The sequence below is a fragment of the Allorhizobium sonneratiae genome (genome assembly GCF_023700755.1).
In the GTDB taxonomy this organism is placed as follows: domain Bacteria; phylum Pseudomonadota; class Alphaproteobacteria; order Rhizobiales; family Rhizobiaceae; genus Allorhizobium; species Allorhizobium sonneratiae.
The window spans coordinates 1-115,343 of sequence record NZ_JAMKOJ010000003.1 but is presented as its reverse complement, the minus strand read 5'-3'; the positions used below and the strand labels follow the sequence as shown (position 1 = coordinate 115,343).

General features: G+C 57.8%; 114 protein-coding genes and 1 tRNA gene (1 of these 115 running past the window's edge). 53 read left to right on the top strand and 62 right to left on the bottom strand.

Annotation, left to right across the window (positions count from 1 at the left end; translation table 11 throughout):
- The 23 genes from NAC44_RS06210 to NAC44_RS06100 form a co-directional block, all read right to left on the bottom strand.
- Positions 1-453, bottom strand: the 5' end (the start) of a protein-coding gene (locus NAC44_RS06210; protein ID WP_250939080.1) for a heme lyase CcmF/NrfE family subunit. Its footprint begins 1,545 nt before the window's first position; the window shows 453 of its 1,998 coding nt (coding positions 1-453); the start codon lies at positions 451-453; its stop codon lies beyond the left edge, outside the window.
- A complete protein-coding gene (gene ccmE / locus NAC44_RS06205; RefSeq protein ID WP_250939078.1) occupies positions 450-899 on the bottom strand; it encodes a cytochrome c maturation protein CcmE in 450 nt (149 codons plus the stop codon). The genes NAC44_RS06210 and ccmE overlap by 4 nt, the downstream gene beginning before the upstream one ends.
- Positions 896-2,026: a c-type cytochrome biogenesis protein CcmI gene (ccmI, locus tag NAC44_RS06200; protein WP_250939076.1), complete on the bottom strand. Its 1,131-nt coding sequence runs from the start codon at positions 2,024-2,026 to the stop codon at positions 896-898. Before ccmI ends, ccmE begins: the two co-directional genes overlap by 4 nt.
- Positions 2,027-2,124: 98 nt before the next feature.
- Positions 2,125-2,586, bottom strand: coding sequence for a hypothetical protein (locus NAC44_RS06195; RefSeq protein ID WP_250939074.1), 462 nt, complete (start codon positions 2,584-2,586; stop codon positions 2,125-2,127).
- Between the two features lie 132 nt (positions 2,587-2,718).
- Complete coding sequence (locus tag NAC44_RS06190) at positions 2,719-4,122, bottom strand: sensor histidine kinase (RefSeq protein ID WP_250939072.1); 1,404 nt, start codon at positions 4,120-4,122, stop codon at positions 2,719-2,721.
- Complete coding sequence (locus tag NAC44_RS06185; RefSeq protein WP_250939070.1) at positions 4,109-4,783, bottom strand: response regulator transcription factor; 675 nt, start codon at positions 4,781-4,783, stop codon at positions 4,109-4,111. The genes NAC44_RS06190 and NAC44_RS06185 overlap by 14 nt, the downstream gene beginning before the upstream one ends.
- A gap of 112 nt (positions 4,784-4,895) precedes the next feature.
- Entirely contained in the window at positions 4,896-5,204 is a 309-nt protein-coding gene (locus NAC44_RS06180) for a hypothetical protein (RefSeq protein ID WP_250939928.1), read from the bottom strand.
- 182 nt (positions 5,205-5,386) lie between these two features.
- Positions 5,387-9,235: a baseplate multidomain protein megatron gene (locus NAC44_RS06175; protein WP_250939056.1), complete on the bottom strand. Its 3,849-nt coding sequence runs from the start codon at positions 9,233-9,235 to the stop codon at positions 5,387-5,389.
- A gap of 2 nt (positions 9,236-9,237) precedes the next feature.
- Positions 9,238-9,669, bottom strand: a complete 432-nt coding sequence (locus tag NAC44_RS06170) for an NlpC/P60 family protein (protein ID WP_420839895.1) — start codon at positions 9,667-9,669, stop codon at positions 9,238-9,240.
- A 21-nt stretch (positions 9,670-9,690) separates the two neighbouring features.
- A complete protein-coding gene (locus NAC44_RS06165; RefSeq protein WP_250939054.1) occupies positions 9,691-10,581 on the bottom strand; it encodes a DUF2163 domain-containing protein in 891 nt (296 codons plus the stop codon).
- Entirely contained in the window at positions 10,578-11,219 is a 642-nt protein-coding gene (locus NAC44_RS06160; RefSeq protein ID WP_250939053.1) for a DUF2460 domain-containing protein, read from the bottom strand. The genes NAC44_RS06165 and NAC44_RS06160 overlap by 4 nt, the downstream gene beginning before the upstream one ends.
- 6 nt (positions 11,220-11,225) lie before the next feature.
- Complete coding sequence (locus tag NAC44_RS06155) at positions 11,226-11,819, bottom strand: phage tail tape measure protein (protein ID WP_250939052.1); 594 nt, start codon at positions 11,817-11,819, stop codon at positions 11,226-11,228.
- A gap of 3 nt (positions 11,820-11,822) precedes the next feature.
- Positions 11,823-12,017, bottom strand: a complete 195-nt coding sequence (locus NAC44_RS06150) for a rcc01693 family protein (protein ID WP_338022075.1) — start codon at positions 12,015-12,017, stop codon at positions 11,823-11,825.
- Between the two features lie 32 nt (positions 12,018-12,049).
- The gene (locus NAC44_RS06145) at positions 12,050-12,421 is read right to left on the bottom strand and encodes a gene transfer agent family protein (protein WP_250939050.1); all 372 of its coding nucleotides are present in this window, start codon (positions 12,419-12,421) and stop codon (positions 12,050-12,052) included.
- Complete coding sequence (locus NAC44_RS06140; RefSeq protein WP_250939049.1) at positions 12,418-12,828, bottom strand: phage major tail protein, TP901-1 family; 411 nt, start codon at positions 12,826-12,828, stop codon at positions 12,418-12,420. Before NAC44_RS06140 ends, NAC44_RS06145 begins: the two co-directional genes overlap by 4 nt.
- Before the next feature lie 268 nt (positions 12,829-13,096).
- Complete coding sequence (locus tag NAC44_RS06135) at positions 13,097-13,504, bottom strand: DUF3168 domain-containing protein (protein WP_250939048.1); 408 nt, start codon at positions 13,502-13,504, stop codon at positions 13,097-13,099.
- Positions 13,501-13,701 carry a hypothetical protein gene (locus NAC44_RS06130; RefSeq protein ID WP_250939047.1) on the bottom strand — a complete coding sequence of 67 codons (201 nt, stop codon included), beginning with the start codon at positions 13,699-13,701 and terminating at the stop codon, positions 13,501-13,503. The genes NAC44_RS06135 and NAC44_RS06130 overlap by 4 nt, the downstream gene beginning before the upstream one ends.
- Positions 13,698-14,036, bottom strand: coding sequence for a phage head closure protein (locus NAC44_RS06125; protein ID WP_250939046.1), 339 nt, complete (start codon positions 14,034-14,036; stop codon positions 13,698-13,700). Before NAC44_RS06125 ends, NAC44_RS06130 begins: the two co-directional genes overlap by 4 nt.
- Positions 14,036-14,605, bottom strand: coding sequence for a head-tail connector protein (locus tag NAC44_RS06120; RefSeq protein ID WP_250939045.1), 570 nt, complete (start codon positions 14,603-14,605; stop codon positions 14,036-14,038). The genes NAC44_RS06125 and NAC44_RS06120 overlap by 1 nt, the downstream gene beginning before the upstream one ends.
- Positions 14,606-14,664: 59 nt before the next feature.
- Complete coding sequence (locus NAC44_RS06115; RefSeq protein WP_250939039.1) at positions 14,665-15,918, bottom strand: phage major capsid protein; 1,254 nt, start codon at positions 15,916-15,918, stop codon at positions 14,665-14,667.
- 2 nt (positions 15,919-15,920) lie between these two features.
- A complete protein-coding gene (locus NAC44_RS06110) occupies positions 15,921-16,496 on the bottom strand; it encodes an HK97 family phage prohead protease (protein ID WP_250939037.1) in 576 nt (191 codons plus the stop codon).
- A gap of 26 nt (positions 16,497-16,522) precedes the next feature.
- Positions 16,523-17,791: a hypothetical protein gene (locus tag NAC44_RS06105; protein WP_250939035.1), complete on the bottom strand. Its 1,269-nt coding sequence runs from the start codon at positions 17,789-17,791 to the stop codon at positions 16,523-16,525.
- 12 nt (positions 17,792-17,803) lie between these two features.
- Positions 17,804-19,003, bottom strand: a complete 1,200-nt coding sequence (locus NAC44_RS06100) for a phage portal protein (RefSeq protein ID WP_250939033.1) — start codon at positions 19,001-19,003, stop codon at positions 17,804-17,806.
- A gap of 259 nt (positions 19,004-19,262) precedes the next feature.
- On the opposite strand from NAC44_RS06100, the gene NAC44_RS06095 reads away from it, so the two are divergent.
- Complete coding sequence (locus NAC44_RS06095) at positions 19,263-19,403, top strand: hypothetical protein (RefSeq protein ID WP_250939031.1); 141 nt, start codon at positions 19,263-19,265, stop codon at positions 19,401-19,403.
- Positions 19,404-19,405: 2 nt separating this feature from the next.
- Here NAC44_RS06095 and NAC44_RS06090 read toward each other — a convergent pair whose 3' ends face one another.
- The 10 genes from NAC44_RS06090 to NAC44_RS06045 all read right to left on the bottom strand — a co-directional run bounded on the left by NAC44_RS06090 (position 19,406) and on the right by NAC44_RS06045 (position 29,653).
- Positions 19,406-20,671, bottom strand: coding sequence for a DNA-packaging protein (locus NAC44_RS06090; protein WP_420839903.1), 1,266 nt, complete (start codon positions 20,669-20,671; stop codon positions 19,406-19,408).
- 228 nt (positions 20,672-20,899) lie between these two features.
- Complete coding sequence (locus tag NAC44_RS06085; RefSeq protein ID WP_250939029.1) at positions 20,900-21,403, bottom strand: hypothetical protein; 504 nt, start codon at positions 21,401-21,403, stop codon at positions 20,900-20,902.
- A 182-nt stretch (positions 21,404-21,585) separates the two neighbouring features.
- Positions 21,586-21,936, bottom strand: a complete 351-nt coding sequence (locus NAC44_RS06080; protein WP_250939027.1) for a carboxymuconolactone decarboxylase family protein — start codon at positions 21,934-21,936, stop codon at positions 21,586-21,588.
- Between the two features lie 209 nt (positions 21,937-22,145).
- Positions 22,146-23,210: a hypothetical protein gene (locus NAC44_RS06075; protein ID WP_250939025.1), complete on the bottom strand. Its 1,065-nt coding sequence runs from the start codon at positions 23,208-23,210 to the stop codon at positions 22,146-22,148.
- Positions 23,211-23,258: 48 nt separating this feature from the next.
- On the bottom strand, positions 23,259-24,371 hold the full coding sequence (locus tag NAC44_RS06070; RefSeq protein WP_250939023.1) for a hypothetical protein: 1,113 nt from the start codon (positions 24,369-24,371) through the stop codon (positions 23,259-23,261).
- Positions 24,372-24,412: 41 nt separating this feature from the next.
- Positions 24,413-25,495, bottom strand: a complete 1,083-nt coding sequence (locus tag NAC44_RS06065; RefSeq protein ID WP_250939021.1) for a hypothetical protein — start codon at positions 25,493-25,495, stop codon at positions 24,413-24,415.
- A gap of 114 nt (positions 25,496-25,609) precedes the next feature.
- Positions 25,610-26,071, bottom strand: a complete 462-nt coding sequence (locus tag NAC44_RS06060) for a YcgN family cysteine cluster protein (protein ID WP_250939019.1) — start codon at positions 26,069-26,071, stop codon at positions 25,610-25,612.
- Positions 26,072-26,146: 75 nt separating this feature from the next.
- Positions 26,147-26,707 (bottom strand): cytochrome b, encoded by a 561-nt coding sequence (locus NAC44_RS06055; protein ID WP_250939017.1) that lies wholly within the window; start codon positions 26,705-26,707, stop codon positions 26,147-26,149.
- A gap of 460 nt (positions 26,708-27,167) precedes the next feature.
- Positions 27,168-29,294: a S9 family peptidase gene (locus NAC44_RS06050; protein ID WP_250939015.1), complete on the bottom strand. Its 2,127-nt coding sequence runs from the start codon at positions 29,292-29,294 to the stop codon at positions 27,168-27,170.
- Between the two features lie 119 nt (positions 29,295-29,413).
- Positions 29,414-29,653 (bottom strand): hypothetical protein, encoded by a 240-nt coding sequence (locus tag NAC44_RS06045; protein WP_250939013.1) that lies wholly within the window; start codon positions 29,651-29,653, stop codon positions 29,414-29,416.
- Between NAC44_RS06045 and NAC44_RS06040 the strand changes: the two genes are divergently transcribed.
- Positions 29,620-30,009 (top strand): DUF930 domain-containing protein, encoded by a 390-nt coding sequence (locus NAC44_RS06040; protein ID WP_420839894.1) that lies wholly within the window; start codon positions 29,620-29,622, stop codon positions 30,007-30,009. The two genes, NAC44_RS06045 and NAC44_RS06040, sit on opposite strands and share 34 nt — an antisense overlap.
- 34 nt (positions 30,010-30,043) lie before the next feature.
- On the opposite strand, the gene NAC44_RS06035 is transcribed toward NAC44_RS06040, so the two are convergent.
- Positions 30,044-30,991, bottom strand: a complete 948-nt coding sequence (locus NAC44_RS06035) for a LysR family transcriptional regulator (protein ID WP_250939008.1) — start codon at positions 30,989-30,991, stop codon at positions 30,044-30,046.
- A gap of 126 nt (positions 30,992-31,117) precedes the next feature.
- Between NAC44_RS06035 and NAC44_RS06030 the strand changes: the two genes are divergently transcribed.
- From NAC44_RS06030 to NAC44_RS06020, 3 genes are all read left to right on the top strand, one after another.
- A complete protein-coding gene (locus NAC44_RS06030) occupies positions 31,118-31,393 on the top strand; it encodes a DUF2798 domain-containing protein (RefSeq protein ID WP_250939006.1) in 276 nt (91 codons plus the stop codon).
- Between the two features lie 162 nt (positions 31,394-31,555).
- Positions 31,556-32,314, top strand: a complete 759-nt coding sequence (locus NAC44_RS06025; RefSeq protein WP_250939004.1) for a polysaccharide deacetylase family protein — start codon at positions 31,556-31,558, stop codon at positions 32,312-32,314.
- A gap of 32 nt (positions 32,315-32,346) precedes the next feature.
- A complete protein-coding gene (locus tag NAC44_RS06020; RefSeq protein WP_250939002.1) occupies positions 32,347-33,255 on the top strand; it encodes a bestrophin family protein in 909 nt (302 codons plus the stop codon).
- A 42-nt stretch (positions 33,256-33,297) separates the two neighbouring features.
- Here the strand turns inward: NAC44_RS06020 and NAC44_RS06015 are convergent, their stop codons facing one another.
- On the bottom strand, positions 33,298-33,486 hold the full coding sequence (locus NAC44_RS06015; protein WP_250939000.1) for a hypothetical protein: 189 nt from the start codon (positions 33,484-33,486) through the stop codon (positions 33,298-33,300).
- A gap of 372 nt (positions 33,487-33,858) precedes the next feature.
- On the opposite strand from NAC44_RS06015, the gene NAC44_RS06010 reads away from it, so the two are divergent.
- A complete protein-coding gene (locus tag NAC44_RS06010) occupies positions 33,859-34,812 on the top strand; it encodes a DUF2336 domain-containing protein (protein WP_250938998.1) in 954 nt (317 codons plus the stop codon).
- Positions 34,813-35,014: 202 nt separating this feature from the next.
- Here NAC44_RS06010 and msrB read toward each other — a convergent pair whose 3' ends face one another.
- A complete protein-coding gene (msrB, locus tag NAC44_RS06005) occupies positions 35,015-35,422 on the bottom strand; it encodes a peptide-methionine (R)-S-oxide reductase MsrB (RefSeq protein WP_250938996.1) in 408 nt (135 codons plus the stop codon).
- Positions 35,423-35,850: 428 nt separating this feature from the next.
- Between msrB and NAC44_RS06000 the strand changes: the two genes are divergently transcribed.
- The 8 genes from NAC44_RS06000 (at position 35,851) to NAC44_RS05965 (ending at position 42,747) form a co-directional block, all read left to right on the top strand.
- Positions 35,851-38,223, top strand: coding sequence for a putative monovalent cation/H+ antiporter subunit A (locus tag NAC44_RS06000; protein ID WP_250939911.1), 2,373 nt, complete (start codon positions 35,851-35,853; stop codon positions 38,221-38,223).
- The gene (locus tag NAC44_RS05995) at positions 38,220-38,639 is read left to right on the top strand and encodes a Na+/H+ antiporter subunit B (protein WP_250938994.1); all 420 of its coding nucleotides are present in this window, start codon (positions 38,220-38,222) and stop codon (positions 38,637-38,639) included. The genes NAC44_RS06000 and NAC44_RS05995 overlap by 4 nt, the downstream gene beginning before the upstream one ends.
- Positions 38,639-39,016, top strand: coding sequence for a Na+/H+ antiporter subunit C (locus tag NAC44_RS05990; protein ID WP_250938992.1), 378 nt, complete (start codon positions 38,639-38,641; stop codon positions 39,014-39,016). Before NAC44_RS05995 ends, NAC44_RS05990 begins: the two co-directional genes overlap by 1 nt.
- A 17-nt stretch (positions 39,017-39,033) precedes the next feature.
- Positions 39,034-40,674 (top strand): Na+/H+ antiporter subunit D, encoded by a 1,641-nt coding sequence (locus NAC44_RS05985; RefSeq protein WP_250938990.1) that lies wholly within the window; start codon positions 39,034-39,036, stop codon positions 40,672-40,674.
- A complete protein-coding gene (locus NAC44_RS05980) occupies positions 40,671-41,144 on the top strand; it encodes a Na+/H+ antiporter subunit E (RefSeq protein WP_250938988.1) in 474 nt (157 codons plus the stop codon). Before NAC44_RS05985 ends, NAC44_RS05980 begins: the two co-directional genes overlap by 4 nt.
- Positions 41,141-41,557 carry a cation:proton antiporter gene (locus NAC44_RS05975; RefSeq protein WP_250938986.1) on the top strand — a complete coding sequence of 139 codons (417 nt, stop codon included), beginning with the start codon at positions 41,141-41,143 and terminating at the stop codon, positions 41,555-41,557. The genes NAC44_RS05980 and NAC44_RS05975 overlap by 4 nt, the downstream gene beginning before the upstream one ends.
- Entirely contained in the window at positions 41,554-41,898 is a 345-nt protein-coding gene (mnhG, locus tag NAC44_RS05970; RefSeq protein WP_250938984.1) for a monovalent cation/H(+) antiporter subunit G, read from the top strand. Before NAC44_RS05975 ends, mnhG begins: the two co-directional genes overlap by 4 nt.
- Before the next feature lie 417 nt (positions 41,899-42,315).
- Complete coding sequence (locus NAC44_RS05965; protein WP_250938983.1) at positions 42,316-42,747, top strand: Ros/MucR family transcriptional regulator; 432 nt, start codon at positions 42,316-42,318, stop codon at positions 42,745-42,747.
- A gap of 240 nt (positions 42,748-42,987) precedes the next feature.
- On the opposite strand, the gene NAC44_RS05960 is transcribed toward NAC44_RS05965, so the two are convergent.
- The 3 genes from NAC44_RS05960 to NAC44_RS05950 form a co-directional block, all read right to left on the bottom strand.
- The gene (locus tag NAC44_RS05960) at positions 42,988-43,686 is read right to left on the bottom strand and encodes a hypothetical protein (protein WP_250938981.1); all 699 of its coding nucleotides are present in this window, start codon (positions 43,684-43,686) and stop codon (positions 42,988-42,990) included.
- A gap of 200 nt (positions 43,687-43,886) precedes the next feature.
- Positions 43,887-44,294, bottom strand: coding sequence for a hypothetical protein (locus NAC44_RS05955; RefSeq protein ID WP_250938979.1), 408 nt, complete (start codon positions 44,292-44,294; stop codon positions 43,887-43,889).
- Between the two features lie 377 nt (positions 44,295-44,671).
- The gene (locus NAC44_RS05950) at positions 44,672-45,553 is read right to left on the bottom strand and encodes a VOC family protein (protein ID WP_250938977.1); all 882 of its coding nucleotides are present in this window, start codon (positions 45,551-45,553) and stop codon (positions 44,672-44,674) included.
- A 217-nt stretch (positions 45,554-45,770) separates the two neighbouring features.
- Between NAC44_RS05950 and NAC44_RS05945 the strand changes: the two genes are divergently transcribed.
- A complete protein-coding gene (locus NAC44_RS05945; RefSeq protein WP_250938975.1) occupies positions 45,771-46,181 on the top strand; it encodes a universal stress protein in 411 nt (136 codons plus the stop codon).
- A gap of 12 nt (positions 46,182-46,193) precedes the next feature.
- Here NAC44_RS05945 and NAC44_RS05940 read toward each other — a convergent pair whose 3' ends face one another.
- Positions 46,194-46,574, bottom strand: coding sequence for an MAPEG family protein (locus NAC44_RS05940; protein ID WP_250938974.1), 381 nt, complete (start codon positions 46,572-46,574; stop codon positions 46,194-46,196).
- A gap of 275 nt (positions 46,575-46,849) precedes the next feature.
- Here NAC44_RS05940 and trhA point away from each other — a divergent pair, with 275 nt between their 5' ends.
- Together trhA and NAC44_RS05930 are read left to right on the top strand one after the other, a co-directional pair.
- On the top strand, positions 46,850-47,503 hold the full coding sequence (gene trhA / locus NAC44_RS05935) for a PAQR family membrane homeostasis protein TrhA (protein ID WP_250938972.1): 654 nt from the start codon (positions 46,850-46,852) through the stop codon (positions 47,501-47,503).
- A gap of 2 nt (positions 47,504-47,505) precedes the next feature.
- Complete coding sequence (locus NAC44_RS05930; protein WP_420839902.1) at positions 47,506-48,018, top strand: GNAT family N-acetyltransferase; 513 nt, start codon at positions 47,506-47,508, stop codon at positions 48,016-48,018.
- Between the two features lie 6 nt (positions 48,019-48,024).
- Here NAC44_RS05930 and NAC44_RS05925 read toward each other — a convergent pair whose 3' ends face one another.
- A complete protein-coding gene (locus tag NAC44_RS05925) occupies positions 48,025-48,768 on the bottom strand; it encodes a hypothetical protein (RefSeq protein ID WP_250938969.1) in 744 nt (247 codons plus the stop codon).
- Positions 48,769-48,906: 138 nt separating this feature from the next.
- Between NAC44_RS05925 and NAC44_RS05920 the strand changes: the two genes are divergently transcribed.
- Complete coding sequence (locus NAC44_RS05920) at positions 48,907-49,983, top strand: helix-turn-helix domain-containing protein (RefSeq protein WP_250938967.1); 1,077 nt, start codon at positions 48,907-48,909, stop codon at positions 49,981-49,983.
- Here NAC44_RS05920 and NAC44_RS05915 read toward each other — a convergent pair.
- Positions 49,973-50,410: a VirK family protein gene (locus NAC44_RS05915; protein WP_250938966.1), complete on the bottom strand. Its 438-nt coding sequence runs from the start codon at positions 50,408-50,410 to the stop codon at positions 49,973-49,975. The genes NAC44_RS05920 and NAC44_RS05915 overlap by 11 nt on opposite strands.
- A gap of 377 nt (positions 50,411-50,787) precedes the next feature.
- Here NAC44_RS05915 and NAC44_RS05910 point away from each other — a divergent pair, with 377 nt between their 5' ends.
- The 4 genes from NAC44_RS05910 (at position 50,788) to NAC44_RS05895 (ending at position 53,305) form a co-directional block, all read left to right on the top strand.
- Entirely contained in the window at positions 50,788-51,669 is an 882-nt protein-coding gene (locus tag NAC44_RS05910; RefSeq protein WP_250938964.1) for a branched-chain amino acid aminotransferase, read from the top strand.
- A gap of 191 nt (positions 51,670-51,860) precedes the next feature.
- A complete protein-coding gene (locus tag NAC44_RS05905) occupies positions 51,861-52,127 on the top strand; it encodes a hypothetical protein (RefSeq protein WP_250938962.1) in 267 nt (88 codons plus the stop codon).
- A 24-nt stretch (positions 52,128-52,151) separates the two neighbouring features.
- Positions 52,152-52,508, top strand: a complete 357-nt coding sequence (locus tag NAC44_RS05900; protein ID WP_250938960.1) for a YkgJ family cysteine cluster protein — start codon at positions 52,152-52,154, stop codon at positions 52,506-52,508.
- Positions 52,509-52,702: 194 nt separating this feature from the next.
- On the top strand, positions 52,703-53,305 hold the full coding sequence (locus tag NAC44_RS05895) for a superoxide dismutase (RefSeq protein WP_250938959.1): 603 nt from the start codon (positions 52,703-52,705) through the stop codon (positions 53,303-53,305).
- A gap of 49 nt (positions 53,306-53,354) precedes the next feature.
- On the opposite strand, the gene NAC44_RS05890 is transcribed toward NAC44_RS05895, so the two are convergent.
- The gene (locus tag NAC44_RS05890) at positions 53,355-53,765 is read right to left on the bottom strand and encodes a winged helix-turn-helix transcriptional regulator (RefSeq protein ID WP_250938956.1); all 411 of its coding nucleotides are present in this window, start codon (positions 53,763-53,765) and stop codon (positions 53,355-53,357) included.
- Between the two features lie 79 nt (positions 53,766-53,844).
- Here NAC44_RS05890 and NAC44_RS05885 point away from each other — a divergent pair, with 79 nt between their 5' ends.
- From NAC44_RS05885 to NAC44_RS05875, 3 genes are all read left to right on the top strand, one after another.
- On the top strand, positions 53,845-54,447 hold the full coding sequence (locus tag NAC44_RS05885; protein ID WP_250938954.1) for an FMN-dependent NADH-azoreductase: 603 nt from the start codon (positions 53,845-53,847) through the stop codon (positions 54,445-54,447).
- A gap of 339 nt (positions 54,448-54,786) precedes the next feature.
- Positions 54,787-56,565: a sensor domain-containing phosphodiesterase gene (locus tag NAC44_RS05880; RefSeq protein ID WP_250938952.1), complete on the top strand. Its 1,779-nt coding sequence runs from the start codon at positions 54,787-54,789 to the stop codon at positions 56,563-56,565.
- A 238-nt stretch (positions 56,566-56,803) separates the two neighbouring features.
- Positions 56,804-57,292: a GNAT family N-acetyltransferase gene (locus tag NAC44_RS05875; RefSeq protein ID WP_250938950.1), complete on the top strand. Its 489-nt coding sequence runs from the start codon at positions 56,804-56,806 to the stop codon at positions 57,290-57,292.
- 477 nt (positions 57,293-57,769) lie between these two features.
- Here NAC44_RS05875 and NAC44_RS05870 read toward each other — a convergent pair whose 3' ends face one another.
- Positions 57,770-58,297, bottom strand: a complete 528-nt coding sequence (locus NAC44_RS05870) for a GNAT family N-acetyltransferase (RefSeq protein WP_250938949.1) — start codon at positions 58,295-58,297, stop codon at positions 57,770-57,772.
- A gap of 295 nt (positions 58,298-58,592) precedes the next feature.
- Between NAC44_RS05870 and NAC44_RS05865 the strand changes: the two genes are divergently transcribed.
- Entirely contained in the window at positions 58,593-59,045 is a 453-nt protein-coding gene (locus NAC44_RS05865) for a c-type cytochrome (protein WP_250938947.1), read from the top strand.
- A gap of 36 nt (positions 59,046-59,081) precedes the next feature.
- A complete protein-coding gene (locus NAC44_RS05860; RefSeq protein WP_420839901.1) occupies positions 59,082-59,990 on the top strand; it encodes a cytochrome c in 909 nt (302 codons plus the stop codon).
- A gap of 7 nt (positions 59,991-59,997) precedes the next feature.
- Here NAC44_RS05860 and NAC44_RS05855 read toward each other — a convergent pair whose 3' ends face one another.
- Entirely contained in the window at positions 59,998-60,228 is a 231-nt protein-coding gene (locus NAC44_RS05855; protein WP_250938943.1) for a hypothetical protein, read from the bottom strand.
- A 220-nt stretch (positions 60,229-60,448) separates the two neighbouring features.
- Positions 60,449-62,011, bottom strand: coding sequence for an MDR family MFS transporter (locus tag NAC44_RS05850; protein ID WP_250938940.1), 1,563 nt, complete (start codon positions 62,009-62,011; stop codon positions 60,449-60,451).
- 187 nt (positions 62,012-62,198) lie between these two features.
- On the opposite strand from NAC44_RS05850, the gene NAC44_RS05845 reads away from it, so the two are divergent.
- Positions 62,199-62,729: a MarR family winged helix-turn-helix transcriptional regulator gene (locus tag NAC44_RS05845; protein ID WP_250938938.1), complete on the top strand. Its 531-nt coding sequence runs from the start codon at positions 62,199-62,201 to the stop codon at positions 62,727-62,729.
- Between the two features lie 62 nt (positions 62,730-62,791).
- On the opposite strand, the gene NAC44_RS05840 is transcribed toward NAC44_RS05845, so the two are convergent.
- Complete coding sequence (locus NAC44_RS05840) at positions 62,792-63,424, bottom strand: NAD(P)H-dependent oxidoreductase (RefSeq protein WP_250939910.1); 633 nt, start codon at positions 63,422-63,424, stop codon at positions 62,792-62,794.
- Positions 63,425-63,677: 253 nt separating this feature from the next.
- Between NAC44_RS05840 and NAC44_RS05835 the strand changes: the two genes are divergently transcribed.
- From NAC44_RS05835 to NAC44_RS05790, 10 genes are all read left to right on the top strand, one after another.
- Positions 63,678-64,562 carry a L,D-transpeptidase gene (locus tag NAC44_RS05835; protein ID WP_420839900.1) on the top strand — a complete coding sequence of 295 codons (885 nt, stop codon included), beginning with the start codon at positions 63,678-63,680 and terminating at the stop codon, positions 64,560-64,562.
- A 146-nt stretch (positions 64,563-64,708) separates the two neighbouring features.
- The gene (locus NAC44_RS05830; RefSeq protein WP_250938936.1) at positions 64,709-65,413 is read left to right on the top strand and encodes a L,D-transpeptidase; all 705 of its coding nucleotides are present in this window, start codon (positions 64,709-64,711) and stop codon (positions 65,411-65,413) included.
- A gap of 100 nt (positions 65,414-65,513) precedes the next feature.
- Positions 65,514-67,259: a gamma-glutamyltransferase gene (ggt, locus tag NAC44_RS05825; RefSeq protein ID WP_250938934.1), complete on the top strand. Its 1,746-nt coding sequence runs from the start codon at positions 65,514-65,516 to the stop codon at positions 67,257-67,259.
- A gap of 176 nt (positions 67,260-67,435) precedes the next feature.
- Entirely contained in the window at positions 67,436-68,032 is a 597-nt protein-coding gene (locus NAC44_RS05820; protein WP_250938932.1) for a ribonuclease T2 family protein, read from the top strand.
- A 147-nt stretch (positions 68,033-68,179) separates the two neighbouring features.
- Complete coding sequence (locus NAC44_RS05815; protein ID WP_250938930.1) at positions 68,180-68,833, top strand: glutathione S-transferase family protein; 654 nt, start codon at positions 68,180-68,182, stop codon at positions 68,831-68,833.
- Positions 68,830-69,384, top strand: coding sequence for a GNAT family N-acetyltransferase (locus tag NAC44_RS05810; RefSeq protein WP_250938928.1), 555 nt, complete (start codon positions 68,830-68,832; stop codon positions 69,382-69,384). Before NAC44_RS05815 ends, NAC44_RS05810 begins: the two co-directional genes overlap by 4 nt.
- Positions 69,381-70,190 carry a GNAT family N-acetyltransferase gene (locus NAC44_RS21335; protein WP_250938926.1) on the top strand — a complete coding sequence of 270 codons (810 nt, stop codon included), beginning with the start codon at positions 69,381-69,383 and terminating at the stop codon, positions 70,188-70,190. The genes NAC44_RS05810 and NAC44_RS21335 overlap by 4 nt, the downstream gene beginning before the upstream one ends.
- 162 nt (positions 70,191-70,352) lie before the next feature.
- Positions 70,353-70,790: a curlin gene (locus NAC44_RS05800; protein WP_250938907.1), complete on the top strand. Its 438-nt coding sequence runs from the start codon at positions 70,353-70,355 to the stop codon at positions 70,788-70,790.
- Between the two features lie 97 nt (positions 70,791-70,887).
- Complete coding sequence (gene csgH, locus NAC44_RS05795; RefSeq protein WP_250938897.1) at positions 70,888-71,310, top strand: curli-like amyloid fiber formation chaperone CsgH; 423 nt, start codon at positions 70,888-70,890, stop codon at positions 71,308-71,310.
- Between the two features lie 97 nt (positions 71,311-71,407).
- Positions 71,408-71,833 carry a curlin gene (locus NAC44_RS05790; protein ID WP_250938895.1) on the top strand — a complete coding sequence of 142 codons (426 nt, stop codon included), beginning with the start codon at positions 71,408-71,410 and terminating at the stop codon, positions 71,831-71,833.
- A 37-nt stretch (positions 71,834-71,870) separates the two neighbouring features.
- Here NAC44_RS05790 and NAC44_RS05785 read toward each other — a convergent pair whose 3' ends face one another.
- The 7 genes from NAC44_RS05785 to NAC44_RS05755 form a co-directional block, all read right to left on the bottom strand.
- Complete coding sequence (locus NAC44_RS05785) at positions 71,871-72,917, bottom strand: HoxN/HupN/NixA family nickel/cobalt transporter (RefSeq protein WP_250938893.1); 1,047 nt, start codon at positions 72,915-72,917, stop codon at positions 71,871-71,873.
- Between the two features lie 12 nt (positions 72,918-72,929).
- Positions 72,930-73,940, bottom strand: coding sequence for an asparaginase (locus NAC44_RS05780; RefSeq protein ID WP_250938891.1), 1,011 nt, complete (start codon positions 73,938-73,940; stop codon positions 72,930-72,932).
- 72 nt (positions 73,941-74,012) lie between these two features.
- On the bottom strand, positions 74,013-77,690 hold the full coding sequence (locus tag NAC44_RS05775; RefSeq protein WP_250938888.1) for an O-linked N-acetylglucosamine transferase, SPINDLY family protein: 3,678 nt from the start codon (positions 77,688-77,690) through the stop codon (positions 74,013-74,015).
- A gap of 15 nt (positions 77,691-77,705) precedes the next feature.
- Positions 77,706-79,619, bottom strand: a complete 1,914-nt coding sequence (locus NAC44_RS05770; RefSeq protein ID WP_250938878.1) for an O-linked N-acetylglucosamine transferase, SPINDLY family protein — start codon at positions 79,617-79,619, stop codon at positions 77,706-77,708.
- A complete protein-coding gene (locus NAC44_RS21330; protein WP_250938868.1) occupies positions 79,616-81,544 on the bottom strand; it encodes an O-linked N-acetylglucosamine transferase, SPINDLY family protein in 1,929 nt (642 codons plus the stop codon). The genes NAC44_RS05770 and NAC44_RS21330 overlap by 4 nt, the downstream gene beginning before the upstream one ends.
- A 451-nt stretch (positions 81,545-81,995) precedes the next feature.
- Positions 81,996-83,015, bottom strand: coding sequence for an NAD(P)H-quinone oxidoreductase (locus NAC44_RS05760; RefSeq protein ID WP_250938866.1), 1,020 nt, complete (start codon positions 83,013-83,015; stop codon positions 81,996-81,998).
- A gap of 215 nt (positions 83,016-83,230) precedes the next feature.
- A complete protein-coding gene (locus NAC44_RS05755) occupies positions 83,231-85,036 on the bottom strand; it encodes a bifunctional diguanylate cyclase/phosphodiesterase (protein ID WP_250938864.1) in 1,806 nt (601 codons plus the stop codon).
- Positions 85,037-85,343: 307 nt separating this feature from the next.
- Here NAC44_RS05755 and betI point away from each other — a divergent pair, with 307 nt between their 5' ends.
- From betI to cysN, 10 genes are all read left to right on the top strand, one after another.
- Positions 85,344-85,937: a transcriptional regulator BetI gene (gene betI / locus NAC44_RS05750; RefSeq protein ID WP_250938862.1), complete on the top strand. Its 594-nt coding sequence runs from the start codon at positions 85,344-85,346 to the stop codon at positions 85,935-85,937.
- Entirely contained in the window at positions 85,934-87,454 is a 1,521-nt protein-coding gene (gene betC, locus NAC44_RS05745) for a choline-sulfatase (RefSeq protein ID WP_250938860.1), read from the top strand. Before betI ends, betC begins: the two co-directional genes overlap by 4 nt.
- A gap of 2 nt (positions 87,455-87,456) precedes the next feature.
- Entirely contained in the window at positions 87,457-88,920 is a 1,464-nt protein-coding gene (gene betB / locus NAC44_RS05740) for a betaine-aldehyde dehydrogenase (protein ID WP_250938858.1), read from the top strand.
- Positions 88,921-88,978: 58 nt separating this feature from the next.
- Positions 88,979-90,631, top strand: coding sequence for a choline dehydrogenase (gene betA, locus NAC44_RS05735; protein ID WP_250938856.1), 1,653 nt, complete (start codon positions 88,979-88,981; stop codon positions 90,629-90,631).
- A gap of 230 nt (positions 90,632-90,861) precedes the next feature.
- Positions 90,862-91,494, top strand: a complete 633-nt coding sequence (locus NAC44_RS05730; protein ID WP_250938846.1) for a hypothetical protein — start codon at positions 90,862-90,864, stop codon at positions 91,492-91,494.
- A gap of 359 nt (positions 91,495-91,853) precedes the next feature.
- Positions 91,854-93,197: a chloride channel protein gene (locus NAC44_RS05725; protein ID WP_250939908.1), complete on the top strand. Its 1,344-nt coding sequence runs from the start codon at positions 91,854-91,856 to the stop codon at positions 93,195-93,197.
- Positions 93,198-94,080: 883 nt separating this feature from the next.
- On the top strand, positions 94,081-96,027 hold the full coding sequence (locus tag NAC44_RS05720) for a HAMP domain-containing methyl-accepting chemotaxis protein (RefSeq protein WP_250938844.1): 1,947 nt from the start codon (positions 94,081-94,083) through the stop codon (positions 96,025-96,027).
- A 229-nt stretch (positions 96,028-96,256) separates the two neighbouring features.
- Positions 96,257-97,006 carry a phosphoadenylyl-sulfate reductase gene (locus NAC44_RS05715; RefSeq protein ID WP_420839892.1) on the top strand — a complete coding sequence of 250 codons (750 nt, stop codon included), beginning with the start codon at positions 96,257-96,259 and terminating at the stop codon, positions 97,004-97,006.
- Positions 97,007-97,130: 124 nt separating this feature from the next.
- Positions 97,131-98,087, top strand: coding sequence for a sulfate adenylyltransferase subunit CysD (gene cysD / locus NAC44_RS05710; RefSeq protein WP_250938840.1), 957 nt, complete (start codon positions 97,131-97,133; stop codon positions 98,085-98,087).
- 1 nt (position 98,088) lies between these two features.
- On the top strand, positions 98,089-99,567 hold the full coding sequence (gene cysN / locus NAC44_RS05705) for a sulfate adenylyltransferase subunit CysN (protein WP_250938830.1): 1,479 nt from the start codon (positions 98,089-98,091) through the stop codon (positions 99,565-99,567).
- Positions 99,568-99,677: 110 nt separating this feature from the next.
- On the opposite strand, the gene NAC44_RS05700 is transcribed toward cysN, so the two are convergent.
- The 4 genes from NAC44_RS05700 to NAC44_RS05685 form a co-directional block, all read right to left on the bottom strand.
- Positions 99,678-100,709, bottom strand: a complete 1,032-nt coding sequence (locus NAC44_RS05700) for a LacI family DNA-binding transcriptional regulator (protein WP_250938828.1) — start codon at positions 100,707-100,709, stop codon at positions 99,678-99,680.
- A 274-nt stretch (positions 100,710-100,983) separates the two neighbouring features.
- Entirely contained in the window at positions 100,984-101,898 is a 915-nt protein-coding gene (locus NAC44_RS05695) for an MBL fold metallo-hydrolase (protein ID WP_250938819.1), read from the bottom strand.
- A gap of 84 nt (positions 101,899-101,982) precedes the next feature.
- The gene (locus NAC44_RS05690) at positions 101,983-102,279 is read right to left on the bottom strand and encodes a cupin domain-containing protein (RefSeq protein WP_250938818.1); all 297 of its coding nucleotides are present in this window, start codon (positions 102,277-102,279) and stop codon (positions 101,983-101,985) included.
- A 118-nt stretch (positions 102,280-102,397) separates the two neighbouring features.
- Positions 102,398-102,958 (bottom strand): type 1 glutamine amidotransferase domain-containing protein, encoded by a 561-nt coding sequence (locus NAC44_RS05685; protein ID WP_250938816.1) that lies wholly within the window; start codon positions 102,956-102,958, stop codon positions 102,398-102,400.
- A gap of 212 nt (positions 102,959-103,170) precedes the next feature.
- Between NAC44_RS05685 and NAC44_RS05680 the strand changes: the two genes are divergently transcribed.
- From NAC44_RS05680 to NAC44_RS05665, 4 genes are all read left to right on the top strand, one after another.
- Positions 103,171-103,245 (top strand) — tRNA-Gln (locus NAC44_RS05680).
- A gap of 279 nt (positions 103,246-103,524) precedes the next feature.
- Positions 103,525-104,493 carry a flagellin N-terminal helical domain-containing protein gene (locus tag NAC44_RS05675; RefSeq protein ID WP_250938814.1) on the top strand — a complete coding sequence of 323 codons (969 nt, stop codon included), beginning with the start codon at positions 103,525-103,527 and terminating at the stop codon, positions 104,491-104,493.
- Positions 104,494-104,670: 177 nt separating this feature from the next.
- Positions 104,671-105,831, top strand: coding sequence for a UDP-galactopyranose mutase (gene glf / locus NAC44_RS05670; RefSeq protein ID WP_250938812.1), 1,161 nt, complete (start codon positions 104,671-104,673; stop codon positions 105,829-105,831).
- 213 nt (positions 105,832-106,044) lie between these two features.
- Complete coding sequence (locus NAC44_RS05665; protein WP_250938810.1) at positions 106,045-108,705, top strand: glycosyltransferase family 2 protein; 2,661 nt, start codon at positions 106,045-106,047, stop codon at positions 108,703-108,705.
- 81 nt (positions 108,706-108,786) lie between these two features.
- Here NAC44_RS05665 and NAC44_RS05660 read toward each other — a convergent pair whose 3' ends face one another.
- The 4 genes from NAC44_RS05660 to NAC44_RS05645 all read right to left on the bottom strand — a co-directional run bounded on the left by NAC44_RS05660 (position 108,787) and on the right by NAC44_RS05645 (position 113,713).
- A complete protein-coding gene (locus tag NAC44_RS05660; protein WP_250938809.1) occupies positions 108,787-109,752 on the bottom strand; it encodes a sulfotransferase domain-containing protein in 966 nt (321 codons plus the stop codon).
- A gap of 125 nt (positions 109,753-109,877) precedes the next feature.
- A complete protein-coding gene (locus NAC44_RS05655; RefSeq protein WP_250938807.1) occupies positions 109,878-111,653 on the bottom strand; it encodes an ABC transporter ATP-binding protein in 1,776 nt (591 codons plus the stop codon).
- Between the two features lie 319 nt (positions 111,654-111,972).
- On the bottom strand, positions 111,973-112,923 hold the full coding sequence (locus NAC44_RS05650) for a hypothetical protein (protein ID WP_250938805.1): 951 nt from the start codon (positions 112,921-112,923) through the stop codon (positions 111,973-111,975).
- Complete coding sequence (locus NAC44_RS05645; RefSeq protein ID WP_250938795.1) at positions 112,913-113,713, bottom strand: glycosyltransferase family 25 protein; 801 nt, start codon at positions 113,711-113,713, stop codon at positions 112,913-112,915. Before NAC44_RS05645 ends, NAC44_RS05650 begins: the two co-directional genes overlap by 11 nt.
- 1,188 nt (positions 113,714-114,901) lie before the next feature.
- Between NAC44_RS05645 and NAC44_RS21415 the strand changes: the two genes are divergently transcribed.
- A partial coding sequence (locus NAC44_RS21415; RefSeq protein ID WP_420839891.1) for a hypothetical protein occupies positions 114,902-115,343 on the top strand: 442 nt, incomplete at its 3' end.

Here is a 115,343-nt window from a genome sequence, read left to right as displayed (position 1 = left end):
CATCAGCCGGATGAAAGGATTGGAGGTCAGCAGGATGAAGAACAGAAAGGCGCTGGCGATCCAGGCCTGAACCGCCAGTACATTGGCGCGCAGCCGGTCCGGCAGATTGCCGCCAAACGCCGCAACCGAGGCGCTGAACAGCGTCAGGATCAGCAGCCACAGCATCATCGAGCCTTCGTGATTGCCCCAGACGGCGGCAAAGCGATAGATCGCCGGCAGGAGCGAATGCGAATTCTGATAGACGTTGAGCAGGGAAAAATCCGACACCAGATAGGCATGGGTCAGAACGCCATAGGAAAAAGCGACGAGGGCAAACTGCACCAGCGTGCCGTTGACCGCTGTCTGCATCAGGCCGGGATCGCCGCGCCGCGCCCCGATCACCGGCAGGATGGAGACAAGCAGCGAGGCGGCGAGCGCCAGAATAAGGGCATAATGACCAAGCTCGACGATCATGGCTGCGCCCCCTCACCCTTCCAGATGCCGTCTTTCTTCATCCGCTCGGCCACTTCCTTCGGCATATATTTTTCGTCATGCTTGGCCAGCACCGTATCGGCCTGAAAAAGCCGGTCGCCGGGGCCGAAAACCCCTTCCGTGACCACGCCCTGCCCTTCACGAAACAGATCCGGCAGAATGCCGGTATAGGTCACCGGCACCGTCTCCTTGCCATCGGTCACGGCAAAGGTGACGGTCGAGCCATTGCCGCGATGCACCGAGCCCTCTGCCACCAACCCGCCAAGGCGGATGCGTGTTCCGGGCGTCACAGGCGTCTTCTGCAGATCCGACGGCATGTAGAAATAGGCGATCGACTGGCTGAACCCCAGGAGAATGAGCAGCACCGCCGCCATGATAAAGCCGGTGCCGCCCAGAATGACGGCCAACCGTTTCTGCTTGCGGCTCATTTCGCCAGTTCCTCCACCGGAAGACCGAGGCTCCGGGCCGCAGCCAATAATTCCTTGCCCTGCTCTCCCTCGGCGGGAAAGGCTTTCAATCCGGCTTTCAGCGCCGCCATGGCGCGGGCCTGATCTTTCAGCATGACATAGGAGCGCACCAGCCGCATCCAGCCTGGAAAGTTATTCGGATCGGCCTTCAGCTTCGCATCGAGGCTTGTCACCATACCGGCAATCATTTCCTGGCGCGCCTGCGGCGAAAGCTTTTCAGCCGCCGCCATATCCGCCGCGGAGGGATTGCCGGGCGGGGCAGGCGAAACGGCTGCCGTTCCGCCATTTTTCTCGATATGGCGGGCAAGGATCGCCTGCCACGGTGCATCAGGGGGCGAGGCTTTCGCCAGAGCCTCAAAAGCCGCGAGTGCCTCTGCCTTCTTGCCGGATTGCTCAAGCGCCAGCGCCAGATAATAGTCGGTCTGCGGATTATCGGCGCTCATGGCCTTCGATTGGCGCAAAAGATCAAGCGCTTCATCGGTAATAACCCCGTCATGCTCGGCCATCAGTGCTTCGGCCAGACCGTTCAGCCGGGCAACGCTTGCCCCATTGATGCGGATGGCGTTGCGAAAGGCGGTTTCGGCCTGATCGGGGCGTTGCTCGCGCATATAGATCGGGGCCAGCAGATCCCAGCCCTTACCGTCATCGGGGTGGTCGATCAGATGGCGCTCCACCTTGGCAATCAGAATGGACATATCATTGCCGGGATGATCGAGCCTTGCCTGCAAGGGCTGATCCGGCAGGCCGGGACTGCCGAGCATGAGATAAAAGCCGAGCCCTGTGGCCGGCACGAGAAGGATAACGAGGATCTGCGCCAGCCGGTTTTTGCCCGGTCTTGCCGCCTTGACCGCAGCGTTGCTGGCGGCCAGCAGACGGCGGGCAATTTCGGCACGGGCATATTCCGCATCCTCGACGCCGATCAGGCCACTTTGCCTGTCCCGGTCAAGTTCCTGCAACTGGTCGCGATAGACGGCAAGCGCACCGGCGCGGGCATCGATTTCAGCACGCGCCATGCCGCCAGCCAGCGGTCGCAAAAATGCGGCAGCAACACCAAACGTCAGGACGGCAATCACAATCCAGAACAGCATGACACCAGACTTACTGCATCAGAGGGGGCAATCCAACCGGCAAAATGCCGCGTGACGGCGGATCGGGACCTATGCTCATTGCCGCGAAAAACTTATTGTCACGTCAGCGGCGTCCAGGTGCCATCGGCATTGCGGCAGGCCGCACCACGCGCCTGATAGGTCTTGCCGTTCATGGTGACACTGTGGGTATATTGACGACAGTTCTGGTTGCCGACCTGATAGGGTGCGGCAGCACTCACCTCACCTGCGGCATTGCCGTCGCGCCAGGTCACAGACTGACCACCCGGCGTATCCTCCAGCGCCTTGTATTCCGCCTCAAGAGCGCGCAGGCGCTGATCCTGTGTCAGTTTGGCGCCCGAGCGTGAGACAATACCGCCCTGCAGCGCATTGATGTAGAGGGCTGAAGAATTCTGGGGTGATGCCGAAACGGACCCGATCCTGCTCAAAAGACCAGGGGATGACGCTGGCATCAACCGTGGCGTTGCAGTGGTTGTGCAGGAGGCCAGTCCGGCGGCAGCCAGAACGACTCCGATCTGCCATCCCTTGCGATAATCTGCCATGGTTTCTCGCTCATCCTCATCGTTTTACGACACTCTGTGCCAATCATGACCACAGATAAGACCGAGGAGCGTATGAATTGCAAGATGCAGGACCGGTCATAAATGGTTGAACGGGGCAATTGCATCGCCCCTTCAAACTCCGTCGCGATTGATTGCCGGCAGCACGAGACGGGCCAGAAGACCACCGCGAAGACCGCGCGACAGGCCAAGTTTACCCTGATATTCGGAGGTGATTTCCTTGACGATGGAAAGACCGAGACCGGTGCCCGGACGGCTTTCATCAAGCCTGCGCCCGCGCTTCAGCGCTTCGCCGATTTCGTCCGGCGCAAGACCTGGACCGTCATCCTCCACCAGAATTTCCAGCCAGTGTTTGCGGCCTGCATCAAGCCCCGCCTCTCCCGCCGGCGCATGACGGACGGTGACAATGACAAAAGAGCTTGCATGGCGGGCCGCATTTTCCAGAAGATTACCGACCGTTTCCTCCAGATCCTGCTGTTCCATGGCCAGCGTCAAGCCGGTTCCTTCGAGAACGAGTTCAAAGGTTTTTTCCGGCGTCAGACGCCGCATGACCCTGACCAGACGCTCCAGCACCGGCTCGACCTCGCTGCGCGACAGGACCGATTCGCGCTGGGCTGCAATGCGCGCCCGGTTGAGATAGGAGCCGACCTGAGCCTGCATTGCCGCAGCCTGGGTCTTCACCACCTCATCATGCGGGCTATCAATCGCGCGCGCCTCGTTGAGCAACACTGCAATCGGGGTTTTCAGCGAATGGGCAAGATTGCCGACCTGCATGCGGGCGCGCTCGACAATGCGTCGGTTGCTGTCGATCAGCGCGTTGATCTCGTTGGCCAAAGGCTCAATCTCGCGGGGGAAATCCCCCTGGATATGCTCGGCCTCGCCGCCACGGATCTTTTCCAGCGCGCGGCGCGCCCGGTCGAGCGGCTTCAGCCCGAAAATGATGGTGACGGCATTGACCAGCAGCCCGCCAAAGCCGAACACGGCCAGAACCGCATAGAGCTTGCGGGAAAAGGCGCTGATCTCCTCCTCCACCACCTTGAGATTGCCGGAAACGCGAAACCTCGCCGCCCGACCGCTTTCATCCAGAATGACCTCGGTTTCGGCAATGCGGATATGATTGCCGTAACTGTCGGTCATATCATAGAAACGCTCGTAATTCTGGTCGAAGGGCGCATCCTCAAAACTCGGCACCGGCAGATTGGTCAACCCGAGCGAGGTGGAAGCCAAAGGGGCAGCATGAAAGGAACCAAGCGGCTCGACCAGCCAGTACCAACCGGTTCCAGGCTGAGAAAACCGCAGATCTCCCAGAGCCGGGCTTCCGACCAGCGTATTGCCATCACCAACGGAGACGGAATTGACGACATTATAAAGCTGAGCACGCAGAAGATCGTTGAAGGAACGCTCCGCCCCCTGCCGATAGAGCGCGGAAATCACAAACGCCATGGTGACCAGCGCGATCACATACCAAAGCGTGGCAAACAACAGGACTCTGAGCGTGAGGGACTTAACCCTTAACATTGTCGGGTTCTTTGATCCGGTAGCCGAGACCGCGCACGGTTTCGATCATGTCGAGGCCGATCTTCTTGCGCAACCGCCCGACAAACACCTCGATCGTATTGGAATCGCGGTCGAAATCCTGATCATACATATGTTCGACCAGCTCGGTGCGCGACACCACCTCCCCCATGTGATGCATGAGATAGGAAAGAAGCCGGAACTCATGCGAGGTCAGCTTCAGAGTCTTGCCCGAAACGGTCACCTTGGAGCTCTTGGTGTCGAGCCGGACCGGACCGCAGGCAATTTCAGACGAGGCATGGCCCGCCGCCCGGCGGATCAGCGCCCGGATGCGCGCCAGCACTTCTTCAACGTGGAAAGGCTTGGTGACGTAATCATCCGCACCCGCATCAATGCCGGACACCTTGTCGCTCCAGCGGTCGCGGGCCGTGAGGATGAGAACCGGCATTGCCCGGCCCGCCCCGCGCCATTTTTCCAGCACAGTGATTCCATCCATGTTCGGCAGGCCGATATCGAGGATCACCGCATCATAGGGTTCGGTATCGCCAAGAAAATGTCCTTCCTCGCCATCCATGGCCTGATCGACCACATAACCGGCTTCCTGCAACGCTTCGACCAGCTGCCGGTTGAGGTTGACATCGTCCTCGATCACGAGAATGCGCATCGTCTCATCGTCTCCGTTCCGCCACGGGCCTTTCAGCCTCCGTTCCGGCGTCTGCATAACCCATAATAGACGCTGTAGCAGATTTCATCCGGCTCCGCATAGCCTGTCCGGTTCAGCGCCCGACCTGAACTGTCATCTTGCGCGGACGACCATTGTCGCCTGAGCCGGGCACGAGAATGGTGATCACGCATTGGCCACCGGAAAGCCGCACGGAAAGCAGTTGGCCACCCGTGTCTTCTACCGCCTTTTCTGCCGCCGCCCGGCAATCGACCCGACCGGACGCCTTCTGATCGGCAGCGTTGCCACGCTCGTTCTGGGCAAGCTCGACCACATTTGCAGCCCAGGCCGTGTCACCTGCCTGCACGAAAGGGACCACATCCAGCGCCGTCCAGGCCAGAATGCCCGCCGCGACATATCCCATGATCGATCTGGATAGCATCAATATCACTCTGCCGCATTCAAATTATGATAATCCACCTTTACCCGAAGGCGGCTGAATGGCACATGAATATTGCAACATTCCCCATATTACACTGATATAAAATGTAAATTAGAAAATACTTAAATAAACAACCCATTGTGAAACAAGCACGATGGACGGGATCAGAAGGTGAAGGCCTGCTGTACTGAACGACCCATGGCATAGCGTCCGATCTGGGTCACGGAGACCATCAGCGCCGTTGCCGCTGCGCCGAAGTCGCTGGTCTGGTCGGCCACATCATAGGTATAACTGGCCGAATTGCAGGTCAGGCTTCTGAGCGTGACAGATCCTGCCGCATCGAGAATATCGAGCTTGTAGCTTTCGCTGTCCTCATCGAGCGGAATATCGGAGGGTGTCCAGTTGTCGGCGTCGATCCGTCCGCGCCGGACCCAGGTGAAGGTCAACGTGCCATCGCTCTGGCGGCTGGCCTTCAGATGCACCGGGGAAAGCGGCGTTTCGGCACGAAGCCCGCCGGAAAAACTGTAGGGCCCGTCGGCGGCAAAGCTGGTGCCTGCCGCTTCGGCAATGATGTTCAGCGTCAGCCCGATCTCGTCGGTGGAAAGCGCCAGGCTGGTGACGGCGGTATTTAGCAGCACCAGCGTCGCGCCGCTTGCCGCCCCCGCCGCCATGGCGTCTTCCGTGCCGTAAAGCCCGCGCAACAGGCCGGAGAGTTTCCAGCGACCGCTTTCCACTTCGGTCGCGGTGGTGAAGGAGATCAGTTCCCAGAGCCCATCCGTGGCCATGACCGCGACGAGATTGGCCCCTCCCAACACCGCAAGCTCTGAGGCGGAGGAAAAACTGCCGGAGGCAAGCGTGACATCGATGGTGTTCACCCGGTCGAAACGGCCAGAAACGCCACTTGTCAGGCTGGCATTCAGGCTGCCCATGGTGGCATTGGCCGCAAGCGTCGCACGCGTCACGTAATTTTCCGTTTCCGGCGAGGAAGAGACGAGGATCTTGCGGGCGGGATTGGCATAGACGGCGATACGGGCAAAGGCGCCAATATCACCGCTGGCATAGCGCGGCAGGTCCATCAGTTCCACCCAGGGGGCAAAGCCGGTCGAGGCGCGGTTTGAGGCCACGCGCCCGCTCGTTGCCACCGCAACCGAGGCCGAGACGGGCGCGGCCATTTCCTGCATCTCCAGCGACAATCCGTCGCCTTCTTCGATGCGGGTGACGAGGAAGCGCCCGGAAGGACCATCGGCAAGAGTGAGGATATCACCGGGCTGCAGGCCGATCAGCGCCGGATTGACGGAAAATTTCAGGCTGCGGCGCGATATCCGGTGATCGCGCAATTGCGCCTCGACCACGGCCATGGCGCTCGCCTCCTCCATCACACCGTTCAGCGAGGTGGAGAGAAGCTTCGCCGACGCCGTCGCCACCCGCCGCGAGCGGGCGCTGGCATCCTCATAATCATTGGCGGGATCGTAAAAGCCCAACGCGGCCTGCCCGGCATAATCGCCGGTGTCGCCGCGGGTCTCGGTCCAGAGCGGGTCGCCATCCGTGTCGAGGAAACTTGCAATCTCTTCGGCAACCAGGCTTGCGGCTGAGCGCGAGCGAAACCGGAGCACTGTACCATCCTCGATGGCGTCAATCAGAAAGGCGGTCATGATCGGTTTGATCAGGCTTCGGGCGGAGGAAAAATCACCCTGCACATAGCCGGACAGATCGCCTGAAACCTGCGTGACGTCGAAATCGGTGAAACCGCAATCGGTCAGGATCGCCGCGATCACCTCCGCCACCGTGGCCCGACCCAGCCTGCCGTTCAGCCAGTGGCCGGTGCGCCAGTTTGCCCCATCGGCAAAACTGTCGGTGTCATAGGGAAAGGCCGGAAAGGGTCGGCTGTCCCAGGTCCACAGAAAGATATGATCGGCATCGACCATGCCGGAAGGGGCATCTGTCCCCTGCCAATGGGCGAGATGCGCATCGAGAAAACGCCGCTGGATGCTGTCGGAACGCTGGCCGGAAGAAAAATAGGGCAACGCATTTTCCGAGGATTTCGGATCGGGAAAGACATTCGGCTGATTGGCGGCGCGCTCGACGGCAGCGCAGCCCAGTTCGGTGAACCAGACCGGCTTCATCTTCGCTGTCCACGCCGTTGGCGTCGAAAGCTCCGCCCCGCCCACCCGGTTATAATGCAGATTGCTCCACCAACCTTCGATATCCTTGTAGCGGAACACCCAGGTCTTGGCCGCCAACCCGTCGGTAATCGCCGTACGCATCCGGTTCTTGCGCGCGGCGAGGCTCTCGTAATACCAGTCATAGCCTTCGCCGGCTGCGATCAGGCCGCTCATGCCGGCCTGATCGTCAGCAAGTGCAAAGCCATCCGGGTTGGCGGCGGTGAAATCGGCATCCTGCCAGTCGGAAAGCGGCATGTAATTGTCGATCCCGACCGCATCGATGGCATCTGACGCCCAGAGCGGATCGAGATGAAAGAAGACATCGCCAGAGCCATCTTCCGGGTGATAGCCGAAATATTCGCTCCAGTCGGCGCCATAGGTGATTTTCGTGTCACTGCCCAGAATGGCCCGTACATCTTTGGCAAGCGTCACCAGCGCATCGACAAAGGGAAAGCCGTTGTTTTCGTCGCGCAGCGTGGTCAGCCCCCTCAGTTCCGAACCGAGAATAAAGCCGCTGACGCCGCCTGCCGCCTTGGCCAGAAGCGCATAATGCAGCACCAGACGGCGATAGCCGGTATCGGTGCCGGAATAGGTAACAGAGGTGCCGCTGACGGTGAAATCGCTCACCTTGGCCGCCCCCATGAAGCTCGCGACAAGCGTGGTGATCGCCGCAGTTTTGTCGGGCGAGCCGGAAAGCGTCGGTGCAGGCGAACAGGTGATGCGTCCCCGCCAGGGATAGGCCGCCTGTTCGGAGCCGCCATAAGGATCGGCAAGCCCGTTGCCGGGGGCAATGTCCATCATGATGAAGGGATAGAGCACCGGCTTGATGCCGCGGCTCCTGAGATCCGTGATCGCCTCGACCACGCTCTTGTCGTCGGGACTGCCGCCATAGGCGGGACCACCATCGACCTGACTGACGACATAGGCTGCGCTGCGGCTGATGCCCGCCACGCTCCAGGCGCGGCTTTCCTTTTCCCGCGAAGACACCTCCACGCCGGGCAGGATCTTGCAGTGATCGGCGCGCAGATCCGTTCCAAACCAGCTGACCACCAGCGCCGCCGAGGACAGATTGGGGCAAAGCGCCTGCAATTCGTCAAGCGAGGCCTCCCAGTCGGTGGCAGCGGTCAGGGTGTTGCGGTTCATTACATGCGAGGTGCCGGTCGCCGTCTTTTCCGTGATCGCGGTGGTGGCATAGCCATGTTCGGTTGCACCGGGAATGATGGTGACGGCGCGGATGCGCTCCTCCAGCGTGCCTGGCGGGCGGATCACCTCGAATTGCAGCACGGGAATGCGATTGCCGTAATCGTCGAGCGGCAGAAGCTCGAACACGACATAGGCGGTGCCACGATAGGCGGGCGCATTGTTCTCGCCCTGCTTGGCGGCAATCAGCGGATCCACCGCCTGCGTCTCGCTTCCGGTATAGACGCGCATCTCGATTTCGGTGAGGTCGATCTCCTCGCCATCGGCCCACACCCGGCGCACCCCGGCAATCGGCCCCTCGCACAGCGCCATGGCGAAATTGGCATAATAATCATAGGTCTTGGTCTTGGTGCCTGTGGCTTTGCTGCCCGAACTTTCGGTGGTCACCTCCTCCTTGAAATGGGTGGCCCAGATCAGCGTGCCGCCGATGCGCATCGTGCCATAGACTCTGGCAAGCGCCGTGCCCTCATTGGCGCCACCGACGCGGGCGGTGGCAAGGCGCGAACCGGTCACCGTCGTCGTGCCATAGATCAGCGACTGATCGACGAGATTTCCGGCAAGAGCGCCCGCCGCCCGGCCGAGCATGGCCCCAACCGGACCGAAAAGACCGCCAAGGGCTGCGCCCGCCGCCTGAAATACAAGAGTTGCCACAATCAGATCTCCGGAAAACGATAGAACCCGGCAATGCGCCGTCGCCAGGCGGGAACCAGGGCCGAGCGGATGACGGCCGCCTGCTCATAGGCGTGAATGAAATGCCCCTCCTCAGCCAATATGCCGAGATGTTTGGCGGCATAATGCGGACGAAAGCGAAACAGCAGAAGGTCGCCGGGCATGGCCTTGTCATACCCGGCAAGCGGAATGAAATGCCGCTCGGCCGCCCGAAGCAGCCGGTCCTCACCGCAGCGTTCGGCCCAGTCCGGGCCATAGGCCGGAACCGCCTCCGGCTCTCTCCCGTAAAGCGCGCGCCAGAGTCCGCGAATGAGGCCGAGACAATCGCATCCCACCCCTTTGAGCGAGGCCTGATGGCGATAGGGCGTGCCGATCCAGCCCTCGGCAAGGGCAAGAACCTTCTGATTTGCCATCATGGTTTTTCTGCTCCCGCAGGCTCACTCGAACAGCGCCGAGCCGTCATGGGTGGTCTGGCCGCTGACATAGGAATAGGCGAAATCCGCCCCCGGCATATGGGGAAAGCCGCGAAAATTGGAGGCATTGGCAAAGCTGTCGCGGCAGGTGGCAAAGCTCTTGTCGCAGCCGATCGTCAGGCTCAGCGTATCGCCCGCGCCAAGCGTCACCTCCAAGGGCAGCCACAGCGTCAGCACCGTGCCGCCTGTCGCTGCCCGGCTGGTTTCGATATCGGCGGCAAGGCCCGTTTCGCTGCCGGAGGTCACCGTCAGCCTGCCATAGCGGAGATAGTCGTCGCCATAGGTTTCGATGCCGGAGACGATCACCCGGTCGCTCGACGGCATGGAGACGACCGTTGCAGCCAGAGTGCGACCGGAAACAGTCATGTCGACGCCGCAACGGCTGTCGCCGAGCGTGGCATCGCAGCGGCGGCTCATGCCACGGCCCTGCTGTTGCGAGAGCCTTGCCGTCAGCGAGCGCAATTCTGCGGTAAACTGGCCGGTCTGGCGCTTGACCTCGCCGATTTCCTGGACTTTCGTCAGCAAACGCTGGCTGACATCCTGCCAGTTGACCCGGTAGACCTCGATACGGGCGCCGTCATAGCGTCCGGCAATCAGATCGGCCTCGGTGATCGCGGCACTGGAAAAGCCTCCGGCAATATCGAGTGTGGAGGCGGCAAGCGTGTTTTCCGCCTCACCATCGCTGGCGGAAAAGCCGCTCGCCGCCTGAAACGTCGTGTCGAGAAAGGTCAAATCGCGATCGTGATCGGTAAAGCCGAGCACCGTGCCATCACTGCGCGTCACCCGCCAGCAGCTGCACAATGTCGTGGCGTCTTCGGCCAGATGCGCGGCAAAAGCGGTTTCGATGTCTCTCATGGCAGGATCTCCTTCAGCGGAATGGAGGGAATGCGCCCGGCATTGAAGGCTTCGAGATTGATCTCGATCGTATCGGTATCGAAGCGCACCGGCACGTCGAAGGAAAAACCCGCCGCCACCACGGCACCTGTGGCAGGCACATGGCCATCCTTCAGCGTGACGATCCCGGTCGTCGTGTCGAGGCTGTAGAGATCGGACGAGAGCGTCACGCCATTGACAGAGACCAGCACCGATCCCTCCACCGGCTTGGCAATGGTGCGGCTATAGGCAGCGGCACTGTCGCCATAGGTTTTGATCAACTGAAAACTTTGCGTCACACCATCGCCGGTGCCCAGCGTCTGGTCGGTGGCGCTGATCGCCTTGCCGGGGCTGGTGGAGGTGTTATCCAGCGGATCGCGAAAGCGGAAGCCATAAAGCTCGCCGCCACGCGCCTCGAAAAAGGCAACGACGCTGTAAAGATCGGCCAGAGACTTGATCCCCGATCCGGCATCATATTTGCGCCGGGAATTGGCCCAGCGCTGGTTGCGGCTCTCGCGACCACTGGACAGGTTGACGATATCGGTGCGGCGCACCGGCCCGCCGCTCGACGACAGCGACACGCGCAGCGGAAACCGCACCTCGTGAAAAGACGTTGCCATGGGACCTCACAGATTGCGCTGGCCGCGCTTGACCGTGCGCGCCAGCATGGCGGAAAGCTGCGACTGGCTTTTCTGGAAGCTTGACGCATCCGCCGTCTGCACATTGAAATTGATGCTGGTGCCGGAGCCGCCCTGCATGGCAACACCGAGCGAACCGTCGGAACCGCGTTTCAAGGGCAGGATCGCCTCGCTGCCGGCCTCGCCCATCAGCCCGGTCGAGCCGCCACCCATGCCGAAATAGGTGGGGCTGGAGACGACGCCGCCATTGGCAAAAGGTGTGATCGAGCCCGGCACGCCGCCCTTGGCAAAGGCAAACAGCGAGCTGACGCCGGATGACAGGCTGGAGACCGTGCTGCCCGCCAGCGAGGAAAGCGCGCTTTCCAGCGGCTTCAAACCGGAAGAGAGCGTGATATTGGCCAGCGAACCGGCCAGCGATTTCAGCGTCGTCTCCAGGCTTTCACCGCCGGTCGTGGCGTTTTTCAGGGCCGATGTCAGCGCCGTGCCGAAGTTTTTCGAGCGGCTTTCAAGATCGGTCAACGCCTTGGAGGCGCTTGAGGTATCGAGATCGAGTGACAGGGAAAGGCTCTCGTCATCGGCCATGCGTCAGGTCCTTTCATCGGGATAACGCGCCATCAGCGCCTGAAGATCGGCACGGGTAAGCGGTGCGGAAGTCGTGCGCTTCAGCCCGGCCATGGCGGCGAATTCCCGCGGGGTCAGCCGCCAGAAAACCTTGGGGGATAGCCGCAAAAGGCCCAGACCCGTTTCCATGACCGCCTCCCAGGGAAAGGGAGGCGGCACGGTCCCGGCCGGCGCCGAACCTTTTGCGGCACTCAAGGGTTTGGCGTTTCGCCCCCTTCAGCTGCACCCCCATCAGGAACACCAAAGGTCATCACCAGCAATTCGCGAACGATGGCGACGGCGGCGGCAACGCCACCCTCGATGCACATATCGGCGACATCCTCGTCACTGACGCGGTTACCACCGCCGCGAAGCCCAGCGGCCAGAATGCGGATAAGGTCTCGGCTCGACAGGCGGCCTGCGGAAAAGCGGGTGGCAAGCTCGCTCAACGTATCGGCGGCAAAGGCGGTTTCCAGCTCGGCCAGCGCACCGAGCGTCAGGCACAGAATCCGCCTTTCGCCATCGATCACTGCCTCGACTTCGCCACGATGGCGGTTGGCGCGTAGAAAGCTTCTTTCACTCATGCCGCCGCTCCAAAGGTGATTTCGCCTGCCGATTCGAGCGATATATCGAATTTCAGTTCGCCGTCATGATCGCCGGAATAGTCGAGCGCCGTCACCTGAAACAGGCCGGTCATCGTGCCGAAATCGGGAATGACCACCTGAAAGCTGATGAGCGAACCGGCAAAAAACGCCGCCCGCACCAGTTCGTCGGATGACTGGTCCTTGAACAGACCTGAACCGGACAGCGAAGCCTTTAACGTACCCGCCTCGGACAGCAATTCGCGCCAGCGCCCGCTGCTTTCGGCATCCGTCACATCCACAGTCTCGGCGTTGAATGACAATTTTCGCGAGCGCAACCCCGCCACTGTGACATAATCGCTGCCGCTTTCGATCTTCAGCAGCAGATCCTTCCCTCTTTGGACTGTCATTGTTCTCTCCTATGTCAAATTCCGATTGAAAAAGAGCCCCTGCGGCGTCCGGCCTGTCGTGAGGTCACACCTCAAGCCGGAAACGGCAGGCCGGCAAACCGCCAAGGCTCACCGCCCATGCGGCGCACGAGAGGTGACAGATGCAGGTGGAAAATCGGGCAATTTCTACGGGTAAGATCCCAGGAAAGCGGCAAGTCCAGCCTCATTCCCGATACCGAAACCTGGCTGTCACCCTTTGTTCACTTTTCATTCGTCACGCAGCAGACGCTCATGCAGGCGTAACGACGGCCCGCATCTGGACTTCACCGACATAAAGCTGCGTCTTTGCCTCCCGGCGGCTGACCGTTTTCACAGGCAGGAGCGATATCAGCACGGCACCGGTCAGGGTCAGGGCCGCATCGCTCAAGACGGTTCTGACCTGCCCGGCGAGCATCTCCACCTGACGGCGCGACAGCGACGACCAGGCCTGAATGCTGACCAGACATTCGATCAGCCCGTCGCCATCGGTGGAGAGATCGTTCACCGTCACCTCGCCGAACATCAGATAAGGTTCGGCGGCACGCATCAGCCGCCGGTCCCTGAACCCGTCGGCACCAATAAGCGCCGTGATCGAAGGCTCGGCGAGAAGGACCGACACCATGGCGGCCAGGAGAGCATTGACGGGGCTGTCGCTCATGCTGTCTGCTCCTTGCTGTCGGACTTTTGCCGTGCCTGCGGCAGAGCCGCACCCTGCAACATCTGCGGCAAAGCCGCAGCCTCTGGCATTTGCAGGCGAGCCGCCTCCTGCCGTTTTGCCTGCTGTCGGGAGACGGCCTCCTCAGCCAACCGTTTCAGGGCATCGGTAAGATCAGCACTGGTCAGGGCAAATTTCATGGCATCGCCTCCTCGCAGTCGAGCACAAGAAACCGCCTGCGCCCGTCCGGATCGGAGAGCGCCCGCACGGTCAGGCTGCGCGCGCCAAGCAGCAAGCGCTGGCCACGGGCAACATCCTCACGGTAACGGATCGTCACGGCCTGCGAGACATAGGCGATCTCCGTCTCGCCTTCTGCGTCATAACGGGTGGTGAGCGGCGTGACCCGGCCCCAGACGGTTGTCAGCGTTTCCCAGCTGCGGGTGACACCGCCCTCGCCATCCGCCGTCTCGACCGGCTTTTGCAGTTGAAGCCGCGCCGTCATCGCCCCCGGATCGGGTTCGGAAAACAGCGCCATCAGAGCCTCCTTTGGCAGTAAGGCGCAATCAGCCGCTCATAGCCATCGGGCAATACGGCAGGTTGCTCATCGGGACGCACCACGCCGCGATAGGCGTACATTGCCGCCACATGCAGGGCGAGCGCCCGCCGCAGCGTATCGGGCACATCGGTCGCCGCATCGCCGAAGCCTGCGGTGAAATCGATCTCGATGCCGTTCAGCGGCCGACCCGGCTCGGGCCGGCTCTTCAGCCAGAGCCGTGCAGGCCGCGCCTGCCCATCCAGCATATGCCCATCGAGCGAGATGCTCGACTCATTGCCGTCTTCATCATAGACGGTCAGCGCCGTCACCGCCTGCACCGGAAAGCGGGTGAGCCCCACCACAGCCCCCGACGGCCAGTCGTCGAGATAAAGCCGCAGCGACCGGGTGATCAGGCAAAGGCCGGTTTCGGCCTCCAGAAAGGTGCGAGCCGCAAGGATCAGACCGCTTAAAAAATCGTCTTCGTCGGTGGTGTCGATTTTCAGCTGCGCCTTGATCTCGGCCAGCGTCATCGGCTCGGCAGCGGGCGCTGCCAGCTCGGCATAGGTCATGGTTTTCTCCCGGACATGAAAAGACGCCCGAAAGGCTCCGGGCGTCCGTTTATTCCTGATCAGCTCGCAGCAAACTTGATCAGCTTGATCGCCTCGAAATTCTGCACCCCGCCGCCGACGCGCTTGGTGGTGTAAAACAGCACATAGGGCTTGGCCGAATAGGGATCGCGCAACACCTTGACCCCCATGCGGTCGACCACCAGATAGCCGGCGCGGAAATCGCCAAAGGCAATCGAGAGCGAATCGGCGGCGATATCCGGCATGTCTTCGGCCTCGGCGATGGCAAAGCCCATCAGCGTGGCCGTCAGGCCGGGGCCTGCCGGGGGCATCCAGAGATAATTGCCGTTGGTGTCCTTGAATTTGCGGATTTCGCTCTGCGTCTTGCGGTTCATGACGAAGGTGCCGTTCTGGCGATGCCCGGCCTTCAGCGCATAGACGGTTTCGATCAGCGTATCGGAAGGGCCGCTGGTGGCAAAAGCGCCTGCCGCACCTGTCGCGACATAGCCGAGACTGCCCCAGGCCCAGCTACTATCGGCCACGGTGTCATAGGCGAGAAAGCCCTTCGGCTTGTTGGTGCCGTCGCCCTTGACGAAGGCTGCCCCCTCCTGCTCGGCAAAGGCAGTATCGACCTCGCTGGCAATCCAGCTTTCAACATCGACCGCCGCATCGTCGAGCAGCGACTGGGTGGCGGCGGGCATGGCGTAAAGCTCCATGGTCGGGAAGGACAGCTCGACCAGTGCCGGGGCATCGGTCTGGCTGCGCGCCCCGTTTTCCGCCACCCAGCCCGCACTCATGCTCGCCGGTGCGAAAGGCTTTTTCAGCACCGCGCCAGACACCTGACGCACGGTGGCAAGGCTCCTGATCGGCGAAATCGCCGACAAAAGCGTGCCGATTGCCGTATCGGTCTCATCCGGCACCAGATAACCGCCATCGGCAGAGGTGGTCTCATCCATGCTCTTGGCCTGCAGCTCGCGCAGACCGGTTTCATCGCCACGACGGATATAGGCATCGAAGGCGGCCTTGCGCTCGGCGGCGTCAAGACCCTTCATCGCTCCGCCGCGTCCGAGCGCGGGGCGCAGTTTCTTCAGCGCCAGCTGGTCGATCACCCGCGCCTGTTCGTCGATCGCCTTGTTGATCCGCTCCACCTTGTCGCGGGTGATGACATCGGAGGTCAGCTTGTGCTCGATCTCGTCGAGGCGCTGGTCATTGGCCTGTTTGAACGCCTCGAAGGCCTCCATGAAGCCGTCGAAGGCCGCCCCCATCGTATCGGGAATGGCCTTGATTTCCGGAGCGGGAATGTCCTTGTTCTGCATGATCATTGTCCTTGTTGTGCACGGTTGAATGTCATCATCCGGGCCGCCCGGCGCATGGACCGGATCAGCTCGGCATCGCGGCTGGTCAGCCGCTGGGCCTTGACGGAGGAAACCCGGGCCGAAGGGGCCATGGGAAAAGTGACGACCGAGATCTCCCAGAGATCGGCCTGGAGAATGTGGCGGATGCCGGTCTTGCCATCCTGCCGCGCCTTGACGGTCTGAAAGCCGATGGACAGCCCGTCGAGCGCACCGCTTTTCATCAGGGCGCGCACCTCCTCGGCCCGCGCCACGCCCGCCGTCAGCCGCCCGACGACATAAAGGCCGCGGGCATCCTCTTTCAGCGTGATCCAGGTGCCGATCGGCTGGGCCGGATCATGCTGGTAAAGCATGCGGATCCCGGCCACCCCCCGGCTTTTCAGCGACTGGCGAAAGGCCCCCGGCTCGATGATGTCACGGCTCAGATCGACCTCGCCGAAAACGCTGGCATAGCCGGAAAACGTGCCGTCCCCCTCCAGCCCCGTAATCGCCAGATCGGCGAATTTGCGCACGAGCCGCCCCGGCCCGCGTTGAACGTGCATGAAACTCTCCTGATGCTGTTGATAGTTCAGTGGTAAAGCGTTTCGCCGCTTTGCCGGTTGCCCCGGACGATTCCGGCAAAATGCGGCGGCAGATCGATGGCGATACGGCTGTCGCCGAGGCCGCCATCGAGCCGGATGATATTGTCGCTGAAAACCGTCGCGGCGGTCTCCGCCTTGCCTTCCAGCGCTATCGCCCGGCAGAAATCCTGCTCGCCATGAGCGGTGAACCGATTGCGCAAAGCCTGCACCTCGCCGGCCTCAAAAGCCAGAAGCCCCGTCTTGCGAAACGTCGTCTGACAAGTCTCTAGCGTGACCCCGCCATCCCCCGAGACGGCAAAACCGCAATCGACGGCCAGCGCCGCGCAATCGCGAAAATGGCAGCCTTCCGCCACCTCCAGCGGAACGCCGCCCCGCATGGTTTCGACGACGAAACCACGGGCAAAATGCGCCGCCCGGCAGGCCTCGAAGCGCAGATGCCCGCCAGCATTCGAAGCGCGGATGAAATCGCCCGCATAGGCGAAACGCCCGCCGCTGCCGGTCACATCCCGCAGAAGCGCCGTGCCGAGGCCGTGCAGGGAAAGACAGGCCGCCTCCGGCCCGCGATGGCGGTTGTCCGTGGCAAAACCGATATGCTCAAGCATGACATCAGAAGCGCCATCCCGCCCGCCACGGATCGTCAGCCCCGCATTGCCCGCAAGCAGAAAGCCGCTGCGCCCGGCACCGAACCCTGAGAGACTGAGACCCGGACGCCCGGCCAGATCGACCACGAGCGGCGTGTCCAGCCGGTACCAGCCATCGAGCAACAGCGGATAATCGCTGTTCAGCCAGAGGCTTAGCGCTTCCGTTTGATAAAATGATTCATCATTTTCAACGTCACTCTGGTGCCTGCCGCCATCTCTCACCCCGCAGGGGAGACGGCGGCAGGGCGATGAGAGGGTCGGCGACGCCGAACATTCCGAATAACCACTGCCACCAGCCATCCCCGCCCCGAAATGCCGGGGCGTAGCAAAGGTGGCGACGGGCTGCCAGCGCTGCCAACCACGCCCGCGCTTTCGCCTGTGCCACAGCCTGTCGCCACCACAAAAGCCAAGTTTTTGAATCGTTTGTGGCCCGTTTCTGTCATCCTGAATGACCTCGACAGACAAGGGGCGCGCCGTGACAAACGGCGCGTTGCGACATCTGACCCCGTGATACACACCCGGCACCGTCACATCATCGAGATTGGACCAGATGCCGGACGCATCGGCCCATTCGCCCAGCGCTTGCCCTCCGTCATGGTTCTTGAAAAACGACATGATGACGATCCGCTAAACCTCTGTATTGTCTTCATACTCTCTCGGCTGATAGCCCACGGCCTCGCGTTTTTCGTCGTCACTCAGGAAGCTGGCATTGCCGATCCGGGTCCACAGCGCATCGCGTTCGGATGAGAGCCCCTCGACCTGATCGAGATCGGGTTCGAGGTTGAGAGTTTCGCCATAGGCATCGGAGAAGAATTGCGACAGGCTTGCCAGCGTCCGGCGGATCATCGGCAGCACGGTCAGGCGATAGAAGGCGCGGTTGGCTTCCTGATAATTGGCATAGGTATTGTCGCCGGGAATGCCGAGCAGCATGGGCGGCACGCCGAGCGAAAGCGCAATGTCGCGGGCAGCACCATTGCGCGCTTCGGCAAAATCCATGTCGCGGGGCGTGAGGCTCATCGCCTTCCAGTCCAGCCCGCCCTCGAGCAGCAGCGGGCGGCCCGCCTGCAAGGGACCGGCATAGCCCTGTTCCAGTTCCTGTTTCAGCCGGTCATACTGGTCAGGCGAAAGATTACCGCCCTCTTTCGGCTGATAGACCAGCGCCCCGGAGGGCCGGGCGGAATTGTCGAGCAGCCCCTTGTTCCAGCGGGCGCTGGCATTGTGCAGCGCCAGCGCCTGGGCGGCGGCAGCAAGCGGCGCATAGCCCTGATCGTCATCGAGCGGGTGAAACAACCGCATATGCAACAGCGGCAGCGGCTCGCCCTCGGCGGGAATGACGCGAAGCCCACCGGCAGCGCGATAGTCAAAGGCCTGCGGCCAGCCATCCGGCCCGGCCACCACACTCACCCGGTCGGGCCGCAACAGATGCAGCTCCATCAACCGTCCGCCAAGCCAGAGCGGCTCCAGATAGGCATTGCCGGACAAAAGCAGATGGCCATAAAGCGTTTCGAGAAAATCCGGTCCCGTCATGCGGCCATTCGGGCGCGCCAGAAGATCGAGCGCCGGATGGTCCGTCAGCTCACGCGCGCCCTCGTAGGCGAGAACCGGCACGGCAGCACCAGTTTCGGATAAAAGCCGCACGGCACGATAGGCGATGGGATTGTCCATGAAGCCCGCCCGCGACAGCGCCCCATAACCACGGCCAATGCCCCGCCCACCGGCAGCCGACAGCAGCATGGCGAGCGTGCCGCGCAGGGGCTGGGCTGCCTTGGCCTCATCCGGACGTGCGGCAACAGCCCGCCGGACAGAACGGCGAAGCGATGAAAACATGATGGTCTCCTCTGATGGCAAAACGGTCCCTTGCCCTGAGCCTCGAGCGGGCAGGACCGGAAAGCGGCCTCGATACACAAAAAAATTGTGATTTTTAAATCGGTTAAAGCAATTTCAATCGTTTGAACATCTGTTCCACAGCCTTTACAATTGTTTAATCCTGTGGAACTTTCCCGTTCATCGCGAGTTTGGGTGCATTGCAATAGATTGCAGCTCGTCAGAGCAAAACACAGCCAATCTCTATGAATGGAGACAGGATATGGACGCAAAGAGCAACAAGACCGCAAGCCAGACACTTGCTGAAACCAGCCGGACCATTCCGGCACATATCGTTGAGCGTCTGGAGTCCGAATGGCGGCAGGTGCGCCAGCCGGCTCAGCCCGCGACGAGCACGAAATAATCTCATAAATTGCGGATGCGCGGCTCTGCCGAGCCTTCGAGCATCAGCGCCGTCAGGGCCCAGACCAATGCATCCAGCCGGTCGGGCGAGCGGCCTGAGGAGAGGCCATCAGGGCCGAAATCGCACATCTGGTCTTCCAGCTCGACAAAACGGGCCGCGTGCAACACGCGGCCCTGTTCATAGAGGGCCGCCACCGGCTCGGCGCGCAGGAATTTCCCCCGTGTCGCCCGCACCAGTTTCAGCGGCAGGCTGGCCTCGATGCCCTTCAGCAAAGAGGCGACCATATCGCCGCCCTGATTGATTTCCGCCACCACCCGGTCCGCCTCGAAGCGGCGATAGGCACGCACCACCGCCTTTGCCCAGCCCGCCGGGCTTTCGCCCGTCACCGAACAATCGGCCAGCACCACGGCACGTCCGGCACCATCCATACCAGCCGCAACGATGCCGCAGCAGGATTGCGGCCCTGAGCCCGATGGCGGATCGACGGCAATGACGATGCGCGAGAGCGGCTCATGCCGCTTCACCGTCAGCTCTTCTAGTCGCTCGCGCCGCCAGAGCGCATCCTCGCGATCCTCGATCAGTTCGCCATCCAGCTCCTGCCGCCCAAGCCGTGTGCCGCCATAGCGGCTTTCCAGCGCCGCAATAAACCCGGGCGCGAGATTGCCGGCATTGGCATGGGTGGACAGACGCGCAAGCCGCGTGCCGGGATCGGCAAGCAACCGTTTGAGGATCGGCACCGGGCGCGGCGTCGTGGTGATCACCTGACGCGGATCGTCGCCCAGCCTCAGAGCAAACTGCAGCATGTCAAAGGTTTCCGTGCCATATTTCCATTTGGCGATCTCGTCGCACCAGGCATAATGAAATTGCGGACCGCGCAGGCTTTCCGGGTCTTCGGCGGAAAACAGCTGTGCCACCGTCCCGTTCGGCCAGACCAGACGGCGGCGGGAAATTTCCACCTCCGGCCGCTTGTGACGGGCAATGCGGGCAATGCCGGAGAGACCATCCACCATCACCTCGCGGGCATCGCCCAGCGTTTCGCCGATAAGGGCAATGCGCAGATCGGATCTGTCCTGGGCAGAGGCGATGGCATGCACCCATTCGGCCCCGGCCCGCGTCTTGCCGGAGCCACGCCCGCCCATGATCAGCCAGTTGCGCCACACGCCCTGAGGCGGCGCCTGCAAGGGATGGCGGATCAACGGCCAGGACCGGGCAAGCCGGTTGAGCAGGAGGGGGTGTAGCCCGGCAAGCCATCCCTCCTCTTGCGCCAGTTCGACGCCATCTTGACGCTCGGCCTTTGCCGCGGTCGAAACCGCTGCCAAAAGCCTGTCCGCTGCCGTCTTCACCTCGATAAGGTCCTGACCGAGACGGTCCAGAACCTGCGCGTCTTTCGACAGCGCCGCGACAAGACTGCTGCGGGCGGCACTCGACAACAGACGATCCGTCTTCCTGCGCACGATGACACTTTTCCTATTTTACGGCCAATGGGAGCGATACAATCAGCCCGGCGGCCCCGTGCCGGGCATGGCGTCCTTGGCCTTCCATGCCTCCAGCATGAGCCGGGCGCGGGTCTCGGCCTGGCGGTCGATCAAGGCAAGAAGCCGTGCCTCAGCCTCGGCAAAGCCCGCCTGATCCTCATGACGCTCCTCGGCCTCCTGCCGGTCGCGGCGCAATTGCCGTTGCAGGCTGTCGATCTTTTCCAGCGTGCGCACAATCACCGACATGGCCTCGGTGGCGGTCTTGAGATCGGCGCGTGCCAGCTTGGCGGCGGCCTCGTCGACGCCGTCGATCAGCGCTTCCGCCGTTTGCCGCAGCGCGCGAAACTGCTCGAACTGTGCCTGCATTTCCCGTGTCAGCTCATTGAGAAGGCTGGCGAAATGATCCGTCAGCACAACCATGTCCACAGCCTTGCGCTCCAGAAGGTCACAGACGAGAACGGCCTTGTCTTCCGGCATCGCCGGCAGCGGCCAGCAGCCATAAAGATCGAGCGACATAGTCTCCATGAGCGCTTTCCCGCAACAAAAAAGGCCCGGGTAAAACCGGACCTTGCGTTATCTTCAAACGGTTATGCAGTTGTGTCACAACCCCTGCCGGATCAACCCGCCCAGTTCTGCGACCGTAGACAAAAGCTACCAAACCACCGTGACGCCGTCAAGGACTATTTTCTTATCATAAGATTTTTTTCTTATTCCGCAGCGCCACCAAACTGCTCCCAGGCGCCCATGGCGTCCGCCGCATACATGACGGACGGCCCGCCGCCCATATAGATCGCCAAGCCGAGTGCCTCGGTAAATTCCGCCCGCGTCGTCTTCAGTTTCACCAGCGCTTCGGTGTGAAAGCCAATGCAGCCATCGCAACGGGTGGCAATGGCGATACCAAGGGCAATCATCTCCTTGGTCTTCTTGTCCAGCGCATTGTCCTTGGTTGCTCCCTGTGCCAGGGCGCCAAAGCCCTGCATCACATCGGGAATATCCTTGCGCAGACTGCGCATGTGACCGGTGATGCGGCGGGTGATATCGGGATAGGATTTGCTCATGGTCGGCCTCTCTCAAAAAACAATATATATATTTGTATAATGAAATTTTCTCTTTGCAAGAGAGATTGAGAGGGCTGCGACAAAATAGAACAGGCTGGCTTGACGTTTATCAAACCAGCCTCTGGATCATTAAGATGTAAAACGAGCTAAAAAATCCCAAAAGACCTGCCAATGATCAAATATAAAGCAGGAAATTATAGTTCTATCACTCAAAACACATCAGGAAGAATTTCAGAAAAATCAAACTGCGCGCAATAAGGCTCAAAAACCTTGCGGACAATCTCCTTTGCACTGTCCGGCAGACCCTTGCCTCGGCCCTTCACTCCTTTGTTGAAGCGGGCGTCACGAGCCGATTCCTTGTCCTCGAACTGGGCAGCAAGCTTTTTGGCATCGATCTCACGCGGCTTGAGAAATTCGGCCATGCGTTCGGCCAACACCTGCTTGGAGGCAAGAAAATCCTTCTCGTAAGACACCCAAAGTGGCTTCACCAGACCCTGCCGCTCGCAGACCTTCCAGCTCATGTAAAATTCCAGATACCAGGCCGCTTCGCGCGCCACCATCAGGTTCAGCCGGGTTTCATCGTCGAGATCGTTATAATTGTCCGGCAGGCCATCCACCAGATAGATATCGTCACCCTTGAGATTGGACAGCCAGCTCTCACGGTCGGCGCGGCGCATGTCGTCATAGCTGACCAGTGAATCGAAGACATTGCGATAGGTGACAATCGGGCGGATATTGTAAAGCGCCATCTGGCGACAGAGATAGGGCGTGCAGCGGATGTGATGCTGGGCCACATAGCCGGTGCGGTTCAGCCCATGCACCATCAGGGCCAGTTCATCCGTCTCCTGTTCCCGAAGCCAGATGCCCATGGAAAAGGGCGGCTGCGCCAGAAGACTCGGCGCCATCAGCACCACATTCGGCAGATCAAGCGCTTTTCGCAGGCTGGTGCTGATGAAGGTGGAGGCAGATTTCGGCAGGGCGGCCACGAGAATATTGGTCTGCGCCGATCTCGATGCCGTCAGCCGCGCCCGCATGACCGCTTCCCCCAGCTGCACCTGGGTGAGCTCAAGATTTTTGGCAGACTCCTCCCCCATCTCCGGCACGTAAAACGGATGAGACAGCGACAGAATGCTGGCAAGACGAAAGGCATCTTCCGGGTTGCTGCCAAGAAGAAAGGCGTCGTATTTTTCCTTCACCCATTGCAGATCGGGAACACCACAGGCATTGGTGATGAAATCCTCGATCTGGGAGAGATGCGTTACAGTATCCACCATAATGTTTGCTTTCACTCTTTTGTCGCAGCCCCACAGCGCTCCTGCATTTTACAAAACGCATTCTGCGGAGGCGCTTGAGGGGCGCTGAAGCGCCTCGTCATCCGGAAGAATACCGGAGAAATCAAAATCCTGCCGATAGGGTTCGAATGCGGCACGAATGCGGGCCCTGACGCTTTCCGGCAGCCGTCGGCCGCGTCCCGTCACCCCCTTGTTGAAGCGGTCCGTCTTTTCGCCCCCATTGCGGGCCAGCACATCAAGCAGTGCCTCGGGCCGGACATGCTGCGTGCCGATAAAATTCGCCAACCTCAAGGCAAGTCCCTGCCGGTTCTGAAGAAAATCCTGCTCATAGGACACCCAGAGCGGCGCGACCAGACCAAGCGCCTCACACCGTTTCCAGCTCAGGAAAAACTGCAGATACCAGGCCACCTGCCGGTCCACCAGCAGCATATAGCGCGTCTCGTCGTCGAGATCGGCATAGGTGTCCGGCATGCCGTCGTCGAAATAAAGCGCATCCGTCGTAAAATTCTCCGACAGCCGCCTGCGATTGCCGACCAGCATCTCATCAAGGCTGACGAAGGAATCAAACACATTGCGATACGTGACCACAGGCCGGATCCCATACATCTCCAGCTGGTGACACAGATAGGGCGTACAGCGCACATGATGCTGGGCCACATAACCCACGCCGTTGCAGCCATGCTGGATCAGGGCCAGCTCATCGGTCTCCTGTTCGCGCAGGGTGATGCCCATGGAATGCAGAGGCTGGCGGGTCAGGCTTGCCCCCATCAGCGCGACATTGGGAACACCCATCACCTGTTGCAGACAATTGGTTACGAATGTCGAAGCCGATTTCGGCATGCACGCCACCAGCACTCTCGGCTGCTCCGCTTTGGCTGCGGTCAGGCGCGCACGCATCAGCAATTCGCCAAACTGCGTCAGCGTCAATGTGAGTGCATCCGCCGTCGCCTTGTCCACCGGCGGCAGATAAAACGGATGGGCGAGCGACAGAAATCCCGCAACCTTGAAAACGTCCTGCGGGGCGGTCCGGGACAGAAAATCGCTAAAACTGTTGCGCACGGCCGCCAGATCGGGACTGGATGCGTTTTGATGAATGAAATCCTTAATTTCGGTCCAGTCCGCCACTGCCACTGACATCGTCACAACACCATTTATGATCCAGATACGCCCTCTTCACCCCAGTGTCAGACAAGCAGGGATAGATCGCAATCGTCCTGATAACGCCGCAACAGCGCCGTGGCCCGATCACGGATGGCGTCTGGAACCACACGACCGCGCCCGGCAATGCCCTTATTCAGTCGCAAGGCTTTTGCTTTTTCCTTGCTCTGCAATGCTTCGGCAAGACGCTCGACCTTGCAGTCATCGCAACCGATAAAGGCGCTGATCCGCTCAGCCAGTACCGCCTTGTCGCCCTGAAAATCATGCTCATAGGAAATCCAAAGCGGCGCAACCAGACCAAAAGCCTCGCACTTCTTCCAACTGACCAGAAACTGCGCATACCAGGCCGCATGAACATCGACGAGGATCTCCAGCCGCTCCTCAAAGGGCAGACGCTCATAGCCGGCTGGCAGTCCATCATCGAAAAATCGCTGATTGACCGGCAGACTATCTCCCCGCCACTCCGTCACCATATCGTCCATGCTCACGAGTGAATCGAAGAAATTACGGATGGTGACGATCACCTTGAGATTATAGATGCGGATCTGCTGCGCCAGAAAAGGCGTGCAGCGCACATGATGTTGCGCCACATACCCACGGCGGTTGAGGCCATTGCGAATCAAGGCCAGATCATCCATTTCCTGCGAGCGCAGATTGGCCCCCAAAACGGAACTGGACATGGCCGAGTGGCAGGGCGTACTCAGATTGACACGCGGCACATTCATGGCGTCCGCCAGCGCCCCTGAAATGAAGGTCGAGGCCGATTTCGGTGCACAGGCCAGAAGAATATTGGGTTGCCGCGCCTGTTTCGCAGTCAGCTTCGCCCGCATGGTCAGCTCAGCGAACTGCTCAATGTCAATCCCCAGACTGCGCGCACTGTCGGGATCCATATCCGGCAGAAAAAACGGATTGGCAAAGGCGAGCGCCGAGGCAATCGCCAGACGGCGCTCAATTGGAATATGCACCAGAAATTCCATTGCCAGACGCTGAATGCGCTCGGGATTATCCTCCAGCGAAAGCGCATCCATGAAGCTTGTCACCTCATCGTCGGACGGCATCCGCATCTCAGCCGTATGCCTGGTCGAGGAAATCCCGTTGTCCATGCTCATCCCTTTATCGTATTCGATTTTCGCAAGATAGCCGGCAGCAATGGATCGCGACCATTGCTATAATGTATAGCATAACGGCCATAACTTGCGCGAAATGGGAGAGAAGAAGGATCCTTAGCTCGGATCGAGCACCGTCAACGGCCAGTCGCAGATATAGTCTTCAAAATCGGTGACCTCGACATCGGCCTCACTGATCGTCCGGCCCCTGGCGGAAATCCCGGCCTGATGCACGGTGTCGGCATCGCCGGAGACGAGTGGATGCCACCAGTAAAGATCATGCCCGTCAGCAACCAGACGATAGGCGCAGCTTGGCGGCAGCCAGCCGATCGTATCGACCTGATCGGGCGTCAACTGAATGCAATCAGGCACGGTGGCCTGACGGTTGGGGTAATCCTTGCAGCGACAGCTTTGCCCATCCAGAAGCCGACAGGCGACCGAGGTGAAGACCACCTCGCCCGTATCCCAGTCTTCCAGCTTGTTGAGACAACAGAGCCCGCAGCCGTCGCACAGGCTTTCCCACTCCTCGTTGCTCATCTGAGCGAGGCGTTTGGTCTTCCAGAAAGGCTCTGCCATCATACTTTATCCCGCCGGTAAAAACCCGCTTTAACCGCTCCGGCAGGCGCAACGCAAGTCCACAGCGGTCTTCACCTGTCAGGGCAGCATTTTCTTCAGCACGCCATCCTTGAGCACGACATGATGGAAAATGGCCGCGCAGGCATGGATCGCCGACACGGCGATAATCGCCCAAGCCAGCACATTGTGCAATTCACCGATCGCATGACGATAATCCCGGGAGATATCGATCAACCGCGGAATGGCGAAGAGATTGAAAAACGGCACATCCCTGCCCTGAGAAAAGCGCAGGGCAAAGCCTAGACAGACCTGCCCGGCCAGCGCCAGATAAAGAGCGTAATGCGCCGCTTTGGCCGCAAGCCCCATCAGACCAGGCTCGTCTTCCGGCAGGTTCTTCAGACTGATCAAGCGCCACAGGACGCGCAGAATGAAAACCGCCGCCAGACAAATGCCTGCGGCAATATGTACGGTATGAAGAACGGCGCGAACATCGCTGCCATGATCATAAAAGTCCCAGACCTCTGCCGTGCCAAACAAGGTCAGCACCAGAATAACCGTCGACCAATGCAGCCAGATCATACCGCTATTGTAACGCTGCCGATGGGTTTGGACGGCAAGGCCATTGATGATATCCGTCATGCGGATGACACTCCGTTAGAATTTCAAACCGTGGACTCAGGCTTTCCCTGGCGGGCAAATGCGCGCAGAAAAACACAGGGCCGTCAGGTGAGCGAGGACCCGGAAACTGGGAATGTGCACCGCACAAAAAGGTCGATCACCTGATAACAGGCTCCCTACCGACAACGGAAGACGAAAACACGACAAAAATCATGTATTACAATAATTTCATCTTATGGCTTCCAAATCCTCTACTTTGTCACTTAAAAAATTAAACATGACAATTCACCTCATGTCTTGAAGACGCCCATCCTTTATTTTTAAAACAGGGCTAAGCATCAAGTATATTTTCTCTCTCCTCAATATAATCCAGCATAGGAAAAATCATAAAAAAACAGTTTGCAGTCGATTTTCACTGCAAACTGTTTTTTTCTATCAAAGACCAGCTATACCCGCCTCTCCGAGGCGAATGGCCTTCTTCTTACATCTTTCTCGCCACCTTCACCGCGAAGGCATATTCAAAAGCCACCTCTTCCAACCGCTGGAACCGGCCTGATTTGCCGCCATGACCGGCAGCCATGTTGGTTTTAAGGAGGTATGGCCCGGCCTCCGGGCTCTTTTCGCGCAGCTTTGCCACCCACTTGGTCGGCTCCCAATAGGTGACGCGCGGATCAGTGAGCCCGGAGAGCACCAGCATTGGCGGATAGGGTTTTGCCTCGACATTGTCATAGGGGCTGTAGGCGGCAATCCAGCGATATTCGTCTGCCGACAGGATCGGATTGCCCCATTCCGGCCATTCCGGTGGGGTGAGCGGCAGAGTATCGTCCAGCATGGTGTTCAGCACATCGACAAAGGGCACGGCGGCGATGATGCCGCCGAATTTGTCCGGCGCCATATTGGCAACCGCCCCCATCAGCATGCCACCGGCAGAGCCGCCTTCGGCGACAATATTTGCATACGAGGTGAAACGCTCTTTGACCAGATGATCGGCAACGGCGATGAAGTCTTTGAACGTATTGACCTTCTTCTCCATCTTGCCGTCTTCGTACCACTGAAAACCCTTGTCCTTGCCGCCGCGGATATGGGCAATGGCATAGACGAAGCCGCGATCAACCAGCGACAGGCAGGAGGTATTGAAGCCCGCCGGAATGGTGATGCCGTAAGCGCCATAGCCGTAAAGCAGGCAGGGAGCAGAGCCGTCCAGCGCCACATCCTTGCGGTAAAGCAGCGTCACCGGCACATCCTCGCCATCATGCGCCTTGGCGAAAATGCGGCGGGTGACATAATCTCCTGGCGTGTGGCCAGAGGGAACCTCCTGCGTTTTCAGCAAAACGCGCTCACGCGTCGCCATATTGTAATCGAAAAGCTGGCTTGGCGTCGTCATCGAGGAATAGGAGAAGCGGATGACATCGGTGTCATATTCGGCCGCGCCATGCAGGCCGAGCGAATAGGCCTCCTCCCTGAAGGCAATCGCATGATCCTCACCGCTCTTGCGGTCGCGAATCATGATGACCGGCAGACCCTCGCGCCGCTCCAGCCAGACGAGATGGCGGGCAAAGGCCATATGTGAGAGAATGAGGCGGCCCGGCTCATGCGGCACGACCTCTTTCCAGTTGTCCTTGCCCGGCGCCGAAACCGGCGCTTCCATGATCTTGAAATCCTTGGCGCCACCGTCATTGGTGAGGATGTAGAAGACATCGCCGCCCTCGGTCATGGAATATTCCACGCCCTCTTCACGCTCGGCCACCAATTGGGGTTTGGCCAGCAGGTTGCCGGTGGGAATCAGCCGGTATTCCGAGGTCTCGTGATCGTGAATGTCGATATAGATAAAGTCATCCAGCAGCGAACCGCCGACGCCCATGAAAAAGCCGGGGTCCTTTTCCTCGTAAACCAGCCGGTCAGACGATTGCGGTTCGCCGATGACATGATGGAACACCTTGGACGGCCGGTGGTTCTCATCCTGCAGCGTATAGAAAAAGCTCTTGCCATCCGGCGCCCAGACGCCGCCGCCAGCGGTGTTTTCCAAAACATCCGGCAGGTCTTGCTTCGTTTCAAGATCGCGGATGCGCAGGGTGAAATATTCAGACCCCTTGTCGTCATAGCCCCAGATGCCAAGGCGATGATCATTGGAATTGTCGATGCCGGTGAGGCGGAAATAATCCTTGCCCGCCGCCTCCCTGTCGCCATCAAGCAGTATGTCGCGCAGGCTTTCATCCTGCCCATCGCCGTCGCGGGGAATGCGGAAATAGCGTGGCTGTTCGCCGCCCGTCACATAGGCCGAACCATAGGCAAAGGGGCCGTCCTTCACGGGAATGGAACTGTCATCCTCCTTGATCCGGCCCTTCATCTCGGCAAAAAGCTGCTTTTGCAAATTGCCCGTATCGGCCATGGCCGCGTCCATATAGGCATTTTCCGCCTCCAGCAGACGGCGGATCTCCGGATCAAGGATCGAGGTATCCTTGAACATCTGCTGCCAGTTGTCAGCCCGCAACCATGCGTAATCATCTCTGCGGGTGATGCCGTGGCGCGTATCGCTCTGCGGCTTTTGGGCGGCTTTCGGCGGGGTGGGAAGACCGGAAAACGGGGATTTTGCGTTGGACGAGGTCAAGGCTCTCTCACTGTCTTGCGCATCGGCCCGGACGGGATTGTCTTCGCGTGCGAACAAGCGATGCAGGAACAAATCGGACTGGCGACGGCAGAACAGGCATATACACCTCCTCCACCGGATCAGGCAGACATCTGGCTTGAGAAATAATCAGGCTTGCCATGCGGTTCAAGAGAAAAGCCGTTTTCACCACCGGCCAGCCCTGCCTGGTGAAATGCCGCTCTGTCCATGTCCTGTTTACAAGCGGCAGTTTCACGCATTCGTTGCTGGCACACCTCTGCCTGAACCAATAGATTTCGGCGGATTGTGAATGATGAGGTGCTTTTCAATGCGACGTGCTGTTTTAGGTTTTGCTTTGCCATTAATGTTCGTTCCTGCAGCCCATGCGCTCGATAGCGCCACGATCCGGCAGTTAAAGGCACTCTCCCCCGGCGAAAGACTGGAACAGCGCTGCGACATGGAGGCCATGAGCCGGATTGCCAAGGACAACAAGACATTCCGCCCGGACAAGGTGATTGCCTATACCTTTTCCCAGACTCACGCCTCCGGCAATAAGCTGAGTGCACCCGGCGCTGTGTTTCGCAGCCGCGAAGAATGGTATCACCTGAAATACAGCTGCGAGACCGGCAACCAACATCTCGATATCAAGCACTTTACGTATCAGATTGGTCCGATGGTGCCGAAATCGAAATGGAAACAGTATTATCTTTATAATTGAAGTGATGATGATCCTGACGGGGAGCTGAGCGTCTTTACCCCTGGCGGGGTCCTAAGGGCCAAACCGGATGCTGGCGCCATTGATCGGCAATATAGTCAATGAACAACCGGACTTTCGGCAGCATGGCCTGCCGTTCCTGAACGAAGATGTGAAAATCAAGAGGTTCAGGATCGGCTTCTGCCCCGCTTAGGGCCATGCCCGTGGCAAAAAGCGCCACCAGCCTGCCCTGTTCAACCAGATCGCGGGCAATGAAAGCACCAAGTCGCGAAATGCCTGCTCCCGCAAGGGTCATATGCGCCAGTGCGTCGATATCGTTGCAGATGATCGACACGTGCAGATCGGGCTCGAAGCGCAACCCATTGCGCAAAAAACCCCAGGGCAGCAAACGGCCATTGAAGGGGGTGCGAAACAGCAGGCAGTCATGATGCTTCAACTCCTCCGGCTCGCGCGGCGTGCCGCGTCTTGCCAGATAATCCGGCGAAGCGCAGATAACGATTGGCACCGAACCGAGACGCCGCGTGATCAGGCCGGAACCCGAGGGCGGATAAAACCGGATGCTGACGTCGATGTCGTCACGAATATGGTCGAAGGACTCATCCCCCAGAACAAGCTCCACGGACACATCCGGATAAAGCGTGGAAAAGCCTTTGAGAACAGGGGCAATCACATGCCTGCCGAAGGCCGCGGATGAGGCAACCCGCAAACGGCCCTGCGGTCGCTCGTTCAGGCAGGCAAGCGCAGCCTGTGCCAGATCGAGATCGGTTATGACCTGACGCACCCGCTCGAAATAAATCCTGCCTGCTTCCGTCAATGCCAGACGGCGGGTGGTGCGCACCAGCAACCGGGTGCCCAGTGCCTGTTCCAGCCGGGCAATGTTCTGGCTGGCGGCGGCTGCCGTAATGCCCAATTGCCGGGCAGCGGCGGCGATACTGCCCCCCTCGACAGCCTTGATGAAACTATCTATCCCGCGCAGATTGTCCATTATCTATCGACAGACCCCGTTTATTCATAAGTCTGACTTAAGAGTGTTAAAGGTTCAAGCCCTCTACCGTCTTCTCTCACCTGACGGCATCATATCACATATCAGTGATCGACAGGGGGATATGTCATGACCGAATCACCAGAACAATCGTCTCGGGCGCAGCGGCGGTACAAGCTGCATCATAAGTCTTCACCGGTGGTTTCCGCCTTTTTGACAGCCTTTTTGATGGCCTGGATCATGTGTGCGGCCATTGCCTCGGTCAATGGCGGCATTACTGAGGATCTGGCACTGCGTATCTGGCGCTCCTGGCAGACAGCCATGCCAATGGCATTTCTGGCCGTCTTCATGGTGCGTCCGATTGTCGCGCGTCTGACTGCACTTCTGGTGCATCCACCAGCCTGATATAAACCGCAATCAGGCTTCATCGCATTCTGAGAAAGAGCATCGCAGCGAAAACCATGACGGTGACGGCGGATCTGATGACCGTTGCCTTTGCCGTCTGGACAGATCATCTCAAGGTTTCGATGTTCCAGTCACCATGATTCGATGAAGCAACGGTTTCTCATGCGCCTTTTCCTGCCTGTTCTTGCAAGCCTTACGGCTTTCACCTTTTTCCAGTGCGCCCCTTTTGCCGAAGCGGCCAAAGACGGGCTGGTCGAGCCGGTTCTGCATGTGCCGCGGGCCAAAAGCGGGCCGCCGCATGTGGCCGTGACGCTTGATGCCTGCATGGGCCGGACGGATATGCGCATTCTCGACACGCTGGTGAATGACAATATCAAGGCGACGATTTTCGTCACCGCCCGCTGGATCAGGACCAATCCGCAGGCAGTTGCCATTCTGAAAAGCCGGCCGGACCTGTTCGAGGTGGAAAATCACGGACAAAACCATATTCCCGCTGTCGATTATCCGACAAAGGTCTATGGCATCCCCTCTGCCGGATCGCCTGAAGCGGTGGCAAAGGAAGTAGAAGGCGGCAAAGCCGCCATCATCGCCGCCGGGTTTCCATCCCCCAAATGGTATCGCGATGCGACCGCCAAATATTCCCCCTCCGCCATGGCTGAAATCCGCCGCATGGGCTACGAGATCGGCGGCTTCTCGATCAATGGCGATTCCGGCTCGCTGCTGGGAGCGAAACAGGCCGAGCAGCAGTTTCTGCGCGCAAAAAACGGCGATGTGCTGATTGCCCATATCAATCAGCCCACCCACGCCGCCGGTGAAGGCGTGTCGGCGGGGTTGAAGGCGCTCAAGGCTCGCGGCGTGGTCTTCGTACATCTGAACGAGGGAGCGGTTGCACCGCCTACCCCGGTCAAACCGATGAATTGACGAACCGCATCTTTTGATTGAGAGAAGACCGCATGATTGTCCGTGATCGTCCCGGCCCTTTGCTGCTGTTCTTTATCCTGCGCGGCTCCATTGTGCCCAAAATTCTGATGCGGGTGCTGTTTGTCACGGGGCTTTCCGCGCTGGTGGTGGCCGCGCATCGTTATGCTCCGGCCTATGTGCCGAGCTTCAGCGGCGGACCGCTGGCCCTGATGGGGGTGACGCTGTCCATCTTTCTCGGCTTTCGCAACAATGCCTGTTACGACCGCTGGTGGGAGGGCCGCAAGCAATGGGGCCAATTGCTGATCTCCGCCCGCGGGCTGGCCCGTCAGACGGCCCTTTTCGATGCCCGCAACCTCGCCCGTGAAAAACGCGAGCTGCTGCTGTCGATCGTCGATTTTGCCCATGCGCTCGTCAGCCATCTCAGACCCGAGGACAAACACGTCGCCGCATTCAACACGCTGAACCCGGAGGCGATAGCGACAAGCCGGAATGTGCCGGACCTGATATTGCGCCGGGCTGGCAGCCTTCTTGCCGGTCTCAGGGCAAAGGACGCGCTCAGCGATGTGGAACTTGCGATGTTCGATCTGCGTCTGGAGGAAATGGCTGCGGTGCAGGGCGCCTGCGAGCGCATTCGCAGCACGCCGGTTCCCTTTGCCTATACGCTGCTTGTGCATCGCACGGCCGTTATCTTCTGCCTGCTCCTGCCCTTCGGCTTCGACGATATTCTTGGATGGCTGACGCCTTTGGCAAGCGGGCTGATGGCCTACACGTTTTTCGGCCTCGATGCGCTGGGAGACGAGCTGGAAGAGCCTTTCGGCATACTGCCCAATGATCTGCCGATTGGTGCCATTGCAACGTCGATCGAGATCAGCCTGAAGGAAGCGCTTGGCGATACGGATCTGCCGGAAACGCCACAACCCTATCGCAATGTATTGTTGTAAAGAGAGCTTTGATTTTTATAAACGCACAGGAGAACCAGACCCTTATCCTTCGTAAGGGTGGCGATCTTGCGGTGGCGTCACTCTCCCGGTCAAGGCGGGCGCACCGATCAGCCGCGGTTCTCGCATATAGCGCACGCCGGTAAACAACAGGATGCGCGCTTCCACGGGCCTGCCCACAGTCTTTGGCACCCGTGCTTCCTGATGGTCTTTCAACTTGACGATCTCAGCCATGCTCTTCTCCAAAACCCGATGCCCGACGCGGATTATGAGACGGATGAAGAGACGGATCTCACCCTGCCCCGCCTGGGGCCGACGCATCCCCGCCAGCCCTTTAAAAGAGCATGCAACAGGGCATTTTGCATCTTTCTCCAAGGGGTTACTGCCGCTGGACAATACCCCCTCTGCATTCACGAGCCTGCATATGTAAAGATATACGCATTTATGCGGCTTTGCTTATTAAACATCCCCGATGGTTAATGGCTTGCTAACGATTACACTCTAATTTGAAATAATTCGTATTGCGTTGGTATGGGTAATGTCGTGGAGCATCAATTCAGAGCTTTGGAAAACCCAAGGATCGGCAGAAAAAAGGACGTGGTGCTGATGGCCACGGTATCGAGTTTCGAAAGTCTGGATCATCCCCGCAAGGACGATCTGAAGCAGTTTGCCATATTGTTCCAGCCGCTGTTTCAATCCTCATCGCCCGAGGCACGGCGCGAAGCGGTCTCGGCCCTGTCACGCTCCCCGCATGTGCCGAAAAGCATTGCCTTTTTCATTGCCTGCCAGCCTGCCCATGTCGCAGCTCCCTTTCTTGTCGCCTCTCCCTGCCTCACCGAGGACATGCTGATCACTATCGCCAGGACGCAAGGGAAGGAGCATGCCAAAGCCATCGCCGCGCGGGAAAACCTCTCGCCAATCGTGATCGATGCGCTGGCGGGCCTGCGCTTCGTCACACCTTTGGCAATGAAGCGGGAAGAGGATGGCGGCGACCTGACCGAAGCGCCCGACAGACGCATCCCTGTGCGCGCGACAGAACCCTCCCCTCAGAAGCCGACACCAAAGGCGAACACCATCTCTGAAAAGCAACGCCTTGCCCGCGAGGAAAGTTTGCGCCAGGCGATCAAGGCGCTGGATCGCCATCTGCACCGACCGGACGATGACCGGCTCGGCCTGAGCCGGATCACGGAGCTTCAGACGGCGCTTCTGGTGCGTTTTGCCCGAGAGGGCCATGTCGCAGGCTTTATCACGGCGCTTGCCGATGCGCTGGGCGCAAGCCGCTTTCTGGCCGAACGCATCCTGGCCGATCCCTCCGGTCGTCAGCTCGCCACAGCCCTGATGGGGCTTGCCATGGCGCTGCAGGACATCATTTTCATTCTGCCGCGTTTTTATCCGGAACTGACAGAGAAAGACCAGGGCGAACCAAGGCTGGCGCGCCTGATTGCCTCCCTTGACGGCCGCGATTGCGCTGAACGGCTTCAGGCCTGGCAAAGGGCCGACAGCTACACATTTCAGCACAAGGGACCAGCACTGGCGAAACCGGCGGCGCAGACGGGCTAGAGCATTGAACAAGAAAAATAAATAAAAACAAAAGTTTATAGCGTTTCCATGTTTCACGGAAACGCTATAAACAATCATTCCCTTCATCGGAAACGGTTGATGAATAAAATGACTCAGCCGCTGTGAGCGCCATATACATCATGTTTGCGACGGCCCTACCACAGGCGGGGTGCCGTGACAGGGCACAAAGGCAAGGCCTTGCTCAGCCTGGCTCAAACACCATGGCATAACCATTGATGCAATAGCGCAATCCTGTCGGCTTCGGCCCATCGGGAAAGACGTGACCCAGATGACCGCCACAGGTGGCGCAGCGGATTTCCGTGCGCACCATACCGTAGGAAGCATCACGATGTTCGGTCACGGCATCGGGTTTCACCGGCTCAAAATAGCTCGGCCAGCCACAGCCGGCATCAAATTTGGTGTCAGAATAAAAGAGTTCGCTGCCGCAGCCGGCACAACGATAAAGCCCATGCTCATGACTGTCCCAGTAAGGGCCGGTAAAGGCGCGTTCGGTGCCATGCTCACGCAGAATGCGGTATTGTTCCGGCGTCAAACGCTCCCGCCATTCGGCATCGCTCAGGCTCATCGTTACGGATTTGTCCTCGCTCATCGCACATCCTCCTGCGCTTTTGCCGCGTCGCGCCCTCACCTGCCGGCTGAAGGCGCAGACTATACATAGGATAAACTATGGCCGGAACAAGCCGGATTTCTCTTGGATAAATCGCCAGAAACACCATCCTGATCTTGTGTTTTACCCCCTCCATGCCCAAGTTCATGCAGAATTTTAAGCGTGCGTCAGAATTTGCGACAAAGACCAGCGGTTTTCGGCCTCTTCTGCCCGCGACAGGCACCGATTTGCATCAACATAACCCTGAGAGAAACCGGTTTGTGCTTGTGCCGGTCTTTAAAAAGCGTCACAAGCTGCCATGGCTTGAGACTGCAGGGCGTGAGAATGCCGGTTTTGGAGCGGCAAGGAGACCCCTTCAGGGGAAAGGTTCAACGGGCAACAAGCGAGCGGTTGCCGGCAAGGGAGACATGATGATCGCGGATGAGGCGAGCCTGACACTGGTGATGCTGTTTTTGCACTTCATCGCAGCCGCGCTTGCGGCTCCCCTGACAGCACGGTTGGGACACAGGGCCGCATGGGGTCTGGCTCTCGCACCGTTTGCCGCCTTCCTGCATTTTCTGCGTCTCGTGCCGGAGATTGCCAGTGGCGGCATCGTCACCGGCGGTTATGTCTGGGTGCCGAGCCTCAATGTCAGCTTCTCCTGGTTTCTTGACGGCCTGTCCTTGACCTTCGCGCTGCTGGTCACCGGCATCGGCTTTCTCATCGTGCTTTATGCCGGGGCCTATATGAAGGGCCATCCACAGCAGGGCCGTTTCATGGCCTTCCTGCTGCTGTTCATGGGCTCGATGCTCGGTCTCGTCGTTTCCGACAGTTTCCTCATGCTTTTTGTCTACTGGGAGCTGACCTCGATCACCTCCTTCCTGCTGATCGGCTTCGATCATGAGCGACAGGCCGCGCGCCGTGCCGCCCTGCAGGCGCTGGTGATCACCGGCGGCGGCGGGCTTCTGCTTCTGGCCGGTCTTCTGATGCTGTGGGACATGTCTGGCATTGCCACATTTTCGCTTCTGCTGCACAGCGAAAACCACCTTGGTGCAAGCCCCTTCTATCTGGCCGCCTTGCTGCTTATTCTCGGCGGCGCCTTCACCAAATCGGCGCAATTTCCCTTCCATGTCTGGCTGCCCAACGCCATGGAAGCGCCAACGCCGGTGTCGGCCTATCTGCATTCGGCCACCATGGTGAAGGCAGGCGTCTATCTTCTGATGCGCCTGCAGCCGGTTCTGGGCGGGACACCGGCCTGGGAAATCCTGCTGCCGTTTTTCGGTGGTGTCACGCTGGTGGCAGGCTCGGTCATGGCGCTTGCCCAGACGGATCTGAAACAGGTGCTGGCCTATACCACCGTCGCCTCGCTCGGGCTGATGGTGATGCTGACCGGCTTCGGCTCGGAACATGCGATCAGTGCCGCGGTGCTGTATCTGATCGCCCATAGCCTGTTCAAAGGCGGGCTGTTCATGGTCGCTGGCAGTCTCGACCATGAAGCGGGCACGCGCGATTACACCCGGCTTGGCGGGCTTTGTAAGGCGATGCCGCTGACGTTTCTTGCCGCCCTTTGCGGTGGGCTGTCGATGGCGGGCCTGCCGCCCTTCATCGGCTTTCTCGCCAAGGAAGAGATTTACGCAGCGCTCGTGCATGGCGATCTGCGCTCGATCCTGTTTACTCTTATTGCCGTGATCGGCAACGGCCTGATGATGACCACCGGGCTGATCCTTGCCATCAAACCGTTTTTTGGCCCGCAGCAGAAAACCCCGAAAGAGGCGCATGAAGGGCCGTTCGGCCTCTGGCTCGGCCCCTTGCTGCTTGGCGTGTTCGGCCTTGGCTTTGCCCTGTTTTCCTCAGGCTTCATCCGCCTGATCGCAGCCCCCATGGCCAGCGCCGTGGCCGGTAGCGCCCGTGTGCCGGAAGCTTCACTCATTCCGCATATCGGCCTGCCGCTTGGCCTGTCTCTGATCACCTTTGCCTTCGGCTTTGTCATGTACCTCGCCCTGCCCCCGGTCAGAACCGGACTGACAAAACTGATCGAGGCATTGGGACCGGGGCCGGATCGCGGATTCGACCATCTTGTCGCCGCCCTTGTGCGGGTCGCCTTCCGCATCACCCGCGTCATTCATGGCGGACGGCTCGATGTCTATGTCACCGTCAGCCTGATCATCGTGGCGCTCGCCTTTCTGCTGCCCATGGCGCTTTATGGCGAGGGGCCGCATCTGCCGCATGGACCGCTGTCGATCACGCTGCCGGAAGCGGCCTTTCTCGCCATTGCCGTGGCCGGGCTTTATGCCGTTCTGGCGGCCGACAACCGGTTGACGGCCATCGTCTCGCTCGGCATTCAGGGCTTTGCCATATCGGTGATCTTCCTTCTGTTCGGTGCGCCCGATCTGTCCTTCACCCAGTTCATGATCGAGACGCTGTCGGTGGTCATTCTGGCGCTGGTGATGACCCGGCTGAAGCTGCATCCAAGCGACCGTCGGCCCCTGCCGCAGGTGCTGCTCGACGCAAGCGTGGCGATTGCCTGCGCCGCAGGTGTCACGCTGATGCTGACCAAGGTGACGCAATTGCCGTTCAACCCGGAACTGACGGAATTTTTTAATCAGTATTCCAAGGTCATCGCCCATGGCAGCAATGTGGTGAATGTCATTATCGTCGATTTCCGCGGCGTCGATACGCTGGGTGAAATCTCCGTCGTCATGGTGACAGGGCTTGCCATACTGGCGCTGATCCGTATCCGGGCGGCAAGGCCAGCGAAATCCGAAAGGCCGGCGGATGCGGCAAAACCGGGAGAGATGGCATGAACACGCTGATTTTCCGCACGCTTGCCCCCTTCATCACCGCGCTGATGCTGATGTTTTCGCTCTTCGTGCTGTTGCGCGGCCATAACGAGCCGGGCGGCGGCTTCATCGGCGGGCTGATTGCGGCGGCTGGCTTTTCCATCTACGGCATGGCCTTCGGCGTGCAGGCGGTGCGCCGCGCGCTGCGCATCCATCCTTTGTCGGTGGCAGGTGCGGGCCTGCTGATTGCCTGCCTCTCCGGCTTTGTCTCTGCCTTTGCCGATGTGCCTTTCATGACGGCGCTGTGGATCTATCCGCGGCTGTTTGGCGTGGAGGTGCCGCTTGCCACCGTTACCAGTTTCGATCTCGGCGTCTATCTGGTGGTGACCGGCGCGATCACGTCGATTGCGCTGGCGCTGGCCGAACGGGAGGATGGCTGATGGAAGCCGTGTTTTCCTTGCTGGTCGGGCTGTTTGCTGCCGCCGCCTTCTATCTGATCATGTCGCGCCATGTCGTGCGCATGCTGCTCGGCATCGTGCTTTTGGGCAATGCCGTCAATCTCGGCCTGTTTACTGCCGGACGGCTGACGCGGGCAACGCCGCCGATCATTCCCGCTGGTCAGGACAGTCTGGCGATGACGGCGGCCAATCCCCTGCCGCAGGCGCTGATCCTGACGGCCATCGTTATTTCCTTTTCCTTCTTCGCCTTTCTGCTGGTGCTGGCCTACCGCGCCTATCAGGATCTCGGCACTGACGATACCGACGGCATGCGACTGGCGGAGCCGGAAAACCCGCCAATGCCTCCCTTGGATTACTGAAAGAGCAGCGCGACAGAATGGCCTCTCCCAACGCACTCCCTGCCGCCGATCTTGCAAATGCCCTTGCCCATGCGCATGTGCAGACAGCCCCCGGTCTTGTCGGCTGGCTGCCAATCCTGCCAGTGGCCATTCCTCTGCTGGTCGCCGCCCTGATGATGGTGCTGCGCGAGCGAACCGAGCGCCATCAGCCGCTGGCGCTCATCACCATCCTGTTCCTGATCCTCGTCGAGGCGCGGCTTCTGGTCGAGGTCTGGCTGCACGGACCGGTAACGGTGGTGATGGGGAAATGGAGACCGCCCTTCGGTATTGCCTTCACCGCCGATCTCACCGGCACGCTGTTTGCGCTGAGCGCGGCCATTGCAGCCCTTGCCGCAGCGCTGCATGCCGATGGCAATATCAGCACATCGGGACGTCGCTATGGCTTCTACCCGCTGCTGATGGTGCTGATGGCCGGTGTTTCCGGTGCCTTTCTGACCGGCGACATCTTTAACCTCTATGTCTGGTTCGAGGTGCTGCTGATTGCCTCTTTCGGCCTTTTGATCCTCGGTTCAGAGCGCGAGCAGATCGACGGAGCGTTGAAATATGCGGTGCTGAACCTGCTGGCGACGACATTGTTTCTGATGGCGATCGGTTATCTTTACGCCATTTTCGGCACGCTCAACATGGCCGATATTGCCCGCAAGGCCGAAACGGTCCGGGCGGATGCGCCGATGATGACGCTGGCCTGCCTGTTTGCGCTGGCCTTCGCCATGAAGGCGGCCGCCTTCCCGGTGAATTTCTGGCTGCCTGCCGCCTATCACACACCCTATATGACCGTTGCCGGTCTGTTTGCCGCGCTGTTGACCAAGGTCGGCGTCTACAGCCTTCTGCGCGTGCTCGTCATGCTGCTTCCGTTTGAATATAACGGGCTGACGGGGTTGATCGCCGTGGTCGCGGCCGCCACGATGATCTTCGGCGCTTTGGGTGGACTGGCGCAATCCGACAGCCGCAGGCTCATGGGCTTTATCGTCATTGCCGGCATCGGCAATTGCCTTGCCGGCATTGCCATTGGCGGTGTCGAGGGCCTCAGCGGGGCCATTCTTTACGCGCTGCACTCCATCCTGCTGATGGGAGGGCTTTACTTCGTCGTGGGTCAGGCGGGGCGCATGGCGCAAAGCTTCGATCTTGCAAGGATGGGCGGGCTTTACCGGCGTGCTCCGGTCTTTTCCTATCTGGCGCTGGCCCTGTTTTTCGCAGCAAGCGGCCTGCCGCCTTTTTCCGGCTTCTGGCCGAAAGCCATTCTGGTCAAGGCCGCCCTCGATACCGGCCATGGCTGGCTGGCCGCCTTTCTGCTGCTGGCAGGATTTTTGACCACGCTGACCCTTGCAAGGCTTTATCTTCTGGCCTTCTGGCGACCAGAACCATCCGAAGACATGTCCTTCACAGACAAAACGGCTGCGGCAAAGGCCTCCGTTCCAGGGCCCAGCGTTCCAGGACTTGCCGCGGGCCACAACCCCTCACGCATGACCATGGCCGCAATCAGCCTCATTGCTGCCTTTGTGCTTGGTTTCGGCCTGTTTCCCGAGCGCATCATCGATCTTGCGCAAACGGCGGCCCTGGGGCTGATCGACCCGCATGCCTATATCAGTTCGGTCTTTCCTGCGGGAGCACAGCCATGATCCTTCTGATCGTCAATCTGCTGATGGCCGTCATCTGGGTTGCGGTCAGCGGAAGCGCCACATTTCACAATCTGCTGCTCGGCTTTTTCGTCTCGCTCGCCGTCGTGTGGCTTTTGCGCGAACAGATCAACGGCGTCAGCTATCTCGGGCGCGTCAGACGGCTGACCGGTCTTTTCGGCCTGTTCCTCGCCGAACTGGCCAAATCGGCCTGGACGGTGACGGTGCTGTCGCTGACCCCGGACCTCGACATCAAACCGGGGATCTTCGCCTATCGTCTCACCCTGACACGGGATTTCGAAATTGCGCTTCTGGCCAATCTGATCACGCTGACGCCGGGAACCCTTTCGGTGGATGTTTCTGAAGACCGCAAGACGCTTTATATCCATGCGCTGGATTGCGACGATCCCGATGCCGCGCGCAAAAGCATTGCCGAAGGCTTCGAGCGCAAGATCAAGGAGGCTTTCGCATGATCACCGGCCAGAGCCTGATCGATATCTCCACCACCATCGGACTGGTGCTGTTGTCGGTGGCATTCTTTCTCACCGTGCTGCGCGTCATGCTTGGCCCCACCCTGCCGGACCGGGTGGTGGCGCTCGACATGCTGGTCGCCATTGTCATCGGCTTCATCGCGGTTTTCGCGATCCGCACCGGTTACACACTCTATATCGACATCGCCATCTCTCTTGGTCTCGTCGGTTTTTTGAGCACGGTCGCCTTCGCCCGTTTCATTCTGGTACGGGGAGTGATCGGCGAATCACCCGAGACCGAACCGGCCAGACAGGCGGTAGAAAAACAATTCACTGTGGAAAAGTTACGCAATGAAAAACGCCAACGCCGCATGAAACAGCAAAACAACCTGTCCCAAAAGGAGACAGATCGATGAGCTTGCTTTTATCTGCCACCGTTTCTGTTTTAATCCTTGCCGGGTCTTTCTTTGCGGTTGTTGCCGCCATTGGCATTAACCGACTGCCGGATCTCTATACGCGCATGCATGCGGCCTCCAAGGCTGGAACTGTCGGCTCGGGATTATTATTGCTGGCTGTAGGCTTGAATTCTGCAGAAATGGCTGTATTTGCACGCTCGATAGCAGGTTTTTTCTTCTTTGTACTGACAGCACCCGTCTCCGCCCATCTGCTGGCCAAGGCCGCACATCATGTTGGGTACCCCATGGCCAAGGCCAGTTTGCGAGACGAAATGGCCTCAGATAAGGAAAATCTGAAGTAGGCCATGGTTAAGGACTGGTTAACGCAGAATACAAATTTCTTATACAGACTGGAAATATGTTCATCTTCCTGAAAAGGCACTTTGTAACATGCGCAAGCATTCTGTTAAAAACAGAACTGGACATTTGCAAAGATATTGCTAAGTCTACAGAAGAATTATTTGAGATTTGCATAGAGCCGAGGTGACAGTGATATCGGGTTCATGACAGCCCAGATCCTTTCATAGCAATCGGATGAAACAAAGGCCTCGTGGCCGGTTTCTTACCTTCAATCTATCGCTTCTAAAATAATTGTGAAAATGATCTTGTCATTTTCGAGAGCATTTACATTTGACTGTCCTATAGGATCAGTCTTCAAGCCAAATCTGCTGACGATCGGTGGCAAAAATCGCCCAGCAGGCCATGAACAGGAGACAAAGATGAACGATACGGTAATGGGGTCGTCCGATAACGATCTGCTTGTTGAACTGACCGCTGATATTGTCGCGGCCTATGTCAGCAATCACGTTGTGCCAATTGGGGACATTTCGCATCTGATTTCCGATGTGCATTCGGCCCTTTCCAACACATCGACCACCGCCCCGGCAGCACCGGCTCTGGAAAAGCAGAAGCCGGCCGTTTCGGTGCGCAAGTCCATTCAGGGCGAGCAGATCATCTGCCTGGAATGCGGCGGCTCCTTCAAGTCGCTGAAGCGCCACCTGATGACCCATCACAGCCTCAGCCCCGAAGAATACCGGGAAAAATGGGATCTGCCGGCTGACTATCCGATGGTCGCGCCTGCCTATGCCGAAGCCCGTTCGCGGCTTGCCAAGGAAATGGGCCTCGGCCAGCGCCGCCGTCGCGGCAAGTAAGCTGAATGAGGCTGGCATCGCGCTGTTGAAGCGCGTCGATTGCGTATCATGTCTGGAGTGCATGTCTTTCCGACGGGTTGAGATGCACTCCATGACAAAATCAGCTTAGAGCGCTTCACCGGTGCACACAAACACCGAAACGCTCTCACTCTTTGTTTTCCGCATTTCAGGACGGAAAGCTGCATCGGGTTTTTCCGAACCCGCTTCCCACTTTTCGGTCGATTCTCTCAATCACCCATTTTACTCATCAGACATGCACGAATAGTCGAGATGCTCGCGGCTCACTTGAAAGCATCTATCCCTTCTACTCAGGATAAAAGGCCCGAACTCATCTATAAAATCATAAACTTCCACTTTATTTATTGATAATAATTTTACTAAAGGCTTGAACGACAAGCCAAATGAAAAAGTCACAGACCGAGAAATACATTCTTTTGTTTCTTCTTTATTTAATTTATTATCGATAATATATTTAGAGTTAACAATTGATCCGTTATTAATTTCTCTAATGACAAAGCAATCCCGAAATTTAATCGGAACAGACGAATCGTCTTTAATATTAATACCATATTTTTCGAGCACATTTTTATTAAAATTATTATTTTTGTCTACGAAGTCGTCAAACAATAATATTTCCGTTGCCTCGATATTGTTTTGAAAAACAACATTAAGATTGAGCGCCGCTGCATAATCCAATATCTTTGCAATGGAAAAATTTTTAATTTTATTATCGGGCTGATTGATTACAGTAATAACAATATTGTCTTTTTTCTTTAGAGGAACCCCATTGTAAATTTCATACACATCAGACGTATTTACATTTTCTCCCAACAATGACTTTATGTAATCTATTTTTTTATCATCTGCAAAACTGTTCGATGATAACAAAAACGTGAAAAAAATAATTACGATGTAATTTTTTGAGATGAATTTAAACACTCTTCAGCCCTATATTTAATGAGCTTGTATTTGAAGCAGATAACCCTTCCACAGTCGACAGCAAATATCTCATCCTCTGCAGGATGGGCACATGATCGGCGATGATCCAATTGACTTGCACAGGCGTCAGAGCATTGTTCCGAGAAAAGTGTGAAATGGTTTGGCGTCCGGACAGGCAAAAAACCAATAGCGACAGCAGTTCAGACGGCGGCATCGCCCGGCTCGAAGAGCGCCAGAAGCGAAGCCATAACTTCATCTGAAGCACTGTCGCCTGAAGCGGCATCGCCCTGTGGGGAAACGGTTGCGGGCGGTGATTCGCTGGCATTTTCCGCCACGTCCTGGCGTTCGATCTGACCCGCCTCCATTTCCCATATCGCCGCCGAAAGTGAAGGGGCATTGCCCGCAAGGGCATCATAGGAAATATCATCGGCTGCACTGATGTCATCAGCCTGCAATGCCTGCTCATCCTGCGGGGGCGGACGCCGATCCTCGCCTTGCCGCCTGAAGCCACCCGACCCTTCTCGGTCTCTGGTGTTGCCAACGGCGTCACCAGCCACGACTGGCCGGGAAAGCGAAATCCGTCCTGATGCACTGTCGGAAATGTACATGACGCACCTCCGTCCACCAATCAGAGCCTTTCCGTTTTTCATGGCAACACGAAAACGCCCCAAGCTTCTGTTTTTATGCAATGCGGGATATCAAATCCTATTACAGCGCCGCGCGCCACATATGGCGCACAAAGGTGGCTGTAATGTTTTACATACACATGCTCACGCCATTGATGCATTCAACACAGTCGGCATCCGCACAAGGGGTATGCACTGGCCTTATCGACCCTGATACAGTCGCGGTCTCTTTAACGACGGTATGCTTCTTGTCTTTCAGACCTTCGGCCTGAAAAGACGATAGCAGATCGGCAATTGTGCCTGCCGGACAAATCTTGCCCTGCCATCTGCACCATCCTGATGGATATCACTTTATGGCATCAAGCTTGTCCGGACCTAAAGCAAAGCGTGAGACCGATACCCCATGGGTCGCTGAGGCGATGACCGTCTGCCGTCTTCGTCACCGCAATCTCCAGCGTCTCTAGCGTTGCCAGGGCCTGTTGCAGCAGCGCCTCGTCCTGATAGATCAGGCTGTAATCGGCAAGGCCGCTCATCGGCCCGCTGCGAGCCTTGGCGCCGCGGCTGTTCCAGATATTGGCGGCAACGTGATGATGATATTGCCCGGCGGCATAAAAACTGGCTCCCGGATAGCTCGCCATCTTTTTCAAACCGAGAACGCCTTGATAAAACCGGTCCGCCTCCGGCACATTGCCGACCTGAAGATGGATGTGGCCGATGGCGGAGCCTTCCGGCATCGCCCTCCAGGGGTCTTTCGGCGCGCTGTCATAGAGTTTCTGCAGATTGAGCGGCAATGTGGCCATCTCCACCGTGCCGTCAGCATGATAGGTCCATTCCATCGGGCTGCGGTCCCGGTAGATCTCAATGCCGTTGCCTTCTGGATCGCTGAGATAAATCGCCTCGCTGACCAGATGATCCGAGGCTCCATCGAGCGGCACACCGGCATGGGCGGCATGGGCCAGCCATTGCGCCAGCGATTTGCGGTCCGGCAGAAGAAAAGCCGTGTGAAACAGACCCGCCGAGGTTGGCGGCGCTTTCAGCACATCGCCCGCCGTGGTCAGCCGCAACAACGGCTTGCCGGCAACGCCGAGAACCGCCCCGCTTGCGCTCTTTTCCACCACCTCCAGGCCCATGACCTTCTGATAATAGGCCGACACAGTCGCCAGATCGCGCACGACCAGATGCGCCTCACCAACATGAAGCGGGCGAGTCAAGGCGAAACTCGGTGAACGCAGCGTGTCCATGGCATGACCTTTCGGGTTTATCCTGCACAAGTCCTTGAAACATAAGCATGTCAGCAGATGCTATAGATATAGCATGATAAACTGTTTTCTAAAGATAAGGTTTGGTAGCAAGATTGTTCATCTTTTGAAGACAACCCTTTGTCTTGATCAGAATCAATACGGCGCAGGGCGATCGGCGTCATGATCATGACAGACGTAAAAAAGCAGGAGATGTGTCATGTATGGCAAGATCATTGTGCCGGTGGATTGCGACAAGATCGAGCGGGGCGGATCTATTTTGAAACGGGCGGCGGCCCTTTTGAACGATGGCGGCGAGATCGTGCTGTTGAGCGTGGTCGAGCCGGTTCCGGCCTATCTGACCATCGATATTCCGCAGGATATTCTCGAAGGCGCCGTAGCGGATAGCAAAGCCAGACTGGAGGATCTGAAAGCCCGTAGCGGCATTGCCGCAACCGTGGAAGTTCGGATCGGTCCGCCTGCCCATGAAATCCTGGCGGCGGCCAACGAACATAAGGCTGATCTGATCGTCATTGCCTCGCATGTGCCGGATTTTTCCAACTATCTTCTTGGCGCAACCGCAGACCGGGTCGTGCGCCATGCCGAATGCTCGGTTCTGGTCGATCGCTGAAAAAGAGGCCTGTCAGCCAGCCAGCAAGGCACCGATCGTGCCGCCAATCAAAAGCATGAAGGCGACACACCAGGAGATCATCGCTCCGTAGCCATGCCTGCCACTGCTGGCATAGGCATCGGCGGCATACAGCACCCGTGCCGCCGTCCAGATCAGGCCGAAGAGACCGGCCAAGGGATCCGAGGTGTAAAAACCGCACAGCCACAGCGACGGCAGAAAGAAAACCAACTGTTCGGCTGTGTTTTGCTGCACCCGGAAAATCCGCTCGAAAGCCTCATCGCCAGTGATTTTCGGCGCCTTGATGTTGAATTGGCGACGCGCCAGCGCCACCTTGATGAAGAACCAGTTATAGGCAATCAGCGCCATGAAGGTGGCTAAAACCGTGTAGCGCATGCGCGTGTCGTTCCGGTGGCTTGGGGCAAACAGGGCTGAAGAATAGCAGGTTTCGTTAAAGTTAGACTTAAACAGAGTACATATAATGTATGACTTGTGCCCCATCAGGGCTGCTCGCAAAGGCGTGATCTGTTGCGGCGCAAAAAAGGCAGGCCCGTTCATCTGCCGTTCTGAAATCGCCATTATAGTGTTTCACCTGACCGGCTTGAAACGGCTGGCGCTTTCCCGCATCATGACGGAATGAACACGAGATGGATGACAGGCAGGCAAATCCCATGACCGAAGAGTTTCGCTTCGGGCGACATTATGATTTTTCCGAACTGGTGGCTGACGGCATCGTGCATGGCGTTGGCGTCGTGCTGGCGTTGATCGGCGTGACGGCGCTGATCTTCTATGCCACCGTCTATACCTCCTATGGCGAAATCGCTGCGAGCTGGATTTACGGCCTCGGTCTGGTTCTGGCGCTGGGCTGTTCCTTTACCTACAATATGTGGCCGCGCTCCAGGGTGAAATCCTATCTGCGCCGGCTCGATCATTCCGCCATTTTCGTGCTGATCGCCGCCACTTACACGCCCTTTCTCGAGCGCGGCGCCAGCGACCCGTGGATTTTCGCCATGCTGGTCGGCATCTGGGTGGTGGCAATCACCGGCATCGTGATCAAATGCCGCTATCCAGGCCGCTATGACCGTCTGGCCATTCTGCTCTATCTCGCCATGGGCTGGAGCGGTGTGATGGCGGCAGAACCGATTTCCCGTTACCTCCCGCCCGTGACCATGGTACTGATCGTCGTCGGTGGGGTGCTCTATTCGGCAGGCGTGATTTTCCATATCTGGGAAAAACTGCCCTATCAGAACGCCATCTGGCACGGCTTCGTCGTCGTTGCGGCCGCGGTGCATTATTCCGCCGTGCTGACGGCTATCGGATCATGACCATGCAGCCTCTCGTGATCCGCGATGCCGTCGAAACCGATCTCGGTCCGATCCGCGATATCTATAACCATGCCGTCGAAACGAGCACTGCCATCTGGAACGAGGTGCTGGTCGATCTCGACAATCGCCGCGTCTGGATGGAGCAACGCCGCGCCAGAGGCTTTCCAGTGCTGGTGGCCGAACGGCAGGGCAGCGTTGTCGGCTATGCCTCCTATGGCGACTGGCGGCCGCATGATGGCTATCGCCACACGGTCGAGCATTCTGTCTATGTCGAGAAGGATCAGCGCGGCGGCGGCATCGGAAAAAGCCTGATGCAGGCGCTGATCGAAAAGGCGAAAGCCGGCGGCGTCCATGTGATGATCGGCGCGATCGAGGCGGAAAATCGCGCCTCGATCGCCCTGCATGAGAAGCTCGGCTTCCACCTGGTCGGCATTCACCGTGAGGTCGGTATCAAGTTTGGCCGCTGGCTCGATCTGGCAATGATGGAGCTCAAGCTTTCCACCCTGACTGAGTGAGCCCCGTCAGTCGATGCGGGCGCGCACCATCTGCCCCTTGATGGTGATCTGCGGCCTGGCTCCGGCTGTGTTGCCGAGCGTATTGTCGATATAGGAGGCGGTTGCCTCGGTCAGCACGCTGACAGGTGTCGGCGTCAGAAAATGCAGGCCGATATCCATCATGCTGCCGGTCAACATCAGCGTCTCGTTCTGTCGCACGCTTTCATAAAAAGCGCGCACCCTGAGTGCAGCCCCCGACAGATCCAGCGTGTCGGCATGGCCGCGCAGACTGAAATCACCGGCATCGGCAGTGACATCGACTGCGGAAAAATCACCGTTCAACGTCATTTTCGAGGCCTGCTGGCGGATCGTGACCGCCGTTTCCGGCTTGAGATTGGCGCGCAAGGTTACCGTGCAGTCCGACCAGTCGAAAAAGCGGCTGGCAAAAGCGGGATCGGTTTCGACCACCAGCGTGTCGCCCTCACGATGCATCCGGCCACGCCCGGTGCAATCATCGCCATACCAGCCGGAATACCACATGGCGCCCCAGCCTTCGCGATGGCCGGTGAGGCTGGCATCATAGGGCTGTCCGCTTTGCGTGGTGAGAATGAGGCGGCTTGCCCCTCCTTCGATGCGGACATGGTCGATCGTGTCGAGATCAAGCGGCTGACCGAGGGCAACATCGCGCCCGATCAGGCTGACCAGCCCGTCGACTGCGCTGAAGGCGACGACAACGGCAAGGCAGGTGAGAAGAAGACGGCGTTTTTTCATGGGGGAAGCTCCTGTGCAAACTCTGCCGTCTTTCTGCAGTTCTGCCCGGAAATCTGCGACCTTGATCCTGTTTCAGGTCGCCGCCGATTGCGATAAAGGTCATGGTCGCCTCACCCTTCCCGTCTTTGCCGGTTGCCGATGATCTTTCTGCCGCTCTCCTTTGTCGTTGCCTTGCTGTTTCTGACGTTTCTGCTGCGCATGATCCGGCAGGACGAGCCGCGGCTTGCCCTGCAATCCCCCTTCTTCTGGCTGTTGCTCATCATGTGCGTGCAGTCCATCGTCGTCGGCCTGCGCTGGGGCTACGATGTCATGGCGGTGCGCTCGGTGATGCCGGTGCTGGCGGCGATCATTCCACCGCTCAGCTTTATCGCCTTCCAAAGCCTGACGGAGGCGGGATCGCGGCTTCGCTGGCGCGATCTCCTGCACGCCATTCCGTCATCTCTGGTGCTGGTCCTGCTGGTCTTCGATGGCGGGCCGATCGATCTGGTGATCATCCTCACTTTTCTCGGCTATGGATTGGCGCTGCTGTGGCTGGCGCGGCAGGGGCCGGAGGCGCTGGGCGCATCCCGTCTCGATGGCATGATCCGCTCCTATCGAGCGCTGCTTTTGATGGCCGCTTCGCTGATTGCCTCAGCCATATCCGATCTGGCCATCAGTCTGGATTTCGCCTTTGCCTCGGGCCGGCAGGCACCGCTCATCATCTCCGGCTTTACAACGATCGTCCTGCTGATCATCGGCCTTGCCGCCGTGCAGGCGCAGGGTGAAACGGTCTCCGGCGAGGAGCAGGAGGAGGTCGCGGAGGTCACACCAAGCGACCTGCCGGATGAACGCGCGCCGACGGCTGAAGATCAACAACTGGCGAAAGCGCTGGACAGGCTGATGGCAGAGCAGCAGCTTTACAAGGATATGGACCTCAACCTGCGCAAACTGGCGCGCCGTCTTGGCCAGCCGGTGCGAGCCGTCTCCCAGGCGGTCAACCGGGTGCATGGCATGAGCCTCTCCCATTATGTCAACAATCACCGCATTGCCGAGGCCTGCCGGCTGCTTCAGGAGACACAGGAGCCGGTCACAAGGATCATGCTGGAGGCGGGCTTCATGACCAAATCCAATTTCAACCGCGAATTTCTACGGGTGACAGGCGAAAATCCCAGCCAATGGCGCAAGCGTCGTGATGCGTTTGACCGCAACGGAGGAGAACCCGGGATCAGGGCGTGAAAAACCGCACACCATCGCCCAGTTTACAGCGATAGGCGAACACGCCGCCTTCCGATTTATATTCCGGGACCGAGAGGATCTTCATCGAATAGATCACCGTATTATCCGGCTTCACCGTATAACGGACAAATTGATAGATCGGCTTCTTGTCCTTGGAGGTGATCGTCAGATGATCGTCGGAAAAGCTGATCGAATGATCGGGCCGCTCCAGAAAGGAGGAAATCCGCAAGCCACCCTTCATCGCGCCGGGGCGGGGTGGATCGGTTTCCGTGCGGCATTTGCCGAGATCCACCACCACATTGACGGTCTCTCCCGCCATCAGCGCCGTGGAGAGCGCCTCGCTCGTTGGCAAAGGCGAGGATGCCTGCGCCGCCATCGGAATGAGCGCCAGACCGAAACAAGACGACACCATTATTCCAGCTTTCATCATGACCGCTCCTGAGCCTTCAACACAACCTGCAGCCGACAGTGTGCACTGCGCAAATTCCATGTTTACACCCTCCTGCCAGAAAGGCACGAGATGTTTGCCCAGGCAACAAAAAATCTCGCAGGCAATGACAGATCTGCAACGCTGTCGATCTTGCAAGACACGGGCGCGCAGACAGGAGACCCGGCAGGCCATTATCGAGCATCATCATCAAAATTGATCGACCCATCAGCCAGAACACTGATTTTGCGATATTTTCCTGAAGAAAACTGGCCTTTAGAGCAGGATTCTTGTGTTTTGCGTAGCATTGTCTTTTTCAGCTTGACCCTGTCCGCCTTCGGCCCTTTTCTGCCAGCGAGTGATTTGAGGAGAGCCCAATGCCCGTCGATACATCTGCCCGCACCCCCACCTTCACCTATGTCGAGGGAGAATGGCTTTCCGGCAATCCGCCGCTGATCGGGCCGGTGTCGCATGCCATGTGGCTCGCCTCGACGGTGTTTGACGGGGCGCGCTGGTTTGATGGCATTGCGCCCGATCTCGACCTGCATTGCGCCCGCGTCAACCGCTCGGCGGAAGCGATGGGCATGACGCCGACCATGACGGCAGACGAGATTGCCGAACTGGCGTTGGAAGGCGTCAAGAAATTCGACCGCAAGACTGCCATTTATATCAAGCCGATGTATTGGAGCGAACATGGCGCGCCCTTTTCCGTCGTCGCGCCCGATCCGGCCAGCACCCGCTTTGCCCTTTGCCTGTTCGAGGCGGCCATGAACACGGCCAAACCGCATTCGCTCACCGTCTCGCCCTTCCGTCGCCCCTCGCCCGAATGCGCCATGACCGAGGCGAAAGCAGGCTGCCTCTATCCCAATTCCGGTCGGATGATCACGGAAGCGCGCGCCCGCGGTTTCGACAATGCGTTGGCGCTCGACATGAATGGCAATGTTGCCGAAACCGCCTCCTCCAACATCTTCATGGTCAAGGATGGTGTGGTCTTCACCCCCGCCGCCAACCGCACCTTTCTGGCGGGCATCACCCGGGCGCGTATCATCGGCCTTTTGCGCCAGTCCGGTTTCGAGGTCCGCGAGACAACGCTGACGGTCAAGGATTTTCTTGACGCCGACGAAGTGTTCACCACCGGCAATTATTCCAAGGTGGCGCCGGTGTCACGGCTCGACGACCGCACCTATCAGCCGGGGCCAATGGCGAAGAAGGCGCTTGATCTTTACATGGACTGGGCGCGCGGCGGCAGCGATCTTTAACATGAAGCAAAAAGCACTGTCCTGCATGACTCGACGCTGATCGGGCTTTGCGCTACAGCGCCGTGTGCCCAATATGGCGCACAAAACTCGCCGTCACACTTGTCATCTGCTGCATAATTTTCACCTTAAATCGTTTCCGATTTAAGGAATTATGCAGTAGACTGCGGGACAACAAACAAGGGTGATCCCAAATGATGGCTGTTGGCGAAATTTTTCTGATCCTGATGGCAGCGGCCTTCACCTTTCCCTTCTGGTTTCCCGTCTTGATGGGCGTTTTCGGCGCAACGCTTGGCCTGTTCGGTGCGATGATCGGCATATTCATGGCCGTCCTCGTGCTGGGCATGGTTGCCTGCCTGCTGTTTTTCTTTTTCGCCTGGCCGCTTCTTCTCGCACTTGCCGTGCTGGCTTTCGTTCTGCGGATGCTTTTTCCCCGCACAACGCCGAAGCGGCTCGTCTGATCCGGAAACGTGTCAGCACATCACATGCTTGAAACCTCACCGCCTGAGATCTTCGATTGCCAGAGCTGCGGTGCCTGCTGCGCTTATCAGGCAGACTGGCCACGCTTTTCGCTGGAAAGCGACGAACAACTGGCCGCCATTCCCGAAGCTTTGGTGGCCGACGATCTGAGCGGCATGAAATTTCTCACCGATGCGGCGGGGAAAATCCGCTGCGCGGCGCTGACCGGCGTGGTGGGCCAGCATGTCGGCTGCTCTGTCTATACGGTGCGCCCTCAGGTCTGTCGTGACTGCATGCCCGGCGACCCGGAATGCCACATGGCGCGGCAGGCCCTGGGCTTTGCCGTGGACACGCTGCCGGAACCGGATGTCTTTTGGGAATAATCACGAAATTTTCCGGTTTTTCCGCAGACGATGGAACCTTCCTCCCTTCGACTTCATTGTCACCATGAAACTTCGATGACGGGCGAGAAATTGCCGTCAGGCAGGTTGCCACCTCTCACCGGCGCTCCTATGTTCCCGTCATCCAGCAGCCTGCTGCGACCCTTCCTGCTTTAGAGCCTAGAGGAGATATTGTTATGGCTTTTGAACTTCCCGCCCTGCCCTATGCCTATGATGCGCTGGCCCCTTACATGTCGGCGGAAACGCTGGAATTTCACCACGACAAGCACCATCAGGCCTATGTTACCAACGGCAATAACCTGCTGAAGGATTCCGGTCTTGAAGGCCTGTCGCTGGAAGAGGTCGTCAAGCAGTCTTTCGGCAAGAATGCCGGCCTGTTCAACAATGCCGCCCAGCATTACAACCACATCCATTTCTGGAAATGGATGAAAAAGGATGGCGGCGGCAACAAACTGCCCGGCAAGCTGGAAGCCGCTTTTGCTTCCGACCTCGGTGGTTATGACAAGTTCAAGGCCGATTTTGCCGCCGCTGGTGCCGGTCAGTTCGGCTCCGGCTGGGCCTGGGTTGCCGTCAAGAACGGCAAGCTGGAAATCATGAAGACACCGAACGGCGAAAACCCGCTGGTGCATGGCGCCTCGCCCATTCTCGGCGTCGATGTCTGGGAACATTCCTATTATATCGACTACCGCAATGCCCGGCCGAAATATCTCGAAGCCTTCGTCGACAGCCTGATCAACTGGGATTACGTGCTGGAAATGTACGAAGCAGCAACGAAGTAAGCTGCGGCACAAGCCAGATCATGCCCGGCCTCTTGCGAGGCCGGGTTTTTTATTTTTCCTGCGCTCCATCATAGATCACACGCGCCTCAAGAATAATATGGTGATGGCGTAACGCCCAATGGCCCAGCGCCTCAACGGGCGCGCGCAGCGAATGACCAAGCGGCGTCAACGCATACTCCACCTTCGGCGGAATGGTGGGATAGAGTGTGCGCTTGACCAACCCGTCCCGCTCCAGTCCACGCAGGGTCAGCGTCAGCATGCGTTGTGAAATATCGCCCACCCGCCGTTTCAACTCATTGAAGCGGTAAGGCCCGTCGGCCAGCGTCATGACGATCAGAATGCTCCACTTGTCGCCTATGCGCGTCAACACGCTGTTGACGGTGTGGCAACGATCGTGCAGACCCTCGGATTGCAAAGGCTTTTCAAGCTCTTCAGTGACATGTTTGTGCGCCAGTACCATGGATGTGCCTTCTTGCGGAATGAGCAGGCTTCGCTTAGTTCTCCGGTATCGTTTTTATACCAACGAATGGGAAAACACCATGAAGCTTTTGCATCTCGATTCCAGCGTTCTCGGCCAGTATTCCGTCAGCCGTGAGCTGACGGCTTCGATCGTCAAGCAGTTCCCGAACGCGACCGTCGCCTATCGCGATCTGGCGCTTGCTCCCATTCCGCACCTGTCCGGCCTGACGCTGGCTGCTGCCATGGGCAATTACGACGCCAGCAATGATGAAGCCACCAAGGCCGATCTGGCGCTTGGCGGTGAAGTGTTGCAGCAGTTCCTCGATTCCGATGTCGTTGTCATCGGCGCAGGCTTCTACAATTTCGGCATTCCGAGCCAGTTGAAGGCCTGGATCGATCGTATCTGCGTAGCTGGCAAGACCTTCAAATACGGCGAAAACGGTCCGGAAGGCCTGTGCGGCGGCAAGCGTGTCATCATCGCTCTCGCCCGTGGCGGTGTCTACAGCGCCGGTCCGGCAGCTGCTCTTGAACATGCCGAAACCTATCTGGCCGGCCTCTTCGGCTTCCTCGGCGTCAGCAATGTCGAATTTGTCATCGCCGAAGGCGTTGCCATGGGCGATGAAGCCAAGGCTGCTGCCGTGGCCAAGGCCAAGGACACGATTGCCAGCCTGAAGGCTGCCTGATTTTTATCGAACGTCCTGTCATCCCCGCTCCGGCGGGGATGATTGCATAGACATAACTGCATGTTTTAATCTGCGCACAGGTCAAGCTCCTGATGTCGCTCTTCTATTGAAATTCCCTTCAAGGCAGCAATTTCCTCAGCATTTCCGAGGGGATGATACAGGCTTCAGGCCGTTACAATCCTCGATAGATTCTTTAAATGCTTTTTTATTCATGTTGTGACAATCAATCAGGCTATTAACTTGATAGACTATGAATTGGCCCCATCTTTCTCCCATAGATAAATTAGCATAAAAAACATCCATCGGTCTGCGTCCGAGGGGATGGCGGGAGACCAGGGCGTGGCCATTCAAACCAGATTCATTGATTCCTCTGAAGAGGTCCAACGGCTGGAAGCCCTGCAAGATCTCAATATTCTTGACACCGCACCGCAAGAAAGTTTCGACCGCATCAGCCGCATGGCGGCACGGCTGTTCAATTTGCCGATTGCCGCCGTCTCCTTGACCGATAGTGACAGGCAATGGTTCAAGTCGCGGGTCGGTGTTGAGCATTGGGGTATTCCCCGTGATAAAGCACCTTGCGCCGAAGTGGCAGAAACCTGCGGGATTCTCGTCGTCGAGGATTTTGCCCAGCACCCGGTTTACAGCAACTGTGTTTTGTCAGATGCCGGAATCCGGTTTTATGCGGGCGTGCCGCTGATGACCCGCGATGGCTATGGCCTCGGCTCACTTTGTGTGCTTGGCACGGAACCGCGCACAGTGGATGACAGCGAAATGGCCGCGCTTGGCGATCTTGCAGCCATGGTGATGAGTCAGGTCGAGCTGCAACACGCCTTTGGCCGTATCGAACCGGTGACAGGCCTGCCGAACCGGCAGCAATTCATCGAAGACATGACGGATCTTGCCATCGAAAGCCCCGACAGGACCCGGATAGCAATCATGTTCGACCTGCTGCCCGCCACGCAAATCGAACAATTGATGCGGATCATGGGCTCCAGCCATATGGACGACCTGTCCCAAGAGGCCGCACGTCGCCTCAAACGCTTCTGCAAGGGGCAAGGCTATCAGATCACGCCAACGCAATTTGCCTGCCTGGCCAATCCTGACCTCGATATCGACCAGGCACTGCGGCAGGTCGAGGATTTGATCCTACAATCGGATTTCATCACGGATATCAGCCTTGGCACACGGGTTACCGGCGGCCTTGCTGCGTTCAACCCGGCGCAGATGCAGCCGAAGGACCTTTTGCGCGCTTTGAATACGGCGGTGCAGTCCGCGCGCGACCAGGGCCGCCCTGCGGCGCTCTATTCCAGCGATGACGAGACCCTTGAGCGTCGCCGGTTCCGGCTGCGGCAGGATTTTCAGGCAGCCCTTCAAGCCAACGACCAGTTGCGGCTGGTGTTCCAGCCAAGAGTAACCCTTGAAACCGAAAGCATCGCTTCGGCGGAGGCTCTGCTGCGCTGGCGTCATCCCAACCTTGGCGAGATTTCACCGGGTGAATTCGTTCCTTTGATCGAGCACACCGCCATGGCCCATCAGATGACCGCCTTTGTCTTCGATGCCGCCCTGACCCAGCTCGCCGACTGGCGAAGCCGTGGTCTCGACATCTCGCTGTCGCTCAATATTTCCGTGACCAATCTCAATCATCCCGATTTTGTCAAACAGGTGCTGGACACGCTTCAAAAACACGCCATAGAACCGCAATGGCTGGAGCTGGAACTGACGGAAAGCATGGTGATATCCAATGCGGCCCTTGCCCTGAAAAAACTGGAGCAATTGACCAAAGCAGGCATGAAAATCGCAATCGACGATTTTGGCACCGGCTATAGTAGCCTGTCTTATCTGCAAAACCTGCCGGCCAGCGTGGTGAAGATCGACCAGTCCTTCATATCAGCGCTGAAGGAGGGCAACCGGGAACGACAGCTGGTGAAAAGCATGATCAAACTTTTACATGATCTCGGCTATACCGTCGTGGCGGAGGGCATCGAACTGCGTGAGGAAGTCGATCTGTTGCGCGCTCTCGAGTGCGACGAAGGTCAGGGCTATGTTTTCTCCCGCCCGATAGAGGCAACGGCTCTGGAAAACCTGATGATGGCGAAACGGCTGGCTGTGGTCGCCTGATTCAACCGGACCGGACACGCATGAGCGAAGGGGCTTGACAGTGTTGCCGTTATGGTGCATCGAATTGCCCCATGATCGACGCACGCAACATCATTTCCGCAGTGTATTTTTGGGCCTACCGGTAACGGGCGGCTCGACAGATCATTTTGTCAACAGGCCGCCGTCAGGCGGCCTTGTTGTTTGAACGGAGCTCTCCCTGACGGCAAAATAAAGATCAGGACCGAGAAGAGAGCCAGATATGACCGAAGACACCATTGCTACCCTGCCGCGCCCGGCACTCGTTTCCATTCGCCATGCAAAACGTGAGGATTTGCCAGATCTGATCGAGATGATTTCCCTTCTCGCTGCCCATCATGGTGATGCCTCGGCGATGACGGCGGACATTCTGCGCCGCGATTTATTCGGTGCAACCCCGTGGATTACCGGCCTGGTCGCCGATGGCGGAGAAACCCTGCTGGGTTATGCCCTGCTGGTGCCGATGTACCGGGCCAATGAAGGCCGCCGCGGCATGGACCTGCATCATCTTTTCGTCCGCGACGGTCATCGCGGCCATGGCATCGGTCAGCATCTGGTCAATCGTGCCCGTGATGTCGCCCGTCAGGCCGGTTGCAGCTATCTTTCGGTCGGCGCTGCCACCGGCAATTTCAAGGCGCATCGCTTCTACGAACAGATGGATTTCACCGCCCGCCCGGTGACGGGGATGCGGTTTCTACAGGCGCTGGCCTAAAGCATGTCGTGTTTTATTGGACTCAATAAAACGATAACGGACATGCGACAAAACAAAGACTGACTGCATCATTCCTGAAATCGGGTAGGATTGAAGGTGAAAATGATGCAGCAGATGAAACGTGTGACAGCGCGTTTTGTGCGCCATATTGGGCGCACGGCGCTGTAAAGCACTTTGACGGAGGCTGATAAGCCGCAACGTGCTTTAGGGTGAAAACTCAATCAGGATGGTTGTTCTGCAAGGCGTATTTTGTGTCTGAGTAGAAGGAAAGGTGCAGGAAATGCTCCCCATTTTCAAACCTTTCCGACGCCCGCAGGCACAAAATACGCCTTGCCCAAAGGGTTGAACGGGATGGGCCGCCTGATTGCGAACAATGCTCGACAAGGCAAACCGGCCTTGTCTTGCGCTTGTTCGCTGCCATACAATCCCATCCCGTTCAACAGAACACCCATCCTGAGTGAGTTTTGACCCTAAGGGTCAGCCCCTCTCGGGAATCGGCGCAAGCCGGGCATAACGCAAATGGTCGCGCCATTCTCCGCCAATCTTCAGATAACGCGGCGAAAAGCCTTCTTTTTCGAATCCGCATCGCTCGACCAGGGCAACCGAGCGATGATTGTCCGGCTGGATATTGGCTTCGACCCGATTGAGACCAATCTCGGTGAAGGCATGATCAAGCACCAGATCGAGCGCCTGGCGCATCAGCCCCTGTCCGGCAAACGCCACCATGCCGTAATAACCGAGATAGGCGCTGCGGAAATTGCCGAGCGCAATCTGGCTCAGTGTAAATACGCCGATGATGCCGCCGCTTGAGGCATGGCGCGCAACCAAGCCTCTGGACGCGCCGGTGAGCATCTGGCTGAACCAGCTGTCGAAGCCTTCCTGATCGATAAATGGCGCTGCGAAGGGATGATGATAATGCCGGCTCTGCCGGTTTGCCTCAATCAGATCCGCAGCGTCTGCATGACGGGCCAGACCCAGCTTGACCTCGGCTATGTGGTTCATCATGGATCACACTCTCCCCATCTCATGGCGCATAAAACTCGCTGCAACGCTTTTAATCTGCTGCATAATTCCTTAAATCTCACCCGATTTAAGGAATTATGCATAAGAGGTTGACCATTCAATTATTCAAAACAACATTTTATTCAATACTTTATCCTTGATGCATCCGATAATTGCGCTTTTTCTTTTTCCCATATTTGCTATGGTGCGTCTGCCGTGGCGAGGAGAGGGACACCGGCTTCACTTGGCCCATTCCAGTTTTCGGCACGATTTTCACACATCTGACGGGAGCAGAACCATGACATTCAAGTTCAGCAGGATTGCCATTCTTTCGCTCTGTCTTGGGCTCGGTGTGTCCGGCCTGGTGCAGGCCGCCGATCCGCCACAGACCGTGCGTGAGGGCATGATGAAGAAAATGGGGGGCGCGCTCGGGGCGCTTGCGGCCATCGCCAAGGGTGAAAAGCCCTATGACGCCGCCGTGGTCAAATCCTCGCTGACCACCATGGACGAAGTGGCCAAGGCCTTCCCCGACCAGTTCCCCAAGGGTTCCGAAACCGGCTTCAAGACCGAGGCCAGCCCGAAGATCTGGCAGGATATGGATGGCTTCAAGAAGCACGCCGAGGCGCTGCAAACCGCCGCCGAAGCCGAGCTTGCCGCTCTTCCTGCCGACCAGGCCGCCGTGGGTGCAGCCATGAAGAAGATCGCGCCCAACTGCGCCGCCTGTCATCAGGACTATCGCCTGAAGAAGTAAGACCTGCGGTTTTCCGGGAGGATATTGCCTATGGGCCTGAAACAGCGCCTCGCCATCATTGTGGCCATGGTCGCAGGCTTTGCCGGCACCGGGGCGTATATCACCTTTCTGGCACCGCACCGCCAACCCGCCGCCCTCTGGGACGGGCTGAAAGCGGGCAATACCGAGAATGGTCGCCGGCTGTTTTTTGCCGGCGGTTGCGCAAGCTGCCATGCGGCTCCCGATGCCAAAGGCGAAGCCCGGCTGGTGTTGACCGGCGGACTGGCATTGAAAACGCCGTTCGGCACGTTTCATGTGCCGAACATCTCACCTGACGACACAGCCGGGATCGGCAACTGGACACTGGCTGAATTTGGGGATGCCGTGACGCGCGGCATCGGCCGCCATGGCGAAAATCTCTATCCGGCCTTCCCTTATGCGTCCTATTCAAGAATGACGCCGCAGGATGTCGCCGATCTCTTCGCCTATCTCAAAACCCTGCCGAAAAGTAGCCACGTCGCGCCGCCGCATGAACTGCCCTTCCCCTTTAACCAGCGCTGGCTCCTGACCGGCTGGAAATTTCTCTACCTCAACGACAAGCCGCGCGTGATGCTTGCCTCCAGCGATCCGCTTGTGCTCAAAGGTCAATATCTGGTCGAAGGCCCCGGCCATTGCGGCGAATGTCATACGCCACGCGACGCCTTTGGCGGACTGAAGACGGATGAATGGCTGGCGGGCGGCCCCAATCCCGAGGGCGAAGGGCGCATTCCCGATATTACTCCCGGCTCGAAGGCCATCGGCGGCTGGTCGAAAGAGGATATCGTCAATTATCTGCAAACCGGCTTCACCCCGGATTTCGACAGTGTCGGCGGCTCCATGGTCGAGGTGCAGCAGAATATGGCCGAACTGCCGAAAGCCGATCTGGAGGCGATTGCCGCCTATCTGAAGGCCATTCCAGCGAAATAAGCGAGCGTTACTGGGGGAAAACCGGCCCGCGTGACCATTCCTGCAGCGTGGTCTTGATCAGCACCATGGCGGCGCGGCGTGCCTCTTCGCGCTCCTGCGGGTCTTCGATCCCGGCCAACCGGGTCTCGAAGGCGCGCATGGTGCCACGCACCCATTGATGCAGGGCCGGATCGGAATGGTGGTCGAGCATGGCCCGGATGGCGCTTTCCATGGTGCGCGTTTCAACGCTGGTCATCATCGCTGTTCTCCTTGAAGCGCAGCGCATTCCATCGACACGGATCTTTCCGTGATCAATCGCCAGAACACGCCGGGCAGAGGGAAAAATCTCCCGCTCTGCCTGAATCAAAGATCAGAATGTACACTCAAACTTGCGTCAACCCTATGACAGCATTGCGATTCTTCCGTGACGTCAAAGCGTCGGACCGAAAAGCGGTACCGGTCCGATGCTCCCAAAGCGTTTATTTTTTGCCCGGCATCGCCTTGCCGCGCGGCAATTCGACATTGGGCAAGAGGCAGGCTGCGATGAAACCGCAACCGATCAGCACAGCCATGGCGATGAAGACATGATGGAAGGAGTGGCCGTAAACCTCCGCCACCATCTGTCGGGCAGAAGGTGACAGTTTTGCCATGGCGTCAGGGGTGAGATCCTCGATTGACGAGACGCCGGGAATATTGACATTGAGCGGTATGAAGGCCGTCAGCACGGCATTATAGATCGAGATCGCCATGGAGGCGCCGCCCATGCGGGTCAGCGTCACCGTGCCGGTGGCGGCACCGACATCCTTTTGCGACGAGGCATTCTGCACCCCGATCACCGGGATCTGCTGACCGATACCAACACTGATGCCATGGATCAGCATCAGCGCGATAATAACAAACAGCGGCACGCCGACCGGCAACTGACTGAAAGTGATGAAGACAAGGCAGCTGCCCAGCGTGCCGAGCATGGAGAAAATCTTGTAACGCCCCGTGATAGCGATGAGCCTGCCACTGTTGAGCGAGCCGATGGCGATGCCGCCGGTGATGGCAATGAACAGCAATCCGGCGATGGTCGGGCTGAGACCGGTGGTGGTCTGCAGATAGAGCGCCATATAATTGACCGAACCGATGCCGACACCGCCACTGGTGATGGAAATGACCCAGAGCAGCAGAATGGTGCGGCTGGAAAACAGGCTGAGCGGCACGACCGGTTCGGCCGCACGACGCTCGATCCGCACCCAGACGATGGCGGCAACGACGGCGAAAGCCACAACGGCAAGGCTTCCCGGCGCCAGCAGCGACCCGAAAATCTGGCTGCCATCGGCCCACAGCACCACGCAGGTGATGATCATGGCCAGAACAAATGCCCCGGCATAATCGATTTTCGGGCGGCGCTGCGGCTTTCTGAAGGGCAGAAACAGAAAAAGCCCGGTCAGAACCACAATGCCGATCGGCAGATTGACGAGAAAGATCGAGCGCCAGCCCAGCCATTCGCTCAAGACACCGCCCAGCGTCGGACCGATGGCCCCGGAGGCAACCAGAACCAGGCTCGAATAACTCTGATAGCGGGCACGCACCCGCGTTTCAAACAGATCGGCATTGATCGAAAAGATCGATACCATGATTCCGCCGCTGCCAAGCCCCTGCAGCACGCGCGCGGCAATCAGCGTGTTCATCGAAACGGCAAGTCCGCAAACCGCCGAGCCGAGCGTGAAGATAAAAATGGCCGTCATCATCACATATTTGCGACCGAACAGATCGCCCAGCTTGCCATAAAGCGGCATGACGGCGCTGGAGGCCAGAAGATAAGCCGATCCAACCCAGCCAAAACGCTCCAGCTGGCCGAATTCGCCAACAATGGTCGGCAGCGCCGTGGACACGATCTGATTGTCCAGCGTTGCCATGAACAGCGCCGTCATCAGAAATCCGAAGAGAATATGGCGCAGACGCTGATCCGGCACCAGCGAAACAAAGGTGCCGTCACCCGAAGCGCCAGCCCCAGCGCCTGCGGCTTGGGCCTTTTGAGGAGCAGAATGATCCATGAATATACCAGGAGTTTGAAGAACAGACCAAGAGTTTGACTGGCCGGAAACGGAAAGAGCCGTTAATGCGCAGTGCGAGTGGTTTGATGAACTGCAAATTAAATGCCTCATTGCCACTTACATGTCAATGGCATATATATGATATAAGCATATATATTGAGGCAAACGGAAGAGGAGCCGGCCCGTCATGAATTTTCAGCCCGATCTTGAAGACGGCCATGATGCGCGCAAAGCGCAGGTGTCACAGGTTGCCGAGACAATGGGACGGCTGAGACTGCTGATGGGGCGACGCTTCATGTCCCGCATCGCGCTGCAAAGACTGGGGGACGGCCACGGTCTGGAATTGTCGCATCACGACACGATCAAGATCGTGGCACGGCTGGAACCCTATCAGGAAGTCACCGTCGGCGCGGTGGCCGAGCAGATGCGCATTGATCCGTCCCGCGCCAGCCGGGTGATTGCCGATCTGGTGCGCAACGGCATGCTGAAACGCGAGGCTTCGCAGGAAGATGCACGCCGCACCGTGGTCAAGATGACCGATCAGGCCAAAAACCTGATGGCGCATTTCGAAGCCGTGCGGCATGAGGCGCTGGGGCAGACACTGGAAGGATGGAGTGACGAGGAACTGAGCCTCTTTGCCAGCCAGTTTGACCGCTTCATTCTCGACCTGGAAAACCGATTTGCCGATATGTCACGTGAGGAGGAAGCGCCGCGATAAGACTGGCAGGATCAGCAACATGCCCGCAAGACCCCGAATCTTCAGGGCCTTGCGGGACAGGATCACTTGACGTCGATAACGAAATTTTCGCGCGAGCGGCGCACTTTCTTCAGATTGACCAGCCAGTCGTTTTCGGCTTCGCGATAGCCGAGCGGCACGATGGCAACGGAGCGCAGACCCTTGGCGCCGAGATCGAGAATCTCATCCAGCGCCGCCGGATCGAAACCTTCCATCGGCGTGGCATCAACGCCTTCAAAGGCGGCGGCGGCCAGCGCCAGTCCGAGACCGATATAGGCCTGACGGGCGGCGTGCTCGAAATTCACCTCTGCGGGGCGCTGCGGATAATGGGCGAGCAACTTCTGACGATAGGCTTCCCAGCCCTCGCTCTTGAAACCACGCTCATCATTGACCAGATCGAACATCATGTTGATCCGCTCGACCGTGTAATTGTCCCAGGCGGCAAAGACCAGAAGATGCGAGCAATCGGTGATCTGGCTTTGATTCCAGGCGATCGGCTGGATGCGCTCACGCACCTCTTTATTGGTGACGATCAGCACCTGAAACGGCTGCAGACCGCTTGAGGTCGGCGCCAGACGCGCCGCCTCGACAATGCGCTCGACCTTGTCTTCGGCAACAGGCTTTGCGGGGTCCATTTTCTTGGTGGCGTAACGCCAGCTGAGTTTTTCGAGAAGCACGAAAACACCTTTCATGAAAAAAATTGCAATCTTACCTAGGTGCGATCATGCCGTACTTCAATCGGCAGATTGCTGAAAGCACCGTTCACTTTTGCAAGTCCGGCATGCGGCGTTCAGCCAGTCGCTCATCTCGCTCATGAAATGAAACAGATCACCCTCGCCACCAGTTTCGCGCCAGCCGCATTTGTCACTGTCCGGCATAACTTGAACGAGATCCGGTTGCGACATGATATCGAACACCCCGACCCGCTCCATGCCTTTTGTTTTCCGCCTGATGATGCTGGCGGTAACGGGCTTTGGCCTCAGTCTGCTCGGCGGGTGTCTTTTCGTGACCGATACCGGTGAAATGAACACGGCCACCTTCGTTCAGGAAACGACCCCCGTCTGGGATCTTCCCGTTGCCGCGCCGCCGCCGAATGCGCCGCCATCGACCAATCTCTATTCCACTACGCTGCACAATACCTATGATCGACTGACCTATCCGGCACGCCCCGCCTCCATCGACAGGACAACGACTCAATCGATTTCGGCCCGCGCGCCTTCTCCCGACGCCGATCAGGCGGACCGTCCGCCGACGCCCTTCTCCGTTCCGGCGCAGGCACAGCTTTATGCGTCCTTTGTCGATGATGGCCATACGCTGCGGGCTGTTCCCGTTGGTCGTGTCAACTGGCGTTTTCTGCGGCGCGAGGTTGAGTACCAGACCACCGAATCTCCCGGCACCATCGTGGTCGATACAGCCAATCATTATCTTTACTTCGTCGAGCGCGGCGGCAAGGCCATTCGCTACGGCGTCGGGCTGGGGCGGCAAGGCTATGCCTGGAAAGGAACGGGCGTGATCGAGGCCAAGGTGAAATGGCCGCGCTGGACCCCGACTGCCGACATGGTTTCGGCCGACCCGGAGCTGCGCGAATATTCTGCCGCCAATGGCGGGCTCAATCCCGGCCTGCAAAATCCGCTCGGCGCACGCGCCATGTATATCTACAAGAACGGCCGCGACACGCTTTACCGCATTCATGGCACCAATGACTGGCAGTCAATCGGCAAGGCCGTCTCATCCGGCTGCGTGCGCATGTTCAATCAGGACGTGATCGACCTTTACAACCGCGTCGGGAAAAGAACCAAGGTTGTTGTTCTTTAATCCTGCACTGTCATTCTTGTCGTAAACGTGATCGTAAGCATTTGGGTTTTCCTATGGGTGACAGGAAAACCGTGTCAGACATAACCGTGGAACAATTGCGTGCACCGCGCGTTATCGCACGAAATCTGCAAGGATATGCCATCTAGATGACTTCTCCCGATCTCTCCCGCCGTGCCTTTCTGCTCACCTCCGGCCTTGGCACTGCCGCCCTCCTGTCCAGTTGCGCCTCCACCTATCGCCCGCCCGTCATGGCGTCGGCAACACCGTCTTCCTCACCAGTGGTTGGTCCACCTTCCAGGGCCGAGCTGGATGTGATGTATGGCCAGATGGAAGACAGCGGCTTCATCATTCCCGCCGTGCCCTATCAATATATTCCGCCACGTTTTTATCGTCAGCGCGTGGTCGATCCGACCGGTTATGCGCCGGGAACGCTCTTCGTCGATACGCCCAACCGCTTTCTCTATCTGGTTGAAAATGGCGGCACGGCCATGCGTTACGGTGTCGGCATCGGCCGTCAGGGTTTTGCCTGGCAGGGCGACGGCGTGATCCAGTGGCGACAGAAATGGCCGAAATGGACCCCGCCTTCCGACATGATCGAGCGCCAGCCGGAGCTTGCCAAATATTCCGCCGAAAACGGCAGCATGGCGCCCGGCCTGATGAACCCGCTCGGGGCACGCGCGCTCTATATTTTTCATAACGGACAGGACACGCTTTACCGCGTACACGGCTCACCGGAATGGAATTCCATCGGCAAGGCCGTCTCTTCCGGCTGTGTGCGCCTGATAAACCAGGACATTATCGATCTCTACGACCGCGTGCCGCCGAAAGCGCCAATCGTCGTCGTGCAGTAAGGTATGCGTATGTCGATAGCCGCCGCGTTTTGCGATTGAACATCGCATCCCGGCTGATAATCTGATCTTCATATTTGAAGATATCAGCCGGAGCCATTTGATGACGCGTTTTTCCAGCCGTTGCGTGGCGGCCTTTGCCGCCATATCCCTTGCCATCCTGCCGGTCTCCCCGGTTCTGGCCGCCTCTCCTGCACCTGTTGCGGGTGAAAACGGCATGGTGGTCACCGCCCAGCATCTGGCCACCGATGTCGGGGTCAAGGTGCTGAAAGAGGGCGGCAATGCCGTGGATGCGGCTGTGGCCGTTGCCTATACGCTGGCGGTGACCTATCCGACGGCTGGCAATCTCGGCGGCGGTGGCTTCATGACATTGCGCATGGCGGACGGGCGCACGGATTTTATCGATTTTCGCGAAAAAGCCCCGCTGGCCGCGACCAAAACCATGTATCTCGACGCCAAGGGCGACATTGTGCCGCGCGCAAGCCTTGACGGCTATCTGGCCGTCGGCGTGCCGGGCACCGTGAAAGGGCTGGAACTGGCGCGGGAAAAATATGGAACGCAGAGCCGGGCAGCCCTGATCGATCCGGCCATCAGGCTGGCGAAAGACGGCTTCACCCTCAATCAGGGCGATGCCGGTATTTTAGCCTATGGCGCTAAACGGCTGGCAAAAAACCCGGATGCGGCGAAAATCTTCCTCAAAGCCGATGGCACGCCCTATCGCGAGGGCGAGGTGCTGAAACAGCCCGACCTTGCCAAAGTGCTGGAAGCGATCCGCGACAAGGGGGCGGATGCCTTCTATAAAGGCTTTGTCGCCGATGCCATCGTCAAGGCGAGCGAGGCCGGACACGGCATTCTCGCCAAGGCCGATTTCACCGCTTACAGGGTGCGCGAATTAAAGCCGGTCGAGTGCGATTATCACGGCTATCACATCATCTCCTCGCCGCCGCCCTCTTCCGGAGGCGTGATCATCTGCGAAATCCTCAATATTCTCGAGGCCTATCCGCTCGCCGAACAGGGCTATGGCGCGGCCTCCACCGTGCATGACATGGTGGAAGCCATGCGCTATGCCTATGCCGACCGCAACACGGCGCTGGGCGACCCGGATTTCGTCAAGAACCCGGTGTCGAAACTCCTGAGCAAGGATTACGCCAAGGACATCCGGGCCAAAATCGAGCCCGGCAAAGCAGGCAAATCCGCCGACGTCAAGCCGCTGGGCGGGCATGAAAGCACCGAGACCACGCATTTTTCCATCATTGACAGAGAGGGCAATGCCGTTTCCGTCACCTATACGCTGAACGGCTCTTTTGGAGCGGGCGTGGTGGCGCCAGGCACCGGCATTCTATTGAACAACGAGATGGACGATTTCACCTCGAAACCCGGCGTGCCCAATCTCTACGGTCTGGTGCAGGGCGAGGCCAATGCGATAGAGCCGCACAAGACGCCGCTGTCCTCGATGAGCCCGACCATCGTGACCAAAGACGGCAAGCCCTTCATGGTGATCGGCAGCCCCGGCGGTTCGCGCATCATCACCATCACGCTGGAGGCCATGCTCAATGTCATGGATTTCGGCATGAATATTTCCGACGCCGTCAATGCGCCGCGCATCCATCATCAATGGCAGCCGGACAAGATTTATTATGAACCCTATGCGCTCTCGCCCGATACGATCGAAAAGCTGAAATCCATGGGCTATACGCTGGATGGCGGCGTGGGAAGCCCACTCTGGGGTCAAGCCGCCGGCATTCTGGTCGGCGGTCCAAGCCTTGCCGACATCGGCAAGAGTGGCAATGCCCGCTATTATGGCGCAATCGATGCCCGCGCCGTCTCCGGCTTAGCCGAAGGCTATTGAGGCAAACCGCGAGGTTCCTGACATCTTGCCTCCTTCCATCCAAAGAGATGGAAGGAAGCAACTGAAAATTTAAGTGACCGCATGTATCTTCCATCACAGATAGAGATATTGACTATCTTTATCCGTGATCCTCAGCATCGTGCTTTTTTTCATAGCGATGCCTAGAGGAGATACATATGAAAAAACTTATCTTTTCAGCGCTCTGCCTGTTTTCCTGCCTGGCATCGCTGGCCACATATGCTTACGCACAAGACAAGACCAAGCCCGGCGACTTCAACTTCTATGTCCTGGCCATGACCGACATTCCGGCCTTTTGCGACATCACCAACAACAAGGACAAGAATGAATGCCCGCCACACAGCACGGCCTTCGGTCTGCATGGCCTGTGGCCGCAATTCAGCTACAACAAATACCCGCAGGATTGCTCGAACGTAAAACTGACCAAGGAAGAGATTGTGAAATGGCAGGGCATTTACCCGACACCGACACTGATCAGCCATGAGTGGGAAAAACACGGCACATGCTCCGGCCTGACAGCAGATGAATATTTCGAGCAATCGGAAAAGAGCATACAGAAAGTGATTGTTCCGGCGGAATATCAATCCTTGAAAACCATTCCGGCGACGGAAACCAGTAACGTTCTGGCTGCTTTCGTCAAAGCCAATACCGGCTTGCCCTCGGATGGCATCGTGATCGTGAAACAGAAGTCGTTGATCTCGGAAATCCGCATCTGCCTGACCAAGGATGGTGCTTTCCGCTCCTGCAACGGATGAGATCGTGTCTTGATCGCAATTCTGCTCAAGCGGCCATCCAGCATCAAAGTTTGACGTGATCACGTGCCATGCCTGTGATAATAGGCATGGCACCGGATCCGGACAAAACGACATAGATCCAAACGGTTCGGCCTATTGGAGAAAACGATGCTAAAGGTATACGGCTGCTATAAATCCCGTGCGACCCGCGTGCTCTGGCTTGCGGAAGAGCTTGAACTGGCCTTCGAGCATATTCCGGTGGTGCAGGCGGTGAAGCTTGCCGATCCGCTGGCCGCCGATGCGCCGATCAACACGCAGTCGCCGGCATTTCTGGCCATCAATCCCTTCGGCGCCATACCGGCCATCGAGGATGACGGGCTGGTGCTGTTCGAATCGCTCGCCATCACCCTATACCTCGCCAAGCAATATGGTGGCGAGATGGGACCTAAGGATCTCGAGGAAGATGCGCAGATGATGCAATGGGCGCTGTTTGCCGCCACCGAAATCGAGAGCAATGCACTGAAAATTTCCCGCATTGCCGCCGATCAGCGGCTGGAAAGTGAGGCGGGAAAAGCCGAGGCCGAGGTGGCGGCGCGGCTTTTGAAGCGGCCGCTTGCCGTGCTCGAAGCGTATTTTTCCAAAAATGACTTTGCCGTGGCTGACCGCTTTACCGTGGCCGATATCAATCTGGCCGAAGTGGTGCGCTATGCCCAGCCCTATACACCGCTGATGGAAGCCCATCCCAGGCTTGCCGCCTGGCTGACCCGGATGCAGGCCCGGCCGGCCTTCAAGGCCATGTGGGAGAAAAGGGCGAAGGAATGAGACCGGTAACCGATCCGGTCTCGATAACCGATGCGGTCCCCAAGACGCCCCCGCCCTTTCATCTGGAGCCGCTGGCGCGGAAGCAGGCCGTCATGGTCAGCCATCTCATTCTGCCGCCGGAACAGAGCGCCTATGTCAGCCCGATCGAGGCGATGACCGGCGATGACAATCCTGCCGTCGATTTTCACAGGGCCGTGGCCGGTGAAGACACCGTCGGCTTCTTCAAGATCGACCGGACCTTTCCGACACATTTCAAGGATTTCGATATTGCGGCGCATGGCTTTGCCGAGGGCGATCTCGGCCTGCGCGGGCTTTTGATCGGCGGCCAGTATCAGGGCAAAGGCCATGGCAAGGCGCTGATGCTGGCCCTGCCTCATTATCTTGCCCGCCAGTATCCGGAGGCTGGCCGGGTCTTCCTGACCGTCAACTGCCGGAATGCCAACGCCATTGCCCTTTATAATGCCTGCGGCTGGCAGGACACCGGCACGCTTTATCATGGCGGTCGTGCCGGTCCGCAGCACCTCATGCGGCTGGAGCTTGCCGGGTCGTGACGTTCACACGGCTGACCAGTGAAACACCGGAGGATTTCGAGGCGATTTTGACTGCATTGCGCCGCGACCGGCTGCGCAATGGCGTGCTGTTGAAATATGCGCTGGCCTTTCCCGGCCACAGCCAGCTTGTTCATCTGCGCCGGGACGACAGGACCGCAACCCTGCTGCGTCTTGACCAGAAGGTCAGCGCCTATGATGTTGAAACCTATCCTGAGGCTGAGCAGATCGTCTTTGTCGTCAGCGACGATCCCGCCCTCACCCTGTCCGTCTGTGACGCAATTGCGCGTGACATGCCGTGCGTCTTCAAGCTGATCGGCGAGGCCGATGCCGAGGCGCTGTCAGCGCGTTTTCCACTGGTCAGGCAGCGGGCCTATCATAGCTATTCCGGTATCGGGCCATTGACGCCCAATCCAGATGTCACGGTGGAAACGCAGGTCTCGCGCCTGCCCTTCGCGCTTCTCGCCGCTCAAGGGCATGAGCGCAACTGGGTCAGCCGTCTGGTGATCAATGCCGGGGCCTTTGCTGCGGTTTATCGGCAGGGTGGCCAGCCGGTTTCGGCCTGTCTTGCCTTTGCCATCGATGGGCCGCTCTTCGAGATCGGCGGGGTCTATACCCTGCCGGAGGCACGCGGCAGGGGTCTTGCCCGCAAAACCGTGGCGACGGCGCTGGCAGAGCTTTGCCGCAGGCAACGCCTTGCCCGCTATCAGGTCGAAGAAACCAATCACGCCTCGATCCGGCTGGCACAAAGCCTTGGCCTGAGACGCTATCAGGTACTGACCCATTATACCGCAGCCGCAACGGCATAAGACGGCTGATTGTGCCCCTCTTTCAGGCGGTGAATGGCAAGTGAACACCCTCTTCAGCCTCGGTTCCAACTGGCTTTCGTAAAAGGGAGACGTTCAACCGCGATGCCTGAGACGGTTGGGAAACATCCCTCCCCCGGCATCGAAGAGACTGGAGACGCTCCCATGATCCGCACCTCTTTCATCGCCATTGCCCTTGCCGCTCTCACCGGTGCCGCCACCATGGTTCCGGCCCATGCCAATGATGTGACGATCGAGCAATATGGCTGGTCGAACCAGTCCGGCGGCGCGCAGAACGGCTATCACAACCGTATCCGCGTCTATCAGGATGGTGACTACAACCGGATGAACAGCCATCAACGTGGCTACAACAATCTCTCCGCCATCGGCCAGCGTGGTTATAACCACTATGCCAGCACCTATCAGACCGGCAATGGCAATGTCGCCGGTGTCGGCCAGTTCGGTGCCAATCAGACCGCCGTCATGACCCAGGATGGCAATGGCAACATCACCGCTGGTGTGCAGATCGGCAATGGCTGCAATGCCAATGTGCGGCAGGCCGGAAATGGCAATGTCGCAGCCTTCGTCCAGACCTGCGATTGACGCAGGATGCTGGCGACAAGGTGGGGGCTGCCCCGCCCAGCCCCTCACCCTTGCAACCACACACTCTGACCGGCCCCTCAACCTTACTGCAATGGAGATGAACATGCATCGCATCGTCAATCATCCGCGCCGTCTGCTGTATGCCGCAGCGCTCGTTCTTATCCCGGTCGCAGCGCTTGCGACCATGGCCGGGACGTCATCGGCCTTCGGTCAGGCTGAAGAGTCGGGGCCGCTCAGCTGCGAAATCCGCATTGCACCGCAGGCAAACGGCCTTGAAATTACCGCTCAGGCCCATGCCCTGCAGGAAATCAGCGGCACCTACCAGTTGCAGGTGACAAGCCGCAGCGGCGCGGGCGGGGCAAGCCTGCATCAGGGCGGCGCTTTCACCGCCTCGCCGCAGCATCCGGCAGAGCTTGGCGCGGTCAGCCTCGGGTCGGGCGGCGGCTATGCCATTGCCCTCGACATCAATGCCGATGGCCATCATGTGCGCTGCGACCGCGGGCTTGGCAACACGCTGTAACGCCTGAACCCTGTCTGAACATCCGGTTCCGGCCCGGTTCAGCCGGGCCATGCAAGACTGCAGCCATGGTTCAAACCGACCATTTCAGGAGATTAGCATGTCCCTTACCAAGCCCCGCATCGCCGTCAAAACCCTGGCTGTGACCCTGCTGGTCGCCGGTCTCGGGCAGGCAGCACTCACCGCACCGGCTGAGGCAGGCGGATGGTTTTCGCTCAATCTGGCGCCGGCGAATGCCGAGGATGCCAGCCTGATGTCGAGCGGCTTGCAGCTTTATTCGCTCTATCGCGGCATTCGCGGTGGCAGCATCGAACAGTCCGGCTATGACAACCGCGCCGGTCTGGCCCAGCAAGGCCGCGGCAATCTGGGCATTATCCAGCAGCATGGCAATGGCCATTCCGCCACGCTGCGCCAGACCGGCCATGACAACAGCTACGGCATTTTCCAGTATGGCCGCAACAGCGACAATGAGGTGGTGCAGAACGGCAATGGCGGCACCGGCATGACCTTCAGCTACGGCTGGTAAAGGCCCACCTTACAGGACTCCATCACGTCGCCAGCCATCACGTCGCCAGTTTGTCGAACCCCTTGTAGCGATAGACGGCGACCGAGGCGATCCAGCTGACGAGGAACAGGCCGACGACGACAAAGCCGAGATTGCCGAAATTGTCGTTGAGCGCGCCGATATCGCCCCAGAACCGGCCCTTGAGGTCAAACTGATCGGCAATCATGCCCAGCGCCTCGATACCGCCGATGAAGAGCGCCACCACCACGGAAATGGCGGTGATGGTCAGATTGTACCAGAGCTTGCGGATACTGTTCATTTCCGCCCAGCCATAAGCGCCGGTCATCAGCGTGCTGTCGGCGGTGTCCATCAGCGACATGCCGGCGGTAAACAGCGCCGGAAACACCATGATCGACCAGACGGAAAGACCCTCCGCCGCCTGACTGGCGGAAATGCCGAGCAGGCCGATTTCGGTTGCCGTATCAAAGCCGAGGCCGAAGAGAAAGCCGACCGGATACATATGCCAGGAACGGGAGACGACGCGAAACAGCGAGCGGAACAGCCGCGACATCAGCCCGCGTCCGGCAAGCAGCATATCGAGATCCTCATCGACGATCTTTTCACCGCGACGCGCCCGGTTGAAGGCGGCCCAGACCCCTTTGAGCACCAGCAGATTGGCAAGGCCGATCACCACCAGAAAGACCGCCGAGACCGTGGTGCCGATGACACCGCCGACGGCATGAAAGCTTTCCATATGGCTTTGCATGCCTGACGCCGCCAGCGCAATGGCCAGCGAGGCCAGAACCACGATGGTGGAATGGCCGAGCGAGAAGAAAAAGCCGGTGCTGATCGGCGTCTTGCCCTCGCGCATCAGCTTGCGCACGACATTGTCGATGGCCGCAATGTGATCGGCATCGAAGGCATGACGCAAACCGAACATATAGGCGAGAAAGGCCGTCGCCAGCAGGGCGGGCTTATCCGCAAACACCATCAGCGCCCAAAGCCATGCCCCGGCATTGGCGGCAATCAGCAGGATAAAGAGAACGGCACCCTTGCGGCGGGCACGTCCGGAACGGTCGTCGAAAGGATTGAGGTCAAAAGGCATGATCGCGTCCCCTCAATCGGCAAAGAGTATGTCGGTGACGCGGACATCGCCGACAGGCCTACCGTTCCAGTTTGTCATGGTCCGGTTGGTCATCGCCATCAGCGCCGCCCCCGCATCCGTCTCATGGCCAATAAAGCGGGCAAGCAGAGCCGTCACCATGGCTTCTGCCGCGCGGGTCGCGCCATCCTCCGCCTTGACGGCGATGGAAAGGCCCTCTTGCGGCAGAACGGCGCAGAACACGCCTTCCGCCCCGGTCTTGGCAAAAATTTTTCCCGGCGCAATCTCCATGATCTTCGTGCAGGCGCGGCCGGTTCCGGCCACATAAAAGGGTTCGGCCATGGCCGCCTCGATCAGCCGTTTTGCCGCCCTGGCGCGCTGCGGCTCAAGCCCGGTTCCGGTCGCCATTTTGGCAAAGCCATGCGCCAGCCCCTTGAGCGGCACGGCATAGGTGGGAATGGAGCAGCCATCCGTGCCGCAGCAATCGTGATCGAGCACCGCCCCGGTCAGATCCTGCATGGTGGCGCGGATTTGCCGTTGCAGCGGGTGGTCATATTCAACATAGCCCTTTGGATCGATGCCCTGATGAACGCAGGCACAGACGAAACCGGAATGCTTGCCGGAGCAGTTGTTGTGCAGCGCCGTTGGCTGGTTGAGGCTTCGCGCCTGATGGATCAGCGTCTTCTGGTCCGAAGACCAATGCGCCCCGCATTCCAGCGTGGAAACATCGCGCCCGGCCCGCTCCAGCATCGAGGTGGCAAGGGCGACATGCGCGTCCTCACCGGAATGGGATGAGCAGGCGAGCGCCAGCTCGCGATGGCCAAAACCATAGGCGTCCGCCGCGCCGCTTTCGACAAGCGGCAGCGCCTGCATGGCCTTGCAGGCCGAGCGGGGAAAGACGCCCGCCTCGATATCGCCCGCCTGAAACACCACCTTGCCATCGCCATCCACCACCACGGCCAAACCGCGATGGCGGCTTTCGACACGATGGCCTCTGGTGACTTCAACGGTGATGGGATTGGACATGCGGTCTCTCACAGTGGCGGATGCAAGGCTTGAACAGACCTTTGAATAGACCGCAGATTTTCCCGTGGCAAGTCACAGAGAAGGAACATCGATATGGTGCGGGGCATGACCGGCCTTTGCCCGCGCCACCATCATCTCGAAACCGCACTCCAGATGGCGGGTAAAGCGTTCGGTGTCGAAGAGCGGCGCCGTCTCCAGGTTTTGCGCCAGCTTTTGCCGCAGACGGGCAAGCGCATCCGGTGCACGCGCCAGTGCAACGGCCATCTCGACATAATCCTCCGGAGTCTGTGCCACCAGTTCCGGCAGGCCAATGGCGTTGAGCAGGCTTTCTGACACACGCGAGGCGAAATGCGTGCCTTTCAGCGTCAGCACCGGCAGACCGGCCCAGAGCATGTCGGAGGTGGTGGCATGGCCGTTATAAGGCGTGCTGTCGAGGCCGAGATCGGTCAGCGGGATACGGCTCAGATGGCGGGCATAATCCAGCCGCTCGCCGAAGACGATCTGATCGGCGGCAATCCCGTTTCCGGCAAAGGCGGCCAGAAGATTGCGCTCCTGCAACGGGCTGGTGCGAATCAGCAGCAGCCTTGCCTCCGGCAGACGCGCCAGCACCTTCGACCAGAGATCGATGCTGTCCGGTGTCAGCTTGCGGATATCGTTGAAGGAGGAGAGCAACAGCCCCTCAGGCAGGGAAAAATCAGCGCGCTGTGCTGGCTCAGGGCGCGGGCGGTCACGATTGTCATTGGCCTGATAGCTGTCCGGCAGGCGGCAGAATTTCTCGTGATAATAGGGCGCGCTCTTGTCCGGCGTGACGAAGCGGTCGCCGATGACATAATCGCAATCGATGCCAAGCCCGCTGCCGGGAAAGCCGATATAGGCCACCTGAATGGGTGCGGGACCGCTGTTGATCAGTTGCGGCCAGCCGCCTGCCGTCGGGCCATTGAGATCGACGAGCACATCGATGCCCGCCTCCCGGATGGCCTGATGCGCGGCATGAAGCGATAACCCGCCGAGCGGAATGAGCCGCCCGAGGCTTTGGCGAAATGCCGTATCTTCGGCGCTGAACTGTCGCCGCGCAATGCAGAAGAAGGCGACCTCGAAGCGGGCCGGATCGTGACAGGCAAAGACGCCGCGCAGCACCCGCATGACCGGATGGCCGGGATGAAAATCGGAAAAGACATAGCCCAGCCTGATCTTTTCGCCCTTCGATCTGTCGGCAAAGACATGCGGTCGCGCCCGGCGCGCCGCACGGCTCTTCTCATCAAAGGGCGGATAGATGTCGCTGACATCGATCATGGCATTGACGGCCTCGTCGCCGCACCAGGTGACATGGTCGAAGAGAACCTGATTGCGGCGATAAAAGCCGTCACCTTCCCGGATGTTTTCAACCGCCAGCGCATTGGCGCTGCGCTGGTCCTCCACCGCCGCCAGCTGCTGCATGGCATGACGGCGATAGGGATAGGCAACCGGATGGGTCGGCTGACACTCAAGCAGCGTGCCCGCCAGCTCATAGCCGGTGAGATGGATGGATTTCTTCTCGATCAACAGCCGGTTGAACAGTACCATCGCCTTGTTGAACAGAGGCTCCGAGAGTGCCGCATCGGCCCTTCCCGCCTCGGCATAAAGGGTGGCAGCCTGCTCCAGATGGCCCGCCTGTTCCTGCGCCTCGGCGATCATCGCCACCATGGCGGCGGGCAGGCTGTCGGCCTGTTGCAACGTGTCCAGATAACGCAAAATGCCGTTATAATCGCGGCGGCGATAGGCCTCGATCAGCGGCGCAAAATCCTGATTTTCCGTCGCAACCATGGTCAAAAGCCGCTCCGGCAGGCTTTCGGCCAGAAAGGACGCGCTGCGCACCGGCAAGGCAGGCACATCGATATGATCGGGGCCAAGACCCTTGCGCGCCCGCTCCGCCATCAGGCGATAGGCGTTTTCCAGATGCCGGACAAAACGTTCGGTATCGAAAAGCGGCATGATCCGCCGGTTGTCCGTAAGCTTTTGCTTGAGCGCCACGATCTTTTCCCGGTGACGGGCAAAGTCCACCGCCATGGCAAGGAAGGCAGCATCGTCCTTGGCCACCAGTTCCGAAAGCCCAATGGCGGCAAGCAGGCTTTCCGAAACACGGGCGGCAAAGGTTTTACCCCGTCTGGTCAGCACCGGCAGCCCGCCCCAGAGCAGATCGGAGGTGGTGGTGTGGCCGTTATAGGGAAAGCTGTCGAGCGCCAGATCGGCAAGCCCCACCCGGTCGATATGCTGCTCATAGGGCTTGCCCTCGGCAAAGACGATCCGCTCGCGCGCAACACCGAGACGTGTGAATTCGGCGGTGAGATTTTCTTTCAGGAGATCGTCATTGACCAGCACCCAGAAGACGCTGTCCGGCACCGCCGCCATCACCCTGGCCCAGAGATCGATGGTCTCAGGGCTGATCTTGGCCGGGGAATTGAAGGAGGCGAAGACGAAGGCATCTTTCGGCAGGCCGTGTGCGGCGCGGCTTGCGCCACGCGGGCGCGGCTTGGTCAGGCTGCCATTGCCCTGATAGGTCTCCGGCAGGCGGCAGAGCTTTTCCTCGAAAAACGGCTTGGCCGCATCCGGCGTCACGATCGGATCGGTGATGTGATAATCAAGATCGACATGTTTGACCGAGCCGGGATAGCCGATCCAGGTGGCCTTGACCGGCGCATCCGCCCCGGCCACGATGCCCGCGCGAAAGCCGGAGGTATAGCCCTTGAGATCGATGAGAATATCGATCTCGCGGCGGGAAATTTCGGCAATCGCCTCCGGATCGCTCAGATGGCGAAGGGCCACGATCTCCGCTTTCAGCCGCGGGTCCCATGTGTTTTGAATGGCGGCCTGACCGGCAGGCGTGGTGCAGAAGAGCGTGATGTCGAAATGCCGCCGGTCATGGGCGAGAAACACGTCATAGAGCAGATACATGGTGGCGTGGATGGTGAAATCCGACGACAGATAGCCGATCTTCAGCCTTTCGCCCTCCGCACCAATCGCCCGCCGCTTCGGCCCCACTTCACCCGCCTTGCGCGGCAGGCGGTCGATAAAGCCGGAGGCATGGGCGTGAATGGCCTCGTCATCGGCCCAGTAACGGCGCGAGAGTGGCGTATCGCGGTAGAGAATTTCCGCCGTCAAAGGATCATCCGGCGTTTCCATCATGGCAAGCCAGGCCCTCATGCCGGGATAATGCAGGCTGGAGCGGCAGAAGGCGAAGTAATTCATCGCCACGAAACTGTCATCCGGGCTTTCGCGGTAGCGTGCTTCGATGATGGGCTTCAGCAGGGACGGACGGCGGGTCAGCTGGTAATGGGTGATGGCGATCTGCAGATGATGGCCGTTTTTCATGTCGAGAAAAGGCATGAGACCGTCGATCGCCTTGTGTAGCCCGGCGCCCAGAAGCTTGTTGCCGATCTCGGCGAGAAAATCGCCGTCGCCTGCATTGGCAGCAGCGGCAGACACGGCAATCGCCGCCAGCCGATCCATCTGCCGATGGACGATGAAGATATTGGCGGCAAATTTCAAAAACTCTGCCGCCTTGTCCGGCAGGCGCGCGGCAGCGGCAACGAAACCGTCGGCAGCCGCCATCATCTCCTTGCGCTTCAGATGGATATTGGCGATCAGCATGAAGCCCATGCCGGAGCGCTCATCCTCTCTGTCGGCCGCTGCCCGGGCAAAGCCGAGGGCGGCATCGAGATCGCCGGTGTTATAGGCCGCAAGGGCTGCCTCTATCGGGTGGTCCATGCTCATATCGTCTTCATGCATTCAAACGGGTGTGGAGTGAAAAACATCGATCGGGGCCGGTTCAAGACCTTGCCTTGCGCGCTCCGCCATCATCTCATAGGCCCGCTCCAGATGGCGGGTAAAGCGGGCGCTGTCAAACAGCGGCGCGGTGGCAAGGGCATCTTTCAACCGCTGACGCAGATGGGTAAGCGCCTGCGGATTATCAGCAAGCCTTTGCGCGCGCGTGATGAAATCCGCCGCATCCCCGGCGACAAGCTCGGGCAGGCCAGCCGCCCGAAGCAGGCTTTCCGAGACGCGCGCGGCAAAGACAGAACCGCGTTTCGTCAGCACCGGCAGGCCCGCCCAGAGCATGTCCGAGGTGGTGGTGTGGCCGTTATAGGGAAAGGTGTCGAGCGCCAGATCGGCCAGCGCCAGACGGCTGACATGATCGGCATAATCCATGCGGTCGGCAAAGATGAGACGCTCCGGGCCGATGCCCTCCCCGGCAAAGGCGAAAATCAGGTTCGCCCGCGCAATCTCCTCCGGGGCGAGCAGCCAGAACAGGCTGTCGGGCACCGCTTGCAGCACCCCGGCCCACAGACGGAGCGTTTCCGGCGTGATCTTGTGCACCCCATTGAAGGAGGCAAATACGAAACGGTCGTCCGGCAGGCCGTGATCGGCCCGGCAGGCGGGGGCCGGGCGTGGACGGCTGGCGGCACTGTTGGCCTGATAGCAATCCGGCAGACGGCAGAAATTTTCGCGATAAAAGGGCTGATCGCTTTCCGGCGCAATCACGGGATCGACGATGGCATAATCGAGATCGACGCCGCTGACCGGCCCCGGAAAGCCGAGATAGGTCGCCTTGACCGGAGCGCTCGACAGATTGACGATGGCAAGCCGCGCGCCGGGGGTGTGGCCCTTCAGATCGACGAGAATATCGACGCCATGGGCATCGATCTCGGCTGCCGCCTCGGCATCGCTCATCTGCCGCACCGGGACGATGTCTTTGCGGATGAGATCGGGAAAATGCCGCTGGCTTTCCGCCGCCTTTTCCGGCGTATGGCAAAAGAGTGTGATCTCGAAGCGTTCACGGTCATGGGCAAGGAGACTGTCGAGAAACAACGTCATCGTCGCATGGGCGGAAAAATCGCTGGAGAGATAGCCGATATGCAACCGCTTGCCGGTCTGGCGAAGGGCACGCCGCGCCGGACGCGCCGCAAGGCTTGGCGCAAGCGCCGCCTGCTCCAGCACCGGCTTTGCCAGAAGTGCGGCGTCATCGCACCAGACGAGACGGGCAAGCGCCGGTTCATGGGCAAGCAGGGTGGCGGCAAAGGCAGTGTCGGGTTGGTGCATCAGCGCCTGATGGCGGGCGATGGCGGCAAGGTCAGCCATGTCATGGGCGGCAAGAAAGCCAAGGCCCGCCAGCGCCACATCCTGCGGCATGCTTCGTTCCGCCTCGTCCAGCACGGCTTTCAGCGCAGGCAGGTTCCAGCGGGCGCGGTAAAACTGCGCGGCAAAATGCAGGGCCTCGCCATTTGCCCGGTCCAGCGCCGGAATGAGTTCCTCGACGGCGGCGAAGGCCTCCGGGGTAAAGGATTCCAGCAGCCTTTTGGCCATGGTCAGGACAAAGACCCTGTCGGCAAGATTGGCGCGTGCCGCCTTCAGGCCTATGCGTGACAACAATTCGCTCTCGCCTGCCTGCATGGCAAGTGTAGCGGCCAGCTTGAGAAAATGCGCCGCCTGCGCGGCATCCGCAGGCTCGGCAGCCTCAGCTGCAAGGCAAAAAGCATGGGCGGCCCCTGCCCGGTCGCCATGTTTCAAAAGAATCGTGCCGATCAGGGCTTCCGCCATCGGCTCTGGAGCGCCCGGCCGATCGCGCAGCAAAAGCGCCAGAGCCAGCGCCTCATCCAGCCGCCCCGCCTGATAGGCAGCCAAAGCCTGCGGCAAGCCGGTCATGCCGCAACCTCGTTAAACGACAGAAAGGGCCTTGTGCGTGGCGGACGTGCCGGTACGTCGAAATGTTCGGGCGGCAGGCCAGCGCGGGCACGCTCTGCCATCATCGCATAGGCCGTTTCCAGATGCAGGGTGAAGCGCTCGCTATCGAACAGCGGATCGATGACGACACGCTCGGCAAGCGTTGCCCGGATGGTCTGAAGCGCTGCCGGGTCACGGGCAAGGGCCACGGCGCGGGCGACGAAATCCTCGCCATCCTCGGCCACCATCTCCGGAAGGCTCACCGCTTTCAACAGGCTTTCCGATACGCGCCCGGCAAAGGCGCTGCCCTTTTTCGTCAGTACCGGCAGACCGGCATAAAGCGCATCGGCGGTGGTGGTGTGGCCGTTATAGATGAAGGTGTCGAGTGCCAGATCGCTTACCATCATGCGGGCGGTGAACATATCATAGGCGCAGTAATCGAAGAGAATCAGCCGGTCTGGGCCAATGCCCTTTTCGCCAAAGGCGGCGAGAAGATTGGCGCGCGTATCCGGCTTGACGCAGCTGATCGCCAGCACCGAGCCCGGCACCGCGTGCAAAATGCGCGACCAGAGCGACACCTCCGCCCTGCCGATCTTGCGGGTGGCGTTGAAACAGGCATAGACGAAACAGTCTTCCGGCAGGCCAAGGGCAGGCCGCGGCAAAGCCGCCATGCGACGGCGATGCATGGTTCCATTGACCTGATAGGTTTCCGGCAGGCGGCAGAGCTTTTCGGCATAAAAGGCTTTCGAGCTATCCGGCGTCACCACCTTGTCGGTGATGGCATAATCCAAGCCCGCCCCCATGACCGAACCGGGATAGCCGAGATAGGTCACCTTGACCGGCGCATCGCAGGCATCGACGACATCGAGGCGGGCGCGACCGGTATAGCCCTGCAGATCGACGAGAATATCGATCTGCTGCTCGCGGATATAGTCGATGGTACGGGCACTCGACCAGTCATCGACATGCACCACCTCCTTTTGCAGCCAGTCCGGCCACCGCGCCTGAAACCTTGTGGCATGCGGCCCGGAATAGCTGAGGATCGTTACCTCGAAGCGCTGCCGGTCATGGCGCACCAGCGTTTCCTGAATAAGCTGGGCGACGGCATGACCATTGAGATCGCCGGAAAAATAGGCAAGCTGGATACGCTCTCCCATGCCAAAAGCACGACGCGGCAGAACGAGACCGCCGCTTTTGCGCCGCCCCTCAAGCTCCCGCGTGTGGAAATTAGGCCGCGCCGCCTCGGCCTCGTCATCGGTGCGGGCAAGGCGCACAAGACCCAGCTCGAAACCGGGCAGAAGATCTGCCGCATCCGGCTGTGACAGCCTTGCCTGATAGGCATCGAGCACGGCAAAATCGCAGCGCTCCTGCGCCATCCCGACAAGCGCCGCCCAAAGAAAGAAATTGTCCGGATAGCGCGCCAGATTGGCTTTCAACACCTGATAATAGCCGGGCTGAGCGGAAAAATTCCGGGAAAATGCCGTCAACAGCGCCAGATGATCGCGATTTTGACAATCGAGCACACCGATAAAACTTTCGGCGCGGTGCAGATCCCCGCGCCGTTCCAGCGCCTGAGCGAGGGTGAAGGCCAGATTTGCATCCTGCGGCCGCATGGCCATGGCCTCTGCCGCCAGATCGGCAAGGGTAACATCGTCGCGCAGCTCACCAAACAGCTTCACGGCCATCGTCATGCATTGTCCGGGATCATCGACCGGCCCACGCGCGGCCTTGAGAAAATCCCGCGCAGCACCCGCTTTGTCACCGAGCTTCAGCCGGATCACCGGCACGATCAGCAACAACTGCCCCTGCCTCTCTCCTTCATGCAGAACAAGGCTTTCGGCCAAGGTCAGCGCCTCCTGCAGACGCCCCTCCCGATAGGCTGCGATGAACGTGCTGAAATCCGGCACCGGCAATCTCCTTTTCCCATGGAATAGGAGTGGCAGCTTGCATGAGGCTGTCTCACAGCCTGGAGCCGTTTCAGAAAGCACTCTGCGTTTTATACAGCGTCCTTTGCGCGCCATGTATGGCGCACAAAGGACGCTGTAACACATTAAATCTGCTGCATAATTTTGTCCTTAAATCGATTCCGATTTAAGGAATTATGCAGTAAAACGCGGAGTGTAATGCCATCGGCTGTTACAGCCTGCTGAAGGACAAACAAAAAAGGGCCGCTTGCGCGACCCTTCCATGAGACATGGTCTCAACATCAGCCCCGGCGGACCAAGCCGCCAAAGAAGGATATGCTCAGATCGAGGGCTGCCCCTTTCCGATCATCACCTTTCCAAAGCCTGTTTTCGAGACCGAACGCTCACTAGACATTGGATCACCTCCTTTCAATTCGTTGAACATAATCAGAGGCTACGCCGATTGTTGGCCCTCGTCAAGCGTCAGAACAATCTTTCCGATATGGCCGCTTTCCTCCATCAATCGATGGGCGTTGCCAACCTCGGCAAAAGGCAGGACATGGTGGATAACCGGGGCGATATCGCCCTTTTCCAGACGCGGCCAGACATGGTCTTTGAGATCGTCGCGGATGGCGCGTTTTTCGTCAGCCGTGCGCGGGCGCATGGTCGAGCCGGTTACTGTGAGCCGCTTCATCATGATCGGGCCGAGATTGACCTTCTCCGCCACCGCACCGCCCAGAAAGGCGATGATCGACAGGCAGCCATCCTTGGCCAGAGCTGCGATGTTTTTCTCGAAATAGGCCGCGCCGATCATGTCGAGCACAATATCGACACCCCTGCCCTCGGTCTCGGCCTTGATGACGGCGAGAAAATCCTCGTCGCGGTAATTGATCGCCCGTTTTGCCCCGAGACGAAGGCAGGCCTCGCATTTTTCCGCCGAACCCGCCGTGGTGAACACATCAGCCCCAAAGGCACGGGCAAGCTGGATGGCCGTGGTACCGATGCCGGATGAGCCACCATGGATCAGCACGCTCTCGCCCTCGGTCAGCCCGGCCATCTGGAACAGATTGGCCCAGACGGTGAAGAAGGTTTCCGGCAAGGCGGCGGCCCTGACCGCATCATATCCCTTCGGCATCGGCAGAAGCTGTCCTTCCGGCACCGCACAGAATTCGGCATAGCCGCCGCCATTGGCGAGGCCGCAGACCCTGTCTCCCACGACGAAATCATTGACGCCTTCGCCCAGCGCCACCACCTCGCCAGCCACTTCCAGACCCAATACCGGGCTTGCATCCTTCGGTGGCGGATAGGTCCCCTGACGCTGAGCAACATCGGGGCGATTGACGCCCGCCGCCTCGACCCGAACCAGCACCTCACCGGGCCGCACCACCGGAAGCGGAGCGGCAACAACCCGCATCACCTCCGGCCCGCCATAGCCTGCAAGTTCAATCATGCGCATGGTGGCCGGCAGCGTCATAGTCCCTGTCTCCTTCTCGTTGCGAACGGTTTTCTGTGTCTGTCGGACATCGGTCCATAACAGGCCAGACCGCGCTTGCGGCGGTCGAGGCCATTCAAGTTGAACCTTGGAGATAGGTCAGGCAGGTGGTTTTGAAAAGGAGGCCGTTTGACGCGGGCGCGGTAAAAGCATGGTTTGACGCATGCCTGCCGCCGTCTCAGCGTCGCATCGTCTTTTCAACTCCGGATCGTCAAGGACGAGACAGAAAGTCCGGCCTCACTATCCTTGGCGCTCTTTTTCAGCTTGGCAATTTCCGAAGACAGCCGGCTGACATCGTCGACCACCAGCCCCTGCGGCAGTTCCAGCACGCCGATCGAACAGCGCATCAACGGAAATTCGCGCGAAACGCCATGACGATCCTCGCCACGGATCATGCCATTGGCGCGGTCTTCCGCCGAATAAAGTTCGATGACGTCGCCATGGAAATCCGACAACAGCCGGTCGAGAATTTCCGTCAGTTCCTCACGTGACCAGTCAGTCAGACCGATGAAGAAATCATCGCCGCCGACATGGCCGAGAAAGACGCCCTCGGAGAAGAAATACCGGCGCAGAAGCGCGGCAAACAGCGAAATCGCATGGTCGCCGAGATGGAAGCCGTAATGGTCGTTGAACGGCTTGAAATTGTCAAAATCGCAGTAACAGAAATGGCGAAGCCCGTCGCTGTCGCGGCCTGCCTCCTGCATGAAATCGCGGATGGCGCGGTTGCCCGGCAGGCTGGTCAGCGGGTTCTGGTCCTGCGCCGTCTTCAGCTGTTTCTCATTGATGATACGCAGCACCGATGCGGCGGAAATCACCCCGGCATAGCGCATGTTTTCCGTTAGAAGCACACAGTCGCCGCCCTCGGCATTGGCGAAAATCGACATCAGTCGCTCTGCATCGGCATCGAGGCCGACCACCGGGGCCCGATCGACGAAATGCGAAATCGTGCGCTCATAGACCTTGTTTTTCAGAAGGTCGCGGCCAAAGGGCTGATAGATATATTCCTTCAGATGCACTTCATGAATGATGCCGCGCGGCTCGCCGCTGGCGTTGAGGACGGGGAAATAGGACTGCCCGGGATTGCGGCGGAAAAGATCGAACACACTGTCGATGCTGTCATTTTCAAACACGGTCGGCAGCCGCTCGATCTTCTTGCGGATCAGGATCTCGTCGATCGACTGGCTGCGGCGGCGCGACTGGCCGATGTCCTTGAAATGTGGATAGGCGGGTTTCAATTCGGCCAGATGGGTGGTGGGTTTGGAGATCAGCCAGCCCTGCACCAGATCGACACCCATCTCCCGGCAGGCGACGAATTCGCCCTCGGTTTCGATGCCTTCGGCAATCACCCGAATACCAAGAACATGGGCGATCTGCACCATATTCTTCACCAGAAGCCGCTTGCGTGGATTGCTGTCGATTCCGGAAATGAAATGCCGGTCAACCTTCAGATAATCGATCGGATAATCGCACAGCAGTTTGATTTCCGCATGGCCAACGCCGAAATCGTCGATGGCGAGCTTGAAGCCCGCCCGGCGCAGCCTGGCCACCAGCGAGGAAAACTCCGGTACATTGGTGTTGTCGAACCGCTCCGACAGCTCGAAACAGACCGAGGATGGCGCAATGCCGGCGGCACGCAAATGGGTGAGCAGACCATCTACCATGGCCTCCCCATAGGGAATGAGCCGGACGTCCAGATTGAGGAACAGGGTGAAATCACTATGATTGGCGAGAGAGGCGAATTTTGCCAGCGCCCGGCTCGCCACCATCTGCTCCAGCGGGAAAAGCTGACCGGCCAGATGCGCCTGATCCAGCACATCAAGCGGGGTTTCAAACCCCAGCCGCTCATGGCCGCGCATCAGTGATTCATAACCGAAGACAACGCCAGTCTGCACTTCGATGATGGGCTGCAACGCATTTTCAATCACGACTTTTGCCAGCGTCAACAATTGATCACTGGCAAAACGGCGCAAGACGTTGCCTTCTGCGGCAATATTCAAGGTCATGAAATCCCCCGAGACGCAATACCTGTTTTTATCGCGCGCACGCTGGGGCAAAAATGCTGAATGAAGACTTTAACCAATGTGAATTTTTTATGAAACGCCCCGTTTTCCCAGAGAAATCGAGGATTTCAGCACGTCAATGTGAGAAATTTTGCCGACAGGTTCTTGATTGACTGGTCAATCAATAATAAATTGATCCTTATCAGAAAGGCTCTGCCGGGCCGCTCCAGCACGAGAGAGTATCCTCTCACGGTGACAGAACCCTCCAGCGCAGCCTGACGCCGAGGGATAATTGCGACGGGGAGAGATCATGCCGAAACTGGGAATGGAGCCGCTGAGGCGCAAGGCGCTGGTGGAGGCGGCCTTGAGAACAATCGGCCAGCATGGTTCGCTTGCCGTGACCATGTCGGATATTGCCCGCAATGCCGGGGTCTCGCCCGCCCTTGCCCATCATTATTTCGGCTCGAAGGAACAATTGCTGATCGAGACGATCCGCGCCCTGCTCTGGTCGCTTCGACTCGATACGGTCGCAGCGCTTGAGGCCACGAGCACACCCGAGGAGCGGTTGACGGCCCTGATCCGCGTCTCGTTTCAAGCCAACCAGTTCACGCCGGAAACGGTGGCGGCCTGGCTTGCCTTTTATTCCGAGGCGCAGCGGTCTGCACCGACGCGGCATCTTCTGTCGCTTTATGCCCGGCGCCTGCGCTCCAATCTCATCCATGCGCTCAAGGCCCTGACCACAGCAGACAAGGCCGAAAGCATTGCCGAAGGCACGGCGGCGATGATCGACGGGCTTTATCTGCGCCAGAGCCTGAAGGCGGCACCGCTGACCATTGAGGCGTCGATCAGCCTGGTCGAGGATTATGTCCGCACACAATTGTCGAGCACAGGAAGATGCCAATGACGAAACGCCCCAATATCCTGCTGATCATGGTGGATCAGTTGAACGGCACGCTGTTTCCCGATGGTCCGGCCGACTGGTTGCATGCGCCACATCTGAAAGCGCTGGCGGCGCGCTCTGCCCGCTTTCAAAACAATTACACGTCCTCGCCGCTCTGTGCGCCGGCGCGGGCCTCCTTCATGGCCGGGCAATTGCCGAGCCGCACGCAAGTCTATGACAATGCGGCGGAATATGTCTCGTCTATTCCAACCTACGCCCATCATCTTCGTCGGGCGGGCTATTATACCGCCTTGTCCGGCAAGATGCATTTCGTCGGGCCGGACCAGTTGCACGGCTTTGAGGAACGACTGACCACCGACATCTATCCCGCCGATTTCGGCTGGACGCCGGATTATCGCAAACCCGGTGAGCGGATCGACTGGTGGTATCACAATCTCGGTTCAGTGACCGGCGCGGGCGTGGCCGAAATCACCAATCAGATGGAATATGATGATGAAGTCGCCTTTCTGGCCAATCAGAAGCTTTATCATTTGAGTCGTGAGAATGATGATGCAGATCGTCGTCCGTGGTGCCTGACCGTCTCCTTCACCCATCCCCACGATCCTTATGTGGCGCGGAAGAAATACTGGGATCTCTATGAGGATTGCCAGCATCTTTTGCCCGAGATAGGCGCGCTGGACGATCAGGACCCGCATTCCAAACGGCTGATCCATGCGTGCGATTATGACAACTTCAATGTCACTGAAGAGGATATCCGCCGTTCACGCCGGGCCTATTTCGCCAATATCTCCTATCTCGACGACAAGGTCGGCGAGCTGATCGATACGCTGACACGCACCCGGATGCTCGACAACACGATCATCCTGTTTGCCTCCGACCATGGCGACATGCTGGGCGAGCGCGGCTTGTGGTTCAAGATGAATTTCTATGAAGGCTCGGCCCGCGTCCCTTTGATGGTGGCGGGCCCCGGTATTATCCCCGGTCTGCATCAAGCCCCCACCTCCAATCTCGACGTCACACCGACGCTCTGCGATCTGGCTGGCATTTCCATGGATGAGGTGATGCCCTGGACCGATGGCATGAGCCTGACCGGCATGATCAACGGTGAGCAGCGCAGCGCACCCGTGCTGATGGAATATGCGGCGGAAGGCTCTTATGCGCCTATGGTCTGCATTCGCGAAGGCCAATGGAAATATGTGCATTGCGCGCTCGACCCGGACCAATTGTTTGACCTTGAGAAAGACCCGCAAGAGCTGACCAATCTGGCCGCTGATCCCGCCTATGCTTCTGTTTTGGACGATTTCATCGCCAAGCGAGAAGCCCGCTGGGACATGGCCCGCTTTGATGCAGCCGTGCGCGAAAGTCAGGCGCGGCGCTGGGTGGTTTATGAGGCGCTGCGCAACGGCGCCTATTACCCATGGGATCACCAGCCGCTGCAAAAGGCCTCCGAGCGCTATATGCGCAATCACATGGACCTCAACGTGCTTGAAGAGAGCAAACGCTATCCAAGGGGAGAATGATCATGAAAGCCCAACCGAAAGCCTCCCACTTCATCGACGGCGCCTATGTGGAAGACACCGCTGGCACGGTGATTGAAAGCGTCTATCCTGCCACTGGCGAGGTGATTGCCAAGCTTCACGCCGCAACCCCGGCCATTGTCGAGCGCGCCATTGCCTCTGCCAAGCGCGCGCAAAAGGAATGGGCCGCCCTTTCGCCCACTGCGCGTGGCCGGGTGCTAAAAAAAGCCGCCGAAATCATGCGCGCGCGCAACCGTGAACTCTCGGAGCTGGAAACGCTCGACACCGGCAAGCCTATTCAGGAAACCATTGTCGCCGACCCAACCTCGGGCGCCGACTCATTGGAGTTTTTCGGTGGCATTGCGGCAGCCGGCATGAACGGCAGTCATATTCCGCTGGGCGGTGATTTTGCCTATACCAAGCGCGTGCCGCTGGGTGTGTGTCTCGGCATCGGTGCGTGGAATTATCCGCAACAGATCTGCTGCTGGAAGGCGGCACCGGCCCTTGCCGCCGGCAATGCGATGATCTTCAAACCCTCGGAAGTCACCCCGCTGGGCGCCTTGAAAATTGCCGAGATCCTGATTGAAGCCGGGGCGCCGAAGGGGCTGTTCAACGTCATTCAGGGCGACCGTGATACCGGGCCGCTGCTGGTCAACCACCCCGATATCGCCAAGGTATCGCTGACCGGCTCCGTGCCGACGGGCCGCAAGGTGGCCGGTGCCGCCGCAGGCCAGCTCAAGCATGTGACGATGGAGCTTGGCGGCAAGTCACCGCTGATCGTCTTCGACGATGCCGATCTCGAAAGCGCCATTTCCGGCGCCATGCTCGGCAATTTCTATTCCACCGGTCAGGTCTGCTCCAACGGCACCCGCGTCTTTGTCCATCGCGCCATCAAGGAGCGCTTCCTGGAGCGGCTGAAAGAGCGCACGGAAGCCATCCTCATCGGCGACCCTCAGAACGAAGCCACCCAGATGGGGCCGCTCGTCTCCTTCGCCCAGCGCGAAAAAGTGCTCTCCTATATGGAAAAGGGCAAGGCGGAAGGAGCGCGGCTGATCACCGGCGGCGGCATTCCCAACACGGTTTCGGGTCAGGGTGCATTTGTCCAGCCAACGGTGTTTGCCGATGTGACCGACGATATGACAATTGCACGGGAGGAAATCTTCGGCCCGGTCATGTGCGTGCTGGATTTCGATGATGAGACGGACGTGATCGCCCGCGCCAATGCCACCGAATTCGGTCTCGCCGGTGGCGTCTTCACCGCCGATCTCACCCGCGCTCACCGCGTGGTCGATCAACTGGAAGCCGGCACGCTGTGGATCAACACCTATAATCTCTGCCCGGTGGAAATGCCTTTTGGCGGCTCGAAACAATCCGGCTTCGGACGGGAAAATTCGCTGGCCGCACTGGAGCATTATTCCGAGCTGAAGACGGTCTATGTCGGCATGGGCGCGTGCGAAGCGCCTTATTGATCGGGCCTCGGGCGACAATCGGACTATCCCACGCACAACATCGAACGGAACGAGCATCATGAACCAGGCAGATTTCATCATTATCGGTTCCGGCTCGGCGGGCGCGGCCATGGCGTACCGCCTGTCGGAAGACGGCAAACACAGTGTCATCGTTCTGGAATTCGGCGGTTCCGATATCGGGCCTTTCGTGCAGATGCCGGCGGCACTCGCCTATCCGATGAATATGGACCGCTATAACTGGGGTTATATGTCCGAGCCCGAACCGCATCTCAACAATCGCCGGATGATTGCGCCGCGCGGCAAGGTGATCGGCGGCTCATCCTCGATCAACGGCATGGTCTATGTGCGCGGCCATGCGGAAGACTTCAACCGCTGGGAAGACCTGGGCGCGCAAGGTTGGGCCTATGCCGATGTGCTGCCCTATTTCAAGCGGATGGAACATGCCCATGGCGGCGAAGCGGGCTGGCGCGGCACGAACGGGCCTGTGCATGTGCGCCGGGGTGCGGCGAAAAACCCGCTCTATCAGGCCTTTATCGAGGCGGGTCGTCAGGCCGGGTTTCCCGTCACCGAGGATTATAACGGCTCCAAACAGGAAGGGTTTGGCCTGATGGAGCAGACGAGCTGGGCCGGTCGACGCTGGTCCACCGCCAATGCCTATCTCAAACCGGCGCTGAAGCGGGAGAATTGCCGCCTGATCCGCTGCTATGCGCGGCGCGTGGTGTTCGAGGGGCGCAAAGCCGTCGGCGTCGAAGTGGAACTGAACGGGAAGATCGAGGTGGTCCGGGCCAACCGTGAGGTGATTGTCGCCGCCTCCGCCTTCAACTCGCCGAAAATCCTGATGCTCTCCGGCATCGGCCCGGCGCGGCATCTGCAGGCGATGGGGATCGAGGTGATTGCCGACCGTGCGGGCGTCGGCCAGAACCTGCAGGACCACCTCGAATATTACCACCAGTTCAAATCGAAACTGCCGATCACGCTGCATTCACGCAACAACTGGTTCTGGAAAGGCGTTGTCGGCGCCGAATGGCTGTTTTTCAAGACCGGGCTCGGCACCTCCAACCAGTTTGAATCGGCAGCCTTTATCCGCTCGGCTGCGGGTGTCAAATGGCCGGATCTGCAATATCACTTCCTGCCGATCGCCGTCTCCTATGACGGCAAATCTTCGGCAGAAGGCCATGGGTTTCAGGCCCATGTCGGTTATAACATGTCAAAGTCGCGCGGTTCGGTGACGTTGCGCTCGCCCGATGTGAAGGACGCACCCGTTCTGCGCTTCAACTATATGAGCGATCCGGAAGACTGGGTAAAATTCCGCCATGCAGTCCGGGTGACGCGCGAGATTTTCGCACAACCCGCCTTTGCCCCCTATATGGACGGAGAAATCGCGCCGGGGCCGAAAGCCCAGTCGGATGCAGAGATCGACTCCTTTCTGCGCGAGCATCTGGAAGGCGCCTATCACCCCTGCGGCACCTGTAAAATGGGTCGGGCCGACGACCCGATGGCGGTGGTCGATCCGACCACCAAGGTCATCGGCGTCGAGGGCCTGCGCGTGGCCGACAGCTCGATCTTCCCGCATGTCACCTATGGCAATCTGAACGGTCCCTCGATCATGACCGGCGAAAAGGCCTCCGACCATATTCTCGGTCGCGATCCCCTGCCGCGTTCCAATCAGGAACCGTGGATCAATCCGAACTGGGCGGTGAGCGATCGGTAGAAATCACGTCAGAATAGTCCAGAACCGGTCCTAAGCACTTGCCATTCGGAGAAGGCAGGGAAAGGGCGAGATGGCCCAATCATCTCTCTAAAGTATAATTTTATCGCAATACGCAACTTTTGATACAGATATTTCCCTTCCGCTGTCGAACATAGGTCCTGGCATGGCGTCCTGCTCCATGCTGACATCCGGTCAGTTCCCACTTTTGACAGTCGCAATGGAGATATCCAATGTCCAAGACACCCATACTGGCTTTGCTGCTGATGACCCTGCCGGGTCTTGCCTTTGCTGAAAGCATGACTCCGGCACAAATTGAAAAAACACTCAAGGACAATAACATGTCCGCGATGATACCGCTTTATCAAAGTGGTGCGCTGGTTTTGGATGAGAAGAATACAACCGTCAACATCATGCGACTGAACAGTCCAGATGGGGCCTATGAAGAAAGCGCCGCCGCGGATGCTCAATACTGGTACAGAGGCATGCCTGCACAGGAAGCAAACAGTTTCGTGGCGAACGGTTCAGTGGCTGTTGAATGGCAAGAAAATTCATATATCGGCATAGCACCGCAATACAGCTATTCAAAAGATTATCTGAAAGCCAAAAATCCAGGAGCCGTCATAGAATTCAAAACGGCCGCAGCACAATGGCTCTATGACCAATGGTCGGTGCAACATTCCTGCACCATCAAGGCGGAAGGCGGCGGCACCTATGGCCTTGGGTATAAAGGCAGCACCCAATCCTGCAACAAGGGAAAAAACGCCTTCAAACCGCCGATCCAGGGACTTGGAGCGATTTTCAATCCCTGGCTTCAAGACCATACAGTAACATCGAATGTGGTTTATGTGCTGGGCAAACGATAAAGCCCATGCGTGGATGGCATGGTCTGTTGGTTTCGGTGGCGCACAACAGCCCATGCCGCCCGATCCCATGAGGTTGCTGTTGAAACCTCAACCTCTCAACAAAGCGTGATTGCCGCTTTGTGCCCTGCAACAAGCCGGTTTCCGGCGCTTTTCGTGGCATTTGCACAAGCGCCATACCTTGCAATCGCGCGGCAAGACGATTACACGAAGCCGCAGAGGCAGTCCGACGGCTGTAAGCGGCCTCCCCCCTTCCCGGTTGATGCTCGTTCCAACGTCTGTGTCTGCATAGTCTGATTGAAGAGAATCCATTACAGATCAACGTCGGAGAGTTCAGCGTGCCCACACCCAGTCGTTCAAAAATGCTGCGCCGCTCACGGGCGCTTGGCGGGAGCTGGCGCGTGTGGCGGAAGCGCTTCATCTTCTGGCTGGGTGCAGCCGCCATCGGCATTGTCAGCGTTGCTTTTGCATGGGCCGCCGATCAGGCGCAGGGACTGTTCAACGGCCTGACCCATGCCAGCGAATGGAGCTTCCTTTTACCGCTGATCATTGCGCCGTTGGGCTTTGCCTTCTGCTCTTATATGGCAGAGCAGCATTTTCCCGCCTCACAGGGTTCCGGCATTCCGCAGGCCATTGCAGCGCGTCATCTTGACAGCCCCGCCGGACGCAGCCGGCTCTTGTCGATGCGTGTTGCCATCGGCAAGGTTTTTCTCACCATTGTCGGCCTGTTGTGCGGCGGCTCGATCGGCCGTGAAGGCCCGACCGTGCAGGTTGGTGCCGCCCTGATGCTGCTGTCCGGTCGCATCGGCGGCCTGCCGCAGGCCAATGGCCTCATTCTGGCAGGCTCCGCCGCCGGTATTGCCGCCGCCTTCAACACGCCGCTGGCCGGGGTGGTCTTTGCCATCGAGGAAATGAGCAAGACCTATCATTCGCGCGTCAACGGTCTGGTGCTGATCGCCGTTATCGTTTCCGGCCTGTCAGCTCTGGGTCTCGTTGGTACCTATACCTATTTCGGGGTGGCCAATCCCGATACGACCAGCGTCAACGACTGGGCTTTGACTCTGGTTTGCGGCATTGGCGGCGGCGCATTCGGCGCCCTGTTCAGCGGCGGGATGCTGTACCTGTCCAAGCGTATCCGCCGCCGTATCCAGACATCCGGAAAGCCTTTGCAGCGCACGGTCATGCTGGCAGCAATTTGCGGTCTGGCGATTGCCCTGATCGGCATTGCCTCAGGCGGACAGACCTATGGCACCGGCTATGATCAGGCCCGCGGCGCCGTTGAAGGCAATGCCCTGCCGCTTCTCTATTTCATCGAGAAGCTGCTGGCCTCTTTCATCACCATGCTTTCGGGCATTCCGGGCGGCATCTTTGCACCGTCGCTGTCAGTCGGCGCCGGTCTCGGCAGCACCGCCGCAAGCCTCTTTGGTTCCAGCATTGCACTCGGCGCGCTGCTTGGCATGGCCGGCTATTTTGCCGGTGTGGTTCAGGCGCCGATGACGGCCTTTGTCATTATTCTGGAAATGACAGCCAACCATGAAAGCGTCATCCCGATTATGCTGGCCTCCATGCTCGGCTATGCCACTTCGCGGCTTCTGTCACGCGAACCGCTCTATCATGGCCTCTCCCGGTCGTTTCTTGCCGATGCCTTGCGCGCCATGCGCGCTGCCGAGAGGAGCGAAACGGCGGATCAGGCCAAGGCAGCCTGATATCGAACGAAACATCTATGCGTTGCTGGATTGGATACAGCAACGCAATCATCCGTTTGCAGACATAAAGACGGATAAGAACCTGGAAAAGTCCATGGGCACAATCCAGACTTTTAGACCAGCGTTGCGAAAAGTGCTGAGCAGTTATCCTTCCGGAAATGCGTAAACACAAAGACTGAGAGCATTTCACTGTTTCTGTGAAACAGTGAAATGCTCTACTGCATCATTCCTTAAATCGGGTGAGATTTAAGGTGAAAATGATGCAGCAAATTAAAACTGTTACAGCGTCCTTTGTGCGTCATATATGGCGCATGTCGCTGTAGAGTATGGATTTATTTTCTATATTAGAAATATTAAATTATAATGTTGCTTCATTCGCAAATACATCCCACGCTTGTGGAAATGTTGAAATTATTTTTCTCAAATTTGGCTTCAACAACATCTTGAAGTCTTCAATCTCCGCCCTAGATTATAATTCCTACAACTTTGCCAGAATTTCTATAGTATATTCTATGTTGTAAATGGCGTAAATTGAAATTTATTGTTTTGTATTGTGGAATATCTTCATCCAGCATTTAAAAATAGATTTTTTACATTCAGTTTTTTCAAAATAAGAATTTTTGTTTACTGTATTTTAATATTTATATATTCAAATGTGTTAAAAGTTATGATCATGATGATCAGTCCCGTCAATAATGGATCATCGACTTGGTAGCCGGGTGATACTCGGAACCGACGATCATGACAGGAGCTGAACCGGCACGCCTTCAGCACCTGAAACCATTATCGATTCTTTCATTTCCACCGATGAGCGAACGAAACCGAGCCAGAAGATGCTCCGTCGCCTCCTTGAATGTCCATGTTCAAACCTGAAAGAAGCACGATGTCTTTCCTGACCCATGCAAGCATCCGCACGAAAATTCTGGCTCTGATCATTCCGGTCTGCCTGGTCGGCGTCGGTGGCATTTCTTATGTATCGTATAAATTCAACGCTGCAGACCAGAGCTATTCTGATTTTATCTCTACCGATGCCATCGCTGCCAATCAGATGGCCAGAACGCCGACATCGTTCCTGTCGCTGGGCTATGACGTCTATCAGGCCATCAGCCGGGGCAAGGACGCGCCGCAACTGGCAGAGCTTACGAAAGATTACGACTCAAGCCGTCAAACGGTTTATGATAGAATGGAGAAGGCACTCAAGCTGACGCCGGAGAACAAGGCCGCAATCACCGACTTCAAAAACCGTGCCGACATGATTTTTGCCCATACTGATGAGGCGATGGCCGCCCTAAAGGCTGGCCAGATCGAAACGGCCAGGCAGAAAATGGCGCAGGCCGACCCCTTGATCGCTTCCATACGCGGCGACATCCGTGAGTATAACAACAAGAAAATTGACGGTATTGCCAAGCGCAGCGATGATTTGAGCGCCATAACCGACAACAGCATTTTCTACTCGCTGACCTCGCTTGGTGTTTTGTTTACGATTGCCATTGTTGCAGCCCTTCTGGTTGCGGCCCGCGGCATTACCGGACCGATCCAGATGCTGCGCGACCGAATGATAACGCTTGCCAATAACGAGATCGAGCCTGCGATCCCCGGTCTTGATCGCCATGATGAAATCGGCGGCATGGCACAGTCCGTATCTGTCTTCCGCGACAACGCCATCGAGCGCAAGCGTCTGGAAGAAGAGGCCGAGGCCAACCGGTCGCTGTCGGAAAAGGAACGGCTTGCCCGCGAAGAGGCCAAGGCGCGCGAAGCTGCCGATGTGAAATTCGCCGTCGATACGCTGGCAACCGCCCTGCAAAACCTGTCCGACGGCGATGTGAGCTATCGCATTTCCGACAGCTTTGCCGGAACGCTCGATACGGTGCGCAACAATTTCAACGCTTCGGCAGAAAAGCTGCAAACAGCGCTGTCACAGGTGGCCAACAATGCGCTGGCCATTGAGGCGGGCGCCAATGAAATCAAGGCTGCCGCCGACGATCTTGCCAAGCGCACCGAACAGCAGGCCGCCTCGGTGGAAGAAACCGCCGCCGCGCTGGAAGAGATCACCACCACCGTCAAAGACAGCACGCGGCGGGCAAAAGAAGCCGGCCAGCTTGTGGCCAGCACCCGTGAGGGCGCGGAGCAATCCGGCGCTGTCGTGCGCCAGGCCGTTCTGGCGATGGAGCAGATCGAAAAATCCTCCGGCGAAATCTCCAACATCATCAGCGTCATCGACGAGATTGCCTTCCAGACCAATCTTCTGGCGCTAAATGCCGGTGTAGAAGCCGCACGCGCCGGGGAAGCCGGCAAGGGTTTCGCAGTCGTCGCCCAGGAAGTGCGCGAACTTGCCCAGCGTTCAGCCTCTGCCGCCAAGGACATCAAGGCGCTGATCACCACCTCAAACGATCAGGTGCAGCAGGGCGTGAAGCTGGTTGGCGAAACCGGTCGGGCGCTGGAAACCATCGTCGCTCAGGTGCAGGACATCAACCGCAACGTGATTGCCATCGTCGAGGCTGCGCAGGAACAATCGAGCGGCCTTGGTGAAATCAACACCGCTGTCAACCAGATGGATCAGGATACGCAGAAAAACGCCGCCATGGTCGAGGAATCAACAGCAGCAAGCCATGGTCTGGCCCGTGAGGTTGCCTCTCTCAACCAGCTTCTGTCGCAGTTCAAGCTGAAGGGCACCCATCAGGCAGCAAGCCCGCCGCTGCGCTCTGCAAGCCAGATGGACCGGCCCGTTTCTTCGCCGGTCAAAGCACTGGGCAAGCGCATTGCCAATGCCTTTACCGGCAAGCAGGCCAGCGCCGCAGCCGCAGCCAGCAACTCCTGGGAAGAATTCTGATCTGCTCCAGCGCATCAGCGAGACAATCTGAAAAGAAGGGCGGCCCGGCGTGCCGCCCTTCTGCTTTTGCAAAACCGGCGCAAGCGACAGGAAATCGCGCCGTTTCGCCTGGTTTGAGAGAGATTTGCTCTCGATATTCCTCAGCATGAAAGGCGATTTCTGGTCTTTGTCTGTGCAAAGGCCGATAGTGCCTGCCAGAATGACAGGCCAGAATGACAGGAATGAGATCATGACATCGCACCATGCTCCGGAAGCTGCGGCCTCGCTTGATGCCGCCTTCTCCGGCCTGACGCTGACAGAACGGCTGCAGCTCGTGGAAAAACTGGGAAGCCGCGCCGTCTTTACCACCAGCCTCGGCCTAGAAGATCAGGTGATCACCGCTGCCATCGGGCTTTCCCGCCTCGCAATCGACGTCGTCACACTGGAAACGGGACGGCTGTTCAGGGAAACGCTCGATCTCATCGATGAAACGGAAGAGCGTTTTGGCCTGACGATCCGCCGTTATCGCCCGGAACAGGACGATATCGATGCCTATGTTGCCCAATACGGCCTGAACGGCTTTTACGAAAGCGTCGAAGCGCGCCATGCCTGCTGTCATATCCGCAAGCTCGTGCCGCTGGCAAAAGCGCTGGACGGTGCTGCCGTCTGGGTCACGGGCCTGCGCCGCTCGCAATCGGGCAATCGCGCTGCAACGCCCTTTGCCGAGTATGATGCCGAACGCAATCTGATCAAGGTCAATCCGCTTGCCGACTGGTCGCTCGAAGACATCGAGGCCTATGTCGAAAAAGAGGCTGTGCCGACCAATCCGCTGCACAAGCGCGGTTACCCCTCTATCGGCTGCGAGCCCTGCACGCGGGCGATCAAGCCCGGTGAACCGGAACGGGCCGGACGCTGGTGGTGGGAAAACGACGAGAAGCGCGAATGCGGGCTGCATGTGCCGGATGCGGCGGCCCCATCGCTGACATCCAGCTCGTTATAATCAACAATCATCCACAAAGATGAGTTTCTCGCCCCGAGCACTAGCTACGCGCGAGGCTTTGAGGATAAGTTTATCACCAGAAAGGCTTTTCATGCCCATTGAGCTTACGTCTGGAAATCAAGTCATGCATCTGCATCAGTCCGAATTCGACCCTCATTCCCGCGACACGGGTGGACGTAGTCCGCTCGATCCGCATCTGAAGGCGCTCGAAAACGAGGCGATCCACATTTTCCGCGAGGTGGCGGCAGAGTTTGACAATCCTGTCATGCTCTATTCCATCGGCAAGGATTCCTCCGTGCTGCTGCACCTGGCGCGCAAGGCCTTTTATCCGGGCCGGGTGCCCTTCCCGCTGCTGCATATCGATACCGGTTGGAAATTCAAGGAAATGATCGCCTTCCGCGATGAGACCGCACGTCGCTACGATCTCGATCTGGTGGTGCATACCAATCCGCGCGGCAAGGCCGAAGGCATTTCGCCCTTCACCCATGGTTCCGCCTACCATACCGATGTGATGAAGACCGAAGCGCTGCGTCAGGCGCTTGATCTCGGCAAATATGACGCCGCCTTCGGCGGTGCGCGCCGCGATGAGGAAGCTTCCCGCGCCAAGGAGCGCATCTATTCCTTCCGCACGCCCGACCACAAATGGGACCCGCGCAACCAGCGGCCCGAATTGTGGAATGTCTATAACGGCATGATCCGTCGCGGCGAAAGCGTGCGCGCCTTCCCGCTGTCCAACTGGACGGAAGTCGACATCTGGCGTTACATTCAGGCGGAAAACATTGAGCTGGTGCCGCTTTATTTTGCCGCGAAGCGACCCTATGTCGAACGGGACGGCATGTTGATCATGGCCGAGGACGAAAGGCTCAAGCTTCTACCCGGCGAGGTGAAGCAGGAAGGCATGATCCGCTTCCGCACACTCGGCTGTTTCCCGCTGACTGGCGCGATCCGCTCCGAGGCCACCACGCTGGACGAGGTGATTGCCGAACTTGAAATCGCAACCGTCTCCGAACGTCAGGGTCGCGCCATCGACCAGGACCAGTCCGGATCGATGGAAAAGAAGAAACGCGAAGGATATTTCTGAGATGACCGCAAGCGCCAACGCCCTCGCCGCCAATGCCGCAGCCCAGCCGGACACCGTTACTGCCGGCCGCGACCTTCGCCCCTTGCGTCTCATCACCTGCGGATCGGTCGATGATGGAAAATCGACCCTGATCGGCCGCCTGCTCTGGGACACCAAGGCGGTCAAGGAAGATCAGGCCGCGACCCTCAGACGCGACAGCGGCAAGCAGAACGATCTCGGCCTGCCGGATTTTGCTCTTCTGCTTGACGGTCTTCAGGCTGAACGGGAACAGGGCATCACCATCGATGTCGCCTATCGCTATTTCGCCACCGACAAGCGTTCCTTCATCGTGGCCGATACGCCCGGTCATGAGCAATATACCCGCAACATGGCCACCGGCGCCTCCACAGCCGATCTTGCCGTGCTTCTGGTCGATGCCCGTGCCGGTCTTCTCGAACAGACCCGCCGTCACGCCACCATCGCCGCCCTGATGGGGATCCGTCAATTTGTCTTGGCCGTCAACAAGATCGACCTGACGAATTATGACCGCGCCGGTTTCGAGGCTATCGCCCATGATTTCCGTGAACTGGCCTTGACGCTTGGCGTTCGCCAGATCACCGCCATCCCGATGTCGGCGCTGAAAGGCGAAAATGTCGTCTATTCCGGCGCGAGCGCCATGCCTTGGTATGACGGCCCGACACTGGTCGAGGTGCTGGAAAAGGCGACCGTTCGCTCGGCCCAGGGCACAGGCTTCCGTCTTTCCGTACAGCGGGTCTGCCGTCCGGGCGAAAGCTTTCGCGGCTATCAGGGCACGGTGGCCGGCGGCTCGGTCAAGCCGGGCGACAGTGTCGCCATCCTGCCCTCCGGCGCGGTGGCCAATGTCAAGCAGATCGTCACCTTCGATCTGGTGCGCAACGCCGCCGTGGCTGGCGATGCCATCACGCTGGTGCTCGACCGACAGGTGGATGTCGCACGCGGCGATATGATCGTGTCCATCGACGCCCAGCCGATGATCGGCCGTGCCTTCGACGCCCAGATCGTGGCCTTGCAGCCGGACGGCATCCAGCCCAACAAACGCTACTGGCTGAAAAGCGGCTCCCGCCGTCAGCGGGTACAGGTCAAGCCCGTCTCGCAGCTCAATCTGAAGAGCGGCCAGTGGGCAGCGGTTGAAAGCCTTGGCATGAACGCCATCGGCAAGGTGCATCTTGCCTTCGACGAACAGGCGATGTTCGACACCTATGAGCAGAACCGGGGAACCGGCGCGTTCATCCTCATCGATCCCGATACCAACAACACGGTGGCAGGCGGCATGATCACGGCCAAACGCGCCGAGATCGACGGGCTGAATGGCGGTGAGACCCGCGTGATCCTTTCGCTTCCTGCCGATCTGGCCGACCAGGTCATGGCGACGGAGCTGATGTCCTCGCGCCGTGACGCCGTTGAAATGCGCCGCATCAGTGCCGCACAGGCCCGTGGCCTTCTGGATGGCATCGAGGAATAAAAGCAAATGCCGTCAAGGAGAGGATGCATCAGCATCTTCGAACCTTGGCATAACTGATAACCGAACCCGGCAGAACGATCTGCCGGGTTTTTCTGTTGCGGGTAAGGTTTTCAGCTCTTTCGATCCGTCGATTGCCGTTTGACCAGCTCGAAACCGAGATCGACGGTTTTTTCGGTGCGGAACCCTTCCTTGGCGCGCAGGATCATGTCCACAGCCCGATAACCAAGCTGATAGAGCGGCATTTTCAGCGTCGTCAGCGAGGGTACGGTGCAGGCGGCATAATCCATGTCGGCAAAGCCGCAAAGACCCAGCTTTTCCGGCACGGCGATGCCACGCCGCTGACATTCGAACAGCACGCCAAGCGCCAGATCGTCATGGGCGCAGAAAATGGCATCGAGATCAGGCACCTGTTGAAAAAGTCTGTCGAGAATGTCTGCCCCGCATCGAACTGCGCTGGCTTGCTCGTCAAGCATCAACTCCAGCTCCGGACGATAAAGCCCGGCCGCCGTCATGCGTTGCCGATAGCGCTCCAGCCGGAGGAGGATGGGAATGTCAGCACGGATGGAACAGAAGGCGATCGAGCGATAGCCAGCATCAATCATATGCGAGATCGCCGCTTCGCAGGCGAGCGGATTGTTGACGCCAACAGCCATATCGACCGCCGGATAGCTGATATCGATCAACTGTACCACTGGACAGGGCGCATTTCGCAGAAGATCCGTCACCTGCGGATCAATCTTCACACCGCCAATGATGATGCCGGTCGGCTTCTGCCCGAAAAACTGCTTGATCTGATGAATTTCCTCCTGGGGATCATAAAGCGTATTGGCATATTGTATACGCTGGCCGGTATTGCGCGCCCGATCCTCAATGCCCTTCATCACCGGGGCAAAGGTGCTCGATCCCAGAAGCGACGACAAAACCCCGATCAGATGGCCGGATCGGCTGGCAAGCGCGCGCGCGGCATAATCAGGCACATAACCCAGTTCGTGAACGGCTTGCAGGATCGTTTCCCGCAGATCGTCGGAGACTTTTTCCGGTCGGCTGATCGCCCGCGAAACCGTTATCGGACTGACCCCGACCTTTTCCGCTACATCCGTCAGTGTCACCTTGTCCTTATAGGCTTTTCGCTTACGCGCCACAGATCCTCACCTCATGCACTCACTGTCTGAACCGTTCCCGGCTCTCGCCACCCATGTCATCCTGAACCAGACAGATGCCCACATGCCTGTCAATGCCTGTCAAACAGACCGACACGAAAGTTTCTGCTGGCGTGTTGTCTTCATCGTCTTTTCAGAAAAACCGGTCCCCTTCTTTTGCAAAATAAACACTAACGAAGGGTGCGCTGATCTACAACTCCCCGTTTCAGGGGTGTTTTAGCTTATGAGCAGGTTTTGTCGTCGACATCAGCATGTTTCAGCCGGGACTGAACAGGGACGTCGTCAGAACTGGCCCATCGCAGAGGACCTCTCCTTGTGCAACGAGATCCTCCAGATGCGCCAGAACCGACAAACAGGCAGCTTTGAAAAGGGGCGTCTCAATGCCGCGATACATGGCCCGGACCATGGTTTCAATATCGCGATCCCCTGCCCTGACCCTGGCTAAAATGGCCTTTGCCCGCATCTGCCGATGGGTTTTCAAACCGCGAACATAGGCTGCCGGATTGGCCACGGCGCCGCCATGACCGGGCAGATATGCGAGGTCTTCGCGCGCGAGCAGCCGGTCCAGCGATGCCATGTAATCGCGCATGGACCCATCGGGGGGCGCAATCACCGTCGAGGCCCAGCCCATGACATGATCGCCGGAGAACAACAGCCCCGTGTCCTTCAGGGCAAAGGCGGCATGATTGGCGGCATGGCCGGGGGTAAGCACCGCCTCAAGCGCAAAGCCCTCGCCCTGAACCAGATCGCCATCGGCCAGCAAGATATCAGGCTGAAACGCACGATCACCGCTCTCGCCAAAGGCGGGATCTTCTCCCGGATGCAGGGCACGCGCCAGACGATGCGGCCCTTCCGCAACCAGCATGGCCCCCGTTGCTGCCTTGAGCCGCATGGCAAGCCCTGAATGATCCCGGTGAGTATGAGTGACGAGAATATGAGAGACAGTACGGCCTCTGAGCGCCAGTTGCAGCGCATGAAAATGCGCCTCGTCAGCAGGCCCCGGATCAATGATGCAGACGGTTTCCTGCCCAATAATGTAGGTATTGGTGCCCTTATAGGTCATCGGCCCGGCATTGGGGGCTGTCACCCGCTCCACGCCCGCAACGACAGAGACGCGACGGCCATGCGCGGCCTCATAGGTTTCCGACAGAAGACCGGCAAAACTGTTCATGATTGTTCTTACGTTTTAATTTGAGGATCAATGCGGAGTGGAGGTGCGCTGCGACGCACTCGCAACGCTTAGCGAGGACACCGCCTATTTATACTCGATCTCGATAAAACTCATGGGGGCATCGCCGCCATTGATAACATTATGGCTGACGCCTGCCTCGCGCCGATAGACCTCTCCTGCCCGGCTGGTCACCTGACGTTCTCCCTGATCGTCCTCGATCAGGAAATGGCAATCCGTCATCGGCACGACCACATAACCCAGCCCATGGACATGATGACCGGTCGCAGCACCGGGCTCGAAATCCCAGCGTGTGACGCGCACCATGGCATCATTCAGCAGAACCGTGCCAAGGGCGGGAGGACGGGCGGAATAACCAGGCATCAGGATCTCCTCAATGAACAAACCCCGGCACCCAAGCAACGGCAGGACGATGAAGGGCACCGGGATTGCTCTATCTGAGCAGATTTTTTATCTGAAAGCCAGTAGGCGGTTCAGGTCGCTATGCGGCACGGCGTTGATGACGACCTTCCTCAACCTCTTCGACGATCTTGGCGACAAAGGCATCGAGGTCACCGGGATTGCGCGAGGTGATAATACCCTTGTCGGTGACCACTTTTTCATCCACCCATTCTGCGCCGGCATTTTTCACATCCGTGCGGATCGAATGGTAAGAGGTCGCCTTGCGGCCCTTGAGCGCATCCGCCTCCACCAGCAGCCAAGGGCCATGACAAACAGCCGCCACCACCTTGCCGGAGGCGACAAAATCCTTGACCAGCTTCACCGCCTTTTCGTCGGTGCGCAGGATATCGGGATTGATCTGCCCGCCGGGAATGACGAGCGCGTCGTAATCCTTGACCGAAACATCGCTGACAGCGAAATCGACATCGACCGTATCGCCCCAGTCCTTTTCGGCCCAGCTTTTGATCGGCTCCCGCTTCAGAGAGGCGATTTTCACCTTTGCCCCTTTCTCACGCAGCTTATCAAGCGGCACCCGCAGTTCCGAGCGCTCATAACCGTCTGTCGCCAGAATGAGAATCGTTGCGTCTGTAATCTTGGTCATTGTTTTCCCTTTCTTGGTTGCAGTCGATATTGGGAAAACCCGAAAAGCTGCGGTTCGTTCCGCATTTTCTAAAAAAGGGTCGCTGCCGCTCTGCGCAGGACTTTTTTCAACGAGCTGTTAAAATCGCGCGAAAAACCATTGCAGCCATGATCCCGCTTTGCTAAGACCCCGGCGCAGCAAAGCCTGGGCGAAACGCCTGCGGCGCACAGCGGTGGGGCGTAGCCAAGCGGTAAGGCAGCGGTTTTTGGTACCGCCATCCCCTGGTTCGAATCCAGGCGCCCCAGCCATTGCACCATCCGCAAAATCAGCAGAAAAGACGCAAATTGCCTCTGCAAGAGTGTCGAGGACTTGCGACGATCAGCCTGGCTGATGCAAGTGTTACCACCACCACCAGTGGTTTCAACTCCTGTTTACCATATCCATTTCCCGTTACTTAACCTTAACGGTCTTATAAAAAGAGCGGGCAAACAGTAACACTTCACGGGACCACAAATGACGTGCGGATCATGCGATCCGCGCGGGCGGTTTCTCCATGTCTTTTATTGCGTAAAAGGTGAGACCAGCAAATGGTGAGCAAGAATACCAATGTATCGGCGATCATGGCGCTGCAAAATATTCGTAGAGCCATCGACAGCCGGAATGAGAGCGAAGACAGGATCTCCAGCGGTTACCGCGTGGCGAAAGCGGCTGACAATGCGGCCTATTGGTCGATTGCCACCACCATGCGCTCGGACAATCACGCCATCGGCGCGGTACAGGATGCGCTGAACATGGCCTCCGGCGTGCTCGACACCGCCGAAAACGGTATGACCAAGGCGGTCGATCTGATGTCGCAGGCAAAATCCCGGCTGGTGCTGGCGCGTGAGCCGGGGGTGGATCGCAGCAAGATCAATACGGAACTCGATGAAATCCGCTCGCAACTGCGCTCCATCGCCACCGGCTCGTCCTTTTCCGAACAGAACTGGCTGTGGCGCTCCTCCTCCAGCGATCCGGCCAACCGCAATCTGGTCGGCTCATTCGTGCGCAACAGCTCTGGCCAGATCAGCATCAACACAATCAATTACGACATTGGCGGGCAATCCGGCACAGAGGATGTGAACTATCTGATCGACGATGTTGGTGGCGATGACGGCATTCTGACCGGCCCCGGCTTTGCCAGCACGCTCGGTACCGCCAAAACCTGGGTGATGTTCAACGGCGCCAGCGCCGGCACCAGCTATGACGAGATCAAACTGGACAAGAACACCAGCAACACCGATATCGACGACATGATCAAGGTGGTGGATGCTATGACCGGTCGCATCACCGATGTGGCCAGCACCCTCGGTGCCTTGAGCAATCGCGTTCATATGCAGAACAATTTTGCCAAAAACCTGGAGGGAACGATCAAGACCGGCATCGGCAGGCTGGTCGACACCGATATGGACAGCGAATCCAGCCGTCTGAAAGCGTTACAGACCCGCCAGCAACTGGCTGAATCCACATTGCCGATCATCAATGGCAACATCAATTCCGTTCTTCAACTTTTGCAATAGTTGAACAAAACCGCCGCCAAAGGCTGCGCAAAAACGGCAGAAAAACGGTAAACTCCAGACAAAAAGGACGATAAACCTTAAGTTATTGCTTTTTGGCGGCCTTTGTGCAATGCGCAAATGGGGTTTGATGCGGCAACTGGCCGCATGAAGAATGAGCCGGAACAGTGGAGAATGGATTTGTCCCAGAAAATCGACCTTGCAGACATTGACCTGTTGATCGTCGGGGCCGGATTTTACGGCGCTACGATTGCAGAGCGCGTTGCCAACGAGATGGGCAAGAAAGTTCTCATCATTGACCGCCGCACGCATATCGGCGGCAATGCCTATAGCGAAAACGACCGGGAGACAGGCATTGAGGTGCATCGTTACGGGGCGCATCTGTTTCACACGCCGAATGAGACGGTCTGGACCTATCTCAACCGCTTCACCGCCTTCACCAATTATCAGCACCGCGTCTTCACCAGCCTGAAGGGTCAGGTCTATTCCATGCCGATCAATCTCGGCACGATCTGCCAGTTTTTCGGCAAGCGCTTTTCGCCGGATGAAGCGCGTGCGCTGGTGGCCGAACAGGCCGCCGAGCTTGGCGACAAGCAGCCTGCCAATCTGGAGGAAAAGGCGATCTCGCTGATCGGCCGCCCGCTTTATGAAGCCTTTATCCGCGGTTATACGGCCAAGCAGTGGCAGACCGACCCGCGCGAACTGCCGGAAGGCATCATCAGCCGCCTGCCCGTGCGCTATAATTTCGACAACCGCTACTTCAACGACCGTTTCGAGGGCCTGCCGGTCGACGGCTATACGGCGATTTTCGAGCGCATGCTCGATCATCCCAATATCCGCATCGAGCTTGGCGTCGATTTCTTCGACATCAAGCCAGACCTGCCGGAAAACCTGCCTGTGGTCTATACCGGCCCCATCGACCGCTATTTCGATTACAGCGAAGGCGAACTGGGCTGGCGCACCATCGATTTCGAACAGGAGATCAAGCCGGTTGGCGATTTCCAGGGCACGGCGGTGATGAATTATGCCGACGAGGACATTCCCTATACCCGCATTCTGGAATTCCGCCATTTCAACCCGGAGCGCAATTACCAGACGGAAAAAACGGTGATCGTGCGCGAATATTCCCGCTTTGCCAAGCGCACGGACGAGCCCTATTATCCGATCGACACACCAAACGACAAAGCCGTCTATGCCCGCTACAAGGCGCGTGCCGAGGCGGAAAAGAACGTCTTCTTCGGCGGACGGCTGGGCACCTATCGCTATCTCGACATGCACCAGGCGATCGGAGCGGCGCTCAAGCATTATGAAACGACGATTGGGCCTAGCCTCAATAAATAAGATATATCTAAATAAAAGCTTGCATTTACGTCAAGATGCATCACAAAACGACAGCGAAACCAGAGGTCAATCCACTCTCAAGAGTGTCAAAAGATCTACTTCATACCGCACCTGTCATCTGAGCATATGTTTGACTGCACGGAATGGCGCGACGTTATGAAGGAAATGATCAGAATATAGATTGAATCAAACGACAATGTTTAGGGTATCACTGTGAATACAAGACAGCAAAGTTCTGAAGCCATGCTACGCCACTACACTTTTGACTCATCTGAATCGGCAAAATCGGCAAACATCTTAGACAAGAATACAGATACGACAAAAAAAATTAGCGTTGTTGTACCCTGCTACAACGTAGAGAAATATATTACAGACACCTGCAACTCAATATTAGCAAATTCCGTTCATGTCGACATTGAAGTCATCATTGTCGATGATGGATCGACTGACAGATCAGCAGAAATCGCACAGGAAATACTCACAAAAGGTGGCGTACCCACAACCATTGTCAGAATTCCCAATTCAGGCTTAGCTGCCGCTCGGAATGTTGGCCTTCATTTCGCATCGGCACCCTACATTGCCTTCCTTGATGCAGATGATTTAATGGCGCCAGACGCTTACTTTCACCTGTATCGTCTCGGCTCTACCGAAAACTGCGATCAGGTATTTGCACGGTCATCTGCATTCGATGATGAGCGATACAATGATTTTGAATTTTTTGATACTGAGGTTTGGAATACAATACTCAGTGGGCTGACCGAAAGAGCCTTTAACCCTCTATCAGAACCATATGTTTTTAGCACGGAACCCAAGACTTGTGCCAGAATTTGGCGCAGAGAATTTCTAATTGAAAATAAATTGTACTTTCCCGAAGGAAAAATATTTGAAGATATTGGGTTACATATACGATCACTCGCTATCAGCAAAAAAATTGGAATAGTAGATGTCCAAGGCCTTCTCTACAGAGTCGGGCGGACAGGAGCCCTAACATTAGACAGAAGCAAAAAGAGACTTGACGTAATTTCCAATATTCACGAGTCACTTATAACACCTGATGTACAAGGGCTTACAAACGAGGCTGGTGCCTTTGCCCTGTTGGGCTTTATGCGGATCGCACGCTGGTGCCGCGGAATGATCGATCTTCGCATGAAGAAAGAGTTTGATATTGCGCTCGCACAATGCTTCCAACACGTACCGTCAAAATGGGTAGATGCCCTCTACAGGGTAAATCCTCGTGAAGCAGATAAATTCTTGACTGTTAAAACGAAGGGCCAACCTATCGGGGTCGCCATTCATTCGGCAGGTACGTGGCTTTCCAGAAGACTACATAAAAAACGTGTTTCAGGAATGCCGGGATGGAAGAACTTGGGCACAGACACGCCTGCGGCCACAACCTCAGCCCATAGAAGATTTCACTTCAGTGAAATCCGTTCCTTTGGCCCAGCACTGGCCATGCTTCCACTCAATAGTAGGATTGCGTTTCTATCATCCCACTCCCGTATAAGCGCATTGCGCATCGCTAGAACGCGCCCTTTCACTACAATATATGTTATGGACGAGGGATCAGATGCAATTACGAGCGAACTGAAACAGCAGAAAAACATTTTTATTTTTAAAGAACTTAGCGATCTTCTTAAGGAAGTTACCGCACAGCAAAATCACCTTGATATGATTGATCTTGGTGATAATGCAACGGATGAATTGTTACAAAAATTACAATCTATAGAGGCTGACTTTATAGTTGGCGCTTTCGATCCGTTAAGCGTTCACAACACAGCCAATTTCCTTGCTTCGGTACGCTCAAAAGTATCAAGAGGATATTTTCTGTGGCGTTTTGATGGTCAAAGATTCACATACTCACGCAGCAGTGCTGGACCCGCCGTTTCCGTTATTGTTCCGGTATACAATATTCTGCCGTATCTCGATCAATGTATAGAATCTTTAAGCAATCAGACGCTTCGAGATCGCGAAATAATATTAGTAGATGATGGCGCTTCAGATGGGTCAGCATTACGTTGTGACGAGTGGGCTCAAAAAGACCCAACAATTAAAGTCATTCACAAGCCGAATGGTGGCTGCGCCTCTGCAAGAATGTCAGGTCTCGAAGCTGCCAGCGGCGAATTCGTTACCTTCATCGACGGCGATGATTGGGTTGACACCACCATGCTTGAGCGTCTTTTTGGCCTAAGCTTGCAAACTGGCGATGACATTGTTGAGGGCGGCTGGTGCTTTGCATTCCCCAGCGGCGCGACAGATGACAGAACGACCGTCGAAAGACAACAATGCTATTTGGGCAAGGGCGGAATTATGCGTCGCCCCAAAGACTTGGCTTTGATTGATCAGCCGACTATTTGGCGTCGCCTGTATAAAAGAGCATTCTTGAATAAACAGAAAATTGGCTTTGATATTCGCCTTCGACGTTTTGATGATATGCCCTTTCAATTTGAAACTCTTTTTAGATCACCTGATATTGCCTATGATGATCACTGCATGACGTATTACAGACAGGGGCGTGAGGGCCAAGATATTGGCGCCACCGACGAAAAGCTGTACGTGCATTTTCCTATTATGAACATGCTACGGGAAACTGCACTGAATTCAGGCAGCAAAGATGTATTTAAAAAATTCCTTATCATACAATATCATACCCATGCCTGGGCTCTTTCAAAGATAAAACCTGAGCTGAAAGATACATATAAAGCCTATATGTCGAGAGACATGTTTGGTCCAGAGCAGTATGGCGGAGCACTCACAAATTTAAATCGACTCTTGCGAATTTTTCCACGCAATCGAATTCGTATTTTGCGCATCTATTTTCAATATATCACGTCAGCAAAAAATATGAGTCTACCTCAAATACATGAAGTAAAATAAGCTTCAATCTACAAAATACAGCATCGTGCGCCTTACAAACGCACGATGCATATGTACTACTGGTGCATGAACTTTTAATTCTTAATTATACCCTAATGCCTCATTAAGGCCCTTCATTCCTGAAAACTCGAAATAATTTTGAATATTATCATTCCACATTTTCTCCCAGGACGAATGGGACGTCGCTGATGTTGGCGTTTCTTGTCCCACTTGCTGTCGCAGAGCATTCGAAAAATTAATGCTCATGCCCGCGAATGATTCATCCAACATTCTGGCAACTCTGTCTCCAATCACACCATTGCAGCAATCCTCATAGCGAAGAACATCTTCAGCAAAATACGAAACCATCATCTGCGCCATATGACGGATATGTTCGAGATCTCGTCCATGATAATACTGTATGAATGCTGTCAAGCGCGCCTCTCCGTCTAGAGTACGCCAGTAACGATCCATATCATCAACCGGCATCACCTTACCGAGCTTAAAGCGGTAGAGGCTGTACAAAACAGCGCGCAGATCGCGGATGGCATGGATGACCAGAATGCCCTGACGCTTCATTTCCTCGATGACATGGGCATGTTCAATATGGCCCACCATGATCTGGCCGCGCTGCATCAGCGCCGTAACCATCGTTACCGGCAGGTTCAGCCGCGACATTTCGGGGGCAACATGGATTTCCGCATCAGCCATGTTGCGATAATCATCCACTGTATCTTGACCGCCCAGATGCAGCCGGGTCGGCTTATAGCCGATCCGTGCAAACGCTGCTTCGAGAAAATAGGTGCCGGATTTGGGAATGGAATTGATGAAGACCGGCGGAAGGTCTGGCGCCCCTGCCGGTTTTTCCAATGTTAGTGCTGGAACGAGGTAAAGCGGCCAGAGCCGGTTTTCGACATGCCCCAGAAAGACCCTGTCACCACTCTGCCTGAACCGGCTGGTGACATGGCCCGCCTGGTGGTGAAAACACAGATCGTCGCCCTCACGCGACCAGCGGCTCTCATTCTCATGCGCATAGCCATAAATGCTGCCATCCGGTCGTAAAACCATATGGCCATACTGTCCATTGCAGGGAGAACCGAAACTGAAAACGGAAGACAACAAATGCATTATAACACCCGGAACAAGCTAGGGTTTCAGGCTTTAAACGATTTATTGTACAATCAAAAGAGAGATTATGCCTCTTCTATGACCGCCCCCGGCAGAAGCTGCAATTCATACAGTCTGCGATAGGGGCCTTCGCGGGAGAGAAGCTCTTTCTGCGGCCCCTGTTCGGCAATCTGCCCGGCTTCCATCACCACGATATGGTCGGCGCGGGTGATGGTGGACAGCCGGTGGGCAATCATGATCGTGGTGCGGCCTGTGGCCAGCCGTGCGAGCGCCTCACGGATCTGCGCTTCCGATTCCGAATCGAGCGCGCTGGTCGCCTCATCGAGGATCAGGATCTCGGCATTGCGCAGCATTGCACGGGCAATGGTGAGGCGCTGTTTCTGGCCGCCGGAGAGATTGCCGCCATTTTCACCGACATCGGTGTCATAGCCTTTCGGCAGGCGCATGATGAAGTCATGGGCATTGGCAGCCTTTGCCGCCTCAATGATCTCTTCATCGCTGGCCCCTTCCCGGCCAAGGGCGATGTTGTGGCGAATTGTGCCGGCAAACAGAAACGTATCCTGCCCGACATAGGCCATGCGCTCACGCAACGACTGAAAGGTTATATCGCGCAGATCATGGCCATCGACCGTGACGGAGCCTTTAACCGGATCGTAAAGCCGCATGATCAGATTGATGATCGAGGATTTGCCACCACCGGACGGACCGACCAGCGCCGTTGTCTTGCCTGCCGGAAAGGTCAGATCGAGCCCGTCGAAGATCGGCTGACCGGCGACATAGGCAAAGCTGACGCCGTTGAACTTCACCTCGCCCCGGCCCTCCGGCAGCGCGATAGCATCCGGCTTTTCGTTGAGATTGATCGGTGCATCGAGAAGTTCATACATCATGCGCACGCCGATCATCCCCGATTCCAGGCTGACGCGCATTCTCGCCAGCCGCTTGGCCGGTTCATAGGCCAAAAGCAGGGCGGCGATGAAGGAGACGAGCTCGCCCGGCGTCTGGCCGCCTTCCACCACCCAAAGCCCGTTCAACGCCACGACAATGGCGATGGCAAAGCCGGACAGGGTTTCCATGATCGGGCTGGAAGCCGCTTCCAGCCGGGCAATGCTGTTCGAGCGGGTTTCCACCTCGGTCACATGGCGTTCCATGCGGGCATTCATGTAATCCTCAAGTCCAAAGGCCTTGATCACCCGGATACCGGTGGCGGTTTCCTGCACATTTTCAATGATCTTGCCGATCGAGGCGAGTTCCGCCTCCATGATCTTGCGCACTTTCTTGGTCAGCTTGCGCACACCAATAATAGCGCCCGGCCCAATGACCAGCGAGGCCAGCGAAAGGATCGGCTGCTGCACCACCATGACCGCCACCAGGCCCAGCAGCGAAAACAGATCACGCACAAAGGAGGTGACAATCAGGTCGATGACGCTGCGTGCGGCCTGGGCATTGGTGGTCAGCCGCATCAACAGTTCCGAGGAGGGATATCTGCTGTAAAAGGCCACATCCTGCCGCAAAACATGACCGTAAATGCGGCGCTGGGTGCGGGCGATGATGTTGTTGCCAGCCTTGTTGAGAAACACGTCCTGCACATAAGAGGCGATGCCCTTGATGGCAAAAATACCGGCAACGATGCCAGCCACCATCAAAATTTTATGAAGATCGCGCGATACCACCGTTTCATTGACGATATCGCGGATGATCCAGGCGCTGGCCGAGGTCATGGCCGCAACGATCAGCATGGAGGAGATGGCAATCCCGTACCAGGGCGCCTGCTTCTTGAAATTCTCCGCCAGCAGCCGCCCAAGCAGGCTCTTGTTGGCTTGGGAGATGAATTTTTCAAGCATTCGCAAAGTCCCTTTCGTTGCCCCGTATCGCAGAAATCCCAATTCAGGATCATCAATGCGCGGCATCCGCCACATGCTCTATCAGATGATAGGCCGTCTACATGGCCCGCATGGCGCGAAAAAGCAAGAGAGCGCAGAACCACCCCTCATCCACGACGAGAGCATCCTGTGTTCAATCAGAAACGGCACGATTCTCACGCTTTGAGTTTTTACATCGGATTGATGCGAAAACCGGCTCCCACTTTTCGGGCCAATGCGCGAACTTTCTGGTTGGCATCGGATCAATCCGAAACCGGTCTCCACTTTTCGGTCCGATGCTCTATGCCGTTTGCTGGTTGGCTCCGCGCCGATCGAAAGGGCCGTTCAGCGGCTCCATCGTCATCTTCCGGGTCAACTGGCGGCGTATGAGTTGAACCAGACGGCCAAACCCATAGCTTCTGTCTTTCCGCTGCAGACCCGGCAAGCGCGTGAGATGGCGCAGAACCATGGCAAGACCAGTCCGGCCAAGACCGCTGATCCGTTTGCCATCCGTTGTCAAAGCTCCATAACAGAGCGGGGTTATGCGCTCCTCAATGCCATAGAGTGCATTGAGAGCAGCTTCCTCATCCTTGGCCGACTTGCCGTTGGCGCTGATCCTGCTCATCAGCACCTTGCCGACCGGGCGCGTATGGCGCACGCTGATACTGTCGAAAATACCAGAGCGATCAATGCCGGATTGCGGCAGGCGGCACCAGATATAATCCAGTCCGAAACCGCTCATCGTCTCGCGAAAATGCGGCATGACCATTTTCAAGAGATCGAGACGCAGGCAAGGCACCATGATCTCGACATAGTTGGTGTAGCGCAATTGCAGCCTGGGGCAGTTGATAAACAGGAAATGGGTAAAGTAACTGTCGGGTGTCAGCGAGGGCTGCGCCACCGCCATGTCATGTGTGCGCATCAGCGCAAACAGCCGGTTGATCGTCTTGGCATCCGTGGCGATATCGTCATCCGGCAGCCAGACATAGGCATAATCATCCAGGCGGGATCCGAGCCATTCCAGCGTGGCATAAAGCCCGTCCCATTTGCCGCCAACCTTGAAAAATGCCTCGACCCTGTCCTGCTCCTGATGGGCGTTGTAGGCATCCTCGTCGAAATAGCTGACGACAAGATCGAAATCACGATCGGTATCGGAAGGTGCAATCCAACTTTCATGCAGGGAATTTTTGCCTGCGCGGACAATAACCAGATTGTTCCCTCGCCCCGCCTTCATCACACTGTCAGGCTTCATTATATTTCTTCAATGTATTAAATTCGCGCCGCGAGCCATTCCACATGATCGTCTTGAATTTCAACACGGACTGATGCTTCATATTGGCCACAAAGCGGGAGAGCACATCGCCTTTCTTCACTGCCGAGCGGCTGTTGCAGATGGCGCTTGTGGCCAGCGCATCGCGATGCTCGCTCACCACGACGCGGTCGGAAATCAACACCGGCACGCGATGCTCCCAGACGAATTTGAAATCCAGATCGACAGGGCGATAAAACCGCCGACGTGCACCCAGCATGGCAGCAGCCGCCTTCTTGCCGATGATATAGCCGGTTGTCAAAGCCGGTATCTTGTAAGGCTCACCAACGCAAAAGGGTCCAAGCTGCACAACGGAACCCGGTTTCAGCCGCCGTGGCTTGTCGCTCTGTCCGTCCAGCTTGATCACAACCTCGGACAGGTCGAAGCTGGCGGCGCTTTTCAGAAAATGCGGCAATTCCGGCAGAATATGACAATCATCTTCCAGTATCAGCGCAGCTTGCTCTTCACCATCGGCAATCTTCTGCCACAAGCGTTGATGACTGAGATAGCAGCCGATCTCGGCAGAAGACAGTTTCCGCTTGAAGCCGACGCGATTTTGCACTTCGTCGAAGACGGTGCAGATGTCGGCATAACTGAGCGTCTTGCCATTAACAGCGTCGAAAAAACAATAATTTACACCTGTCCTGTCCAATATCTCACGACAGGCATCGCGTCTGGGTGACCCCACCAGACTGATGATATAAATCGGAATTTGTGTCCTGCTGTCTCGCATGAACCCGTTTTCTTTCTATAAACCACAAACTACTGAGGCCAAAACATCAAATGATCATCCCCTGTAGCTTATGCCGTCCCCTGATTGAAACATAACAGACCTTACTATTGCTACACAAGCAGATAGAATTTTCATGAGAGTTCTTTATGGCTTTAGTGACGAATTGAGCCCCAGCATCACCAAAAGCCATCAAAACCTCATCGACCCAACGCACTATGCTCTCAATCTATTCAGCTTTGCGCCAGAATACGTAAACATATCGCTTTCCCTGACCAGATTGATCGAAACACGCGAACGCTTCGGCACGATCAGGAAAACCGTTTCATCGTCAAAGCTAGCCTGTTGTTAGCCATCTTTCATGGAAACTTCATGGCAGGCTTCATAACAACCCGTTCGACGCCGTTACAGATGACGGTTCAGGCGTATTTAGCCGTCATCATACAGCCTCTTATCAAGGGCGCCCGGATAGAAAATCAAGACATAGCGAGCAAGATCGTCATGACGATCCAGACGTTTCCCAAAGACACAAGCCAGCGTCTAGAGCATTTCACGGGACAATCCCCTAAAAGGTTCTGAAATGACGGGTATATGTCCTCTACAGACCCTTTTGCTTCGGTCAATCCAGTCGTGAAATTCGACCTTCACGCCACAACTTTATATCTCCGTTATGTATGACTGTCCCTGCCGGGCGAAGCTGTATGTGCGGCGTCTTCCATGAAAAAAATGGTAGGTACGATTTTTGTGTTTTTAATAATTGTTGTTATTAATAACAAATAAAATAAAAGCGGGAGGATATGCTTTTATCTATATATTCTGCACTTTTGCTTGCAAATGAAGCCCAACTATAAAAACAGGATATTTTATTAATCACTTATTAGAAGATTTAAGTCTTACTGGCCGTGCGGTGCGTTTTTATTGGGCACTCTGTCTGTCGCGTGTAGAACGTCGTTTTTAGAACAGCCAGAGAAATAAAACGCAAACGCTTTTTATTCCGTGGGGCCAGAATCGAATAGATTCTGTAAGCATGATGCGTTCCTTACGTTTTGGCTCTTGGGGGAGCCATGTTTTGCTTTGAAAATTGACCGTTTTTGCTGCGTCATGACATGCATGGGCGAAGTATTGCCCGTTTGCATGAAGGGTTGGCCGGAGAAACGGATTCTCGATCAGCTAACGTAGGGTCACAACTCAATGACAAGTGTTATCTCTTCCCTGTCGCTCACCCAGATCAAGGCGCTCAGCACGGCCACCATCAGCGGTTTAACAACGACCGATGCCGCTGCGTTCACGACAGCACAGATGGCGGTCTTGAGTTCGGCGCAAATCGGTGCATTTTCAACCGATGATATACACACCTTCAACTCTTCACAGATCAGCGCGATTTCATCGAAATCGATCGGAGGTCTAACAGCGGCACAGATCGCCATCATCAGCTCTGTACAGGAAGCTGCTCTGAGTTCGGCGCAGATTTCCGGCCTTGAAACAGATGATATTGCGTCCTTGACCACGCAGCAGGTTGCCGATCTGACAACGGCACAGATTGCCGGTCTGTCCTCCAAGCAGGTGTCCGCTCTTTCGACCGCCGACATTGCCGCCCTTGGCAGCGACATCTCCGGCCTCAGCACCGCTGCAC

Coding starts and splice junctions, on each gene's coding strand:
- NAC44_RS06030 (WP_250939006.1), top strand. CDS start 31,118: ATGACCGAATCACCAGAACAATCGTCTCGGGCGCAGCGGCGGTACAAG.
- NAC44_RS06035 (WP_250939008.1), bottom strand. CDS start 30,991: ATGGACAATCTGCGCGGGATAGATAGTTTCATCAAGGCTGTCGAGGGG.
- NAC44_RS06060 (WP_250939019.1), bottom strand. CDS start 26,071: ATGATGGCAGAGCCTTTCTGGAAGACCAAACGCCTCGCTCAGATGAGC.
- NAC44_RS05985 (WP_250938990.1), top strand. CDS start 39,034: ATGGCCTCTCCCAACGCACTCCCTGCCGCCGATCTTGCAAATGCCCTT.
- NAC44_RS05830 (WP_250938936.1), top strand. CDS start 64,709: ATGACTTCTCCCGATCTCTCCCGCCGTGCCTTTCTGCTCACCTCCGGC.
- betA (WP_250938856.1), top strand. CDS start 88,979: ATGAACCAGGCAGATTTCATCATTATCGGTTCCGGCTCGGCGGGCGCG.
- NAC44_RS05955 (WP_250938979.1), bottom strand. CDS start 44,294: ATGTACATTTCCGACAGTGCATCAGGACGGATTTCGCTTTCCCGGCCA.
- NAC44_RS05755 (WP_250938864.1), bottom strand. CDS start 85,036: ATGACCTTGAATATTGCCGCAGAAGGCAACGTCTTGCGCCGTTTTGCC.
- msrB (WP_250938996.1), bottom strand. CDS start 35,422: ATGAGCGAGGACAAATCCGTAACGATGAGCCTGAGCGATGCCGAATGG.
- NAC44_RS05660 (WP_250938809.1), bottom strand. CDS start 109,752: ATGGTTTTACGACCGGATGGCAGCATTTATGGCTATGCGCATGAGAAT.
- NAC44_RS05910 (WP_250938964.1), top strand. CDS start 50,788: ATGCCCGTCGATACATCTGCCCGCACCCCCACCTTCACCTATGTCGAG.
- NAC44_RS05895 (WP_250938959.1), top strand. CDS start 52,703: ATGGCTTTTGAACTTCCCGCCCTGCCCTATGCCTATGATGCGCTGGCC.
- cysD (WP_250938840.1), top strand. CDS start 97,131: ATGCATCTGCATCAGTCCGAATTCGACCCTCATTCCCGCGACACGGGT.
- NAC44_RS05815 (WP_250938930.1), top strand. CDS start 68,180: ATGCTAAAGGTATACGGCTGCTATAAATCCCGTGCGACCCGCGTGCTC.
- ccmE (WP_250939078.1), bottom strand. CDS start 899: ATGAGCCGCAAGCAGAAACGGTTGGCCGTCATTCTGGGCGGCACCGGC.
- NAC44_RS06105 (WP_250939035.1), bottom strand. CDS start 17,791: ATGTCGTTTTTCAAGAACCATGACGGAGGGCAAGCGCTGGGCGAATGG.
- NAC44_RS05925 (WP_250938969.1), bottom strand. CDS start 48,768: ATGAAAAAACGCCGTCTTCTTCTCACCTGCCTTGCCGTTGTCGTCGCC.
- NAC44_RS06085 (WP_250939029.1), bottom strand. CDS start 21,403: ATGGAGACTATGTCGCTCGATCTTTATGGCTGCTGGCCGCTGCCGGCG.
- NAC44_RS06045 (WP_250939013.1), bottom strand. CDS start 29,653: ATGGCAAAGCAAAACCTAAAACAGCACGTCGCATTGAAAAGCACCTCA.
- NAC44_RS05655 (WP_250938807.1), bottom strand. CDS start 111,653: ATGCTTGAAAAATTCATCTCCCAAGCCAACAAGAGCCTGCTTGGGCGG.
- NAC44_RS05865 (WP_250938947.1), top strand. CDS start 58,593: ATGACATTCAAGTTCAGCAGGATTGCCATTCTTTCGCTCTGTCTTGGG.
- NAC44_RS05975 (WP_250938986.1), top strand. CDS start 41,141: ATGATCACCGGCCAGAGCCTGATCGATATCTCCACCACCATCGGACTG.
- NAC44_RS05900 (WP_250938960.1), top strand. CDS start 52,152: ATGCTTGAAACCTCACCGCCTGAGATCTTCGATTGCCAGAGCTGCGGT.
- NAC44_RS06120 (WP_250939045.1), bottom strand. CDS start 14,605: ATGACCTATGCCGAGCTGGCAGCGCCCGCTGCCGAGCCGATGACGCTG.
- NAC44_RS05850 (WP_250938940.1), bottom strand. CDS start 62,011: ATGGATCATTCTGCTCCTCAAAAGGCCCAAGCCGCAGGCGCTGGGGCT.
- NAC44_RS06025 (WP_250939004.1), top strand. CDS start 31,556: ATGCGCCTTTTCCTGCCTGTTCTTGCAAGCCTTACGGCTTTCACCTTT.
- NAC44_RS05820 (WP_250938932.1), top strand. CDS start 67,436: ATGAAAAAACTTATCTTTTCAGCGCTCTGCCTGTTTTCCTGCCTGGCA.
- NAC44_RS06170 (WP_420839895.1), bottom strand. CDS start 9,669: ATGATGGCAAATCAGAAGGTTCTTGCCCTTGCCGAGGGCTGGATCGGC.
- ggt (WP_250938934.1), top strand. CDS start 65,514: ATGACGCGTTTTTCCAGCCGTTGCGTGGCGGCCTTTGCCGCCATATCC.
- NAC44_RS05995 (WP_250938994.1), top strand. CDS start 38,220: ATGAACACGCTGATTTTCCGCACGCTTGCCCCCTTCATCACCGCGCTG.
- NAC44_RS06020 (WP_250939002.1), top strand. CDS start 32,347: ATGATTGTCCGTGATCGTCCCGGCCCTTTGCTGCTGTTCTTTATCCTG.
- NAC44_RS06065 (WP_250939021.1), bottom strand. CDS start 25,495: ATGAGCATGGACAACGGGATTTCCTCGACCAGGCATACGGCTGAGATG.
- NAC44_RS05890 (WP_250938956.1), bottom strand. CDS start 53,765: ATGGTACTGGCGCACAAACATGTCACTGAAGAGCTTGAAAAGCCTTTG.
- NAC44_RS05730 (WP_250938846.1), top strand. CDS start 90,862: ATGTCCAAGACACCCATACTGGCTTTGCTGCTGATGACCCTGCCGGGT.
- NAC44_RS05685 (WP_250938816.1), bottom strand. CDS start 102,958: ATGACCAAGATTACAGACGCAACGATTCTCATTCTGGCGACAGACGGT.
- NAC44_RS05945 (WP_250938975.1), top strand. CDS start 45,771: ATGTATGGCAAGATCATTGTGCCGGTGGATTGCGACAAGATCGAGCGG.
- NAC44_RS05920 (WP_250938967.1), top strand. CDS start 48,907: ATGATCTTTCTGCCGCTCTCCTTTGTCGTTGCCTTGCTGTTTCTGACG.
- NAC44_RS06040 (WP_420839894.1), top strand. CDS start 29,620: ATGCGACGTGCTGTTTTAGGTTTTGCTTTGCCATTAATGTTCGTTCCT.
- NAC44_RS05675 (WP_250938814.1), top strand. CDS start 103,525: ATGGTGAGCAAGAATACCAATGTATCGGCGATCATGGCGCTGCAAAAT.
- NAC44_RS05790 (WP_250938895.1), top strand. CDS start 71,408: ATGTCCCTTACCAAGCCCCGCATCGCCGTCAAAACCCTGGCTGTGACC.
- NAC44_RS05940 (WP_250938974.1), bottom strand. CDS start 46,574: ATGCGCTACACGGTTTTAGCCACCTTCATGGCGCTGATTGCCTATAAC.
- NAC44_RS05810 (WP_250938928.1), top strand. CDS start 68,830: ATGAGACCGGTAACCGATCCGGTCTCGATAACCGATGCGGTCCCCAAG.
- trhA (WP_250938972.1), top strand. CDS start 46,850: ATGACCGAAGAGTTTCGCTTCGGGCGACATTATGATTTTTCCGAACTG.
- NAC44_RS05845 (WP_250938938.1), top strand. CDS start 62,199: ATGAATTTTCAGCCCGATCTTGAAGACGGCCATGATGCGCGCAAAGCG.
- NAC44_RS05870 (WP_250938949.1), bottom strand. CDS start 58,297: ATGATGAACCACATAGCCGAGGTCAAGCTGGGTCTGGCCCGTCATGCA.
- NAC44_RS06140 (WP_250939049.1), bottom strand. CDS start 12,828: ATGACAGTCCAAAGAGGGAAGGATCTGCTGCTGAAGATCGAAAGCGGC.
- NAC44_RS06130 (WP_250939047.1), bottom strand. CDS start 13,701: ATGAAATTTGCCCTGACCAGTGCTGATCTTACCGATGCCCTGAAACGG.
- NAC44_RS05715 (WP_420839892.1), top strand. CDS start 96,257: ATGACATCGCACCATGCTCCGGAAGCTGCGGCCTCGCTTGATGCCGCC.
- NAC44_RS05645 (WP_250938795.1), bottom strand. CDS start 113,713: ATGCGAGACAGCAGGACACAAATTCCGATTTATATCATCAGTCTGGTG.
- NAC44_RS05885 (WP_250938954.1), top strand. CDS start 53,845: ATGAAGCTTTTGCATCTCGATTCCAGCGTTCTCGGCCAGTATTCCGTC.
- NAC44_RS05775 (WP_250938888.1), bottom strand. CDS start 77,690: ATGAGCATGGACCACCCGATAGAGGCAGCCCTTGCGGCCTATAACACC.
- NAC44_RS05760 (WP_250938866.1), bottom strand. CDS start 83,015: ATGACGCTGCCGGCCACCATGCGCATGATTGAACTTGCAGGCTATGGC.
- NAC44_RS05800 (WP_250938907.1), top strand. CDS start 70,353: ATGATCCGCACCTCTTTCATCGCCATTGCCCTTGCCGCTCTCACCGGT.
- NAC44_RS06100 (WP_250939033.1), bottom strand. CDS start 19,003: ATGTTTTCATCGCTTCGCCGTTCTGTCCGGCGGGCTGTTGCCGCACGT.
- NAC44_RS06010 (WP_250938998.1), top strand. CDS start 33,859: ATGGCCACGGTATCGAGTTTCGAAAGTCTGGATCATCCCCGCAAGGAC.
- NAC44_RS05695 (WP_250938819.1), bottom strand. CDS start 101,898: ATGAACAGTTTTGCCGGTCTTCTGTCGGAAACCTATGAGGCCGCGCAT.
- betI (WP_250938862.1), top strand. CDS start 85,344: ATGCCGAAACTGGGAATGGAGCCGCTGAGGCGCAAGGCGCTGGTGGAG.
- ccmI (WP_250939076.1), bottom strand. CDS start 2,026: ATGCTGTTCTGGATTGTGATTGCCGTCCTGACGTTTGGTGTTGCTGCC.
- NAC44_RS05915 (WP_250938966.1), bottom strand. CDS start 50,410: ATGAAAGCTGGAATAATGGTGTCGTCTTGTTTCGGTCTGGCGCTCATT.
- NAC44_RS06135 (WP_250939048.1), bottom strand. CDS start 13,504: ATGAGCGACAGCCCCGTCAATGCTCTCCTGGCCGCCATGGTGTCGGTC.
- NAC44_RS05725 (WP_250939908.1), top strand. CDS start 91,854: ATGCTGCGCCGCTCACGGGCGCTTGGCGGGAGCTGGCGCGTGTGGCGG.
- NAC44_RS05990 (WP_250938992.1), top strand. CDS start 38,639: ATGGAAGCCGTGTTTTCCTTGCTGGTCGGGCTGTTTGCTGCCGCCGCC.
- NAC44_RS06145 (WP_250939050.1), bottom strand. CDS start 12,421: ATGAGTGAAAGAAGCTTTCTACGCGCCAACCGCCATCGTGGCGAAGTC.
- NAC44_RS05785 (WP_250938893.1), bottom strand. CDS start 72,917: ATGCCTTTTGACCTCAATCCTTTCGACGACCGTTCCGGACGTGCCCGC.
- NAC44_RS05875 (WP_250938950.1), top strand. CDS start 56,804: ATGACCGAAGACACCATTGCTACCCTGCCGCGCCCGGCACTCGTTTCC.
- betC (WP_250938860.1), top strand. CDS start 85,934: ATGACGAAACGCCCCAATATCCTGCTGATCATGGTGGATCAGTTGAAC.
- NAC44_RS05780 (WP_250938891.1), bottom strand. CDS start 73,940: ATGTCCAATCCCATCACCGTTGAAGTCACCAGAGGCCATCGTGTCGAA.
- NAC44_RS06080 (WP_250939027.1), bottom strand. CDS start 21,936: ATGAGCAAATCCTATCCCGATATCACCCGCCGCATCACCGGTCACATG.
- NAC44_RS06115 (WP_250939039.1), bottom strand. CDS start 15,918: ATGCAGAACAAGGACATTCCCGCTCCGGAAATCAAGGCCATTCCCGAT.
- betB (WP_250938858.1), top strand. CDS start 87,457: ATGAAAGCCCAACCGAAAGCCTCCCACTTCATCGACGGCGCCTATGTG.
- NAC44_RS05930 (WP_420839902.1), top strand. CDS start 47,506: ATGCAGCCTCTCGTGATCCGCGATGCCGTCGAAACCGATCTCGGTCCG.
- NAC44_RS06075 (WP_250939025.1), bottom strand. CDS start 23,210: ATGGTGGATACTGTAACGCATCTCTCCCAGATCGAGGATTTCATCACC.
- NAC44_RS06055 (WP_250939017.1), bottom strand. CDS start 26,707: ATGACGGATATCATCAATGGCCTTGCCGTCCAAACCCATCGGCAGCGT.
- NAC44_RS06095 (WP_250939031.1), top strand. CDS start 19,263: ATGGACGCAAAGAGCAACAAGACCGCAAGCCAGACACTTGCTGAAACC.
- NAC44_RS05980 (WP_250938988.1), top strand. CDS start 40,671: ATGATCCTTCTGATCGTCAATCTGCTGATGGCCGTCATCTGGGTTGCG.
- NAC44_RS06165 (WP_250939054.1), bottom strand. CDS start 10,581: ATGAGAGACATCGAAACCGCTTTTGCCGCGCATCTGGCCGAAGACGCC.
- NAC44_RS06125 (WP_250939046.1), bottom strand. CDS start 14,036: ATGGCGCTGTTTTCCGAACCCGATCCGGGGGCGATGACGGCGCGGCTT.
- NAC44_RS05770 (WP_250938878.1), bottom strand. CDS start 79,619: ATGACCGGCTTGCCGCAGGCTTTGGCTGCCTATCAGGCGGGGCGGCTG.
- NAC44_RS05950 (WP_250938977.1), bottom strand. CDS start 45,553: ATGGACACGCTGCGTTCACCGAGTTTCGCCTTGACTCGCCCGCTTCAT.
- NAC44_RS06190 (WP_250939072.1), bottom strand. CDS start 4,122: ATGTTAAGGGTTAAGTCCCTCACGCTCAGAGTCCTGTTGTTTGCCACG.
- NAC44_RS06180 (WP_250939928.1), bottom strand. CDS start 5,204: ATGGGATATGTCGCGGCGGGCATTCTGGCCTGGACGGCGCTGGATGTG.
- NAC44_RS06195 (WP_250939074.1), bottom strand. CDS start 2,586: ATGGCAGATTATCGCAAGGGATGGCAGATCGGAGTCGTTCTGGCTGCC.
- NAC44_RS05905 (WP_250938962.1), top strand. CDS start 51,861: ATGATGGCTGTTGGCGAAATTTTTCTGATCCTGATGGCAGCGGCCTTC.
- NAC44_RS06155 (WP_250939052.1), bottom strand. CDS start 11,819: ATGGCCGATGACGAGAGCCTTTCCCTGTCACTCGATCTCGATACCTCA.
- mnhG (WP_250938984.1), top strand. CDS start 41,554: ATGAGCTTGCTTTTATCTGCCACCGTTTCTGTTTTAATCCTTGCCGGG.
- NAC44_RS05965 (WP_250938983.1), top strand. CDS start 42,316: ATGAACGATACGGTAATGGGGTCGTCCGATAACGATCTGCTTGTTGAA.
- cysN (WP_250938830.1), top strand. CDS start 98,089: ATGACCGCAAGCGCCAACGCCCTCGCCGCCAATGCCGCAGCCCAGCCG.
- NAC44_RS06015 (WP_250939000.1), bottom strand. CDS start 33,486: ATGGCTGAGATCGTCAAGTTGAAAGACCATCAGGAAGCACGGGTGCCA.
- NAC44_RS05855 (WP_250938943.1), bottom strand. CDS start 60,228: ATGATGACCAGCGTTGAAACGCGCACCATGGAAAGCGCCATCCGGGCC.
- NAC44_RS06000 (WP_250939911.1), top strand. CDS start 35,851: ATGATCGCGGATGAGGCGAGCCTGACACTGGTGATGCTGTTTTTGCAC.
- NAC44_RS05690 (WP_250938818.1), bottom strand. CDS start 102,279: ATGCCTGGTTATTCCGCCCGTCCTCCCGCCCTTGGCACGGTTCTGCTG.
- NAC44_RS06185 (WP_250939070.1), bottom strand. CDS start 4,783: ATGCGCATTCTCGTGATCGAGGACGATGTCAACCTCAACCGGCAGCTG.
- NAC44_RS05835 (WP_420839900.1), top strand. CDS start 63,678: ATGCCTTTTGTTTTCCGCCTGATGATGCTGGCGGTAACGGGCTTTGGC.
- csgH (WP_250938897.1), top strand. CDS start 70,888: ATGAACATGCATCGCATCGTCAATCATCCGCGCCGTCTGCTGTATGCC.
- NAC44_RS05720 (WP_250938844.1), top strand. CDS start 94,081: ATGTCTTTCCTGACCCATGCAAGCATCCGCACGAAAATTCTGGCTCTG.
- NAC44_RS06160 (WP_250939053.1), bottom strand. CDS start 11,219: ATGGCAACGTCTTTTCACGAGGTGCGGTTTCCGCTGCGCGTGTCGCTG.
- NAC44_RS06110 (WP_250939037.1), bottom strand. CDS start 16,496: ATGCACGTTCAACGCGGGCCGGGGCGGCTCGTGCGCAAATTCGCCGAT.
- NAC44_RS05650 (WP_250938805.1), bottom strand. CDS start 112,923: ATGAAGCCTGACAGTGTGATGAAGGCGGGGCGAGGGAACAATCTGGTT.